The organism is Mediterranea sp. ET5 (genome assembly GCF_023337025.1).
In the GTDB taxonomy this organism is placed as follows: Bacteria; Bacteroidota; Bacteroidia; order Bacteroidales; family Bacteroidaceae; genus Phocaeicola_A.
This window is the reverse complement of sequence record NZ_JAMBLN010000015.1, coordinates 1-106,851: the sequence shown is the minus strand read 5'-3', so window position 1 is coordinate 106,851 and position 106,851 is coordinate 1. Positions and strand designations below refer to the sequence as shown.

The 106,851-nt window shown below is 52.5% G+C and carries 83 protein-coding genes, 3 tRNA genes and 4 pseudogenes; 52 read left to right on the top strand and 38 right to left on the bottom strand.

What is annotated here, in order from left to right:
* Positions 1-116: 116 nt before the first annotated feature.
* The 6 genes from M3087_RS10145 to M3087_RS10120 form a co-directional block, all read right to left on the bottom strand.
* Positions 117-2,186, bottom strand: a complete 2,070-nt coding sequence (locus tag M3087_RS10145; protein WP_249095468.1) for a zinc-dependent metalloprotease — start codon at positions 2,184-2,186, stop codon at positions 117-119.
* 14 nt (positions 2,187-2,200) lie between these two features.
* Positions 2,201-4,495, bottom strand: a complete 2,295-nt coding sequence (locus M3087_RS10140) for a zinc-dependent metalloprotease (protein ID WP_249095467.1) — start codon at positions 4,493-4,495, stop codon at positions 2,201-2,203.
* A gap of 275 nt (positions 4,496-4,770) precedes the next feature.
* Positions 4,771-6,435 carry a PKD-like family lipoprotein gene (locus tag M3087_RS10135; protein ID WP_157948261.1) on the bottom strand — a complete coding sequence of 555 codons (1,665 nt, stop codon included), beginning with the start codon at positions 6,433-6,435 and terminating at the stop codon, positions 4,771-4,773.
* A 4-nt stretch (positions 6,436-6,439) separates the two neighbouring features.
* On the bottom strand, positions 6,440-7,132 hold the full coding sequence (locus M3087_RS10130) for a DUF4843 domain-containing protein (RefSeq protein WP_022384449.1): 693 nt from the start codon (positions 7,130-7,132) through the stop codon (positions 6,440-6,442).
* 2 nt (positions 7,133-7,134) lie between these two features.
* Positions 7,135-8,649: a RagB/SusD family nutrient uptake outer membrane protein gene (locus M3087_RS10125; protein WP_249095465.1), complete on the bottom strand. Its 1,515-nt coding sequence runs from the start codon at positions 8,647-8,649 to the stop codon at positions 7,135-7,137.
* Positions 8,650-8,671: 22 nt separating this feature from the next.
* Positions 8,672-11,905 (bottom strand): SusC/RagA family TonB-linked outer membrane protein, encoded by a 3,234-nt coding sequence (locus tag M3087_RS10120; protein ID WP_234395755.1) that lies wholly within the window; start codon positions 11,903-11,905, stop codon positions 8,672-8,674.
* 735 nt (positions 11,906-12,640) lie between these two features.
* On the opposite strand from M3087_RS10120, the gene M3087_RS10115 reads away from it, so the two are divergent.
* Complete coding sequence (locus tag M3087_RS10115) at positions 12,641-13,240, top strand: sigma-70 family RNA polymerase sigma factor (RefSeq protein WP_249095463.1); 600 nt, start codon at positions 12,641-12,643, stop codon at positions 13,238-13,240.
* Positions 13,241-13,280: 40 nt separating this feature from the next.
* Positions 13,281-14,465: a FecR family protein gene (locus tag M3087_RS10110; RefSeq protein ID WP_249095461.1), complete on the top strand. Its 1,185-nt coding sequence runs from the start codon at positions 13,281-13,283 to the stop codon at positions 14,463-14,465.
* 29 nt (positions 14,466-14,494) lie between these two features.
* Here M3087_RS10110 and M3087_RS10105 read toward each other — a convergent pair.
* A pseudogene (locus tag M3087_RS10105) lies at positions 14,495-15,580 on the bottom strand (transposase); the annotation flags it as partial.
* Between the two features lie 38 nt (positions 15,581-15,618).
* Between M3087_RS10105 and M3087_RS10100 the strand changes: the two are divergent.
* The 16 genes and pseudogenes from M3087_RS10100 (at position 15,619) to M3087_RS10025 (ending at position 28,908) form a co-directional block, all read left to right on the top strand.
* Positions 15,619-16,998 carry a BACON domain-containing protein gene (locus tag M3087_RS10100; protein WP_249095457.1) on the top strand — a complete coding sequence of 460 codons (1,380 nt, stop codon included), beginning with the start codon at positions 15,619-15,621 and terminating at the stop codon, positions 16,996-16,998.
* 337 nt (positions 16,999-17,335) lie between these two features.
* Entirely contained in the window at positions 17,336-17,842 is a 507-nt protein-coding gene (locus M3087_RS10095) for a DUF6282 family protein (RefSeq protein ID WP_249095455.1), read from the top strand.
* Between the two features lie 66 nt (positions 17,843-17,908).
* Positions 17,909-19,198, top strand: coding sequence for an aldo/keto reductase (locus tag M3087_RS10090; protein WP_249095453.1), 1,290 nt, complete (start codon positions 17,909-17,911; stop codon positions 19,196-19,198).
* Positions 19,199-19,230: 32 nt separating this feature from the next.
* Positions 19,231-19,803, top strand: a complete 573-nt coding sequence (locus tag M3087_RS10085) for a DapH/DapD/GlmU-related protein (RefSeq protein WP_249095452.1) — start codon at positions 19,231-19,233, stop codon at positions 19,801-19,803.
* Between the two features lie 113 nt (positions 19,804-19,916).
* Positions 19,917-21,098, top strand: a complete 1,182-nt coding sequence (locus tag M3087_RS10080; protein ID WP_249095449.1) for an iron-containing alcohol dehydrogenase — start codon at positions 19,917-19,919, stop codon at positions 21,096-21,098.
* Between the two features lie 181 nt (positions 21,099-21,279).
* Positions 21,280-21,522: pseudogene (locus M3087_RS10075) on the top strand (ferredoxin); the annotation flags it as partial.
* 22 nt (positions 21,523-21,544) lie between these two features.
* Positions 21,545-22,015 (top strand): cyclophilin-like fold protein, encoded by a 471-nt coding sequence (locus M3087_RS10070; RefSeq protein ID WP_249095447.1) that lies wholly within the window; start codon positions 21,545-21,547, stop codon positions 22,013-22,015.
* A 42-nt stretch (positions 22,016-22,057) separates the two neighbouring features.
* A complete protein-coding gene (locus tag M3087_RS10065) occupies positions 22,058-23,134 on the top strand; it encodes an MBL fold metallo-hydrolase (RefSeq protein ID WP_249095445.1) in 1,077 nt (358 codons plus the stop codon).
* A 23-nt stretch (positions 23,135-23,157) separates the two neighbouring features.
* Positions 23,158-23,730 carry a DapH/DapD/GlmU-related protein gene (locus M3087_RS10060; protein ID WP_249095443.1) on the top strand — a complete coding sequence of 191 codons (573 nt, stop codon included), beginning with the start codon at positions 23,158-23,160 and terminating at the stop codon, positions 23,728-23,730.
* Positions 23,731-23,732: 2 nt separating this feature from the next.
* A complete protein-coding gene (locus M3087_RS10055; RefSeq protein WP_249095441.1) occupies positions 23,733-24,599 on the top strand; it encodes an aldo/keto reductase in 867 nt (288 codons plus the stop codon).
* A 308-nt stretch (positions 24,600-24,907) separates the two neighbouring features.
* A complete protein-coding gene (locus M3087_RS10050; protein WP_022384624.1) occupies positions 24,908-25,324 on the top strand; it encodes an EamA family transporter in 417 nt (138 codons plus the stop codon).
* Positions 25,325-25,686: 362 nt separating this feature from the next.
* Positions 25,687-26,739: a cyclophilin-like fold protein gene (locus M3087_RS10045; RefSeq protein WP_249095438.1), complete on the top strand. Its 1,053-nt coding sequence runs from the start codon at positions 25,687-25,689 to the stop codon at positions 26,737-26,739.
* A 73-nt stretch (positions 26,740-26,812) separates the two neighbouring features.
* Positions 26,813-27,169: pseudogene (locus M3087_RS10040) on the top strand (putative quinol monooxygenase); the annotation flags it as partial.
* 12 nt (positions 27,170-27,181) lie between these two features.
* Positions 27,182-28,216 (top strand): amidohydrolase family protein, encoded by a 1,035-nt coding sequence (locus M3087_RS10035; protein ID WP_249095434.1) that lies wholly within the window; start codon positions 27,182-27,184, stop codon positions 28,214-28,216.
* A gap of 64 nt (positions 28,217-28,280) precedes the next feature.
* Positions 28,281-28,520, top strand: coding sequence for a hypothetical protein (locus tag M3087_RS10030; protein WP_022384620.1), 240 nt, complete (start codon positions 28,281-28,283; stop codon positions 28,518-28,520).
* The gene (locus tag M3087_RS10025; RefSeq protein WP_022384619.1) at positions 28,486-28,908 is read left to right on the top strand and encodes a putative toxin-antitoxin system toxin component, PIN family; all 423 of its coding nucleotides are present in this window, start codon (positions 28,486-28,488) and stop codon (positions 28,906-28,908) included. The genes M3087_RS10030 and M3087_RS10025 overlap by 35 nt, the downstream gene beginning before the upstream one ends.
* Positions 28,909-29,008: 100 nt before the next feature.
* Here the strand turns inward: M3087_RS10025 and M3087_RS10020 are convergent, their stop codons facing one another.
* Positions 29,009-29,908 carry a helix-turn-helix domain-containing protein gene (locus M3087_RS10020; RefSeq protein WP_249095432.1) on the bottom strand — a complete coding sequence of 300 codons (900 nt, stop codon included), beginning with the start codon at positions 29,906-29,908 and terminating at the stop codon, positions 29,009-29,011.
* A 157-nt stretch (positions 29,909-30,065) separates the two neighbouring features.
* On the opposite strand from M3087_RS10020, the gene M3087_RS10015 reads away from it, so the two are divergent.
* The 5 genes and pseudogenes from M3087_RS10015 to M3087_RS09995 all read left to right on the top strand — a co-directional run bounded on the left by M3087_RS10015 (position 30,066) and on the right by M3087_RS09995 (position 33,366).
* Positions 30,066-30,278 carry a hypothetical protein gene (locus M3087_RS10015; RefSeq protein ID WP_022384617.1) on the top strand — a complete coding sequence of 71 codons (213 nt, stop codon included), beginning with the start codon at positions 30,066-30,068 and terminating at the stop codon, positions 30,276-30,278.
* Positions 30,279-30,280: 2 nt separating this feature from the next.
* A pseudogene (locus M3087_RS10010) lies at positions 30,281-30,805 on the top strand (flavin reductase family protein); the annotation flags it as partial.
* A gap of 38 nt (positions 30,806-30,843) precedes the next feature.
* Positions 30,844-31,851, top strand: coding sequence for an aldo/keto reductase (locus tag M3087_RS10005; protein WP_249095430.1), 1,008 nt, complete (start codon positions 30,844-30,846; stop codon positions 31,849-31,851).
* 12 nt (positions 31,852-31,863) lie between these two features.
* On the top strand, positions 31,864-32,517 hold the full coding sequence (locus M3087_RS10000) for a flavodoxin family protein (RefSeq protein WP_249095428.1): 654 nt from the start codon (positions 31,864-31,866) through the stop codon (positions 32,515-32,517).
* 93 nt (positions 32,518-32,610) lie between these two features.
* Positions 32,611-33,366 (top strand): carboxymuconolactone decarboxylase family protein, encoded by a 756-nt coding sequence (locus M3087_RS09995; protein ID WP_249095426.1) that lies wholly within the window; start codon positions 32,611-32,613, stop codon positions 33,364-33,366.
* 17 nt (positions 33,367-33,383) lie between these two features.
* Here the strand turns inward: M3087_RS09995 and M3087_RS09990 are convergent, their stop codons facing one another.
* From M3087_RS09990 to M3087_RS09980, 3 genes are all read right to left on the bottom strand, one after another.
* Complete coding sequence (locus M3087_RS09990) at positions 33,384-34,196, bottom strand: alpha/beta hydrolase (protein WP_249095424.1); 813 nt, start codon at positions 34,194-34,196, stop codon at positions 33,384-33,386.
* A gap of 168 nt (positions 34,197-34,364) precedes the next feature.
* Positions 34,365-36,617 carry an inorganic phosphate transporter gene (locus M3087_RS09985; protein WP_249095422.1) on the bottom strand — a complete coding sequence of 751 codons (2,253 nt, stop codon included), beginning with the start codon at positions 36,615-36,617 and terminating at the stop codon, positions 34,365-34,367.
* A gap of 812 nt (positions 36,618-37,429) precedes the next feature.
* The gene (locus tag M3087_RS09980) at positions 37,430-39,091 is read right to left on the bottom strand and encodes a putative transporter (RefSeq protein ID WP_022384612.1); all 1,662 of its coding nucleotides are present in this window, start codon (positions 39,089-39,091) and stop codon (positions 37,430-37,432) included.
* 335 nt (positions 39,092-39,426) lie between these two features.
* Here M3087_RS09980 and dnaK point away from each other — a divergent pair, with 335 nt between their 5' ends.
* Positions 39,427-41,337, top strand: coding sequence for a molecular chaperone DnaK (gene dnaK, locus M3087_RS09975; RefSeq protein ID WP_022384611.1), 1,911 nt, complete (start codon positions 39,427-39,429; stop codon positions 41,335-41,337).
* Between the two features lie 250 nt (positions 41,338-41,587).
* Here dnaK and M3087_RS09970 read toward each other — a convergent pair whose 3' ends face one another.
* A complete protein-coding gene (locus M3087_RS09970) occupies positions 41,588-41,827 on the bottom strand; it encodes a hypothetical protein (RefSeq protein WP_249095418.1) in 240 nt (79 codons plus the stop codon).
* A gap of 347 nt (positions 41,828-42,174) precedes the next feature.
* Between M3087_RS09970 and M3087_RS09965 the strand changes: the two genes are divergently transcribed.
* Both M3087_RS09965 and M3087_RS09960 read left to right on the top strand, forming a co-directional pair.
* Positions 42,175-42,483 (top strand): hypothetical protein, encoded by a 309-nt coding sequence (locus M3087_RS09965; RefSeq protein ID WP_249095416.1) that lies wholly within the window; start codon positions 42,175-42,177, stop codon positions 42,481-42,483.
* A gap of 320 nt (positions 42,484-42,803) precedes the next feature.
* On the top strand, positions 42,804-43,142 hold the full coding sequence (locus M3087_RS09960; RefSeq protein ID WP_249095414.1) for a hypothetical protein: 339 nt from the start codon (positions 42,804-42,806) through the stop codon (positions 43,140-43,142).
* 19 nt (positions 43,143-43,161) lie between these two features.
* Here M3087_RS09960 and M3087_RS09955 read toward each other — a convergent pair.
* The 4 genes from M3087_RS09955 to feoB form a co-directional block, all read right to left on the bottom strand.
* Positions 43,162-43,233: transfer RNA gene (locus tag M3087_RS09955), tRNA-Glu, on the bottom strand.
* Positions 43,234-43,245: 12 nt separating this feature from the next.
* Positions 43,246-43,333: transfer RNA gene (locus M3087_RS09950), tRNA-Ser, on the bottom strand.
* Between the two features lie 21 nt (positions 43,334-43,354).
* Positions 43,355-43,425 (bottom strand) — tRNA-Cys (locus M3087_RS09945).
* Positions 43,426-43,732: 307 nt separating this feature from the next.
* On the bottom strand, positions 43,733-46,216 hold the full coding sequence (gene feoB / locus M3087_RS09940) for a ferrous iron transport protein B (protein WP_249095412.1): 2,484 nt from the start codon (positions 46,214-46,216) through the stop codon (positions 43,733-43,735).
* Positions 46,217-46,367: 151 nt separating this feature from the next.
* Between feoB and tilS the strand changes: the two genes are divergently transcribed.
* Positions 46,368-47,711: a tRNA lysidine(34) synthetase TilS gene (tilS, locus tag M3087_RS09935; protein WP_249095410.1), complete on the top strand. Its 1,344-nt coding sequence runs from the start codon at positions 46,368-46,370 to the stop codon at positions 47,709-47,711.
* 63 nt (positions 47,712-47,774) lie between these two features.
* On the opposite strand, the gene M3087_RS09930 is transcribed toward tilS, so the two are convergent.
* On the bottom strand, positions 47,775-49,334 hold the full coding sequence (locus M3087_RS09930) for an OmpP1/FadL family transporter (protein WP_249095408.1): 1,560 nt from the start codon (positions 49,332-49,334) through the stop codon (positions 47,775-47,777).
* A 59-nt stretch (positions 49,335-49,393) separates the two neighbouring features.
* On the bottom strand, positions 49,394-50,491 hold the full coding sequence (locus M3087_RS09925; protein ID WP_249095406.1) for a hypothetical protein: 1,098 nt from the start codon (positions 50,489-50,491) through the stop codon (positions 49,394-49,396).
* Positions 50,492-50,654: 163 nt separating this feature from the next.
* Here M3087_RS09925 and prmA point away from each other — a divergent pair, with 163 nt between their 5' ends.
* Positions 50,655-51,500 (top strand): 50S ribosomal protein L11 methyltransferase, encoded by an 846-nt coding sequence (gene prmA / locus M3087_RS09920; RefSeq protein ID WP_249095405.1) that lies wholly within the window; start codon positions 50,655-50,657, stop codon positions 51,498-51,500.
* A gap of 364 nt (positions 51,501-51,864) precedes the next feature.
* Here prmA and lpdA read toward each other — a convergent pair whose 3' ends face one another.
* From lpdA to M3087_RS09890, 6 genes are all read right to left on the bottom strand, one after another.
* The gene (gene lpdA, locus M3087_RS09915; protein ID WP_249095403.1) at positions 51,865-53,217 is read right to left on the bottom strand and encodes a dihydrolipoyl dehydrogenase; all 1,353 of its coding nucleotides are present in this window, start codon (positions 53,215-53,217) and stop codon (positions 51,865-51,867) included.
* Positions 53,218-53,232: 15 nt separating this feature from the next.
* A complete protein-coding gene (gene gcvPB / locus M3087_RS09910; RefSeq protein ID WP_022385849.1) occupies positions 53,233-54,693 on the bottom strand; it encodes an aminomethyl-transferring glycine dehydrogenase subunit GcvPB in 1,461 nt (486 codons plus the stop codon).
* Positions 54,694-54,697: 4 nt separating this feature from the next.
* Complete coding sequence (gene gcvPA / locus M3087_RS09905) at positions 54,698-56,020, bottom strand: aminomethyl-transferring glycine dehydrogenase subunit GcvPA (RefSeq protein WP_022385850.1); 1,323 nt, start codon at positions 56,018-56,020, stop codon at positions 54,698-54,700.
* Positions 56,021-56,090: 70 nt separating this feature from the next.
* Positions 56,091-56,471 (bottom strand): glycine cleavage system protein GcvH, encoded by a 381-nt coding sequence (gcvH, locus tag M3087_RS09900; RefSeq protein WP_249095399.1) that lies wholly within the window; start codon positions 56,469-56,471, stop codon positions 56,091-56,093.
* Between the two features lie 39 nt (positions 56,472-56,510).
* Entirely contained in the window at positions 56,511-57,608 is a 1,098-nt protein-coding gene (gene gcvT, locus M3087_RS09895) for a glycine cleavage system aminomethyltransferase GcvT (protein WP_249095396.1), read from the bottom strand.
* 20 nt (positions 57,609-57,628) lie between these two features.
* On the bottom strand, positions 57,629-58,612 hold the full coding sequence (locus M3087_RS09890) for a lipoate--protein ligase (protein ID WP_249095395.1): 984 nt from the start codon (positions 58,610-58,612) through the stop codon (positions 57,629-57,631).
* A 283-nt stretch (positions 58,613-58,895) separates the two neighbouring features.
* On the opposite strand from M3087_RS09890, the gene M3087_RS09885 reads away from it, so the two are divergent.
* From M3087_RS09885 to M3087_RS09870, 4 genes are all read left to right on the top strand, one after another.
* Positions 58,896-60,566 carry a formate--tetrahydrofolate ligase gene (locus M3087_RS09885; protein WP_106485144.1) on the top strand — a complete coding sequence of 557 codons (1,671 nt, stop codon included), beginning with the start codon at positions 58,896-58,898 and terminating at the stop codon, positions 60,564-60,566.
* Positions 60,567-60,679: 113 nt separating this feature from the next.
* Positions 60,680-62,020, top strand: a complete 1,341-nt coding sequence (locus tag M3087_RS09880; RefSeq protein ID WP_249095393.1) for a TlpA family protein disulfide reductase — start codon at positions 60,680-60,682, stop codon at positions 62,018-62,020.
* A gap of 189 nt (positions 62,021-62,209) precedes the next feature.
* Complete coding sequence (gene queD, locus M3087_RS09875) at positions 62,210-62,542, top strand: 6-carboxytetrahydropterin synthase QueD (protein ID WP_022385856.1); 333 nt, start codon at positions 62,210-62,212, stop codon at positions 62,540-62,542.
* Positions 62,529-63,074 carry a 7-carboxy-7-deazaguanine synthase QueE gene (locus M3087_RS09870; RefSeq protein ID WP_249095391.1) on the top strand — a complete coding sequence of 182 codons (546 nt, stop codon included), beginning with the start codon at positions 62,529-62,531 and terminating at the stop codon, positions 63,072-63,074. The genes queD and M3087_RS09870 overlap by 14 nt, the downstream gene beginning before the upstream one ends.
* A 96-nt stretch (positions 63,075-63,170) precedes the next feature.
* On the opposite strand, the gene hutH is transcribed toward M3087_RS09870, so the two are convergent.
* The 7 genes from hutH to M3087_RS09835 all read right to left on the bottom strand — a co-directional run bounded on the left by hutH (position 63,171) and on the right by M3087_RS09835 (position 71,641).
* Complete coding sequence (hutH, locus tag M3087_RS09865) at positions 63,171-64,673, bottom strand: histidine ammonia-lyase (protein WP_022385858.1); 1,503 nt, start codon at positions 64,671-64,673, stop codon at positions 63,171-63,173.
* The gene (locus M3087_RS09860; RefSeq protein WP_022385859.1) at positions 64,670-65,299 is read right to left on the bottom strand and encodes a cyclodeaminase/cyclohydrolase family protein; all 630 of its coding nucleotides are present in this window, start codon (positions 65,297-65,299) and stop codon (positions 64,670-64,672) included. The genes hutH and M3087_RS09860 overlap by 4 nt, the downstream gene beginning before the upstream one ends.
* A gap of 36 nt (positions 65,300-65,335) precedes the next feature.
* Entirely contained in the window at positions 65,336-66,580 is a 1,245-nt protein-coding gene (hutI, locus tag M3087_RS09855; protein ID WP_022385860.1) for an imidazolonepropionase, read from the bottom strand.
* Between the two features lie 3 nt (positions 66,581-66,583).
* The gene (gene ftcD, locus M3087_RS09850; RefSeq protein ID WP_022385861.1) at positions 66,584-67,483 is read right to left on the bottom strand and encodes a glutamate formimidoyltransferase; all 900 of its coding nucleotides are present in this window, start codon (positions 67,481-67,483) and stop codon (positions 66,584-66,586) included.
* Between the two features lie 121 nt (positions 67,484-67,604).
* Positions 67,605-69,602, bottom strand: coding sequence for a urocanate hydratase (locus M3087_RS09845; RefSeq protein WP_249095389.1), 1,998 nt, complete (start codon positions 69,600-69,602; stop codon positions 67,605-67,607).
* 111 nt (positions 69,603-69,713) lie between these two features.
* A complete protein-coding gene (locus M3087_RS09840; protein ID WP_249095387.1) occupies positions 69,714-70,934 on the bottom strand; it encodes an S-adenosylmethionine:tRNA ribosyltransferase-isomerase in 1,221 nt (406 codons plus the stop codon).
* Between the two features lie 149 nt (positions 70,935-71,083).
* Positions 71,084-71,641, bottom strand: coding sequence for a sugar O-acetyltransferase (locus tag M3087_RS09835; RefSeq protein ID WP_249095386.1), 558 nt, complete (start codon positions 71,639-71,641; stop codon positions 71,084-71,086).
* 855 nt (positions 71,642-72,496) lie between these two features.
* On the opposite strand from M3087_RS09835, the gene M3087_RS09830 reads away from it, so the two are divergent.
* Entirely contained in the window at positions 72,497-73,537 is a 1,041-nt protein-coding gene (locus M3087_RS09830) for a DUF2027 domain-containing protein (RefSeq protein WP_249095384.1), read from the top strand.
* 142 nt (positions 73,538-73,679) lie between these two features.
* Here the strand turns inward: M3087_RS09830 and aroB are convergent, their stop codons facing one another.
* On the bottom strand, positions 73,680-74,735 hold the full coding sequence (gene aroB / locus M3087_RS09825) for a 3-dehydroquinate synthase (RefSeq protein ID WP_022385866.1): 1,056 nt from the start codon (positions 74,733-74,735) through the stop codon (positions 73,680-73,682).
* A gap of 247 nt (positions 74,736-74,982) precedes the next feature.
* Between aroB and M3087_RS09820 the strand changes: the two genes are divergently transcribed.
* A complete protein-coding gene (locus M3087_RS09820) occupies positions 74,983-77,850 on the top strand; it encodes a TonB-dependent receptor (protein WP_249095380.1) in 2,868 nt (955 codons plus the stop codon).
* A 411-nt stretch (positions 77,851-78,261) separates the two neighbouring features.
* Positions 78,262-79,698, top strand: a complete 1,437-nt coding sequence (cls, locus tag M3087_RS09815; protein WP_249095379.1) for a cardiolipin synthase — start codon at positions 78,262-78,264, stop codon at positions 79,696-79,698.
* On the opposite strand, the gene M3087_RS09810 is transcribed toward cls, so the two are convergent.
* Positions 79,658-80,224, bottom strand: a complete 567-nt coding sequence (locus M3087_RS09810) for an RsmD family RNA methyltransferase (protein ID WP_106485135.1) — start codon at positions 80,222-80,224, stop codon at positions 79,658-79,660. The two genes, cls and M3087_RS09810, sit on opposite strands and share 41 nt — an antisense overlap.
* Before the next feature lie 30 nt (positions 80,225-80,254).
* Positions 80,255-81,073, bottom strand: coding sequence for a DUF3822 family protein (locus tag M3087_RS09805; protein WP_249095375.1), 819 nt, complete (start codon positions 81,071-81,073; stop codon positions 80,255-80,257).
* Positions 81,074-81,184: 111 nt separating this feature from the next.
* Here M3087_RS09805 and M3087_RS09800 point away from each other — a divergent pair, with 111 nt between their 5' ends.
* The 8 genes from M3087_RS09800 to M3087_RS09765 all read left to right on the top strand — a co-directional run bounded on the left by M3087_RS09800 (position 81,185) and on the right by M3087_RS09765 (position 90,746).
* Positions 81,185-82,624 carry an ATP-dependent RecD-like DNA helicase gene (locus tag M3087_RS09800; RefSeq protein ID WP_249095373.1) on the top strand — a complete coding sequence of 480 codons (1,440 nt, stop codon included), beginning with the start codon at positions 81,185-81,187 and terminating at the stop codon, positions 82,622-82,624.
* Positions 82,625-82,761: 137 nt separating this feature from the next.
* Positions 82,762-83,280 (top strand): DMP19 family protein, encoded by a 519-nt coding sequence (locus tag M3087_RS09795; RefSeq protein WP_249095372.1) that lies wholly within the window; start codon positions 82,762-82,764, stop codon positions 83,278-83,280.
* 173 nt (positions 83,281-83,453) lie between these two features.
* A complete protein-coding gene (locus tag M3087_RS09790; protein WP_249095370.1) occupies positions 83,454-84,257 on the top strand; it encodes a hypothetical protein in 804 nt (267 codons plus the stop codon).
* 5 nt (positions 84,258-84,262) lie between these two features.
* On the top strand, positions 84,263-84,835 hold the full coding sequence (locus M3087_RS09785; RefSeq protein ID WP_249095369.1) for a Yip1 family protein: 573 nt from the start codon (positions 84,263-84,265) through the stop codon (positions 84,833-84,835).
* A gap of 94 nt (positions 84,836-84,929) precedes the next feature.
* Entirely contained in the window at positions 84,930-85,382 is a 453-nt protein-coding gene (gene smpB, locus M3087_RS09780) for an SsrA-binding protein (RefSeq protein WP_106625816.1), read from the top strand.
* 22 nt (positions 85,383-85,404) lie between these two features.
* Complete coding sequence (metH, locus tag M3087_RS09775; protein ID WP_249095368.1) at positions 85,405-88,161, top strand: methionine synthase; 2,757 nt, start codon at positions 85,405-85,407, stop codon at positions 88,159-88,161.
* Between the two features lie 15 nt (positions 88,162-88,176).
* Positions 88,177-89,025, top strand: coding sequence for a carboxylating nicotinate-nucleotide diphosphorylase (gene nadC / locus M3087_RS09770; protein ID WP_249095366.1), 849 nt, complete (start codon positions 88,177-88,179; stop codon positions 89,023-89,025).
* A 38-nt stretch (positions 89,026-89,063) separates the two neighbouring features.
* Positions 89,064-90,746 carry a M23 family metallopeptidase gene (locus M3087_RS09765; protein ID WP_249095364.1) on the top strand — a complete coding sequence of 561 codons (1,683 nt, stop codon included), beginning with the start codon at positions 89,064-89,066 and terminating at the stop codon, positions 90,744-90,746.
* 115 nt (positions 90,747-90,861) lie between these two features.
* Here M3087_RS09765 and ald read toward each other — a convergent pair whose 3' ends face one another.
* Positions 90,862-91,962: an alanine dehydrogenase gene (gene ald, locus M3087_RS09760; RefSeq protein WP_249095362.1), complete on the bottom strand. Its 1,101-nt coding sequence runs from the start codon at positions 91,960-91,962 to the stop codon at positions 90,862-90,864.
* Between the two features lie 182 nt (positions 91,963-92,144).
* Here ald and M3087_RS09755 point away from each other — a divergent pair, with 182 nt between their 5' ends.
* The 3 genes from M3087_RS09755 to M3087_RS09745 all read left to right on the top strand — a co-directional run bounded on the left by M3087_RS09755 (position 92,145) and on the right by M3087_RS09745 (position 96,966).
* Positions 92,145-93,785 (top strand): C69 family dipeptidase, encoded by a 1,641-nt coding sequence (locus M3087_RS09755; RefSeq protein ID WP_106485126.1) that lies wholly within the window; start codon positions 92,145-92,147, stop codon positions 93,783-93,785.
* A gap of 109 nt (positions 93,786-93,894) precedes the next feature.
* On the top strand, positions 93,895-95,640 hold the full coding sequence (locus tag M3087_RS09750; protein ID WP_249095360.1) for a phospho-sugar mutase: 1,746 nt from the start codon (positions 93,895-93,897) through the stop codon (positions 95,638-95,640).
* A gap of 150 nt (positions 95,641-95,790) precedes the next feature.
* On the top strand, positions 95,791-96,966 hold the full coding sequence (locus M3087_RS09745; RefSeq protein WP_249095358.1) for an MFS transporter: 1,176 nt from the start codon (positions 95,791-95,793) through the stop codon (positions 96,964-96,966).
* A gap of 62 nt (positions 96,967-97,028) precedes the next feature.
* On the opposite strand, the gene M3087_RS09740 is transcribed toward M3087_RS09745, so the two are convergent.
* The 3 genes from M3087_RS09740 to kdsA form a co-directional block, all read right to left on the bottom strand.
* A complete protein-coding gene (locus tag M3087_RS09740) occupies positions 97,029-97,889 on the bottom strand; it encodes an RNA polymerase sigma factor RpoD/SigA (RefSeq protein ID WP_022383715.1) in 861 nt (286 codons plus the stop codon).
* Between the two features lie 121 nt (positions 97,890-98,010).
* On the bottom strand, positions 98,011-98,961 hold the full coding sequence (locus M3087_RS09735; RefSeq protein ID WP_022383716.1) for an SIS domain-containing protein: 951 nt from the start codon (positions 98,959-98,961) through the stop codon (positions 98,011-98,013).
* Complete coding sequence (kdsA, locus tag M3087_RS09730; RefSeq protein WP_022383717.1) at positions 98,958-99,710, bottom strand: 3-deoxy-8-phosphooctulonate synthase; 753 nt, start codon at positions 99,708-99,710, stop codon at positions 98,958-98,960. The genes M3087_RS09735 and kdsA overlap by 4 nt, the downstream gene beginning before the upstream one ends.
* Positions 99,711-101,111: 1,401 nt before the next feature.
* Here kdsA and M3087_RS09725 point away from each other — a divergent pair.
* The 6 genes from M3087_RS09725 to M3087_RS09700 form a co-directional block, all read left to right on the top strand.
* On the top strand, positions 101,112-102,056 hold the full coding sequence (locus tag M3087_RS09725; RefSeq protein WP_249095357.1) for a transcriptional regulator: 945 nt from the start codon (positions 101,112-101,114) through the stop codon (positions 102,054-102,056).
* A 36-nt stretch (positions 102,057-102,092) separates the two neighbouring features.
* Positions 102,093-102,518 carry a BT0820 family HAD-type phosphatase gene (locus tag M3087_RS09720; RefSeq protein ID WP_022384113.1) on the top strand — a complete coding sequence of 142 codons (426 nt, stop codon included), beginning with the start codon at positions 102,093-102,095 and terminating at the stop codon, positions 102,516-102,518.
* Between the two features lie 127 nt (positions 102,519-102,645).
* A complete protein-coding gene (locus tag M3087_RS09715) occupies positions 102,646-104,061 on the top strand; it encodes a lipopolysaccharide biosynthesis protein (protein WP_249095355.1) in 1,416 nt (471 codons plus the stop codon).
* Complete coding sequence (locus tag M3087_RS09710) at positions 104,058-105,077, top strand: acyltransferase family protein (RefSeq protein ID WP_249095353.1); 1,020 nt, start codon at positions 104,058-104,060, stop codon at positions 105,075-105,077. Before M3087_RS09715 ends, M3087_RS09710 begins: the two co-directional genes overlap by 4 nt.
* Before the next feature lie 19 nt (positions 105,078-105,096).
* Complete coding sequence (locus M3087_RS09705; protein ID WP_249095351.1) at positions 105,097-106,083, top strand: glycosyltransferase family 2 protein; 987 nt, start codon at positions 105,097-105,099, stop codon at positions 106,081-106,083.
* On the top strand, positions 106,026-106,851 hold an 826-nt coding region (locus tag M3087_RS09700; RefSeq protein ID WP_249095349.1), incomplete at its 3' end, for a glycosyltransferase. The genes M3087_RS09705 and M3087_RS09700, both read left to right, overlap by 58 nt.

The window sequence follows — 106,851 nt, the reverse complement described above, 5'->3', positions numbered from 1 at the left end:
AATAAAGAACCGCCACGTGCGGAACCGCATGCGTGGTGGTGGGAGAGGTCGGAAAACGAAAGTAGGAAGAAAATCACTTCGTTTTCCTCCTACTCGATTTCTTCCGGTATTTCTGCTCAACGGCGTGACATCCAAGCGAAGAGTGAGCGCATCGAGGGATTGGGGTGGCTTTCTGCCAGTTTTTCCAGTTGGCTCTTGACATGCTTCCATTCGGTTTCGAGCCGCACTTTGCCTGTCGTGTTGCCCGATTTCTCATCGGCGTTCAGGGCGTTTTTCCATGCCTCCATGCAGGAGAGCATCAGGTCGAGCTGCTCGTAGGTGAAGTCCCGGTCGGGCTCGAAGTTGCCGAAGAGCGAGGTATAAAGCGATTGGAAGAAACGTTGGGCTGTGAGTCCCTTGTCCTTCTTTCCGGCATACCACTCGGCGCGTTGCAGCGTCGCGACAGTCTCTTGTGAGAGCAGGTGGGTGAATACGTCCGTCGCAGGCGATGACAGGAGAGTGTGCCTGTTTTCTGTCGTATGCGCCCTGATGTAGGGGTTGTCGAACCGTGTGCTGCCTTCGAAGAAGTACTCCGTCAGCAGGTTCATGGCCTCTTGTTGCATGGTTTCGGGCTGGTCGCTTCCGACGTACCGGGCTATTTCGTTCACATAGCGTCCGTAGAGTTGCATTCCGTTTTTGTAGAGTGTTCTGTAGTCGGCAGGCTGTGTCTTGTCAAGTTTGCGGAATTGCTTTTGCAGGTGTTGCAGTTTTCCGGCGTACAGGTTGAGGAGGTTGGCTTTGGAATCCGTTTTCGGGCGGTTTTCCTTTCTCCATTGGCGTAGCTGGTCTCTGTCTTCATAGCAGTTTTTGGCGTCGGGGAATACGCGATAGCCTGTGGCTGCATCCCAAGCAGAGGATTCGTCCAGCGTGCAGGAAGATTTCAGAAACAGGGGGTCAGGTGATGAAGGGCGCATTCCCAGCATGTCGCCGATGGCACAGAGCAGTTCGCCTTTCAGCAATTCGACCGCCGTTGACGAATCGTTGCGGGCGACGTCTTCCTGCCACCAATAGTCATCCAGCAGGGCGGCTGTGCAGCCGTGTCCCACATTGATGCGGCAGGATAGGATTTCTCCGGTACGCGGATGGCAGATGTAGGAACGTTCCACGTCCGATGTCCCCAGATCATAGGAAAGCAAGGCTTGGCAGGTTGCCGGGTTGTCGTTTTCGGCCAGTTCTTTGAGTTGCAGCGCGTCGCGGAAACCAGCTCGGAGGAATGCGTTGTTCCAAGCCGCAACAGCCTCCCGGACTGCCGGACGGAATCGCTTGGGGAAATGGCGGTCGACACACAAGGTCAGCGGTCGGAGCGGGCGCACGTTCTCCCCTTTGGCATATTTCTGTTTGTCGGCCGGGGACACTTCCATCCGCCAGCGAATCATGAGGGAGTCGGTCACCTTCATGTAGGGGTCTTGCATGTGGTCGCCAAAGGTGAGGCTCTGGAATCCATAGTCTTTCTCCATCAGGCGGACGGACATGTCGTCAGCCGGCAACACACTCACCGTGCAGGAGAGCCACAAGGGCATGGAACCTTCAGGCAACATGGTGATGGCACTGGACACATTGGCACGTTCCGGAGAGTAGCCGTGCCGACGCTGGATGTGGAAGCAGACGCCGTCGGCAAAGGCTGACGCTCCGGTCACGGAAGCATGTTGTGCGTCCAGCCCGCGGATGGGAGTGTAGCTGTAAGAGAACCATTCGCTGCCGGTCGACAGGAGCTTGGTCACGTCGATGACGATGCCTCCTTTCGGAGAGACAGCTTCTGCCGGATAGGTTTGTTCGTTCGCTTCGATGACGGCTTCCTTGAAAGCCTCCGGCATACGGTCGGCGTAGGACGGTTGTGCCAGTGTCACCTGCTTGTTGTCGTCGACTTTCACCCGCACCACGCCCAAGCTCTTCGCCGGACGGTTCACCAAGTCGAAACCGCGGTCGATTTGTGCCGAGATGAGCACTTCGCGTCCCCACACGGAGCGGGGAAATTCCAGATAGACTTTTCCTTTGTGTTGATAGACTGGCAAGATGCCGTCCACCTTTTTCATTCCTTCCTGATGAAAGAAGTCTTTTGTTTGTCCGCTGGGGGTAGCCTGCGGAGTTTGTGCGCAGAGGAACAGAGGACATAGGCATAGGTAGTATAACAACCAATGTTTGAGCATAATGTGTCAGTGTGTTAGTTTGCGATAGCTTGTAGTTTTTCGATGAGTTCCAGGGCTTGTCCCCGGTCTTTGCCCGGAGGTGTTTGGCCGGCGTAGGCTTCAGCCTCCTGTAGCAGGCGTGCACATTCCGCAGTGACTAGGGCAAGCACGTGGCTCGAATGGTTCGAACTGCGTTGCAGGTAGTTTGCCAACTGGTCAATATAAGCCCGCTGGGCTTCAAATTTCAGATCGCTGACGGGGGTGGCAGGTTGTTGCCACTCGGAGAAAAGAGCGGCATGCAGGGAACTGACATATTCTTCGAGCGTGAGAAGGCCTTCCGTGCCGGCGCATTGTGCGCGGCTTATGTCGGCAAAACGGTCGGTGACCCACGGCATCATCTTGTCATAAAAGTTGCGGGCCAGTGTCGTCCGGTCGAGTTCCAACCGGTTGACCAGCTGGGCATCAAAGAGCCATTCCGGCGGAGTGAGCACATAGGATTGCAGATAGTCGATGACCTTCCGGTTGTAGTCTGCCTTTTCCCACACGATGCCCTTTCCGGCTTCGTCCTGTGTGTATCCGCCCAGGTGCATGAGCACTTGTTTGGTCCATTCTGTCAGCATCGTAATCATGTATTGATAACGTCTCTGGCGGACGTGCAGTGACTGTATGTCGGGGCTATCCCAGGCCGCAGGCTGGGAGCACAAGTATTTCAGGTTCTCCACGCCCTGTGTGTTGAAGGCCACGTGGTCGTCACCCAAGTCCTCCGACTGGGCGCGTACGTCGTTGCTCCCGAGAAACCGGTGTTGCAGTTCGCCGGCTGTCTGTTTGAGCCATGCCTGGCGGTTGCGTTCCTGCTCTTCTTCCGTCTTTCCGGGGAAAATGCGGTAGCCGTATTCGATGGCCCAACGGTCGTATTCGCCGATGCGGGCGATGCGGTTGCGCAGGTCGGTCCGGTCGCCGGGGCGCAGCGCATAGTTGCAGCGCATGTAGTCCATGATGGACGACCCCATGCCGTGTCGGGAGAGGAAATCGTTGTCACGCAATTCATCCAGCGAATGGAGGCTGCTGCCGAAGAAGTTGTGTTCCAGTCCCAGTGAATGGCCGATTTCGTGCGTGAAGACCAGCTTCATCAGTTCGTCCATGACGGATTGGGGCAGCTCCACGTCCCAAGCCTGCGGGTCTGCCGCGCCGCATTGGGTGAAATACCAGAGCTGCAACAGGTCGGGAACGGAACTGAAGATGCCTATGTGACAGGCTTTCACTTCGCCCGTGCTGGCCAGGCAAGGAGTAGGGCCGTAGGCATTGGATTGCCCTGACGGTTTCCAGGAGATGTAGGCGTGGCTGTTGTCATAGTTGTAGAAGTTCGGGTCGTCCGTCGGCTCTTTCACCGCGCGGATGGCGTTCTTGAAGCCTGCTTGTTCGAATGCTTCCTGCCAGGCGTCTATCGAGGCCATGATGCACGGTAGCCAGCGGGCTGGAGTGTGGCGGTCGACATAGACCACTATGGGATGTATGGGTTCGACGAGTTCGCCTTGGAAGTAGCGGACACTGTCTTCCGGGGTCAGTTCCAAGCGCCAGCGCTTCATCAGACTGCGTGATGAGGCCCGTAGGGGATTCGTTTGGTACTCCTGCTGCGTGATGCCGAAGTAGGGCATCCCCGACGGACGCACGGGCATAGGATGCTTGGGGAGCAACGACAGGCAGATGCCGACTTCCCATTCGCTTTCACTCGTGCTGGCTTTGCGTCCGGGAGTCATGAACGGGAGCGGGCGATAGGTCAGCCTTTTGCGTATGAGCATACAGTGAGGGAGGGCTTTGACGTCCTTGAGCTGTGTGCGTGAGGCGTCTTCCGTGCCCAGTTCCAGTTCGAAGGCTACGGGTTTCAGTCCCAAGAGTTGGTTGCTTTTCAGCCAGCGGCTCACGTCGATGGTCGTCTGTCCGTCGGATTCGGAGACGATGGGCAGGGTGTCATACAGGCGTTCGTCGCCGCGCAGGCGTGCGATGTTCACGATGGGATCGTCGCTCGTGGCCGGCAGATGGCGGTCGTAGAGCGGGTCGGTCACCCACATTTCACCGTCCACCTTGCGGAAACGCAATATGATAGGCCCGAAGAGGTCGCCCGGGTGGCCATATTTCTTTGTATAGTCCGGCGTCGTGCGGGCCGGGGCTTTCAGCACGGTGGTCGTGAGCATCAAGTCGCGTCCCAGCAGGGAGTCGGGGATGGACCAATGGATGGTCTCGCCTTTGCGTTCCATGCCGAAGAGACCTTCTTGTGCCGGGAGAACCCAGGCGTATCCGACGGCCAGCAAGGTAAATAGTAGTTTTTTCATAATGAGTTTTTGAATGAAGCTTGAAGTAGTCGCGTTGTATGCATTGCCTGTTGCAAAGTCTTGCACTGCCTATTGCAATATGTTGTATTACCTATTGCAAGGTCTTGTATTACCAGTTGCAATGTTTTGCATGACTGATTACATATCTTATGCGACAGAATGCCTTGTGCGTGAGTGCTTATCTCAAGGAAAGAAAGCGTGTGCAGGCTTTTCCGCACGGGCTGTGCCGGGAAGGAACCTGCTCACGCATGTTTCCGGAGGAATGTCACATGCCGTCACTCGGCATGGTTGAATGCAAGATCGACGATGGTGCCGAAGCCGGTGTATTCGAACGTGCTGCCTTCTTCGCGGTTTACGTCGCCAGCTTGCGTCAGCCGCAGCTCGACCACTGTGCCTGTGCCGTCAGCGCGGTTGAAGGCCACGCCGAGGTCGTGGAAATAAGTGCTGTTGTCCATATCCTTGAACTTGAGAGCCACAGCCGTGGCAGCTGCGTCGTCCGTGTATTCGTAGATGAGGCTTACGGCCGGATTGTTGCGGTTGAGGTCTATTTTGTAGACTTTGTTGCCGGTGGCCATGAACAGGATATGTCCGAAGCCCCAAGATGCGGCAAAGTGGCAGTCTGCTGCTTGTGCGCCGTTAGGCAAGCTCAGTTCGTAGAGTCCGGAACAAGTCGGTTCCGCAGCGGATGATGAAAACTCATAGAGCGTGAGCGGGGACGTTCCACCCGTAGCGATGGCATAGGCCCATGTTCCCGTGCTGACGAAGTCGAGCACTTCGATGGAAGCCAGTTCCGGTCCGTTGGCGTCAAACACGTCGGTCAGGGACGGCTCGCCGGATTGGGGGACGGAAGCCGTCTTGGGGATGGCATCGCTCCAGGCACGGCCGTATGCTCTCATGGGCCGTGTGCTCGTGTAGCTGGTCATCATGCCGTCCGAGGAGTTGTAGACATAAGAGAGGAAGCGATGTTTCTTTTCATCGAAAGTCACCCAGTTGCTTCCATATTCCGCCCACTGCTTGGATTCGAGCTGTTCGCCTTCCGGATTGCGCACCGTATAGTAGACGGCATATCCGTCGATGAGCGAATGCCACGTCTTGCCTTGGGCTACGGCCACTTCGCCGTAGTTGCCATAGGCGTAAGTTTCCAAAGCGAGCGGTTGTCCCGTGTCGGCTCCCAGGAGCATCTGTCTGCCGTTGTATGTGGTCTCGAGCGTGGAGGGACGGACGAGTTGCAGGTCGCTGTCGGTCATGATGTGGAGCACGGCTATGGGCGAGGGTGCCATGATGCCCATCGTGTAGTTCCACGAACCGATGCCGTAGTTGTGCTGGGCGTCGATGGACAGGGGTTTTCCTTCCAAGGGGAAGGTTGTGCCGAATTCGCTGGCATACACGTCGGGGAAGATAGTGGCCAGTTCGCCTTCTCCGTCAGCAGCTCCAAGCACACCTTTCCCATCCTGTTCCTGGAGGACGAACCAAGTGCTGCTGAAGGGCAGGACGAGGTTCACGATGCGCTCGGCATACCATTTCGTCCCTTCGCGTTGGTCGGTCACTTCGAGCAGGAGCTTGATGGACTCGATGTCAGAGGGCGTAATGGTCAGCGTGCAGCTTTTGTCAGTGCTGTAGCGATGGAGTTCCGACTTGTGACGGTCGGGGTCGTTGGCCACTTCCTCGGGTGAGCTTTCGCAGATGCGTGTGGCCGACTGCGGGCCTTTATACCACTGGAAGGTGAGGTTTTCTTCATTGGCACCTATCGTTTGCGACAGTGCCGGGGTGATGACCACGGTGACTTCTCCTTCACGCGGCACTCTCACCGCGGTTTCAGGGATGACGATGCCCACTTCGTTGATGTCGTGATAGGAATAGTTGCCTTCATCGTCATAGCAGGCCGTGAATGCCAATGCAAGCGTGAGCATGCCGCAGAGGCTTTTTATGGTTTTTCTCATAGGACTATGCATTTACGTTGGTTTCGGGAAATGTGATTTCTTCATTGTTATCGTCGTAGATGGGATCTCCGCCTTCGGCCTTGTAGGCTTCGTAGGCATCGACGACAGTGGGCAGTTCGTAGTCCATCATGGAGCTGTAGGTCTTGTCGAGCACGTCCATCATGAACATGTATTTAGCATCGCTGTATGTCCCCCAGGCTTCGTCGCGCCAGGTTGAAGGCTTGATCTTGTAAGTGACGTTGACGGTGAGGGTCGAGATGTCGACACGTCCTTTGATAAACTGGTGAGCGGGGTTCGCATAGTCGAACGTCAGCAGACAGCTCTGTGTCGTCGAAGGTTTTTCCGGGCGTTGTGCGACCAGCGGATAGACTTGGATGATGGTGTCGGTCTCACTGTAGGTGTAGGGATTCTCCAGTTGGAGGACCGGCAACTCCGAGTAGCCTTCGCGGGGCTCTGTCTTGAGGCAGAATGTGCGGTTGGCATCCACCAGTCCGCCTTGCAGCTGGGCGTAGAAGTTCAGTTCGAGCGACGTGGTGCCGTTCAGATAGTGTTCATCCGTAAATGTGTAGTTGAGTGTGGTGGCCGAGCTGAATGTGATGGCCATTTCCTGGCCGTAGAGGGCAATTTCCTCTTCCGAACACCCGGTAAGGAAGGAACCTGCCCAAACGAAGCACAAGAGATATAGTAGCTTTTTCATGATTATTGCTGTTTATTGTTGTTACCAAATATGATTTCGTCTTCAGGCAATACCCATTGGTAGTGCTCTGTTTGCATGCCGTTTTCGAAGAGGCAACCATCGAAGGTGGTGAAGTGATGGGCCTTCAGGTAGAAGAACAGTTGGCCTTCGGCAAAATACTCTTTGCGCAACTCGTGCATGATGAGGTTCACGCGCTTGCTGAGCGACGGGTCTTCGCCTGCGGCATAGGGACGGTCATAGTCGACGGTGTTGATTTCATCTTCGTAAGAGATGCCTCGTGCGAAGCGCACTTCATTGAGGGCGTCGGCACTGGTCTGCGGATCGTCGGCGCATTCTGCGATGATGTAATACATCTCCGGCAAACGGATGAGGGGGATGGCATCGGCTCCGTCGGCATTGGTCGACAGGTTCGCCTGGTTGTACTTGAGGCAATACATGAACATGCCTTCGTAGGTCTCTACACTGTTGAAGGCGAAACCGTGTGAGCGCCAGTCTGTGTCGCCTCCGCTGTTGAGGTCATAGAAGGCCTGGAAGTTGGCCCGTGGCGTGACGTAACGGTATTGGATACTTGGTTCGGATGCCATGCTCATGTTGTTGTTCTCCAGGATGTTATCCAAGTCATACACGCTGATGCCGAACACCTGTTCGCGGTAGCGGATAGAGTTGTAGGTGTTGACGTCTTGTGTGGTGTAGAGCGTGAAGTAGTCGGTCGCATCGATGACTTCCTGGGCGTATTGCACGGCCAGGCGGCGGCTTTCGGCATCGCCTTTGTAGCTATAAACCCGTGCCAGCATGGCTTTCACTGCGTAGAGGTTCATGCGGAACTGGCGGTCGACGAGGAACATGTTTTTGTCGGAAAACTCTTCTGATGTGCGGTCGGTGAAGAAGTCGCACGGGTCGTTGTCGGCCAACAAGTCATGTGCTTCCGTCAGGTCAGCCAGAATCTTTTCCACGACATCCGAGGCGGACAACACGGGCGTGGCCTCGTTGTCGAACGTCGTGCGGTAAGGGATGGCTTCCCCATTGGGGTTCTCGCTGAAGATAGGTCCATAGAGGCGGAGCAGGTCGAAGTGCAGGAAGGCACGCAGGCCAAGCGCTTCGCCCTTCATGGTCTCGTAGTAGAGGGGTGTAGTCAGCACGTTGCGATGTTCCTCCAGGTTGGTCAGCAGATTGTTGACATTGGCAATGGTGTTATACATCTTCACGTAGATGCCGTTGATGCGGCTTTCGGCTTCGTCCGTGTAGTCGTAGATGTCCGTTCGGTCTGCATCGTTTGATAGGGAGTGGTCTTCGTAGATGCCGGCCAGTTCGTCCAGATAGCCGTAAGTCAGATTGCGGGCATAAAGCTCCGTGTCGGTCAATTTCAGGTAAATACCCGTCAGGGCGTCCTTGAAGCCATATTCCGTCTCAAATTCTTTGTCTGCCGGAATGGATGTCTTCGGGTCCACATCCAGCCAGTCGTTGCAGGAAGAGAAGGTCAGCAGACCGGCCAATATGTATAGGTATGTCTTTTTCATAATGTGATTGATAGTGGGGTTGTTAGAAAGTCAGATTCAGAGAGAACGTGAAAGTGCGTGCATAGGGATAGTCCAATCCGCGTTCGCGCTTCACGGTCGACAAGTAGAACAAGTCTTCCATGTTGAAGGAGACTTTAGCCGAACTCAGGCTCAGTTTGCTTATGAACGGAGCGTTTTGAGGGTCCATGCGATAGTAGAGCGAAAGTGAACTCCACTGGAACACGTTCTCGTCCATGATGAAGCGTGAAGAGGCTTTCGTGTCGCTGGCCAGATAGTTCAGCGTCTTGAAGCGTGAACGGTCGCCCGGCTTTTGCCACCTCAGGTCCATCACGCGGCGGTCAACGTTGTAAACCAGCGAAGCATTTTCTACTTTGTCGAGCAACGTCTGGTTGTAGACTTGCCCTCCAAACCTGTATTGGAAGCTGACGTCGGCGCCCCAGCCGCGATAGGTGAAGGATGAGTTGATGAATCCTTGCCAGTCAGGCTCGGTGTTGCCGATGGGGACGATGTCCACAGGGTCGTATTCGCCTGTCATGTCGCCATTGCGTTTCTGGAAGATTTCCAGACCGGTCGACGGGTCTATACCCAGCGAGCGGACCACCCAAATGCGGTTGAGCGATTCGCCTTCGACGTAGCGGGAGAGAGGCGTGTCGTCTTGGTTGGCATTGTTCACTTCGTTCATGTGGCGCATGGCTTCAGAGATTTTCAGCAGTTTATCCTTATTGCGCGAACCATTGACAGTGATGGTCCAATAAGCCTGATTGGCACGGTCTTGGTAAGGGATGGCCGAAAGGCTGAATTCGATGCCTTGGTTTTCGATCTTTCCTAGGTTGGCCGGATAGGTGTTGAATCCGAGCGAGGGGGCTAGGGTGATGGACGTGAGCATGTTGTTGGTAATCTTGCGGTACCATTCGATGCGTCCGGTCAGACGTCCGTCCAGGAATCCCATTTCCAATGCCAGGTTCAGGTTGCGTGTCTCCTGCCATTTCAAGTCTTCGTTGGGCATGGCGTAGATTTCAGCACCGGTGACGTCGGATGAGTAGTAAGGCTTCAGCAGGTTGCTGTAGCTGTAATACAAGTGTGCCTGGTAGGGGTCAAATCCCTGTGAACCCGTGATACCGTATGTGCCGCGCAACACGAGGTCGGAGAGGAAGTCGACGTCTTTCAGGAAGTTTTCTTTCTTCAAGTCCCAGCGGAGACCGGCTGACCAGAAGGGCGCCCAGCGGTTGTTTGTACCGAACTGCGACGAGCCGTCCAGACGGATATTGAAGTCGATGGAGTATTTATATTTGTAAGAATAGCCCATGGCTGCCACCCAGCTCAGCAGGCGGCTGGTGCTTTCCAAGCCTTCCATCTTCTCATCATAGCGGCTGCCGAAGAGGATTTCATCCATGTTTTCGTTGGGGAAACCTGTCACATGGGCTGCGTAGCTCTCGCTGGTGGTCTCCTGCATGGTGAAACGTGTGTTTCCTGTGATGTAGTGGATGTTGTTTATCAGTTTGTTGTAGCTCGCAGTCAAGTCCACTTGCCAGTTGAGCGAGGAGCTTTCTGTGCGTGCATAGTCACCCTTCAGTGCCGGGTCTGTGATGTTGGCAAAGGCTGTGTGCTGGGCCGGGCGGAACACGTCGCGGTTGCCTGAACTTTTGGTCAGTGAGAAGTTGCCCACAATGCGCCAGTCTGCATTTGGGTTCCACTCTGCACTGAACAGCTCGGTGAACGACAGGTTCGTGCTCCGGTCTTTGGTCTTGAACGTCGTGTTGTACATCGGGTTGGGGTAGTTGGCCTGGCCGACGTTCAGGTTTGAAAAATCATCCAGATATTGAGGGATTTCTCCGTTTTCATCATAGGCGCGGAGGTAAGGATTGAGCCGGGTGTATTGGCTGAAGCTGCCCCAGGGCGATTCGTCGGCTGTCGAGTTGTCGAGCGTCAGGCGGTTCTTCAGCAGGAATTTCTTGAAACGGTATTGGATGTTGAATTCACCTGTAAACACGTCGCGCTTGCTGTCCTTCATCACGCCCGGCGACATGTTGTAGCCTGCGTAGATGGAGTAGCGCAGGGCTTGGTCGCCACCTTCGAGCGTCAAGGTGTGGCGCTGCTGGAATGCGGTGCGCAGCGGCTTGTCGAGCCAGTAGGTGTTCACGCCGCGTTTCACTTCGTGCAGTTTGCGTTGGTAGAGTTCCAGCTTTTCAGCCGTGATGCCGGAAGCTGTGTACATGCCGGCGGCCCATTCCGTAGCCAGCTTTTCTTCGGCATTCATCAGGTTGTAGTCGGTCAGGTCGGGCGTCTCCACGCGCAACTCTCCGCCGTAGGTCACCCACAGGCGTCCGGCTTTGGGAGTCTTGGTCTCGATGACAATCACGCCGTTGGCTGCTCGCGAACCGTAGATGGCCGTTGCTGCGGCGTCCTTCAGCAGTGTGACGGAGGCCACGCGTTCGGGGTCGAGGTCGACCATCTTCTGCGTGGTCGTCTCGAAGCCGTCGAGGATGATGAGCGGCTGGTTCGGATAAGTCTCGTATTCACCTTGTACGGACAGGAATTCGTTGGATGTCGTGGCGTTGCCCAAGTCCATGTTGGCCTGGCCGCGCAGGCTCATTTCGGGCAATCCGTTGGGGTTTGAACCCAGGTCGATGTTTTCCACGATGCGGAATCCCGGTGCCACGGCTGACAATGCTTTGGCTATGTTTGTCGCGCTGTATTTCTTCAGGTCGTCGCCTTTCAGTGTCACGGCTGATCCCGTGAAGCCTTCTTTCTTACGGTCGAAGATACCGGTCACGACGACTTCTTCCAAGTATTGCGAGTCTGATTCCAAGCGGAAGTTGTAGTTGTCGCCTTTCGCGTTGGCTTTCAGCTCCAGGAGTTTATAACCAAGGAATGAGGCCGTCAGTGATGTCTCGTCGCCCACGGCTGCGACTTGGAAGTTGCCGTCCATGTCAGCACGCGCATAGGTCGACGTGCCGTCTTCGTGCTTGATGGTGATGGTGGCTCCGGCCAGCGGCAGTCCGTCTGTGTCCACCACGGAGCCTTTGATGACCTTTTCTTCGGTTTTTCCCTCTTCTTTCGCAATGGGGCGGATGACGACGATGTCATTCTTGACTGCATACTCGAATCCCAGCGGGCGGAGCACTTTCTGCAACACTTTCTGCCAAGGCTCGTCCTTGGCATTTACGGTCACAGCCGGTGTCTCTTTAAACATTTGTGCGTTGTAAAGGATGTTGATGGAAGTTTGCTCTTTCAGTTCATCCAGAAACTTTTCCATCGACACATTGTTCAGGCGTAGTGTCACGTCGCGGTCCGGCAGGTCGGCCCATACATGCAAGGACATGAAACACATTCCCCAAAGTAGGAATAGTAGTCTTTTTCCTCTCATAAGTTAGAATTTAAATGAATAAATATGTTACGATTCTCTATTTTTAGCTATGCTTTACCCTTATTATACATAAAAGCCCCAAAAGGGTGACAAGTTTAAGCATATTTTTTTCAGTTGGGAGGTCCGGAAGGCGGAATGTCTTCTTTTTTCATTCATGTCGTTCTCTGGAGGCTTCCTTGACGGCTTATTGCCGGAATGGTTTTCCGGATGCCCGGCTATTGGGGACGGAAGGTTTGAATACCAGTTGGTTAGCTTGGAGGGGCTGCTTGCTGGTTTCGGTGGAGGGACGGACTCCTTTCGGCTCTCGGACGGACTCCTATCCGTGGTCGGGCGGATACTTTTCGGTGCTCGGGCGGAATGGAGGCTGCGCGTAGCCGTCTTCTTTCGGAGACAAATGCGGCATTTGGAGACTGGAGGGATGTATGCAATATTTATCATCATCCGCGGTGTGGTTTCATCCTGACTTCAGGATGCTCTGAAAGCTTCTGACGCTTTCAGACGGGACGTATACGGTCGTCGGCGGCTTTTAGTATAGAAAAAAGTACAAAAATACTTTGGACGTATGGAGATGGAAAAAAATAAATGCATATCTTTGGCGAGAAAACATCATTGATTTACGCAATTATGGCCAGCAGAGAGAACGATACAGGAGATGCGTTCATCAGAGGAATCAACCGACAGAACATACAGCATTGGAAAGTGATGTATCGTCATTATTATGCGGCCTTGTGTTCTTATGTGTCCAGGATGCTTGACGACATGAGCGACGAGGTGGAAGACCTCGTGCAGGATGTCTTCTTGGCTATCTGGAACAGCAAACGTCAGTTTGCCAGTCAGGACGAGTTGGTCAATTACCTCTATCGGGCCTGCTATAACAATACGCTGATATACATGCGAAACAATCGTATTCACCATACCATCCTGTCGAACATGGAACAGCCTGAGGCTTGGGACGATTCGGACGAACTCTATGCCTTGGCCTTGCAGGAGGAGCTGATCAGGCAACTTCATTTCTATGTCGACCAGTTGCCCGAGAGCCAGTCGCGCATCATCCGTCTGCGGCTGAAGGGACACACTTGGAACGAGATTGCCGACATCATGCACGTGAGCTTGAACACTGTGAAGACACAGAAGCAGCGGAGTTACAAGTTTCTGAGCGAGCATCTGTCGAAAATCTCCTTCGTGCTGTTTTGCATGCTGATGGGTGGTGGAGACAAAATATAAAGTTATAGCAGGAGTACCAACCACCTTATATATATAGCTTATGCGAAACTTGTTGAATGATGCATCCATATTAAAGAAGTATGTGACAGGAGAGGCCAATAGTGAAGAAGAGGAGAAGGCCTACGGGTTACTGCAAGAACCTGAGGTGAGGAAGCGCTTTGAGGAATTGGGACAACCGGAACGGCTTCAAAAAGTGTTCGGTCGTTCTCCCGTTTCGGGCGAACAGGCTTTCGAACGCTTTGCACAGCAGGTTGGCGTACGGCAGTCCGGCGCGTACCGTCGTGTATTCCGCTATGTGGCGGGGGTGGCAGCGGTCGCTGTGCTGGGTGTTGTTTCGTGGGCTTTGTGGCCCGTGCAGTCAGACGTGGAGGGACTTTCCCTTGCAGGGGCGCTTGACCCCGGCCAGTCGAGGGGAACGCTTGTCTTGGCTGACGGCCGTGAAGTGGAAATCGGAAAAGGCAATCCGGGGGATTTGAGCTTGTCGGACGGCGACGTCACCGTGAGCTACGAGGATGGTTGCTTGTCATATCAAGCCGCTGCGCAGTCGGCCCTTGGCCGCCTTGACCGCCAGCAAGTCGAGTCCTACAACCAGTTTGTCATTCCCAGCGGGGCAGAAAACACATTGCTCCTTTCCGACGGCACACGCGTGAGGCTGAATGCCGAGTCGAAGCTCATTTATCCGGAAGTGTTCGTCGGCACGCAACGTGTGGTCTTCCTGGAAGGTGAAGCCTTCTTCGATGTGGTGTCGGACGAGTCGCATCCATTTATCGTGCAGACGCGAATGGGCGACATCGAAGTGCTTGGGACACGTTTCAATGTCAATGTCTATCCTGAGGACACCGTGTGCTACACCACGCTTGTGGAGGGCCGGGTGGCAGTCAATCTGCCTTCAACGGATGACAGGATGTTTCTTGCTCCGGGCCAACAGGCCGTATTCTCGGGGACGCATGCGGAAAAGCGTGAGGTCAATCTGGAAGAATATGTAGGTTGGGTCGATGGAGTCTATACATTCCGAGACAAGAAGCTTCGTGACATCATGCAGACGTTCGAGCGTTGGTACAACATCGACGTGGTGTACGAAGATGCGTCGCTGGCAGACATACCCTATACGGGAAGTGTGAAACGCTATGAGAGTATACTTCCATTCTTGGAAGCCTTGCAGCTGACCACGGATTTGCACTGCCGCATAGAGGGACGGAACGTTTATTTATCGAAAGCTCAATAATACAATAGTTCGTTAATAAATAGCCGGAGCTAAGCGGTTCTGGCAGTAAATAAAACCAGTTCTTTGAAAAGTTTGTCAATAATATGCGGGTCTGGTTTCATACCGGACACGCAAATAAATCGCTCAAGCATATAGGCGTTGTGAATCATGGACTTGCAGGAGGACACCGAGAATGGCCTTCCCAGTTCCTTGCAGGCCACCTTCGCAAGGTTGATTGCGGAGAAAGATGCGTTGAAGTGGAACTCCAATCGCCGGAGGTCTCTCGCCTGACAATTGGTCAGCCCTGCAAAGGACTTCGCATCGCGGAAGCAGAACTCCAGCTGGAAACGTACTCTATAGCAGTTGATTACATCTTTAGTACTCATGGAGACATCCGTACTGAAGTATATTTGCCACCTGTCGGTCCTGCCCTCAAGAGGATACCATACTGCTATTTTTACGTAGCCTTTGAGGCTCTTGGAGTAGGCTCTAAGGCCGAAGAGTCTTCCGTTGTCTACGGGGATTTCCTCGCACCGCGAGGTGTCAAGGTTGGCAAAATCCACCTTCCCGTCATACAGTTTCGGGCGACCCCGTTTTCCTGTCGGAGACTCTGTTGTAGGGTAGAACAGCACGGCGTCGTTCTTCAAACGGCTGACGACATTGAACTCCTCCTTTACCAAAGGCTGGACAAATGTTTCCTTGGAGAAGAACGCATCTGCAACAATGGTTTTGGTGATGGGAAGCAGCCTGTCTTTCCTTGAAATCAGTTGCTCCCGATACCAATCAATCAGGTTGTAGTCCATATCCTCAAGTGTTATGGAGTCCGGTGTCTGGAAGGAGCCAAGAGTCATACACTCGTGGTTGTCGACATCCATCAGGCCTATGCCCGTCAGCTCCAGACCCTTCTTGGTCTCTCCTGCAGCCCCTGACCAGAACTTCCTAAACTACGGGGTCTTCTTCCCCGACTTCGGAATGTAGCTCGGGTCAACGGCAAGTGCCAGAAATGAGCCCGTACAGACCTTCTTGGCAAGATGCTGATTGAAGTCAAACCAGTCAAAGTTGCCTTTCGTGAATGTGTTTCGGTATGTTTGTTCGGAGAACTGTCCGTACCGTCCCATCTGAAGGAAATTAATCTTGCCAAAATGTATTCGTAAATCAAAAGCAACTTGATGCTTTGACTCTGACAGCTGATCGTTTCGAAGTCCCTTTTGAAGGGGGAAATGTGGATGTAGAGGTTAAGTCCAATATTGATTATGAAGTATTGATTGATGAAAAGTCTCAAAGCTGGATTCATCTGGACAATACTCCTTCCAGCCGTGCTTTGACTTCTACTCATCTTAAGTTTCAGATTGATGCCAGTCAAGACTATGAGAAACGTGAAGGAACCATAACCATCAAAAGTGGTGAAAAACGTGAGACAGTCACAATTTATCAGGCAGGTGAAGGAATATTGACTCTGACAGCGAGAGAGTTCCAATTGGATAATTCCGAGCAGGATATTAAGATTGAAGTCAGCAGTAACTTTGAGTATTCCATAGATATGCCGAATGTTGACTGGATTTCGGAGGTCAAGGCTCAAACCCGTGGTCTTTCTACTCATACCATAAACTTGCATGTAGCAGAAAATAAGAGCTATGATGACCGTTCTGCTACATTACGTTTGTTTGATGCGAATAGTGAATTGTCTGAGGAAGTTCGTATTGTTCAAAGTCAGAAGAACGCACTTGTTGTGGAGACGAAAGAGTTTGAATTTGATGAGTCAGGTGGAACCTTTACAGTGAATCTGCGTTCGAATGTGAATTATAAGGTTCAAATCAGCGATTATTGGATTACCGAAGCACCTGCTACACGCGCATTGGTTGACGGCAGCCATACATTCATTGTTGCCCTTCAATATGAAGGTTATGACAGGCAAACGGAAATAGTGTTTTCCGATGCTTCCACAGAAGTATCAGAGGTTGTTACGGTGAAGCAGCATTGCAGTATGCTTTTTGATTCTTCTACTCTTCAGTTGATAATAGATAACAGCCACCAATTGACATTGACTAACCGGACGGACCAGGACATACGTTGGGAGAGTTCTGATCCATCAGTGGCAAGTGTAGATGCTTCCGGAAGGATCACAGCTCTTTCCCGGGGAACGGCGAATATTACAGCTACTACATTGGATGGCAAGCATACTTGTCAGTGTACGGTCTCTGTCAAGGATATCACCGATTTTATATTGGCTCGTTATACTGGTGGAAGCACTATAAACAATGGTGGGTGGATTCTTCAAGGTAGTCAGTTTAATTGGGATTTTGTGAACAAAAGTTCTGAAACTGTCATTTTGAAGAGTCTGCAATTGATTGATGGACATGGAGGTTTCGGAGCTTTGCATCCTTTTCAGGACGTTGTAGGACCTTATCAAACAGTTAGCTATACTTCTACTATCGGTTACGTCGGTATTTACGCTCCTGTGACTTGTCGTTTTACCTATGAATATAAGGGAAAGGAATATACTGTGGATGTAAACGAGAATGATAAGATTGATTGGACTGATTGGCTCAGCTAGCTCTCTCTTGGAACTCTGTCTGCATGACATGAAATGAAAAAGACAAGTGTTTGATGAAGGGAACATAAGCCTTTGATTCATCAAACGCTTGTCTTTGGTCTATCCAACGCTTATGTTTACTGCACCAAACTGAAGTGTTGGCGGAGGCTAACATGGAAGTTGCCACGTTGGAAGCGCCGATGTGGCATAATCAGAGTATCTTATTTGTTAGAGCGGCGGCTCTATTCTCAGAATCCGTAAAACCGTTACAATCTTCCGTGAAATTGTTATATTCTTTTACATCCTATGCCGTTATTTTTGTACCAACAAAAGAAGCGTTATGAATACGGATAATCAAATGAACAGAAGGGACTTTATCAAGACTTCCGTTGTGACGGGAGGAGCATTGCTTGCTTCCACGGCAATACCGGGACGGGCGATGAATCTGTTGCAAGACCAGAAGAATGGAAACAGGTTTACCAATGATGATTTATTGGAAGGCGTGTGCGACATCCATTTGCATTGCCACCCTGACTCGCGGGAGCGGTCGGTGGATGAATATGGCTTTATGAAAGATGCGATGGCTGCCGGTTACCGTGCCGTGATGTTCAAGTCCAACGACTTCAGTTGTCACGATCGGGCGTATATCATCCGTCAGGCATTGCCGGGTGCGGAGTGCTTCGGCAGTTTCTGCATGAACCGGGTGCATGGCGACAGGGTGAATGCGTTTGCAGCGCAAAAGGCGGTCGAGACGAGCGGAGGATTGTGCCGCTGCATCTGGATGCCGACATTGGATGCCGCCTACCAATACAGACACGAAGGATTGTATCTTGAAATTGCTATCTGCCGGAGTTTCCCAAAGTGACATAGACTTGCTTGTACGCAGTAATCCGGCATGGCTGATAGGTTTGGATAAATAAAAAGTAAGAATATGGACAGACGTGATTTTATCAAAAGCGGACTTCTTGCCGCAGCCGTAGGAGCGATGAGCGGTCCGAAAGCCATCGCGCAGGAAGCCGAAAAGCAAATGGCGAGGGAACAGTTGTCGAAAGACATCCTCAACTACAATCCGCAGATGCAGTACCGCCCGATGGGGCGCACGGGAGTGAATGTGTCGGCATTGGGATTCGGGATGCTGCGTCTGCCGATGAAGAACGGACACGTGGATTTCGACCAGACTACGCCGATGGTACGCCGTGCCATTGAAGGCGGCGTGAACTACATCGATACGGGGCGCGTCTATCTCGGCGGAGAGAGCGAACAGGCGGTAGGCAAAGCCCTTGCAGGTGGTTGGCGCGACCGGGTGTATGTCACGTCCAAGATGCCGTGGTGGGAGATGCAGTCAGCAGACGACTTCGAGAAGTTCTTCGACCAGTCGCGCCGCACCATCGGCACGGATGTCATCGACTTCTACCACATCCACATGATCATGCACCGCGCGTGGAAGGACTACGTGCTGCCCTACAAGCTCATCGAAAAGATGGAGCGGCTGAAGGCGCAGGACAAGATACGCTTCATGGGCTTCTCCTTCCACGACAGCCTGCAACTCTTCAAGCGGGTGGTGGAATACACGCCTGCCTGGGACTTCTGCCTCATCCAGCACAACTACCTGGACTATGAATACGAGGCTGGCGTGCTCGGTCCGAAGTATGCTGCCGCCAACGGTATGGGACTGGCGGTGATGAAGCCCGTCCGCACGGGATTCCTCGCTAACCTGCCACAGCCGATGCGTGACGCACTTGCCTCCACGGGCATCCACAAGCCTGACACCGAGTGGGCGTTGGATTACCTGTGGGACATTCCTGAAGTCAGTGTGGCGGTGAGCGGCATGGGCAGTATGGCGGATGTGGAAGAGAACCTGAAGTATGCAGCCAAAGCTCGCCCCAACATGCTTACCCCTGCCGAGCGCGAGGCATTGGGTGCGGCTATCTACGCCTACCGTCATGCGCCGGGGCACATCGACTGCACGGGCTGTTACCAGTGCATCCCCTGTCCGCACAATGTCGCCATCGGCTACATCTTCGCCTACGTGTACAACAACTATATCCTGCACAAAAATAAAGAAAGGGCGATGGCGGACTACACCGTCTCGATGTCGCCCGTGCAGCGCGGCGACCCTGCATCTTCGTGCGTCGCCTGTGGCGAGTGTCTGGCGAAGTGTCCGCAGCATTTGGACATTCCTAACCTCCTGGCAAGGGTGAAGGAGACAATGGGGAAATAACAAGGTAATTCTAAATCAATTATTAAGATAGTATGACAATCAATGAATTCAAAGACCATGTAAAGACCGGCCGTGGTCTTGACACCGAAGGGATACATCAGTTTATGGACGAGATGAGCGATGCCGCACGCCAGATTACTTTCCGACTGAATGCAGCTTATCACACCCCGGAGGAAGTGCGTGCGCTTCTTTCGGAACTGTTCGGTTACGAGGTACCTTCATCGTTGCGTGTCTTTCCACCATTCTACACGGATTTCGGTAAGAACATCACTATCGGGGAGAATGTCTTTATCAATGCCTGCTGCCATTTTCAGGATCATGGCGGCGTTGTCATTGGCGACGGATGTCAGATAGGGCACAATGTCGTGTTCGCCACGCTGAACCATGGCTTGTCACCGGAAGACCGGAAGCATACTTATCCGGCTCCGATCGTATTAGGCAAGAATGTATGGGTCGGCTCGAACTCGACGATCCTGCAAGGCGTGACCATCGGCGACAATGCAGTCGTGGCAGCCGGTGCGGTTGTGACTAAAGATGTACCGGCTAATGTGGTGGTCGGTGGTGTCCCGGCAAAGATTATCAAGAAAATAACAGTGGAGGAATGAATGGCAACGTCCTATTTTCAGTGATACGGGTACACACCTCCGAGTTATCGTTACGGGCATTTCATCCGTCCTGTACTACCTTTGCGTCAGAATCAAAAGACATAAAAAGAACAATGAAAACGAATCTTACTTACGACATGTACGTTCCTACCCGCGTGATGTTCGGGGCAGGGATGCTGGACAAACTGAGTGAGCAACCGATGCCGGGCAAACGTGCCCTCATCGTCATCTCCAACGGTAAATCGACTCGTGCCAACGGTTATCTGTCGCTCACGGAAGAACAATTGCACAAGGCAGGCGTGGAGACTTTCTTGTTCGACGGCGTGATGCCCAATCCTACCGTAGGCAATGTCAATGCCGGAGCAAAAGTTGCCCGCGAGAACGGCTGCGACTTCCTCGTGGCGTTGGGTGGCGGAAGCGTAATGGACTGCACAAAAGCCATTGCGGTAATGGCTACCAACGACGGCGAACTGTGGGACTACGTGCCCATCGGCTCTGGCAAAGGACAACCGATTGCCGTGAAGCCGCTGCCCATCATTGCCATCACCACTACCGCCGGAACAGGTTCGGAAACGGATAATTCGGGTGTCATCACCAAAGAAGATACCTTCGAGAAAGCCTTTGTAGGCGACAACTCTCTGTACCCCGTCCTTTCCATCGTGGACCCGGAACTGATGGCAAGCGTGCCGCCGACATTCACCGCCTACCAAGGTTTCGATGCCTTGTTTCACAGTACGGAAGGTTACATTGCCCGTGGTGCGAACCTGATGAGCGACATGTATGCCCTGACCGCTATTGAGAACCTCGCCAAGTATCTACCCCGCGCCGTGAAGAACGGCAAGGATATGGAAGCGCGGACCCATGTGGCTTTCGGCAATACTCTGTCCGGTGTAGTGATGTGCCTCACGCTCATTACCAGCGAACACGCTCTTGAACACGCGCTTTCCGCCTACCATCCGGCACTGCCCCACGGCGCAGGTCTGATTATGGTTAGCAAGGCGTATTACAAATACTTCATCGAGCACCACGCCTGTGATGACCGTTTCATCCGCATGGCACAAGCGATGGGGATGCCTGAAGCCACGAAGCCCGAAGACTTCCTCACCGCCCTCACCCGCTTGCAGGAGGCTTGCGGCGTGGCAGACTTGAAGATGTCCGACTACGGCATCACGCCCGACGAGTTCGAGACGCTGATGCGCAACACCCGCGAGGTGATGGGCGTGATGTTCACCAGCGACCGTGTGCAGATGACGGACGAGGACATTGTGAATGTCTATAAGGAATCCTATAAATAACTTTCGGGACGCAAGACGGAACAGGTGATACAGAATATTGAAAGTCAATAAGTAGGACGATAGAAGAGTTCAATATGATACGATATCTATTAACCGCATTGCTTCTGTTCGGATTGCTGTCATGCGGTGGGGCAGGCAAGGAAACACAACCGGGCATGTGTGCCAAGCAACAGATGGCTGCAACCTTTCCGTAGACTGTGATTCCTCGCCTGCCGACCCGCAGATGGGTGACATCGGCATCCTTGCCTCGCTCGATCCGGTTGTGCTCGACAAGGCCTGCACTGACCTCGTACGTTCATCGGAAGACCACGGCAAAATCCATCTGATAGAACGCATCGACTCTCGTCAGGGAATGCACACGCTTGATTATGCCGAACAGATAGGGCTTGGCAGTCAACAATACGAACTGGTAAGGCTGGACTGACGTTATAAAAGAGGACTTGTTTATGAGGAAGCTGATCATGATGATATGCCTGATGCTGTCGGTCTTTACTCCTGCAGCTCAGGCGCAGTTAAAAACAACGGACAATCAAAATAAGACGAATATGGAAAGCAACACTATTAAACTGACCGTAGAGGGTGGGAAGACATTTACTGCCACATTGGAGGACAATTCTTCCGCACAGGTACTGAAAGAGCATCTTGCCAAAAGAAACATCACCGTGGAAATGAACGACTACGGTGATATGGAAAAGGTGGGTTCGCTCGGCATCAGCCTGCCGAGAAATGACCGGCAGACTACGACAGGACCGGGCGACATCATCCTTTATTTAGGGAACAACCTTGTTATTTACTATGACACCAATTCGTGGAACTTCACGCGCATCGGCAAGATTGACGGAGTTTCGACCCGCAAGGAAATGCGGGACTTGCTCGGCGGTGCCGGAAAAATCTCCGTAACCCTGTCACTGGAATAATCCCTGCCAATTGCTTTATCGGATATGAAAAGGAAGAGGTGTATGGTCGTAGGAGGTATAATCGTGTGCATCTTGGCGGTGGCGGTCATTGGCATATTTGCCTTTCTCCGTCAACCGTCATTCGGTAAATTGCCTTCCGGTGAAAGGCTGGAGCGCATCAGACGCTCTCCCAACTACCAAGGCGGTCAGTTCCGAAATCTCCAGCCTACAGCCATGATGACCGGAAAGAAGAGCCGTTGGCAGGCGTTGTGGGAGTTTGTCGTTTCCGACAGGAGTGGTTTATATCCGGAGAAACCTGTACCATCGGTCAAGACAGACTTGAAACAGTTGCCACGGACGGAAAATCTGATGGTATGGTTTGGGCATTCCTCCTACCTGTTGCTGATGGACGGAAAGCGGTTCCTTGTGGATCCCGTGTTCCATGCGGCATCCCCCGTACCGTTCATCAACAGACCGTTTTCCGGAACTGACATTTACAAGCCCGAAGACATGCCGGATATAGACTATCTCGTCATCACGCACGACCATTGGGATCATTTGGACTACCGGACGGTAAAGGCTCTGAAAGACAGGATTGGCAAAGTGGTCTGCCCGTTGGGTGTGGGCGAGCATTTTGAGCATTGGGGATACAGGAAAGAACAGCTGATAGAACTGGGCTGGGAAGAAAAGGCCGCACCGGAATCGGGAGTTACGATACATTGCCTGCCCACGCGCCATTTTTCCGGACGCGGACTGACAGCAAACCAGACCTTGTGGGCATCGTTCCTGCTTGAGACCTCGTCCTTGTCCGTATTCATCGGAGGAGACGGAGGATATGGGACTCATTTTGCCCGGATAGCCTCACAGCATCCCGACATAGACTGGGCGATACTGGAAAACGGGCAATATAGCGGAGACTGGAAATATATCCATACCATGCCCGATGAATTGGCACGGGTGGCGAGAGATTTGAAAGCCCAGCATATTGTCACTGTTCATCATTCCAAGTTCGCCTTGTCGAAACATACTTGGGATGAGCCACTGCGTAATGAAGAGCAACTCAGGCAAGATTCAGTGGACATAGCGACAATTGTAATCGGAGGACTCATAAATTTGGGAAAACATAACTTGGAACAATAACATAAAAGAAAGGAAAAACAATTATGACTCTTGAAGAATTCAGGGACTTTGTAAAAACCGGCAAGCCGTTGGACACGGAAAACATTCATCGCTTTATGGACGAGATGAGCGATGCCGCACGCCAGATTACTTTCCGGCTGAATGCAGCTTATCATACTCCGGAGGAAGTGCGTGCGCTTCTTTCGGAACTGTTCGGTTACGAGGTACCTCCATCGTTGCGTGTCTTTCCACCATTCTACACGGATTTCGGTAAGAATATCACTGTCGGGGAGAATGTCTTTATCAATGCCTGCTGCCATTTTCAGGATCATGGCGGCGTTGTCATTGGCGACGGATGTCAGATAGGGCACAATGTCGTGTTCGCCACGCTGAACCACGGCTTGTCAGCGGAAGACCGGAAGCACACTTATCCGGCTCCGATCGTATTGGGCAAGAATGTATGGGTCGGCTCGAACTCGACGATCCTGCAAGGCGTTACCATCGGCGACAATGCAGTCGTGGCAGCCGGTGCGGTTGTGACTAAAGATGTGCCGGCGAATGTGGTGGTCGGTGGTGTCCCGTCAAAGATTATCAAGAAAATAACAGTGGAGGAATGATTATGCAAACCATCAAATTACACAACGGAGTGGAAATGCCGATGGAAGGCTTCGGCGTGTTCCAAGTATCAGACCTGAATGTCTGCGAACAGGCAGTATCGGATGCCATTGCCACGGGCTACCGACTGATAGACACGGCATCTTCCTATAAGAACGAAACGACGGTAGGCGCGGCCATCCGCAAATCGGGGCTGCTTCGTGAGGATTTGTTCGTCACCTCCAAAGCGTTTATCAACGAGATGGGGTATGAACAGACAAAGGCTGCTTTCCAACGGACACTCGATAATCTGGGTTTCGATTATCTGGATTTATATCTCATCCACATGCCTTTTGGCGACTATTACGGCGCGTGGCGGGCAATGGAGGAACTGTACAAGGAGAGGCGCATTCGAGCCATCGGCGTGAGCAACTTCCAGAGCGACCGCATTATCGACCTCTGCTATACGGCTGAAGTCAAGCCGATGGTGAACCAACTGGAACTGCATCCGTTCTACCAGCGGGAAGAGGAACTTGCCATTTTGCGCGAGTACGGCATCGTGCCGCAGGCGTGGGCGCCTTTCGCCGAAGGGATGAACGGGATGTTCACCAATCCCGTGCTGAAAGGCATCGCCGAGCGGCACGGCAAAACAGTGGCGCAAGTCATCCTCCGTTGGAACGTGCAGCGGGGTGTGAGCATCATTCCGAAATCCATCCATCGCAACCGAATGGAAGAGAACCTCGCCATTTGGGACTTCGAGCTGTCAGTAGAGGATATCGAACAGCTCGCATCGCTCGACCTTGCCCGTCCGCAGATGCTCGACCCGCGCAAGCCGAGCGAGGTGCATCGGTTGTTCAACTATCTGGAAAATCCCGTGTTGACGAGCCTGTAACGGCGAAGAATAGAAAAGAAACGGCGGGGACAGTGCTTGTCGGCGCTGATAAGGGCTGTCTCCACGCTGTTTTCATCCGGTAACGCTTGCCCCCGCTCTCCATGTTTCCCTACCTTCGCAGAAATATTGAAAATATGGCACCATTTATCCTTTGCCTATGGCAGAAACAGGCATTCCAGCTTTGGTAAATTACTGATTAGGTCACGTCCCCTTTTCTCTTATCTTCAAACTTTCCACAAACTATCGTTCTACTTTTCTATCGGATGCGATAATTTTGTATCGCCCTAATCATTAAGGAGGATTTATTTATGTGGAAATACTACGCCCTGCTTTCGGCATTCTTCGCCGCGCTGACCGCCATCTTCGCCAAGGTGGGAGTCAGGGACATCAATTCGGATTTGGCGACCGCCATACGTACGACGGTGATACTTTTTATTACGTGGGGTATCGTCTTATTCGGCTCGCACGTGGACGAGATAAGGGACATCCCGCGCCATTCGTGGCTGTTCCTCGTGTTGAGTGGAGCGGCAACGGGGCTTTCGTGGCTGTTCTACTTCAAGGCGTTGCAGACGGGCGACGTGTCGCGCGTGGCGCCGATTGACAAACTAAGCGTGGTCATCACCATCTGCCTGTCGTTCTTGTTCCTGAAAGAGGAAGTCAGCCTGCGGGTTGTGGTCGGCGCATTGTTGATAACCTGTGGAAGCATCATTATGTTACTGAAATGAAACTGTTGCTTATCGAAGAGTCCGCTCCATCTGCAAGTACATCCCTAACAATAAGAAAGAAATAATGGGGACCTATGTAAATGGTTAGATAAAAGTAAAACGATAGTCTGTATCAATTTTTCTTTTCCATGTCAAATTTTCTTCCTGCCATTCGCCCATCATCAACCCCTCCTGCACCCTGCCCGGATACGAGCCTACCTCAGGTCGGACTTGAGATACCCTAAGGTCTGACCTTTGCTGAACGGTATTCTGAAGCCATTTGTATTTTCAGTGAAATTGGTATAAAGGCAGAGGATATGTCTATCCTGTTTCGGTTTGTGCCGTCGTATCTTTGCAAAGTAGAATAATAAAAGGAAGAAGGTATGAAAAAGTTATTTTTAATCCCATTGATGCTGTTGACAACACTTGTTTTCTCATCGGCATGCAGTGATGACAATCCGCTCACGGACGAACAGGAACAGACCACTCCCGAAGAAGACGACGGGAAAGAAGGTAATGAAGGAAACAACGAAGAAGGCGGAAATGTGGAGGGAGGCAATGGCAGATACCTTGTACTTTATTGCTCCCGTACAGGAAATACCGAGCGTATGGCGCAGACCATCCAGTCCACATTGGATTGCGATATGATAGTGGTAGAGCCGGAAACTCCATACGAGGAAGACTACAATGCGATGCTCGACCGTGCGCAGGCGGAACTGGATGCCATCGAACAGGGAAACTATCCTGCTATCACCACATCGGTGGAAAGTTTTGATGCGTATGACATCGTGTTCATCGGCTATCCCATCTGGTACAGCCATATTGCCACACCGATGCAGGCATTCCTGCACAACCACGCCGATTTGTTGGCTGGGAAACATATCGCCCTCTTTGCCAGCAGTGGAAGCAGCGGCATAGGCACTTCCGAAAGGGATGCGGCAGTGCTTGTCCCCGATGCCGTGTTTGAGGAATCCTTGTTGCTCACTTCAAGTACGCTGGGCAGTATGGGAACACGTATTCCGCAATGGCTGGAGAGTCTTGGCGCAAGCCGTGAAGAGCCGGATACACCCGATGCCGCATCCTTACACATCAACATTATCGTGGGCGAACAGACTATCACAGCTACGATGGAGGACAACGGTGCAGCGCGCGACTTCCTTTCTCGCCTGCCGTTGGAGGTTACATTAGAGGACTATAATAACGGCACGGAAAAGATATTCTATCCCGACCCGGAACTCAGCCTTGACGATACGCCGCGCGGTTGTACTCCGGCAGTCGGAGACATTACTATCTATGAGCCGTGGGGCAATGTCGCTATCTTTTGCCGTGATTGGTCGGAGAGTAGTTCACTCATCGAAATCGGACATATCGACGATGATGGCATCAGCCTGTTGCAAGGAACGGAGAGTGTAAACGTAAGATTTGAAAGGCAATAATATGATACGATATCTATTAACCACATTGCTTCTGTTCGGATTGCTGTCATGCAGTGGGGAAGATAAGGAAACACAACCGGGCATGTGTGCCAAGCAACGGATGGCTGCCGATGGCATCGTGCGCCTGTCGAAAATCGAAGTCTATCCGCAGTACCTCGATGAATACATAAAATATGTAACCGAGGTGGGCGAAGTTTCCCTGCGTACCGAACCGGGCGTGCTGACCATGTATGCCGTCGGCGAAAAGGAAAATCCCTGCCAGATAACCATCCTTGAAACATACGCAAACAAGGAGGCTTACAACAAGCACATAGCTTCCTCGCATTTTCAGAAATACAAGCAGGGGACGCTGCACATGGTCAAGTCATTGGAACTGACTGACCAGACACCGCTCAATCCTGCCAACCGGATTAACAACTTTATGGAGTAATATTCTCGACACATGAAAAAGATACTGTTTTGGTTATTCGTGGCAACTATGCCTGACATGGGAGGAATTATGGCACAGGAAAAGATTGCGCAGACGGTCGATGTCCACACCCACATCATCATCCCCGAATACGTGGAGGTGCTGAAAGCGCACGGAGCGGAACTGGAAGAAACCTTCCCGTTGCCCGCTTGGGATGCGGAGCGGCACATTGCTTTTATGGACAGCGCGAGCATCCGCACCGCTGTGCTGACCATGCCCGCTCCGCAACCGTATTACGACGACACGGAGGAGAGTGCCAAGTGCATCCGCCGGGTGAACGAGGTTTCGGCAAAAGTGAAACAGCAATACCCCGGCCGTTTCAAGTTCTGCGCCGCCCTGCCTCTGCCCGACGTGGATGCCGCCATCCGCGAAGCCATTTATGCGCTTGACACTTTGGGTGCGGACGGCGTGAAACTGGCGACCAACAGCCGAGGGCAATACTTGGGCGACAAGGAACTGGACCCGCTGATGGAAGTCCTGAACGAGCGGCACGCTGTCATCATCATCCATCCGCACCGCCCTACGCCTTATCCGGAGGAAATCATTGCCACCACGCCGCTAGCGATGTACGAATATCCGGCGGAGACCACCCGTGCCGTGGTGAATATGCTGTCGAGAAACGTGCTGGTGCGCTACCCGAACCTGAAAGTAGTCGTGCCCCATTGCGGCTCGTTCCTGCCGTTGGCGTTGCCGCGAATGAAATCCATCCTCCCGGCAATGGTCGCGCAGGGCTATATGCAACCGATAGACTGGGAAGGCAATCTGTCGCGCCTTTACTTCGACTTGGCGGGCAATCCGACTATCGAAGTCTTACGCTCGCTGCTCACCCTCACCACGCCTGACCATATCCTTTACGGTTCGGATTATCCTTATTTGCCAGATGCCGTACTGAAAGCCAACCTGCAACGGCTGCGGCAGACGCTGGCTTCGGATGAGGAACTTGCCGAATATGCGGACAGGTTTTTGTGGGGAATGCGGGGCGATTGTTTGAGTAGAGTGGAGAATTAGGGAGATTCCTTTGCTTCATTTCCTGATTTTTTTCTATATTCGCAAAGATAAAAGATGTAACGTTATGGATGCCGTATTAAACTTAAATTACAACCAGATACTGAGTCTGGTCAAGCAATTGCCGACACGTATGCAGTTGCGTTTGGGGCGTATTTTGACCAAAGATGCCACTGAAGCTGAGTTGGAACATTTTTTAGAGACGTTTAAGACGGATGAATTGAGTGAAGAGGATATTCTCGCGGAAGTGAAACAAGTAAGAAAGGAACGGTATGCGCGGCGCAAGAAAGAAGCGGGTCATTGTTGACACGAATTGCTGGATTAGCTTTCTGATTGGTCGAAAACTGTCTTCTCTTGTTTCTTTGTTAAGTGACGATCGTATTGACTTGGTATTGTGTGATGAATTGTTGGAAGAAATCAGAGAAGTGACACAACGTCCCAAGTTCGCAAGATACTTTCCTTTGGAGGAAGTAGAATCTCTTTTATCATTCTTACGTCTAAAAGGAATTCTGTTTGAGCCATCTCAAGATATACATATTTGCCGTGACGAAGAAGATGATTATCTGCTTGCGCTGGCAGTGGAAGCTAAAGCTCATTATCTCGTGACAGGTGATAAAGATTTATTGGTTATCAAGAAGATTACCTCTTGCCGGATTGTTGATGTGAAGACATTTGAAGAGGAAATGAAAATCTGAATTATAACCGGAACAATATTTCAAAATAATACGGGGCGAGCTTTGAAACATCTCGACCCGATGAAATATCGGTGTGGCATTGGGATGATTGGTTTGTATGTCAGCCCCTCAACTTCTGGCAGTACTCCGACGGCGTAACGCCCTCCTGTTTCTTGAACATCCGGCTGAAATGCTGGGGATATTCGAAGCCGAGGCTGTCTGATATCTGAGAAACGGTCTCACCGGAAGCCAGCCCGTTCTTGGCAAGCTGGATGACAAACTGACGGATGTGGTTACTTGCCGTGTCTCCGGTGGTCTTCTTGATGACATCGCCGAAGTAATTGGCGGACATGCACAGTTTGTCGGCGCAATACTGTACGGTGGGCAGGCCGAGGGTCAGCTGGAGCTTGTCCTCGAAATAGTCGCGGAGCAGGCGGTCGAAGCGGACGAGGATGTCGGAGTTCTCAATCTTCCGGGTGATGAACTGGCGGTTGTAGAAGCGCTGGCAGAAGTTGAGTGCCAGTTCGATGTAGCCCACGAGGATGGCGTTTTGAAGCTCGTCTGGATTCTTGCCGAGTTCCTCACGCATCTGGCGCATCAGCGAAACGAGGATATCGTGTTCTTCGTCGGTCATGTGCAGGGCTTCATTTACGCGGTAGTCGAAGAAGGAATACTCCTTGATATGTTTTTCTAAGGGGAAACCATGTAGCAAGTCGGGGTGGAACAGGAGTGCCCAGCCTGCAATCGCCACCCGTTCACAATTATCTTCCTTGCCGCCGATTTGTCCGGGAGCCACACAGAGCAGCGTACCCTTGTTATAATCATATTTGCCGCAACCATAATCTAAGTCTACATTGGCATCGTCCCGCAAGAACAGCCCGTACACACTGTAATTATTCAGACTGTGACGTATGGGTGACACTTCGGCATAATCGATAACGCTGACTAACGGGTGCTGCTCTTTGGATCCGAGGTAGCGGCCATAATCATTGACATTTCGTACTTTCAGAATCTTGCTCATCTTGTTTCCTGTTAAACCGATACAAAGATAAAGTATTTCATGACCAAAAGTTTACCTAGGCTGCACTTTCAGTAAAAATGGTATGCTTCCCCCACTTATGGTTACGATGTTCCTTCTTGTTCCGGCGTAATTTTGCATCAGATAAACTGTAAGCAAAATGGAACAGAAAGTGGAACTACCTGAAGAATTATGTACGGACGAGGCAGTATGCTTCATTGCAGACCGCCATCACGTCACACCGCAACAGCTTTTGCATTATTTCCTTGATGGGGAGGCATCCATACCCTTGGAGGCTAACGAAGTGGAGATACTGAAAGGATTGTCTGAATTGATTAAAGATGATAAGACTATAAACATAAAAACAAGATAACAATGAAGAAGAACATCGGAAATGTATTGGGATTGTACCCCACGCCCGCAGTGGTCGTGGGTACGGAAGTGAACGGAAAAGTGAACTGGCTGCTGGTTGCCCACGTGGGTATCATCGGGCACGACCTGATTATGCTCAGTATGTTCAAGAAACATTATACCAACGAGGGAGTGAAGCAGACGGGCAAGGTGTCCGTCAATATGGTGAATGAAGCGATGTTGGAACGAGCCGACTATGTGGGCTGTGTTAGTGGAGCGAAGGCGGACAAGTCGGATGTATTTGTGTATCACATGGGCGAAGCCGGAACGCCCGTCATCGACGAAAGTCCGCTGGTGATGGAGTGCGAGGTGGTGGACAACTACGAGACGGATACTTTCGACAATTTCATCTGCAAGATAACGAACACCTGCGTGGACGAGGATTGCCTGAACGAAAAGGGCAAGCCCGATTATGACAAGCTGAAACCCGTGCTGTTCGAGATGCCGAACTACACCTATCTGCGCACAGGTGAGACCATCGGCAAATGCACCAGCTTCGGGAAGGCATACAGAAAGGAGGAAAAGCAATGAAAACAAGATTTTTAGGAAAAGACAAACTGGAAGTGTCCGCCATCGGATTGGGCTGCATGGGATTCACGCAAAGCTATCCCCCGTATCCCGACCGAAAGGATGCGATAAATACCATCCGCAAGGCGGTGGGCTTGGGCGTTACGTTCTTCGACACCGCCGAAGTGTACAGCTACGGTCAAAACGAGGACTTGGTAGGCGAGGCGTTGCAGCCCGTGCGCGACAAGGTGGTCATTGCCACCAAGTTCGGTTACGACTTGTCCGAAACGCCGGACTTGACCACATCGGCACGTCCCGTCTCGCTCTCCAGCCGTCCGGAAACCATCCGCAAGGCGGTGGAAGGCTCGTTGCGCCGTCTGCGTACCGACCATATCGACCTTTACTATCAACACAGAGTTGACCCGAATGTGCCTATTGAAACGGTAGCCGAGACCGTAGGCGAACTGATAAAGGAAGGCAAGGTGCTGCATTGGGGATTATCGGAAGCCGCGCCTGCCACGGTGCGCCGTGCCCACGCCGTCTGTCCGCTGACCGCCGTGCAGAGCGAATACTCCTTGTGGTACAGGAAGCCGGAAGCGGAACTGCTGCCCACGTTGGAAGAACTGGGCATCGGCTTCGTGCCGTTCAGTCCGCTGGGCAAGGCGATGCTGACCGGGCGTTTCAACAAGGACACGAAGTTTGACAAGACCGATTTCCGCTCCGCCATTCCCCGTTTCCAAGGCGAAAACCTGAAGCACAATATGGAACTGGTGGAATATGTGGAGGCTTTGGCAAAGCGGAAAGAAACCACTCCTGCCCGTATTGCCCTTGGCTGGCTGCTGGCGCAGAAGCCGTGGATTGTACCTATTCCGGGAACCAAGCGTATTGAGCGTATCGAGGAGAACATCGGCGGTGCGGACATACAGTTCACGACCGAAGAACTGGCGGATATCCGCCGTCATTTGGACAGCATCGAGATTATAGGCGGACGCTATCCGGAAGACCAGGAGAAGATGACAGGACTTTAATCCCGGACACTTATGGAACGACGCGAATTTCTGAAGAAGTCTGCACTCGCAGCCTTGGGTACGGCGGTGGCTGGAACAGGGATAGTGCAGGCTTTCGACCACATAAACGATAACGAATCAAAGACCGGCAAGATGAAGATAGTAGTATTGACGGGCAGTCCCCGTAAGAACGGCAATTCCGCTTATCTGGCGGAGCAGTTTATCAAAGGCGCGGAAGAAAAGGGGCACGAGGTGTTCCGTTTCGACTGTGCGTTCAAGCAGGTGGAGCCGTGCCGCGCCTGCAACCGCTGTGGCATGGATGGACCTTGTATTTTCAACGATGACTTTCAGGAACTCCGTCCGCACCTGATAGATGCGGATATGGTGGTATTCGCCACGCCGATGTATTACTTCGGCATTTCGGCGCAGATGAAACGGGTGATAGACCGCTTCTATGCCATCAACGGACAAATCAAGGGTGCACGGAAGAAAGCTGCCTTCCTGATGACCTACGCTGATACCGCCAAGAAAGAGGCGGAACCGATGCTGTTGCATTACCATACGCTGATGGATTATCTCGGCTGGACAAGTGTGGGCGAAGTGGTGGCATCGGGCGTATGGACGGCAGGCAGCGTCAGGAATACGGATTATCCGCAGCAAGCCTACAAGTTGGGCAGGAGTTTATAATCCTTTATCAAAAGAAAAATGAAGAATATAATAGCAACAATCGCCCTCGTGCTGACAGGAAGTCTGTCCGCGACGGCACAAACAACAGACACTATGGATAGAATCGAAGTATGCAAGCAGAATTACCACACCCTGTTTGGCGGCGAAGCGCTGACCGGGCAAGGCACAGACCCGGAAATGATGGACATCCTCCAGAAATTCATCTTCGGCGAGGTGTTCCAGACGGGTGAACTGACGTTGAAACAACGTGAAATGATTACCTGCATCACTCTTGCCACGATGCAGACACTCCCGCAACTGAAAGCCCATGCCGGAGCAGCACTCAATGTCGATGTCACGCCCGAAGAACTGCGCGAAGTGATGTATCTCACCGCTCCGTTCATCGGCTTCCCCAAGATGCTGAATGCCGTGGCTACGGTAAACGAAGTGTTCAAGGAGCGTGGTGTTTCCCTGCCGTTGGCTAAACAGGGCACGGTAACGGAAGAAACACGTCACGAGACAGGCAAAGCCATTCAGGACAAGCAATATCCCGGCGGCGTGTCATCCGTCATGTCTGGTATGCCCGGCGATATGGGCATGAATGTAGAACAGTTCCTGACCGACTATTTCTTCGGTGAAATCTACAGTCGTGGGGCACTCGACTTGCAGACACGTGAGTTATTGGGGTACTGCGTACTGACCACCTTGGAAGCCGAGAGTCAGCTCCACTCACACTATCACGGCAACATCAATGTGGGCAACTCGCCCGAGACATTGACTGCTGCCGTTATCCAGTGCCTGCCTTACATCGGTTTTCCTGCCGCTATCAAGGCGCTGCGTATCATCAAGGAGGAATATGGGGATTTTTAGTGTGAGTCCATTCTCCCTCAGAACTCCAGTCCGGCTTCCCGGAAGTGGCGTACGAAGAAAAGAACCTGATAATGGATGGCATTTGCCCAATAAGTACCCGTGTGGCCACCGGGACGTACGTAAAAGTCGTGGGCAATGTTCAGTTCGCGCAGGCGGTGGTGTACATTCTGGTTGACCTGGTAGAAGAAGTCACTGTAACCGCAATCGATGATGAGAGCCGTCTGTCTGCCCAGGAAGGCATCAAGGGAATTGTAGACGGTGTAGTTCTCCCAGTTTTGCAGATATTCGGCGGGTGAACCCAGCTGCGTCTGCATCTCCCAGTTGTTGGGGAAGGGGCGGATGTCCAGACCTCCGCTGGTGCTGCCTGCGGCTCCGAATGTCTCGGGATGACGCAAGGCGTTCCACATGGCTCCGTGGCCGCCCATGCTGAATCCGGTTACGGCACGACCCTCACGACGGGCATAAGTGGGGTAGTGGGCATCGATGTATGCCGGGAGTTCTTTCGAGACGAACGTTTCGAACTGTACTTCGGGATGCAGCGGACTGTCCCAGTACCAGCTGCGGTCGCCGTTGGGACAGACGATGAGCAGGTGATTGTCATCCGCCATCTGCTTCAAGTCGGTGATGCCCGACCAGCTCCGTTCGTCGCCGCCATATCCGTGCAGCAGGTAGAGTGTGGGCACCTTGCCGTCTCCGTCCGGTACGAAGACCAACACGCGGATGTTCCGCTTCATTTTTTCACTAAACACTTTCAACGTGTCTACCTTGGCAGCCTGGACGGCTGTGCCCAGTCCCAGGAATAACAGTAAAATCCAGCTAAGTTGTTTCATTGTCTTTGTTTTTTGTGACAAAAGTACGTATAAATGTCCAGCTTCCATCAGAAACGGGAGGATTTGTATGCCGGAGGGAGGTTCCGTGTAAAAAGAAACCGGCCTCCACTGCACGGGGCAGCGAGAGACCGGTGTTCTTGAAGTTAAACAAATGTTCCTTATTTCACGTCAGGCATCGTATTCGTTGGTCTGGAAACGGCGGGTTGCACGCAGCAGGTGGCGCAACGAGCTGACGAGCTCCTGGGTCTCCTGCAGGATGTTCAGGTAAACATAGGAGACGGCAAGGTTGTTTTTCACATCCTGCATGCGGTTCATCTGCAACTTGCGGGTGCGTGAAAGCGATTCCTTCAGGCGGTCGCATTCGGCACGGATTTCATCCACTTCGTTGTACTTGCCTTCAGAGATGACGGTGTGCGTCCGCTTCAGCAGGTACACAAGGGTGTCGCGCAAGGGGATGAACTCTTTCACCAGTTCCATGGGCATGGGTTTGAAGTTGTTGTCCACGTGCTCTTCACAGGGTTCACAGATACGGCGCAAGCAGTACATGATCTGCTGACAGCTGTTGCTACCCAGGTGGAACCAGGTATTCTTCTCGATGGCGATGTCCTTGTCGATGCGTTGGAGACCCACCATCTCTTTCCGGCGCATCTTCTTCAACGCTCCCTTTTCCGTGCGCAAGGCACTGTCGGCACGACGCAGGGTACGCAGGTCGTCGTTGACAAAACCGTCGGTAATCTGGGTGTAAGTGTCGATGACAAAGGTCAGATAGAGCGACTGGTTGTCGGCGATGTGCTGACAAAGCAGCGACCAAGTCTCCTTCTTGTCTTTCGAGGCTACAATCTGACGGAAGAGGTCATCGGAAGTCTCTGCCTTCATCTTCTTGTTGTATTTCTTGTGGCTGTAGACCAGTCGGGCGATGGCGATGGCAATCATGATGACGATGGCAACTGCCCCACCGAAGTACATGATGAGCGTGATGGTGAAGCAGAGCAGGAAGGCGGCACCTGCCGTGATGAACCATCCGCCGATGACTGACAGCACACCGGTGATGCGGAACACGGCACTCTCACGTCCCCAGGCACGGTCGGCAAGCGACGAACCCATGGCAACCATAAAGGCCACGTAGGTGGTTGACAGCGGGAGCTTCAGCGAGGTTCCCACCGCGATGAGCAGACCGGCAAGCACCAGGTTGACCGAAGCGCGCACCATGTCGAAGGCGGCTCCGTTGGCCAGGATAATCTCATCCTGATTGAAACGCTTGCGCACCCAGTTGCGGACGGGCATCGGTGTGATGCTCATCACACTGTTGAAGGCGTTCATGGTCGTGCGGACGATGGAACGTGCCATGCGTGAAGACCCGAACATCTCGTCGCCGACATCCTGACGTGCCAGGTCAACGGAAGTTTTTACCACGTTGTGTGCTTTCTTGGAGGTCATCAGTGAAATGACCATCACGATGCCGGCGGCTGCCAGGAAGTAGACAGGCGTATGTGCCGACTCGTTGAGTGCCCCCATCATGTGCTGGGTCACGTCTCCTCCGCCGGCAGCCATATAGTCCTGGTAGGAGGAGAATCCTGCCAAAGGCACACCGATGAAGTTCACCAGGTCATTGCCGGCGAACGACATGGCCAGTGCAAAGGTTCCCAGCAGGACCACCACCTTGAAGACATCGACCTTCAGCCAGTGGAGAATCTGCATCAGCACCGTGAAGATAATCAGTCCCCCGACGATGAAGGTCATGCTGTGACCATCGATGTAGGCACGCATGTCATCGGTCATGAAGCTCATGTCGCGGATGCCTTTCACCAGCATGAAGTAGCAGATGGCTGTGGCTGCGACACCTCCGAAGAGGCCGATTTTCCATTTGAGGTGTGATTTATAATTAAAGGTAAAGAGGAGACGGGAGAGGAATTGGACGATTGTCCCGAAGAAGAAGGCGATTGCCACAGAAACGAAGATGGCGATGATGACGGAGAGCGCTTTTTCGGTGTTCATCAGGTCAGCGATGCTGAGTCCTGTCGTGTCATGGGCGAGCTTGATGATGGTCAACCCGGAAGTACCTCCCAACAGGGAGAAGACCATGGATACGGTGGTCGAGGTCGGCAGACCGAGGGAGTTGAAGATATCCAGCAGGATAATGTCGGTCACCATGACGGCGAGGAAGATACACATCAGCTCGTCGAAGAAGAACTGCTCCGGCCTGAAAATGCCGTGTCTCGCGATGTCCATCATGCCGCTGCTCATGGTCGCTCCACAGAAGATTCCGATGGCAGCGATAATCATGATGGTCCTGAACTTGGCGGCTTTGGCACCGATGGCGGAATTGAGGAAGTTGACCGCATCGTTGCTGACTCCCACCCACAGGTCAAAGACAGCCAGCATGAATAGGAAAATGACTAGTCCTAAATAAATTGTTTCCATAAAGATTTTAAGTAGTTATAAGAATCACGCTGCAAAGATATACCATCCCCAGGCAACAAACAATGTTACATATATTACATTCGTGTTACAGTTTTCGTCACATAGGAGGGGGATTTACAATAAGTTCCCGTCAGCAGGAAAGTGGAAAAGGACTGACGTTTCCATTCTTTTCGGGGTTTGCCGCTTCTGATGCGTCAGGCGGACGTCGCTTTTTCTCCGATTGACAAAGTGTCAAACGAAGGTCTCCACAGTATCCATGCTCGCACCAAAATACGAGTTGGTGGATTTCGTGGCATTCTCAGGCGATTCGCAAAATACACTTTGCTGCGGATGGACGATGAATGCTGTCCTTGTGAGCGGACAGGGGTACTCCACTTTTCACAACGGATACCTGACACGCGGTATTCCATACTTTCCGAAACCTTCCGATTTATTGACACGGCACACCTTCTGGAGAGTGAAACTCCGGATTTATTACTTCCATTTTCCAAAGATTTGACTTCCGGGCGTGAAACAATCGTGTTTGGGCGATGAAACTAATGTGTTTGACGCGGCAAACAATATTGTTTGGCTCGCGAAACAATATTGTTCCGGGCACGTTTTGTCTGTTTTCTGAAAATGAAATGTATAGTTTTCTAAAATGGAAGGCTGTTTTCGCCTCGAATGTTAATTGGATTTAGCATTTTCGCTCTGGTTTATCGAAATTGAGTCGGATATGAGTTAGCAGGAAAATGCGAATCGGGGTGTTTTGTCAAGCAAAAAGGGTTGCGGGCTGTCTTTTTGATGGACGGACCCCATCGGGTTCTCTTCCGTCAGAGGAAGCTCATCAGGAGCAGCTGGGCGATGATGACCCGCAGGAACATGCAGAAGGGGTAGACCGTGGCGTAGGACACGGCAGGGTTGTCGCCGGGGATGGTATCGTTGGCATAGTTGAGCGCCATGGGGTTTGCCATGCTTCCGCAGAGCATGCCTGTCACGGAACCGAAGTCCAGTTTCCACAGTTTGAAGGCGGCAAATGCCATGAGCATGACCGGGACAAACGTCAGGATAAAGCCGATACCGACCCACAGGAGTCCTTCCGGGCGGAAGACCGTCTCGAAGAAGTGGGCTCCGGCATCCAGCCCCAGACATGCCAGGTAGATGGCAAGCCCCAGTGCGCGCAGCATCAGGTTGGCACTGTGGGTGGTGTAGGTGACCATGTGTATGCGTGGTCCGAAGGTGCCGATGAGGATGCCCACCACGATGGGGCCGCCTGCCAGCCCCAGCTTGACGGGCAGCTCGATGCCGGGGACACTGATGGGGATGGAACCCAGGAGCAGACCCAGCGTGATACCGATGAAAATGGACACGAGGTTGGGCTCATTCAGGCTTTTCACGGCATTGCCGAGTACCTTCTCGACGTTGTGGACGGCGGGAGCTTCCCCGACGACCGTCAGGCGGTCGCCCAGTTGCAACACCAGTTCCGGGGTGGCAAGCAACTGGATGCCGGAACGGTAAATGCGGGTGATGTTGATGCCGAAGGCATTGCGCAGGCGGAGTGACCCGAGCTTTTTGCCGTTGATTTCAGGGCGGGTCACGATGATGCGTTTCGACACCATCTTGCTGTCGATGGCATCCCAGTCGATGTCCTCCTTGTTCCAGTCGGTGTTCTCTTGTTCACCGAAGAGGATGGTCAGCCCCAGTGCATCCTTGTCGGAAGTGATGACCAGCAGACGGTCGCCTTCCTCCAGCCGGGTGTCGAAGGTCGGGATGCACACGTTGCCGTTGCGCCACAGGCGGGAGATGACAAACTTGTGGTTGGTATGTTGGGCGATTTCTTTCAGGTTCTTGCCGTAGATGCCGGGGTTGTGCACCTGATAAGCGGCGATGTAGGTGTGGTTGTGGTCCTCCTTCTCCTGCACGTTGAGGTCCTGCTGACGGACGAAGAGCTTGCGGAACAGGATGAGGGCGAAGATGACGCCGACCACTCCGAGCGGATAAGTCACGGCACAGCCCAAGGCTGCTCCGCTGCTGTCCATTCCCATCTGTTTGAGTGCCTGCTGGGCGGCACCGAGGGCAGGGGTATTGGTTGTTGCTCCACACAAGAGTCCCACCATGTCGGGCAGGTTGACCGGTGTGCAATAGCAGAGGCCCAGTGCCATCACCGTGCCGACCAGCACGACGCCGGTAGCCATCATGTTCAGCCGCAGTCCGCCGGTACGGAAGGAGCTGAAGAAGCCGGGACCGACCTGCAGCCCCAGTGCATAGACGAACAGCACCAGACCGAAGCTCTCCGCATAGTTGAGCATCTGGGAGTCGATGGATATGCCGAGATGTCCTGCCAGGATACCCATGAAAAATACGAAAGTGACACCGAGTGATACGCCGAGAACACGGATCCGCCCTAGTGCGAGTCCAATGGCAGAGATGAGTGAGATGATGATGACGGCTTGCAGCGCCGAATGTTCCAATATCGTAGTGCTAATCCATTCCATGCTTACAGGAGCAATCTAGTTTACTTTGTTTGGGGCTGCAAAGATAGTATTTATTTCGCATGCATCGGGTATGAAACGGGAGAAAGGTGGCAAGGGAAGTGCCTGTTTCCTTCCTTTTTGACAGATAAAGCCGCCTGGAATCCTGACGTATTGTCAGTATTCTGTCATTTTCCGGGTGGGAGTGGCGGAGGATATCTATTACCTTATTTATATAGAGGTGGGCTGCTCTTTTTTGACCGGCGGACGGGTTTTGGCACGCGGTTTGCTTTATAGTATGCGAAGCGTTGCTTCGAGAGTACTAACACGAATAATAATAAATAAAAAAAGATACAATTATGGGAAAGATTATTGGTATTGACTTAGGAACTACAAACTCATGTGTTGCCGTATTTGAAGGCAACGAACCTGTAGTAATCGCCAACAGCGAAGGCAAGCGTACGACTCCTTCAGTCGTAGGTTTTGTTGACGGTGGCGAACGTAAAATCGGTGACCCTGCCAAACGTCAGGCTATCACCAACCCGACCCGTACGGTTTACTCCATCAAGCGTTTCATGGGTGAGACCTACGATCAGGTAGCTACGGAAATCTCGCGTGTACCCTACAAGGTCGTGAGAGGCGACAACAACACACCGCGTGTCGATATCGACGGCCGTCTGTACACTCCGCAGGAAATCTCCGCAATGATTCTGCAGAAGATGAAGAAGACCGCTGAAGATTACCTGGGTCAGGAAGTGACCGAGGCTGTCATCACGGTTCCGGCATACTTCTCCGATTCACAACGTCAGGCAACCAAGGAAGCCGGTCAGATTGCCGGTCTGGATGTGAAACGTATCGTGAACGAGCCGACAGCAGCCGCTTTGGCATACGGTGTCGACAAGGCAAACAAGGACATGAAGATTGCAGTCTTCGACTTGGGTGGTGGTACGTTTGATATTTCCATCCTCGACTTTGGCGGCGGTGTGTTCGAAGTGAAATCGACCAACGGTAATACTCACTTGGGAGGTGATGACTTCGACCAGGTAATCATTGACTGGCTGGTTCAGGAGTTCAAGAATGACGAAGGTGCCGACCTGACTCAGGACCCGATGGCAATGCAACGTCTGAAGGAGGCTGCCGAGAAAGCGAAGATAGAGTTGTCTTCTTCTACGACGACGGAAATCAACCTGCCGTACATCATGCCGGTAGGTGGTGTGCCCAAGCACTTGGTGAAGACTTTGAGCCGTGCCAAGTTTGAGGCTCTGGCACATAACTTGATCCAGGCTTGTCTGGAACCCTGTAAGAAGGCCATCAGCGATGCTGGTCTGAGCACTTCGGACATCGACGAAGTAATCCTGGTAGGTGGTTCTTCTCGTATCCCCGCCGTACAGAAGTTGGTTGAGGACTTCTTTGGCAAAGTTCCTTCGAAGGGTGTGAACCCGGATGAGGTTGTTGCCATCGGTGCCGCTATCCAGGGTGCCGTGTTGACCAACGAAATCAAGGACGTGGTCTTGCTGGATGTCACTCCGTTGACCTTGGGTATCGAGACCATGGGCGGTGTGATGACCAAGTTGATTGATGCGAACACGACTATCCCGTGCAAGAAGAGTGAAATCTTCTCTACGGCAGCAGATAACCAGACCGAGGTGACCATCCATGTCCTCCAGGGTGAGCGTCCGATGGCTGCACAAAACAAGTCTATCGGTCAGTTTAACCTGACGGGTATTGCTCCGGCACGTCGTGGTGTACCTCAGATTGAGGTGACCTTTGATATCGATGCCAACGGTATCTTGAAGGTATCTGCCAAGGATAAGGCAACGGGTAAGGAGCAGGCAATCCGTATTGAGGCTTCTTCCGGTTTGAGCAAAGATGAAATCGAGCGTATGAAGGCTGAGGCTGAAGCAAACGCTGAGGCTGATAAGAAAGAGCGTGAGAAGGTAGACAAGCTCAATCAGGCTGACAGTATGATTTTCACAACCGAGAATCAGCTGAAGGACTTGGGCGATAAGTTGCCTGCCGACAAGAAGGCTCCGATTGAAGCTGCTCTCCAGAAGCTGAAAGATGCTCACAAGGCTCAGGACGTAGCTGCCTGTGATGCTGCCATGAGCGAGCTGAACACTGCATTCCAGGCTGCCAGCGCTGAGATGTATGCTCAGAGTGGTGCCCAGGGTGGCGCTCAAGGTGCCCAGAACTCCGGTTCTGCCAATGCCGGTCAAGGTGGCAAGAATGACGAGAACGTGCAGGATGCGGACTTTGAGGAAGTCAAATGATTCCGATAAGTAAATACATACTAAACGCAAGCAAAAGCGTGCAGCTCAATGAGTTGCACGCTCTTTGCGTTTATGGGGGTCGTGGTTCCAATATTGATTTGGGCATCCGCCTTAGTCCACAGATGCTGTGGTTTGGTTAGGTTTTCCTATGTTGCGGGGAGCCGTTCGCCTTCTTAAACATGGAAAGAATCTGCATGTATTTCGGGTATTTCGCTGTAAAAGCCTCTTTTAACGTCGTTGTTATCATGGTTCATTGTTTTTGGTCGTTATTGTCTTTGTCTTTTTTCAGTTCGTCAGGAAAGTTAATGTCGCTTTTTTGCGTAAACACTATTATCATTGCGGCGATAATGACAATAATTGCGCCGATAATAGTTGGACGCCATTCTGTCTTGTCTGTGGCAAGGATGAAAAGTACGATCATCCAAAGTACACATCCGATAGGCATAATATTTAAATTTAAAGTTCGTTTGACAAGTGTTTTGATAATCACAAATATAGTAGTTCGGGCTGTCTCTTACATATAACGCGACCTGTTTTTATATTTAGATTAGATTCTTTTTTGGCAAACTGGAATAGGTATAGGATTTGCACAAGCTGAGCCCTGAGCCGCTTCATACAACGAGACGGAGAAGTCTAAACCGTTTTGACCGTGTAGCGTGTAGGGGGGAACCGGATGCGTGTTGGACCGGGCGTTTGTTGGACCGGGCGACCAGACCGGTCGCCCCTACATCGCCGACCACATTGCCCCCGACCAAGTGGAAGCCTGGGCCGCCGCGATGCTGGAGGGCACGGAGAAGGATGCAGGAGTAAAAAAAAGAAAGCCCGACCATAGCCGGGTTGCTGGGATACGCGCTGGGCTGTGTCGGGATGCGGCTGGATGACTTTGAGCGGATGACCCCCGACGAGTTCAGCGCGGTCTGTGAGGCGCATGCCAAGACCCGGGAGGCGGACAGCCGCGAGTCGTGGGAACAGACGCGGGCGTTGGCTTACACGCTGAGCGGTCCGTACATGAAGCACAAGACCACGGTGCAGCGGTTCTGGCCGTTGCCCTGGGACGAGAAGAAGGAAAAGCGGGGTGCTGACCGGGTAGTGATGAGCCGAGAGGAGCAGAAGCGACGCTTCGAGGAGTTGGCTAGACGGGGTTAGTGCTTCGCTTTGCCGTTTTGCTTCTGCAGGCGACGCTGCTCCCGGGCGCGTTTCTTTTCCGCCCAACGTTCCTCAATCTCTTTGACTTCTCAGTCTTCTTTGAGAAACCGGGGATCCATAGTAAAGAGGATGCATCCGGTAAAACCTGCTACCACACACGCGATCCCACATTTAAAAGTAGTATCTGCACTTTGGGCAAACACGGAACAAAGGAGAAACACAAAGCTTATCAAAGATAGTAAGAAACCGAATTCAAGAGTTCTCATGGGGTTAAAGGTTTTGGTTTGTCGCAAACATAAGAAATAAAAATCAGAAATGCAATGTCTAAAGACGTAAAATTTAATATCAAGCTTTCCATCGACGGGAAAGAACACATTGTCGAGGCTACGACGGACGTCAAGCATTTCGCCCAGGAGCTGGGCATTGCCGAGACGAAGGGTAAGCGGCTGCGTGACTCCCTGCTGAAGTTCAACGGGCTGGTGACACTGTTCTGTTTTAAGAGCCTGAAATTTGCAATAGATTTGCACAAGATTTGCACAACAGTACAGAATTTGCACAAAATTTGCACAATAAAAGTATCTAAAAGCCCCAAAAAACACCCCAAAACGGAACATATTTTAATATTACGCAACAAAAAAAGGAGCTATCTTTTTAGATAACTCCTTCATTCTCACCTTGTAGCGCCTACGGGAATCGAACCCGTGTTCCATGCGTGAGAGGCATGTGTCCTAGCCGCTAGACGAAAGCGCCTTATATATGTCGCGGAAGCTGGGGGATTCGAACCCCCGGTACGGGAAATCCGTACGGCAGTTTAGCAAACTGCTGGTTTCAGCCACTCACCCAAACTTCCTTCCCGCGTCGTTCTTGCGAGAGGTTCCTGGCGGACTCGAACCGCCGTGGACGGTTTTGCAGACCGCTACCTAGCCACTCGGTCAAGGAACCATCTTGGTTGCTGCTTTTTGTAAACCTTGTTCCCTTGGTTTTGCGGTTGCAAAGGTAGTACAAATTTTTATATCTCCAACTATTCGCAGCAACTTTTTTTGCTTCCTCCTTGATTTTTTTCGCAAGTACGGCGTTTCTCTTGCAGCTTTTGATGGAGCTCACAGCCTGTCGGGCAATTGGCGCAGGGGTCTCCATTGTCCCCTACGCTTTTGAAACTCCGATAGATACGTACTCCAATCCAAAGAAGGCATCCGATGCCGACCAGGATAACGATGATGTCCTGATAGTCCATAGTGTTCTTTCGTTTTTACATGAATAAAAGTCCTATCCGGTAAACCAGGAAGGCGACAATCCATGCCAATGCCGTGGTATAGATGGTCGTGAATAGCGGCCACTTCCAGCTACCGGTTTCTCCCTTGATGGCTGCAACTACAGCAATACAGGGGAAGTAAAGCAGGGTGAAGAGCATGTAGCAGAAGGCAACCAGCGGGGTGATGGGAATCCGTTTGGCGAGTTCTACGCTCTCGATGTCGCCATTGTCGGCATAAAGTACTCCCAGCGTACTTACCACAAGCTCTTTTGCGCCGGCACCGGTCAATAGGCCTATACCCATCTTCCAGTCAAATCCTAAAGGCTCGATGACAGGCTCTATCGCTTTGCCGATTTGTCCGATGTAGGAGTTCTCCTGCTGGATGGCTTCAGTGGGATAGGCGTCATGGTTGGGGTAATAGCCCAGGAACCAGATGATGATGGAGGCAATCATGATGATTCCTCCCATCTTTTTCAGATACAGGCGTCCTTTCTCCCAAGTGTGCCGCAAAATGGATTTGCTGGTTGGCATACGGTAGGGAGGGAGTTCCATGACAAACGGGGTGTCGTCTCCCTTTACAAGAAAACGGCTGAACAGACGTGCCAGCAGGATGGCAAGCAGAATACCCGTTGCATAGAGCGTCAGCAGTATCAGGCTGCCTTGTTTCGGGAAGAAAGCGCCGATAAGTACCAGGTAGATGGGCAGACGTGCACTGCATGACATCAGCGGCGTGACAAGCATGGTGACAAGGCGCGCCTTGCGGTTCTCAATCGTACGTGAGGCCATGATGGCGGGTACGTTGCATCCGAAGCCCATGATGAGGGGGATGAACGATTTCCCATGCAACCCCATTTTATGCATCAGCTTATCCATGATGAATGCCGCGCGTGCCATGTATCCCGAGTCTTCCATGATGGATATGAACAGGTACAGGATGAGGATGTTGGGCAGGAAGACGATGACACCGCCCACACCGCCGATGATTCCGTCGACAATCATGTCTTTCAGCGGTCCCTCGGGCATGTAATTGCGGACGATCGTACCGATTTGTTCCACCAGCCATTCGATGCCCTGCATGGGGTAGTCACCCAGTACATAAGTTCCTTCAAAGATGACAAAGAGCAGGAGGAAGAAGAAGGGAAAGCCCCAGATGCGATGAGTGACAATCGAGTCGATGACCTTTGTCATTTGCTCTTTCTGCAAATGGTTGTCGGTGAACGTCTCGCGTAAGGCTCCTTCGATGAAGCCATATTTGGCGTCGGCCAATGCCGCCTCGCTGTCCTCGTTGAGTGTCTCCTTGATACGCTTTTCTGCTCTGTCGCGTGTCTGGAGGATTTCCTCACCGTTGGGCAGTTGACGGACGATCCCCTCGACCTGGCTGTCGTTCTCCAGCAGCTTGATGGCGAGGAAGCGGGTCGAGTATTTGTAACGTATGTCTTCGTTCCGGGAGATGGCTTTCTTCACCTCATCGATGTTCATCTCCAGTTCCGGACCATGATTGATGTGTATGTGCCGGTAGGAATGGCGTTCTTTGGGATTGCCGTTTTCATAGTTTTGGGTGAAGTCCGCCATGTGGTCCTCATATCCGGAGGGTACATCCGTCTTGTGCCAGTCCTGCAGCTCCTGGAGGATTTGCGGATTGATTTCCCCGTTCTTGTCGAGGAAGTCACCTCCTTCGTAGATATTGATTACGACATGAAACAGGTGGTCGATGCCTTTGTTGGTACGGCACACGGTGGGGACCATCGGGACGCCGAGCATTTTGCCCAGCATGCGGTAGTCGAGCTTGTTGCCGCTGGCTTCCAGTTCGTCAAACATGTTCAGGGCAATGACCATACGCACGTTCATGTCAATGAGCTGGGTCGTCAGGTAGAGGTTGCGTTCCAGGTTGGATGCATCCACGACGTTGATGATGACATCCGGGGTCTGTTCGATGATGTGCTTCCGTACATACATCTCTTCGGGCGTGTAGGCAGAGAGGGAATAGGTGCCCGGGAGGTCGACGATGCGGAACTTGTAGCCTTGGAACTCGAAGAATCCTTCCTTGGCGTCTACCGTCACACCGCTGTAGTTTCCCACATGCTCGTGTGCTCCGGACGCGATGTTGAACAGGGAGGTCTTCCCGCAATTGGGATTGCCCACCAGCGCAACGTTGATGGTACGCCGTTTGTCCCGTGCGACATCCTTCACCTGTTCGATGGGGATTTCCTCGGTGATGCCTTCCTTGTATTCGGTCTGGATGAGTTGCTTGGCTTCTTCTTCGCTGACGATTTCAATCATGGCTGCCTCCTGGCGTCTTAAGGAAATCTCATAGCCAAGAATGCGATATTTGATGGGGTCCTTCAAGGGAGCATTCAGGATGACTTCCACGGTGTTGCCTTTGATAAAGCCCATTTCCACGATTCGTTTGCGGAAACCTCCGTGTCCAAGCACCTTTACGATGACTCCCTTTCCTCCGGTGTTGAGTTCTGATAGTCGCATATAAGTGTGTTTGTAAGTTTGTGCCTGCAAAGATATTTTATTCTCATCAGACTGCAAACTTATTTAGAATGTTTTTAAATAAGCCGTGCTCGTCCCATCGCTTGGTCCCGGAGACGATGCCATCCTGCCTGGATTTGACTATTTTTGCAGCATGTTTACGAAAAGAATAGCTGACTATATTGCTGCCGGCCGTCTGTTAGCGGCTGATGTGCCGGTAATTGTGGCATTGAGTGGCGGGGCTGATTCGGTGGCGCTGCTCTGTGTGCTCCGGGAGCTGGGGTATGCCTTGCATGCGGTGCATTGCAATTTCCATTTGCGAGGGGCGGAGTCCGACCGGGATGAAGCGTTTGTGCGTGATTTGTGTGAACGCCTTCTTGTGCCGTTGTCTGTTGAACATTTTCAGACTGAAGCGTACGCGCGGGAGCATAAGCTTTCCATCGAAATGGCTGCACGGGAATTGCGTTATGAGGCTTTTGAACGCATTCGCCGGGAGTGTGGAGCCGGGGAGATTGCGGTGGCGCATCATCGGGATGACAGTGTGGAGACTTTGTTGCTTAATCTGATTCGCGGTACGGGCATCAACGGACTGAAGGGGATTCGTCCGCGCAACGGTCATGTCGTGCGTCCGCTGTTGGCAGTCTCCCGTCAGGAGATTGAACGCTATTTGCAGGAGAGGGGACAGGACTATGTGACCGACAGCACCAACCTGCACGACGACTTTACGCGCAACAAGATACGGCACCACCTGCTTCCGCTGATGGAACAGCTCAACCCCTCGGTGCGCGAAGGACTGGCTGCTACCGCGGAACGGCTGGCAGATGTGGCAGCCCTATATAATAAGGTAATGGCGGAGGAGCAGCAACGAGTGGCTGAGCGACTGCCCGATGGGGGCATACGCATCCGGCAGGCAGCCTTATGCGCCAGTGAGGCACCCAAGAGCCTGCTCTATGAATTGCTGTCGCCTTACGGATTCCGCCCGGCACAACTGGAAGCCATTTATGCTTCGGCAGCGTCGGTTCCGGGACGCCGGTTCCGCTCACTCACCCACGAGGTCGTGGTGGATAGGGACTGTTGGTTGCTTTATCCACTGACGGAAGGGGAGTGGGGATGCCTGGAGATAGCTTCGGCTGAAGGGAGTGTCCCGTTGCCTGACGGGATGGGGCGGGTGTCTTGGAGCATGATGCCCGGAGGAGCGGACGTCGACATACCCCGTGGAAGGGAATTCGCCTGCCTGGATGCCGACAAGCTGACGTTCCCGCTGACCCTGCGCCGTGTCGCCCGTGGGGACTGGTTCATACCTTTCGGGATGAAGGGGAAGAAGCTCCTGAGCGACTACATGACGGACCGCAAGTTCCCGCTGAATCGCAAGGAATGTCAGTGGCTCTTATGGGACGGAGACCGTGTCGCCTGGGTCGTGGGGGAACGTATCGACAACCGTTTCCGGGTGGACGAGCATACTCGGAAGATATTAAGGCTGCATTATGAAGGAGTCTGACAAACAGAGACGCCGCAGAGCTGGATGGTTCTGCGGCGTCTTTGTTCAGATGCTTCGCGCTTATCAGAAGCGGTAGCCCAGGGTGAACACGGCACGGTTGTCGGCGTGCGTGACTTTCGTCAGTGGGGCAGCCTGCTCGAATATCATGTTCGAATAGGGATAGAAGTCGGCTTTCTGGTGCGTATAGACGTATGCCATGTCTGCATAGAACCCTCCGAAGCGGAGTCCCAAACCGAGGCTCAGGCTGTGGGCATCGTAGTTGTTCATATAGTCGATGTCCGTCTCGATGGCTGTCGGATCATCGTACTTGTAGGCAAGCTCTTTGTACAGGGCACTGGTATAACCATAGCCGGCGCGCAGGCTGATGTCGTCAAAGATGCGTCCCTCTACGCCAATGCGGAAGGAGTGGACTCCCTTCAGGTCCTCGGATACCAGCTGGTTGGAGTAGTCCAGGTCATAGCCGTTCGGGTCGGTGAACTTCGCCTTGCTGTAGTCGGCGTATTCATATTCCGCATCAAGCGCGACGTTCTGACCGAAAGTGTAGGCGGCGCTGAGGTTGAACTTCCACGGGGTGCGCAGGCTGTAGTCATACCAGTCGGTGAAACCGGTGCTGCTGTTCCGGTCCTGCCCCTGATAGTCTTGCATGCCCATGGCTGCCGCATAGCACTGGCTCAGGTTATACCAGATGGGGGTATGTACGGCGAGGCCGATGCGCAGGGGCGAATATTCCATCGGACGGAAGATGAGTCCCAACTTGATGTCAAAGCCTGAGCCTTCCAGGCTGTACTGGTTCTCCAGGGTCATCAGCGGACTTTCGTCCGGCAGCTTGTCACTGAACAGCCTTTCGTAGTAGTAGGAGTAGCGGTCGAAGTCGAGGTCGTAGACGCCCAGGGTAACTCCCAGGTATACGCGGTCCTTGATGTTCAGTGCCAGGTTGAAGTCATAGGCATTGATGCCACCCCTGTTTTCACTGTGGAAGCCGATGTAGTCGGCACCCCATGTGTCAAAGTCCTTGTTGTCCAGCCCCGGGGAGACGTAGCCCGTTTCACCTGCCAGGATGCTGAGCCAGCTGTAATTGGTGTCTGCCAACGGATTGTTGCTGTTCAATACGTTGTCGAAGTCCTCCGGCGTGTTCCCTGCTGCCTGCAGGTTGGCTCTGATGTTATGTGAATAGGAGTCGCCGCTGGGCATGGGACCTATCATGTCGAAGTCGGAATTGAAGTTCTTCACCTTCCGGTAGTTGAAGCCGAAATTCAGGAAACGGATGGCAGTGCGGTTTCCCACCTTGCTGGAATAGACGAAGCCTATCTGGTCAAAGGAGAACTTCGAGTGCTTTGTGTCGGTACTTTCTCCGTTGAATTCAGCCTTTGCCGTCGGTTGGAACCAGCCCAATGAGAAGGCGACGTCGTTGCTCCGGTACAGTCCGATACCTGCCGGGTTTGTCGCAAGGGTCGACAGGTCTGCCCCCAGGGCGCTCATGGCACCGCCCATGCCCATGAAGCGGGCAGTACCGTTCAGTTGGTTTTCCATCAGCAGACCGGCGTTGTAGGAGGTCTGCGCCTGTGTCGTCAGCGACAGACCTCCCAGGCAGGCCAGTAGAGAGAGTTTATAGATACTTTTCATAGAGAATACTCCTAGGTTAGTTGATTCATTTAAACAATACATTCACACACACTGTCGTTTTATCGGCGTCCTCTCGAACCGCCTCCGCCACCTACGCTCGGTCGTCTTGCCGGACGGTTGGCAGGGGTGGAGCGGCGCTCGAAGTTGCTGCGTTGGATGGACGGACGCTCCATGCGCGTCGGGCGTTCACGGTCCACGTTGCGTGTGCGGGTGCTGCTCGGACGGTCATAGTCCATGCTCCGCGGACGGTTGATGTTCGGACGCGTGTAGGTGGAGTTGCCGCGCACACCGTCGTTGTTCACATTCGGACGTGTGGGGCGTACCACCCGTCCAGTGGCCGAGGGCCGTCGGTTGATGTTCGGACGCGTATAGTTCCCGTAGCCGTTTCTTGACGGACGCACCGTGTTACGCGGACGGTAAGAGCCGGAGATGTAGTTGGGATTGCGTCGCACGGTCAACGAGGGACGTGCAGGGGCATACGACGGATGGAAGTGCGGACGCGGATGATGCCATCCCCAGTACGGACCGCCCCAATATCTTCCCCATGCATAACGGGGACCGTACCAGTAACTGTATCTCCATGAGGGCCAGGGGTCATAGCGCCAGTTCCACCACAGCGGGTTGGAGAAGGTCGGGAAGACGTAGGCATACAGCCCGTCGTCGTAGACATTCCAGTCCCACGACGGGAAGAGTGCCGTCCCATAGACCACGTCCCAATAGAGCGGGCTGCTCACCGGAATGGCATAGGCCGGATTGCGGAAGCGTATCAGGCGTACCGCGTATTCATAGTCATCCTGCGAGCCCTGGAACTCGCCGACCCATCCGCCCGGCAGGTCACTGTCGGCACGCTCGTCAATGTAGAGGGTGTCGTCCTGGATGGAGAAGTCATTTTTTCCTGTTACATATTCACGTCGGTTGTATTCGTCGATGTCGCGTGTGCGTCCGGTGTAGTCACGGACGACAACCGTACCCACGCCGTTGCCCTTCTTCTGGGTGGCGTTCAGTACGTCACCTGCCGACTTGGCCGTCACCTTTTCGGTCTTCTTGTCATCCTTCTGCTTCTTGGGCACAAAGTAGACGTCGTCGCCGGGGCTTTGCGCCATCGCCAGGCATGGCAGCAGCGCCATTATCCAAATAAGCCATCCAATCTTTTTCATAGCGTCAGTCTCCTTTCTTTATTAATAGTCCTGTTTTTTCTGATGCAAAGATAAAAAGCTTTGGACAATCGGACGGGGGATTTTCCCTAATTGTTCGTAGGGATTTCCCCCTATCGTTCGTATCTTTGCTCCCGTTTAACCCATTAACTATTATTTGACAGCTATGAAATATCTAGAAGTGACCTTCCATACCCATCCTTGCACGGAGACCGTCAACGACGTGCTTTCGGCACTTTGCGGCGAGATAGGATTTGAGAGTTTTGTTGACATTGACGGCGGTGTTCAGGCCTACGTCCAGGCTTCACTCTTCGATGAGGATGCACTGAAGGACGTCTTGTCGTCGTTCCCGGTCGAGGGGGCATCCATCCGTTACGAGGTAAAGGAAATGGAAGACAAGAACTGGAACGAGGAGTGGGAGAAGCATTTCTTCCGTCCCATCGTCATCGGTGACCGCTGTGTCATCCACAGCACCTTCCATCAGGATGTACCGTCGGCAGAATACGACATCGTCATCAATCCGCAGATGGCCTTCGGGACCGGACATCATGAGACGACCAGCCTGATTCTTGAGGAGCTGCTCGACACGGACCTGAAGGGCAAGTCGGTACTGGACATGGGATGCGGCACGTCCATCCTTGCCATCCTTGCTGCCAAGCGGGGGGCCGGTCCGCTGACGGCAATAGACATAGACGACTGGTGCGTGAACAACTCTCGCGACAACATCGCGCTGAATCACGTGGAGGGCATTACGGTCGAACTGGGGGATGCTTCGTTGCTGGAGGGACGCGCCCCGTTCGACGTCATTATCGCCAATATCAACCGCAACATCCTGTTGGCTGACATGGAGCGCTATGCGGCGTGCATGCATCCGGGTTCCCTCATTTTCATGAGCGGATTCTACGTGGAGGACGTCCCCGCTATCCGTGCGGAAGGCGAGCGGTTGGGCATGGAGTTTATCCATTGCAAGGAGAAGCACAACTGGGCTGCCGTGAAGCTGTGCATGAAGTAAGCCGACGGCACGGCGCATACGGGGCATGTGCCCGGGGAGAGTCACCTGAAGGCAGGGGAGGAGTGCGGTACATGCCGGGCTTATACGGACCAAAGTATTATACTTAGGGGGTCTAAGTATAATACTTAGGCAGGCTAAGTATAATACTTTGGTCTGTCTATCCCCGGGTCTTATCGCATACATGCCGGGGAGGTAGCTTGCTCCTGCCGTGGTCTTCTTCCGCTCCAGGTACTTTCCGCAAAAAATAAAAACACAGAGACACGAAGACCGGGAATCTGTTCGGTAATGCTCCGATGCGATTCCTGAATCTTCGTGTCTCTGTGCTTTTATCAGTCCGGGTGGCTGTTAGCCTCCCGGCATTAGGTCAAAATTCATGTGCCGCGGTCTGAACCACTTCTCCCAGGGTGGGGTGGGCGTGGATGATGGCCTTCAGGTCACCGACCGTAGCCCGGCGGTTCATCAGGGCGCAGACTTCCTGCACCAGGTCTGCTGCGTGTGCTCCGAAGAGGTGGCATCCCAGGATGTGCCCTTCGGCATCGGCAAGCAGTTTGCAAAGTCCGTCGGGTTCATTCATGCTGACGGCTTTGCCGTTGGCGCGGAAGAAGGCTTTCTTCGCCGTGAACGCGATGCCTTGCGCCTTGCACTGCTCTTCCGTCAGTCCGACCATGGCGGCTTCGGGGGAAGTGAAGACGGCTGCCGGGACGATGTCGAGACGGATGTCGTCCGCCTCTCCGAGGATGTGGTTCAACGCACGCATCCCCTGGAAGGTGGCTGCATGAGCCAGCATGCAGCGTCCGTTGACATCGCCGATGGCATAGATGTGAGGCACGTTCGTCTGCATGTTCTCATTCACTTCAATCCCCTTGGGCGTGAAAGCGATACCGACGTCCTCCAGGTTGAGTGCACCGACGTTGGCGGCACGTCCTACAGCCAGCAGGACGGTGTCGGCTTCGCAGGTCTTGATGTTCCCTTTCACTTCGTAGTTGACGGCCAGTACGCCCTCTTCCCGTTGCTCCACCGACTTGACGCCAGCCTGGTTGATGATTTCAATCCCCTTCTTGGAGAGGGACTGCTTCAGGCGTTTGGCAATGTCGGTATCGAAGTTGGGGAGAATCTCTTTCATGAATTCCACGACGGTGACCTGGCTTCCGAAGCTGTTGAAGATGGAGGCGAACTCCAGTCCGATGACTCCGGCACCGATGACACACAGGCGTTGCGGGACATGGTCGATGTCAAGTATCTCCTTCGAAGTCAGAACACCGGGGAGGTGGAGCCCTTCGATGGGGAGGTACTTGGTGACGGAGCCTGTCGCGATGATGATGTGTCCGGCCTGATACAGCTCCTCGCCGACCTTGACGGTATGTGCATCCTGGAAGCTTGCCTTTCCGTAGACCAAGTGGATGTTCTTGTGCTTCAGGAGCGTCTCCACACCGGTCTGCAGGCAGCACACCACCTGGTTCTTGCGCTCCATGACCCGGTTGAAATCGAGCGTGTAGGAGCATTGCATGATGCCGAAGGTCTCCGCTTCCTTCAGGTCATCCATGACAGCCGCGTTCCGGCAAAGTGCCTTGGTCGGGATGCAGCCTTCGTTCAGGCAGGTGCCGCCGACCTTGGCAGCTTCGACGATGGTGACGGTCTTTCCTTTCTTGGCGGCGGCCACGGCAGTCTCATATCCTCCCGGGCCGGCACCGATAATCAATATGTCACTTGTAATCATAGGCAGGGTGTGGGGTTATTGCGCCAGGTCGCGGTAACGCAAGATGGGGTGTTTGGCAGCATTGGTCTCGTCCAACCGGCGTACCGGGGTGTGGTGGGGCGCAGTCTTCACTTCCTCCGGGCATTCGATGGCTTCGCGTGCGACCTTGCGCATCACGTCGATGAACTCGTCGAGTGTTTCCAGTGATTCCGTTTCCGTCGGTTCAATCATGATGGACTGGTGGAACAGGAGCGGGAAGTAGATGGTCGGTGCATGGTAGCCATAGTCGAGCAGCCGCTTGGCGACATCGAGCGTCGTGACGCCCGTCGATTTGTCCAGCAGGCCGTCGAACACGAACTCGTGTTTGCAGATGCCTTCGATGGGGAGGTAGTAGCAGTCCTTCAGTGACTCCTTGATGTAGTTGGCGTTCAGGGTTGCCAGCGGACCGACATACTTGATGTATTCCTTACCCAGGGACAGGATGTAGGTGTAGGCACGCATCATGACGCCGAAGTTGCCGATGAAGCCGGAGACGCGTCCCAGCGAGTCAGCCGGGTGGCTCAAATAGAACGTGCCGTCATCTGCCTTGCATACCCGTGGGCTGGGGAGGTAGTCGACCAGCGCCTTGGCTACACCGACAGGTCCTGCGCCGGGACCGCCACCGCCATGAGGGGTAGAGAAGGTCTTGTGCAGGTTGATGTGCATGATGTCAAAGCCCATGTCGCCCGGACGGCATTTGCCCAGCAAGGGGTTCAGGTTGGCACCGTCGTAGTAGAGGAGTCCGCCACAGGCATGCACCAGTTCGGCGATTTCAAGGATGTCGCTTTCGAACAGTCCCAGGGTGTTGGGGTTGGTCATCATGATGCCGGCGATGGTGTCGTCGAGCAGCGGTTTGAGGTGTTCGACGTCGATGCGTCCGTCAGGTTTGGATTTCACCTCCACGACATTCAGTCCGCAGACGGCGGCACTCGCGGGGTTCGTGCCGTGGGCGCTGTCGGGGACAATGACTTTGGTACGTTTCAGGTCGCCCCGTTTGAGATGGTATTGGCGCATGACCATCAGTCCCGTCAGCTCGCCATGGGCGCCGGCATAAGGATTGAGGGTAAATTCAGCCAATCCGGAAATCTCCGCCAGGGCATGTGCCAGGTTGTAATAGACTTCCAGTGCCCCCTGTGCGGTTGCGGCAGGCTGGAGCGGATGCAGGTTGGCAAAAGCCGGCTGGGCGGCCATCTCCTCGTTGATTTTCGGATTGTACTTCATCGTACAGCTGCCCAACGGATAGAAGCCGGTGTCGACACCGAAGTTCTTGTTGGATATGTTGGTATAGTGGCGGACCACGTCAAACTCGCTGACTTCAGGGAGTTCGGGTGCCTGCTGCCGTTTGAGTCCTTCCGGCAGGGAAGCGAGCGTGTATTCTTTCAAGCGGTTCTCCGGGAGAGTATAGCCCTTACGTCCCTCCTTGGAGAGTTCGAATATCAGTTTATCGTAATATTTCATAGCTTTATATCTCCTTTATGATGGCAACTAGTTTATCAATCTCTTCTTTCGTACGTTTCTCTGTGACACAGAAGGAAAGGCAGTCTTTGTCGACTTCGATTCCGCCGAAGATGCCTTGCTCCAGCAACTTCTGCTGTACGGTCTCTGCCGGAACCAGTGAACGCAGCGTAAATTCCTTCAGGAACGGCTGCTTGAACAGTTCTTCAAACTTACCGGTGGCAAGGAGCTGGTCGTGGAGATAGTGGGCACCGCTGTAGGACAGTTCGTTGACTTCGCGCAGTCCCTGCTTGCCCATGAGTGCCATGTAGATGGTGACATACAGTGCCATCAATGACTGGTTGGAGCAGATGTTGCTGTTGGCCTTTTCCCGACGGATGTGTTGCTCACGTGCCTGAAGGGTGAGGACAAAAGCGCGTTTGCCGTCCACGTCGGTGGTTGCTCCGGCAATACGTCCGGGGAGTTTGCGTACGAGGTCTTTCACGCACGACAGGTATCCGACGTAAGGACCGCCGTAGTTGAGCGGCATGCCCAGTGACTGTCCGTCGCCGCAGGCAATGTCGGCTCCCCATTCTGCCGGAGATTTCAAGACGGCAAGTGCTGACGGGTCGGCCTGTATGATGAACAGTCCTTTCTTTGCATGGATGGCGTCCGCATATCCGCTGAAGTCTTCGATGATGCCATACTTGTTGGGATAGCTGACGATGACGCCTGCCACATCGCCTGCTTCGAGTTTCCGTTCCATGTCTGCCTTGTCGGTTACGCCGTCAGTAGCTTGGATCTGTTCCAGTTCAATGCCTCGGAATTTGGCGTAAGTGCTGACCACTTCGAGCGTGTTGGGCTGTACGGTTGATGAAATCAGGATACGGTTCTTCTTCTTTCCGGCAGCTATTGCCATGAACATGGCTTCGGCAGTAGCCGTCGTTCCGTCGTACATGGAGGCATTGGTGCATTCCAGTCCGGTCAGTTCGGAAATCATGCTCTGGAACTCGAAGATATATTGCAGGGTGCCCTGGGAGATTTCAGGCTGATAGGGAGTGTAGGCGGTGAAGAACTCCGAGCGCGACAGAAGCTGTGCGATGACCGAGGGGGCATAATGGTCGTAAGCACCGGCGCCGGCAAAGATGGTCAGTTGTTGGTTCTTCTTCCCCAATTGTTGGAAGAAGGTTCTGATTTCAGTCTCTGAAAGGGAGGACGGCAGGTCATAATCCTTTTTCAAAATCACGCTCTCGGGGACATCGGCATACAATTCGTCCAATGACTGTATCCCGATGCGCTCCAGCATGTGGCAGATGTCGGCCTCCGTATGTGGAAAGTATTTATAGTTCATGGTATAACAGGTTTTGAGGGGCACACAGGCGCGGACGGGTCTGTTCCTGCCTGTGTGTCCGGTTAATTACTTATTCTTTGCAGATGTCTTCGTAGGCTTTGGCATCCATCAGGGCATCCAGTTCGGCTGTGTCGGACAGTTCGACCTTGATGATCCAGTTCTCGAACGCATCTTTGTTGAGCAGTTCCGGTTCGTCGTTCAGGCTTTCATTCACCTCGACCACTTTACCACTGACAGGGGCGATGAGGTCGCTGGCAGCCTTGACGCTTTCCACGGCTCCAAATTCGGAGTCCTTTTCAATCTCGTCGTCTACATCGGGCATATCCACATAGACAATGTTGCCCAAGGCATTTTGTGCATAGTCGGTGATACCTATATAACCAAAGTTGCCTTCCACTTTGACCCATTCATGTGATTCTGAGTAATACAGACCTTCAATAACTTTGCTCATTTTGTTGTGTTTTTAAGATTAATATTGGAAAAAGGATTATTATTTCTTGTAGTTCTTCTGATAGAAGCGTTTCTTGCAGACGGTCCCTTTGAAGACCTTTTTGCGGATGCGGACGTCCACTTCAGTGCCCAAGGTGGCATACTGGCTGTCGATGAGTGCCATGCAGACGCTTTTTCCGGTGGAGATGGACTGGTAGCCGGTCGTCACGTAGCCGATGCGTACTCCATCGATTTCAATGTCGTATCCATTGCGCGGAACTGCTTTTTCGTGCAGTTCGATGCCTACGACCTTCTGTGCAATGCCATGCTCCTTTTGGTGAGCAATTGCCTCTTTGCCGATGAATTCCGGTTTGTCCATTTTGACAAACGAGCCTAATCCGGCTTCGATGGGCGTAATCTCCGGACTCAGTTCATGCCCGTAGAGGGGAAGCGCTACCTCGAAGCGCAAGGTATCCCGGCAGCCCAGGCCGCAGGGTGCCACTTCCTTGGAGCCTACAAGGATATCCCATACCTTATTTATATAGGCGTCGTCGCTGTAGATTTCGAAGCCGTCTTCTCCGGTGTAGCCTGTACGGCTGACAATGACGTGGTGTCCGTCAATATCCAGTTCCTTGAAGGTATAGAATTCCAGGTCGGATACGGTGATGTGCAGATGCTTTTCGATGAGTGCTTCAGCCTGTGGTCCCTGTACGGCCACTTCCGCATAGTTGTCTGAGAGGTTCTCTACTTTGGCATCAAAGCCCTTGCTGTTTTCCTGCATCCATGCGAAGTCCTTATCGATGTTGGCTGCATTGATGACCAGGAAGAATTCCTCAGCTCCTTTTTTGTAGACCAGCAAATCGTCCACGACACCGCCGTTGGGGTAGAGCATCATGCCATAGAGCACCTTGCCAACCGGCATCTCCCGTACGTCGTTCGTGAACAAGTGTCCCACGAGTCGTTCGGCTTCAGGACCGCTGATGAGCACTTCCCCCATGTGTGATACATCGAAGATGCCACAGGCATGGCGGACGGCATTATGCTCTTCAATGATGGAAGTATATTGGATGGGCATGTCAAAGCCTCCGAACGGACTCATCTGAGCCCCCAGTGCGATGTGCTTGTCATACAAGCACGTTCTTTTCAAGTTAGTTTCCATGGTATGCATATTTTTGATGTTTATTTGTCTTCTTTGAAAAGGATGTTCAACAGCTGTTCAGTGTCCAGGTTCAACACGATGCTGCCGACATTGACAGACTCCAGTGCATGCCGGAAGTCCTCTTCCTTATAGGGAAGTCCGGTCAGTGGTTTCAGCAGTCCGTTGTCCAAGTCTCCTGTCAAGAAGTAATCTCCCAGCAGGTTGATCTTTTTCACGATGCCATTCTTGATTTCCATGCGTATCTCCAGTTCTCCGGCAGTGGGTGTTTTGCCCCGTTTGACAAGGGTATAGCGTGGATTGTTGCCATAGATGAATTCATCAGTGAGGTATTCCGCTTCGATTTGCTTGATGATGGCGACATCGTCTTCAGACAGTTGGATGGTGCTTTCGCACAACTGCTCACGGACAAACTGCTTGAACTCTTCAATACCGATATTGGTGTGTTCGGAAAGGTTGGTCACCCGTTGTCGGGCGGACTCGACCCCTTTGCTGATCAGCTTTTCGTTGGAAGGGGTGATGGCCCGTACCAGGTGTTCCATATCGGTATTGAACAACATGGTCCCGTGCACGATGCTTTTCCCGGGCAGGTGGTAGAATGCATTTCCCGACACTTTTCTTCCGTTTATCAGGATGTCGTTTCTGCCCGATGCTTCAGCCGGTATGCCCAGTTTACGTAGTACGAATGCCACCAGACGGAGATAACGGTCGAATGTGAAGTTGACATTCTGTGCTCTTGCCACGTAAGAGAACATGATGTTGTCCGGGTCCGCGTACACACAACCTCCGCCGCTCTTCCGACGATAGGTCTGGATCCCGTGGGTGCGGCAATAGTCAAGGTTCACTTCATTTTCAATAAGTTGATTCCTGCCAAAAATCACAGTCGGAGCAACTTGCCACATGAAGAAGCATTCGTCTTCATCCAGATTGCGGGCAACAAACTCCTCCATCGCCAGATAGAAAGGAAGGCGGTGGGTGATATTGTGAGGCAGACTGATATATTTCATAGGTCATTCATTGATTTTACGCTTCAAATATAGATATTATTTTTTGATACATGCTATGTTTCTAGCAAATTGTTTGGGACAGGCTTAAGATAGTTTATGAATTACACCTTTTTTATATACAAAATGACAGGTGCCCCCCGTTATTGTCACCAATGACCTCCTTGTTGCGTGGCTTTTGGGCATGGCTACCGGATGGAGGAAAGCTGAAAAAATACTTCTTGGCTTGGGGAAATCCATTTTTTCGGTAAATTCGCGGCCTAAACCAAAAACTTAAGAGAAAAACATGAAGTCGGACATTGAAATAGCTCGCAGTATTGAGCTTCGGAAAATCAAGGAGGTCGCTCGGGAAAACGGAATGCCTGTAGACCTGGTGGAACACTATGGACGTCATATCGCCAAGGTATCGACGGCAGCGATAGATGAAGAGAAGGTGAAGCAGCATCATCTGATTCTGGTCACAGCCATTACACCGACTAAAGCCGGTATTGGAAAGACGACCGTTTCCATCGGCCTGGCATTGGGACTGAACCGGATCGGGAAGCGGGCAATCGTCGCCTTGCGTGAACCTTCGTTGGGTCCTTGTTTTGGAATGAAAGGCGGAGCTGCCGGAGGCGGTTACGCACAGGTACTGCCGATGGAGAAGATCAATCTGCATTTTACCGGTGACTTTCATGCAATCACTTCGGCGCATAACATGATTTCGGCTTTGCTGGATAACTATCTTTATCAGAATCAGGATAATGGTTTTGGATTGAAAGAAGTACTTTGGAAAAGGGTCCTGGATGTGAATGACCGTTCGCTGCGTTACATCGTGACAGGACTGGGACCGAAGACGAATGGCATTACGCAGGAATCCGGCTTTGACATTACTGCCGCTTCGGAGATTATGGCCATCTTGTGTCTGGCTACGGACCTGGAGGACTTGCGCCGCCGTGTCGAAAATATCCTGTTGGGAATCACCTTGGATGGTAAGCCTTTTACGGTAAAGGACCTGGGAGTGGCAGGGGCAATTACCGTCTTGCTGCGGGATGCCTTGCAACCCAATCTGGTTCAGACGACCGAGCATACACCGGCGTTTGTACATGGAGGTCCTTTTGCAAATATCGCTCATGGTTGCAATTCGGTCCTGGCAACCAAGATGGCATTGACCTACGGTGAGTATGCCATTACGGAAGCTGGTTTCGGCGCCGATCTGGGTGCTGAAAAGTTCTATGACATCAAGTGCCGCAAGGCAGGTCTTCAGCCTAAGCTGACAGTGATTGTGGCGACCGCACAGGGATTGAAGATGCATGGAGGCATCAGCCTGGATAGGATTAAGGAACCCAGCCTGGAGGGCATCAAGGCCGGACTTGCCAACCTGGACAAGCACATACGCAACCTGCATGCCTTCGGGCAGACTGTCGTGGTTGCATTCAATAAATATGCCAACGATACGGAGGAAGAGATTGACTATGTGCGCAGACATTGCGAGCAGAAGCTGGGAGTAGGATTTGCGGTGAACAATGCTTTTGCCGAAGGGGGAGAAGGAGCCATGGAGCTGGCACGGCTGGTGGTGAAGACTATTGAAGAGAATCCTTCCCGCCCATTGCGTTATGCGTATGAAAATGAAGACAGTGTAGAGGACAAGATTTCGAAGGTCGCTTGCGGACTGTACGGCGCCAGCATGATTACTTACAGTGGTACAGCCCGGAAGAAGCTGAAGAAGGTTGCTGAATTAGGTCTCGCTCACTTCCCGATTTGCATAGCCAAGACACAATATTCGTTCTCTACCGATCCGAAAATCTACGGTGCCGTGGACAACTTTGAGTTTCATGTGCAGGACATTGTGTTCAACCGAGGTGCGGAGATGCTGGTAGTAATTGCCGGAGAGATTCTGCGCATGCCCGGATTGCCCAAGGAACCACAGGCTTTACATATTGACATCGTAAACGGGGAGATTGAAGGGCTGTCTTAACTAAATAATGCTTAATGCCTGAAAGAATGCAGGGCTTCATTGATAATTTGTCAATAATTGTTTTACCTTTGCGTCAGTGAAACAAGAGTATATAATCCGTTAAAGGTACGAATATGAACAAGAATGTAAGAAAATGGGCCGGTGCGGCTTGTTTGTTTGCGGTGGCTGTTTCGGCACAGGCCGGAAAGTACACATTTAAGGTAACCAATCCGGTGGAAGGCGCTAAGCTGACCTTGACCTGGAATGCTGACGGGACGGAGAAAACCGTTGCGTTGACCAATGGGGAAGGAGTGATTGAGGTCAATGGTTTCAATCCTCAGTATGTACAGATGAAATACGGGCGCTCTTCGCGTACGCTGTTCCTCGAACCGGATAAGGACTTGCAGGTGTCTTTCGATGGAGAGACCTTTTACAAGAATGTTGATTTTGCCGGTGACAATGCTGCCGTGAACCGCTATTTGAATACGACTCAGTTTGCCAAGATGAGCTTTACTGCTGCCAAGCGTGCAGAAGATGCATTCCTCCACAGTGTGGACAGTGTCTATCAGGCGAATATGGATGCACTGAACAAGGCACAATTGCCGGAAAACTTCACCCGGCAGGAACAGGAACGTCTGAAATATGCCTCCTACGCCTTGCTCCCGCAGTATCAGAACTACTACAAGTATCTGAATAATGTCGCCGACTTTACTCCTTCAGATACATACTATGCCAAGTTGCAGGAGCTTTCGCCGATTGATGCTTCGTTGATGAGCTATCCTGAATACCGTGAGTTCATTACCAACGCGGTGTATGCCAATGTACTGCGTATGGGAAATGGGGATATGGACCAACAGTTCATGGATTACCTGACAGCTCATGTGAAGGAACCGAAGGTATTGGAATATGTGACTGATGCCTACATCTATGATAAGGTGTCAAGGTCCGGTGTTGACGGGGCTGAAGCACTGATTGATTTCTACCATAAGAATGTGAAGGATCCTGCTCTGACCAAACGTTTCGACGAGACCTGCACCCAATGGGAAGCAGTCAAGGCGGGGCAACCTTCTCCGACCTTTACCTGTCCGGATATCAACGGGAAGTCTGTCTCATTGGCTGACTTGAAAGGCAAGTATGTATATATTGACGTATGGGCTACATGGTGTGGTCCTTGCCGTGGCGAGCTGCCCCACCTGAAGAAGCTGGAAGAAGCGTATGCGGGGAAGGATATTGCTTTTGTCAGTCTGTCATGCGACAGCAACAAGGCTGCTTGGGAAAAGATGGTGAAGGACGGAGACATGAAGGGCATCCAGCTCTTTATGGGACCCAAGGACGACTTCATGGATAAGTTCATGATTACCGGAATCCCCCGTTTCATTTTGTTGGATCGTGAAGGCAAGATTGTGAAGGCAGACGCTCCGCGTCCTTCCGAGCCTTCCATATCCAAGCTGTTTGATGAGCTGTTGGCTAAATGATGAGATAATATCCTGAAGAGGATTTTCCTGATAGAAAAGTGTGTTGACGCATTGACAGGCAATCGTCGGCACACTTTTTTCATGTCATAAGATTGGCTGTCCGGCATGAAACTTCTATCTTTGCGCTGCCGTTGCTGAGGTGACATTAGGCGACAGGCATCTTATTATTCACTTTAACCACTAACGAACATGTACACTGTTATCAAGCGGATGGAAGTGTCCGCTTCCCATGCACTGCGTCTGTCATACCGCAGCAAGTGTGAAAATCTTCACGGTCACAATTGGATTATTACCGTCTATTGTCGTTCCGAAGTGTTGAACGCCGACGGTATGGTGGTAGACTTCTCTCATATCAAGCAGCAGATTCACGACCGGCTCGACCACAAGCATCTCAACGATGTGTTGCCTTTCAACCCGACAGCTGAGAATATCGCTCGTTGGGTTTGCGAGCATGTGGAGCATTGTTTCAAGGTCGAAGTCCGCGAGTCGGAAGGTAATGTGGCTGTTTATGAGAAAGATTAACGAGATTTTCTACAGCATCCAAGGGGAAGGTTATCATGCCGGTACGCCCTCTGCGTTCCTCCGTTTCAGCGGTTGCAATCTGCATTGTAGTTTTTGTGATACCCGTCACGAAGACGGGGTCTGGATGACTGATGACGAAATCATGGGGCGCCTGTCTGCCTTTCCTTCGCGCCGGGTCATCCTGACCGGTGGGGAACCCTCCTTGTGGATTGACCAGACGTTTGTCGACCGTCTTCAGGCCGAAGGTTTTCATGTCAGCATTGAGACCAACGGAACCCGTCCCTTGCCGGAGGGGATTGACTGGGTGACTTGTTCTCCCAAAGAAGGGGCGGAGGTCGTCTTGCAGGCATGCGATGAAATCAAGGTTGTCTATATCGGACAAGATGTGGAACGTTATTTTACCGGCAAAGCCTCTCACTACTTTCTTCAACCCTGTTCCGGGGCAAACATTCCGGAGACCTTGTCTTACATCCTGGAGCATCCTCATTGGCGTCTCAGCCTGCAGTTGCACAAGCTCATCGGCGTGCAGTGAGTGAATGGTTGTATACATGTGAAACCCCGCACATCCATCTTCCTGAAGGGAATGGCATGCGCGGGGTTGCTCATAGGTATCAATGAGAAAATTTGCCTAGTGTTCCATCTTGTAACGTTTCAGGAAGGCCACTGTCTTGTGGATTTCCTTGTACATGACAATATCTTCTTTGATGAAGGGGACCTCCTTGCGGTATTCGTCGATGAAACGTTCGATGACAGGAGAGCTTTTCAGCGGACGTCGGAACTCCAGACCTTGGGCGGCGTTCATCAGCTCGATGGCAAGGATGTGGTCGAGGTTGTCCATGATCTTGTAAAGCTTCGTGGCGGCATTGGCACCCATGCTGACATGGTCTTCCTGTCCGTTGCTCGACACGATGGAGTCGCTGCTGGCGGCATAGCAATACATCTTGTTCTGGCTGACCATGGAGGCGGCAGCATATTGCGGAATCATGAAGCCCGAGTTGAGTCCCGGATTGGCAACCAGAAATTCCGGCAGTCCGCGCAGCCCCATGATGAGTTGGGCGACACGGCGTTCGGAGATATTGCCCAGCTCTGCCAATGCAATGGCGAGGTAGTCGTATGCCAGGGCCAGAGGTTGTCCGTGGAAGTTGCCGCCGGAGATGATCAGGTCTTCATCGGGGAAGATGGTGGGATTGTCTGTGACCGAGTTGATTTCAGTGAGCAGGACAGACGATACATAGCGGACGGCATCCTTCGTTGCCCCGTGCACTTGCGGGATGCAGCGGAAGGAGTACGGGTCTTGCACATGTGCCTTGGGCTGCTTGATCAGTTCGCTTCCTTCCAGGATGCGGCGGAAGGCAGCACCTGTCTCAATCTGTCCCTGATGCGGACGCATCTGTTGGATGCAGTCCATGAAGGGGTCGATGCGTCCGTCGAACGCTTCGAGCGACACGGCGGCAATGAGGTCTGCGCGCTGCATCAGGCGGCGTGCCTTAAGGATGGCAAACACACCGTTGGCGCTCATGAACTGGGTGCCGTTGAGCAGTGCCAGTCCTTCTTTGCTCTTCAGCTTCACCGGTTCCCAACCGAATTCGTCGAGCACACTGATGGCCTCGCAACGTTTCCCCTTGTAGTAGACGTCACCCACGCCGATGAGCGGCAGGAAGAGGTTGGCCAGTGGAGCGAGGTCGCCCGATGCACCCAGGGAGCCACGGTCGTAGACGATGGGGAGGACGTCGTTGTTGAAGAAGTCGATGATGCGTTGTACGGTGATGAGCTGCACGCCGCTGTGTCCCAATGAGAGTGCATGGGCTTTCAGCAGGAACATCAGTTTGACGATGACATGGGGCATTTCCGCACCCACGCTGCAGGCATGGCTCTTCACCAGATTCTCCTGGAGTGTACTCAGTTCGTCCGGGGATATGTTGCGGTTGCAGAGGGAGCCGAAGCCGGTGGTGATGCCATAGAGCGGTTGTTCCGACTGTTCGATTTTCCGGTCCAGGTAGTCACGACACCGTTCGATGCGTTCCTTGGCTTCGGGAGCAAGCTCCAGTTTGAGGTTCTCGTTGATAATCCGTTCGATGATTTCGAAGGTGAGGTCTTCCGACCCTATCAGGTAGACGTTCTTGTGTTTCATAATCCGTGTTGTTCTTTGGCGTATAACAGTAGGTTGCGTTCCTGCTCCATCGTGTCGATTTCCAAGCGTGCAGCTTCTTCGCTCATGGCCTTTACGTAGGCTTCGTCCTTGATGGACGACAGGTTGATTTTCACGTTGAGCAATGCTCCCAGCACAGCCGTGCGGGCACACATCATTGCCACACATGCGTCGGTTACGGCATTGGAGTTGCCCCGTTGTGCCACGGTGGCTATTTGCGGCAGGATGTCATGGACGGCACGTGCCACTTCCATCGGAACCTCTGCGGCGTATTTCGTCTCGCGTTGGATGGCCTCGCTGCGTGCAGCCTTTTCTTCATCCGTCTCTTTGGGCAGTTTGAAGGCGGCAAACACCCGGTTGTAGGCGTCCGAGTCACGGTCGACATCGGCGAGCAGTCTGCCGGCTGTCTTTTCCAGGCGTCCGGCAAGTTCCTGCATGAGGTCGTTCACTTCGACGTATTTCTTTCGTCCGACGGTCAGGTTGGCAACCATGGCGGCAAGCGAAGCTGCCAGTGCACCGTTGAGCGCCGAGACACTGCCTCCGCCGGGTACGGGATCGTTGCTGATGACTTTATCAATGAAAGCTTTTAGTGTAAGTTCTGCTAACATAATGGTATTAGGTTGTTGGGTATGAATCAATCGTAATCATTCTCTGTGGGAGACGACGCGTCCTCCTTTGATGGTTCGTTCCACCGCGTTCATGCCGGTGTAGTAGGGCAGGACGTTGGGGGTGTCGGCATCGAGCATGACGAGGTCTCCCTGCTTGCCCACCTCAATGCTGCCGATGGTGTCGGCACGGTTGACGGCTGCTGCACCGTTGAGTGTCATTGCCGTGATGGCTTCTGCCACGGTGAGATGCATGTAGATGCAGGCGAGGGCGAACGTCAGGGGGATGGAGCCGGAACAACAGCTGCCCGGATTGAGGTCGGTGGCGAGTGCCACGGCGCATCCGCTGTCAATCATTTCCCGTCCGCGTGCATAGGGTTCGCGCAGGGTGAAGGCAGTGAGGGGCAGCAAGGTTGCCACCACATCGTTGTCTGCCAGGGCACGGATGCCGGCGTCTGACGCATGGAGCAGGTGGTCGGCACTCAAGGCATGCAGTTCTCCTGCCAGCTCCGAGCCGCCGAAGCTCACAATCTCGTCGGCATGTATCTTGACACCGAAGCCCATCTCCTGTGCGGCGCGGAGCAACCGGCGGGACTGCTCCACGGTGAAGACACCCCGCTCGCAGAAGATGTCGCAGTTCTCGGCAAGCATCCGTTGCTTGATGAGGGGCAGCATCTCCCGGATGAGGAAGTCGATGTAGTCATCTTCCCGTCCCTTGTATTCCGTGGGGACGGCATGCGCTCCCAGGAAGGTAGGCACGATGTCGACCTTGCGTATAGGGTCGAAGTTGATGCTCTGCATCACTTCCAGCTGTTTCAGTTCGGTATCGCGGTCGAGTCCGTACCCGCTCTTGCCTTCCACGGTGGTGACTCCCATCTGGCTCATCGTATGGATGAACCACTCCGTCTTGTTGCGCAGTGAGGAGGGAGACGCTTCACGGGTAGCCTTGACCGTGCTCAGGATACCTCCGCCCCGTTGGAGGATGCTCATGTAGGTATCTCCGTTGAGGCGCCAGATGAATTCGTCCGGTCGGAATCCGCCGAAGACGAGGTGGGTGTGTGAGTCCACAAAACCGGGCAACACCACTTTCCCGTCTGCATGGATGACCTGGTATCCTTCAGGGAGATGCGGACGGTCGGGACCGACGTAGGTAATCTTCCCTTCGGTGATTTCGATGCTTCCGTATCCATCGAAGAGCTCGTCCATGTCCTTTCCCTTGCGTGCCGTCCGTCCCAGCGGAGTGACAATGCGTGCACCGGTGATGATGAGGTTGGAATTCTTCATAGCTTATTCCATGATGCGTGATTCGAGCACTTGCTGCATGGAGAAGTTCTCCAGTCCCAGGTAGTAGGCGGCTGTGTCAATCAGGGCTTCCATGGGGACGAGTCCGATGATTTCACTGCCCACGATGTTCACTCCATAGCGGCGTGCCTCGAAACGCACCATCTCGTGCGCGCGGTAGATGGCAGTCTTGCTGTAGTCCGTCAGGTTCATGGATACTTGGGTGATGCCGCGCTCTTTCAGTTCCACGCCCATGGCTTTGCAGAAACGCAGGCCACCGCCGATGAAACGTACCTTCTTGGCGATGCCGTGTGCGATTTCCAGGCTCGGGGTGTCGAGGTTGATGTTGTAGGCAACGAGCGGCATGCGTGCGCCGATGGCAACGGTACCGGCTGTCGGGTGACGTTCGGCAGGACCGAAGTCGGGCTTCCATTCGGGTTGGTGTATCTTCTCTGCCATCCCTTCGAATTCACCTTTGCGGATGGCTGCCAGGTTCTCACGGTGGGGAGCTGAAGCCGATTTCTCATAGAGGAACACCGGCAGGTTGTACGCTTCTGCCACACGGGCGCCTACCTCCTTTGACAGGGCGATGGCTTCGTCCATGGTACATCCCTTGATGGGGATGAAGGGCACCACGTCGGCTGCTCCCATACGGGGGTGCTGGCCCTGGTGATGGTTCAGGTCAATCAGTTTCACGGCGACACCGATGGCTTCGATGACGGCCTCCTTCAAGGCTTCCGGTTCACCCACGACAGTGACCACCAGACGGTTGTGGTCTTCGTCATTGCTGTAGTCCAGCAGCTTCACGCCTTGACGGGCGCGGAAGGGAGAAACAATCTTATCTATCTTTTCGAGGTCGCGCCCTTCGCTGAAGTTGGGCACGCATTCCATAATTCTTGTCCACATGGTATTTTAGGTTTTAAGTTCTTAAGTTCCTGTATTCTTAGGTCTCTTTGTCCGGAGCTTTGAGCTCACGGTGGGTGTTTATAAGGTTAAAGAAGAATTGAGAGAGATTTGAAATTACGGATTACAATATTCCTTTGTCTTTCAGTGTCTTTTCAATGAGTGTATCCTCAGCCAGATGAGGCATGGTGATGTGGTAGCCGTCGGCATGCGAGGTGTTGAACTCTGCCGAAGTCTCCATGGCATGCGGATTGCGTGCCCACGAACGGCGTGCCACACCGCCCATGACATCCCACAGCATCGACGAACGCAGAATCCGGTCTACCCGTTCACTGCCGTCGCACACCATGCCGAAGCCGCCGTTGATGGCTTTGCCGATGCCGACACCGCCACCGTTGTGCAGGGCGACGAGGCTCATGCCGCGGGCACAGTTCCCGGCGAAGCACTGTACGGCCATGTCTGCCATGACATTGCTGCCGTCCTTGATGTTCGAGGTCTCGCGGAAGGGAGAGTCGGTACCGCTCACGTCGTGGTGGTCACGTCCCAGCATGATGGGACCCACCTCACCGCGGCGCACCATTTCGTTGAACTTCAACGCGATGTTCATACGTCCTACGGCGTCCTGGTAGAGGATGCGTGCCTGTGTGCCAACCACGAGGTTGTTCTTCTCGGCGTCGCGAATCCAGATCCAGTTGTCCATGTCCTGTCCGCGTCTTTCCTTGGGAATGCATTCCATGGCGGCATGGTCGGTCTTGATGAGGTCTTCATGCTTTCCGCTCAGGCATACCCAGCGGAAGGGACCGTAGCCATAGTCAAAGAGTTCGGGACCCATGATGTCCTCCACATAGGAAGGCCAGATGAAGCCGTCTTTCTCGTCGACGCCGTTCTTGGATATTTCCTGTACGCCGGCGTCATAGATGGCTTTCATGAAGGAGTTGCCATAGTCGAAGAAGTAGGTGCCGCGTGCCACCAGCTCCTTGATGAGCCCGAAGTGGCGGCGAAGAGACTCGTTGACCATCACTTCAAAACGTTCGCGGTCTTCCTTCAGCAGGCGCGTACGTTCCTCGAAGGTGATGCCTGCCGGACAGTATCCGCCTTCGTAGACGGCGTGGCAGGAAGTCTGGTCGCTCAGCAGTTCGATGTGGATATGGTGGTCGACGGCATATTGCAGCAGGTCGATGATGTTGCCGTGGTAGGCGATGGAGCAGGGACGACGGTCGAGCATCGCCTGGGCTGCCAGGCTGAATGCCTCGGGAATGCTTTCGGTGACATGTTCCACCCACCCCTGTTTGTAGCGGGTCTCGATGCGTGAAGCGTCCACTTCGGCAATGATAGCCGCAGCACCGGCAATGACGGCGGCTTTCGGTTGTGCGCCGCTCATGCCTCCCAGTCCGGAAGAAACGAAGAGGTGCCCGTTGAGGTTGCCGTCCTGGGGAATGCCCAGCTTCATGCGTCCGGCGTTGAGCAGGGTGTTGAAGGTACCGTGGACAATGCCCTGCGGACCGATGTACATCCATCCGCCGGCAGTCATCTGTCCGTAGTTTGCCACACCCATCTGTGCGGCAATCTCCCAGTCCTTGATGTTGTCGAACATGCCGACCATCATGGAGTTGGTGATGATGACGCGCGGTGCCTCGGGCTTCGACTTGAACAGGCCCAGCGGGTGCCCGCTTTCCACCACGAGCGTCTGCTCGTTGGTCATGATTTCCAGGTATTGCTTGATAAGGCGGTATTGCATCCAGTTCTGGCAGACTTGTCCGGTCTCTCCGTAGGTCACCAGTTCATAGGGATAGAGCGCGATGTCGAAACACAGGTTGTTGTCAATCATTACCTGGAAAGCCTTGCCTTCGATGCAGTTGCCTTTATATTCGTCGATGGGTTTGGCTTTGAGGTCGCCTTGCGGACGGAAACGGTAACCGTAGATTTTTCCGCGGGTCAACAGCTCGTCCATGAACTCGGGGGCGAGCTGTTCGTGCAGTTCTTCAGGGATGTAGCGAAGTGCGTTCTTCAAGGCTGTGGCGGTCTGTGCGGGAGTGAGGCGGTACCCTCTGTCCGGAGCACGACGTATGCCTTCCACGAATGTGGGATACTCAGGTAGATGGTTAGGTAGTGTAATAGTCATAATGCTCAAATGTTTGTCCCCAAAGGTAAGGAGAATATTTGAGCATTATGCTATCGAAAACTATGTTTAGGGACATAAATTCACCGTTTATGCCCAAAAATAAGGTTAAAATCAGGGAATGAGTAACGAACTGTCACCGTAGCTCAGGAAACGGAAGCCGTGACCGAGGGCAAAGTCATAGATGGTACGCCACTTTTCTCCGCCCACAAAGGCGGATACAAGCAGCAGCAGGGTGCTCTTCGGTTGGTGGAAGTTGGTCACCATCCGGCGGACGATGCGGTACCGGTAGCCCGGGGCGATGATAATCTGCGTACTGGAGTGCAGGGCCTCCAGGTGATGGCGTTCCATGTAGTCCCGGATGCATTGCAGGGCTTCCAGGGTTGTCAGGGGGCTGTCGGTCTCGTAGGGCTCCCACTGATGCACGTGCAGCTCCTCTTCGTTGGCATCCGGATTGGCATGGATATGTATACCTATATAATATAGGCTCTCCAGCGTACGGACTGAAGTGGTGCCGACGGCTGTCGCTTCTCCGCCGTGGGCGATGAGCTTTTCGATGGTCGTGCGGCTCACCGAGATGTATTCCGTGTGCATCTCGTGCCCGGCAATCTCTTCACTTTTCACCGGCTTGAAGGTGCCGGCTCCCACATGCAGGGTCAGTTCTTCGAGGTCGACGCCCTTCTGGCGGAGGCTGTCCAGCACCCGTTCGGTGAAGTGCAGTCCGGCTGTGGGAGCAGCCACGGAGCCTTTGATTTTGGAGTACACCGTCTGGTAGGTCTCCTTGTCGCTCTCCTGGGTTTCGCGGTTCAGGTAGGGCGGGATGGGCAGTTCGCCGACGGCTTCGAGCACATCGGCAAACGTGAGGGAGGGGTTGTCCCATTCGAAGTCCACCCAGTGGCTGGTGCCCCGGCATTCACCGCGCGTGGCGGTCAGGCGGACGGGGATTCCCTTCACTTCCACCTCGCGGACGAGCGTGCCTTCCTTCCATTTCTTCAGGTTGCCTATCATGCAGAGCCAGCTGCACCGGTGGGTCTGCTGGAAGGACAGCACGTAGTCATTGGGGGCGATGGGTTCGAGGCAGAACACCTCGATGAGGGCGCCGGTCTCCTTGCGGAAGTGCAGGCGTGCCTGAATTACCTTGGTGTTGTTGAATATCATCAGGCTGCCCGTCGGGATGTACTCCGGAAGGGAGGTGAAACGGTCTTCGCTCACTTCACCGTGGCGGTAGACCAGGAGCTTTGACTGGTCGCGCACCGGCAGCGGAAATTTGGCGATGCGTTCGTCGGGCAGGGGATAGTCGAAATCTTCAATACGGATGTGTTTGGTTTCTTCCATGTCGTTTGTTGGAATTGGCGGAAGCGGTGCCGGCGTGCTCCGGTCGGGATGCGGGAGGGACGGACGTGCCGGTCGGCACGCTTCCTGTTTTTTAGCGGATGCAAAGGTAAGGGTTTTCCATGAAGAATGAAAGAGCCCTCTGCCTTCCGCTACCCGTTCAGCCGACGTTTCACCACGGCGGGATTGCCTGCTGCCAACGAATCGTCGGGGATATCCCGTGTCACCACACTGCCGGCGGCAATGATGCAGCGGTTCCCGATGGTCACACCGGGGCAGACGATGACTCCTCCGCCCAGCCAGCAGTCGTCGCCGATGGTGATGGGGTAGGCTGTCTCCTGTTGTTTCCGACGGGGAACGTAATCCATGGGATGCTGGGGGGTGTAGAGCTGGCAGTGAGGCCCGATGAGGGTGTTCCGTCCGATGCGTATCAGCGCACCGTCGAGAAACGTGCAGTTGTAGTTGACGAAGACTCCCTCGCCCGCCACGATGCCGTGTCCGTGGTCGCAGTGGAAGGGCGGGCAGATGGTGGCGCTCTGCGGAAAGCCGGGGATAAGGTCTTCGATTACTTCCCGGTAGTCGGGGCTGTAGATGGTCATGGTTTGCAGACGGGCACACGTCTCCTTGGCGTGAACCAGGCTCCGGGTGATTTCCGGGTCGGAGAAGTCATAAAGCTCCTCGCTACGCATTTTCTCAAATTCTGTTTTCATAGGACTGTGCAGATGGTTGTGGGGCAAAGATAACCATTTCTCCGCAGAGCCGGGAGGTTTTTGCCTGTGTTGATGAGGGAAGTTCCGCATCCGTCCGGTTTGTCAGCTGACGGACGAACGGCGGTTGACATTTTGAAGCCGGAACGGCCTCGTCAGCTTCCGTTGGTTACGGATTTGCCGTTTTAAACTAACTCACACTTTTCGAAAATCCGATAATCTGGAGATGAAACGTGAATGATTGCAAACGAAACGACCGAATAATACCCTTCATTTTAGAAAACTATACATTTTGTTTTCGAAAAACAGACAAAACGTGCCCGGAACAATATTGTTTCGCGAGCCAAACAATATAGTTTGAGGCGTCAAACAATATAGTTTCACCTCCCAAACACCATTGTTTCGCGCCCGGAAGTCAAATCTTTGGAAAATGGAAGTAAAAAGAAGTGAGTTTCACTCTCCAGAAGAACTACCGTGTCAACAAATCGGAAGGTTTCAGAAAGGACGGTATACCGGACACCGGGTATCCGCGATGAAGAGTTGAAGGTTTTCAACAGTGCAGAAGGAAAGCATTCCTCCTCCATCTGCAACAATGTGTATTTTGCGAATCGTTTGAGAAGGGCCTCGGAATCCATCAAATTGTATTTTGGTGCGAGGACGCGCTCTGTGGAGGCCTTCGTTTGACAAAATGTCAAAAGCCCCTGGAGTGGGGATGTCCGGTCAGTGGAAAGGCAGGGCGACGGGACGGGCAGCCCTTCAGTCCGGGAAGAAACTTGCATTTTCCCAAGGGCAAGCGGCTGTCTGCTCAAGAAATATCGCGATATTTGCAACCTGAAAACATCAAAAGCAGATACAAAGATGAAGATTGGAGATAAAGTCCGTTTCCTGAGTGAAGTGGGAGGCGGCATCGTGAAAGGATTCCAGGGTAAAGACACGGTGATGGTGGAAGATGCCGACGGTTTCGACATCCCCATGCTCATCCGTGAGTGCGTGGTCATTGATACCGATGACTATAACATCAAGCGCAAGCCGCAGGCACAACCCGAACCGCCTAAGCAGGAGGAACGGGAGCCGGAGATTACTTATCGTCCGGCAGAGACCAAGGAGGGCGAACGGCTCAATGTGATGCTGGCATACGTCCCGCAGGACGTGAAGGCGATTTCGGCTACCGGCTTTGACGCCTACCTGGTGAACGACAGCAACTATTACCTTTATTATACCTACCTGAGTGCGGAAGGCAAGAGCTGGCGGGTACGTTCCCAAGGCGTCATCGAACCGAATACGAAGCTCTTCCTGGAGGAGTTCGGCAAGGAGGTGCTCAATGAACTGGAGCATGTGGCGGTGCAGTTCGTCGCTTACAAGGAGGACAAGAGCTTCCAGCTGAAACCTGCCGTGAGCGTGGAGCTGCGCGTGGACACCGTGAAGTTCTACAAGCTGCACACCTTCCGTCCGTCCATCTATTTTGAGGAGCCGTCGCTGATGTATGACCTGGTGAAGGACGATGAACCCGTCTGCCAGTATTTCGCCGACGCCGATACGCTGAAGGAAGCGCTGTTGCAGAAGAAGACGCCCGAACGTTCGAAGTCGCAGCCTATCGAGAAACCGCAACGCAAGAACGACCTGGTGGAGGTGGACCTGCACATCCATGAACTGCTCGACGACACCACCAACATGACCAACGGCGAAATGCTCGAATACCAGCTGGGCGTGTTCCGCAAGACGTTGGACGAGTATAAGGACCGGAAGGGACAGAAGATTGTCTTCATCCACGGCAAGGGGGAAGGGGTGCTGCGCAACGCCATCCTGAAGGAACTGAAGTCGAAATACCGCGACTATCCGTACCAGGACGCTTCCTTCCGTGAATACGGTTTCGGCGCCACCATGGTCACCATCCGTTAAACCGCAAACCGGACCAAAGCGGGCAGAAGTTCCGTTTGCCGTCCGTTGATACATAAAAGGCACAAAGATGCAGGAGAAACAGTCAGTCCTTCTGCATCTTTGTGCCTTTTGTATGCGGTGATGTGCCGGGAGGGGCGGACGGTCACATGGCTTCCCGGTAGAAGTCGAGCATCTCGAAAATCTCTTCTTTACCGGCAGTCTGGTTGATGCGCAGGTCGCCCACATCCCCCAGCAGGGTGAAGTTGATGTGTCCGCCTTCGTTCTTCTTGTCGTGGGTCATGAAGGCATAGAGGCGGTCGTACTGCTTGCAGTCGAAGGCGAAGGTGCCGTACGTCTCCTTGATGAACTGCACGGTTTGCCGCAGCTTGTCTTTCGGGAATCCCGTACGCAGGGTCGAGAGGTACAGTTCGCACACCATGCCCCATGCCACGGCATAGCCATGCAGACGGGGATGCCCCTCTTCCAGCGCAAGGCTCTCGAAGGCATGTCCGACGGTGTGTCCCAGGTTGAGGGCCTTGCGGATGCCTTTCTCATAGGGGTCCTGTTCCACGATGTGTTCCTTGATGGCAACGGACCGGGCGACGAGGTCCTGCAACAGTTGGTAGTCGGGATGTTCCAGGTCGAAATTGAGCAGTTCCGCCCAGTGCTCCTCGGTACTGATAAGTCCGTGTTTCAGCATCTCGGCATAGCCTGAGCGCAGGTTCGCATCGTCGAGCGAGCGCAGGAATCCGGTGTCGAGCAGAACGAAACGTGCGGGATTGAACACACCCACCTCGTTCTTCAGTCCGTTGAAGTTGATGCCGGTCTTTCCGCCGACGGCAGCATCCACCATCGCCAGGAGGGTCGTCGGCAGATTAATATAGGTAATGCCCCGCTTGAAAGTCGATGCGGCGAATCCCCCCAGGTCGGTCACCATGCCACCTCCCAGATTGAGCAGCAAGGAGTGGCGGGAACCTCCCCGGTTGCTCAGTTCGTTCCATACCGCTGCCAGTGAGTCGAGGGTCTTGTGTTCGTCTCCGGCGCCGATGGTGATGATTTCGCTGCCTTCCAGGCAGGGAAGCCGGTCGATGAGCGGCAGGCACAGCTGCCGGGTATGTGTGTCGGTCAGGATGAATCGTTTGTCGTGGGGACATTGGCTGACGGCGAGGCTGAGGCTCTCGTCCAGCTGCCTGGAGATGATAACTTCTTGTTTGCTCATGTTTCTCTCGTTTCGTTAGGATTTGCCCGCAAAGATAACCTTTCTTGTGCTTGACGCGTGTCCGTCCGCCCGGAATATCGGGGATTGTATAGTTTTTTAACGGACAAAGACGGACAAAAGCGTGCTGTTAGCTGTATATTTGTGAGCCTTAATCTGGAAAATATCTGCAAAAAAAAACTTTAATCGTTGAACTTTTCCACACACGAAAGGTCAAACGGAGAAAACGTAACAGTGGTAAACGTAATATATGAAAAAGAGTTTGTTATTCTTATGCCTGTCCTGGATGAGCTTGCTCCTGTATGCCCAGGGCGGAAAAGTGACCGTATCAGGCCTGGTATGGGACGCCGATTTGAATGAAGCAATGGGGCAGGCCACTGTCCAGCTGCTTTCGGCAAAAGACAGTTCATTTGTCAACGGAGGAGTCACCCAGATGAACGGACGCTTCCAGCTGCCTGCTGTGAAAGCCGGCAAGTACCTGTTGAAGGTGTCGTTCATCGGTTATCAATCCCAGTTCAAGAACCTTCAGCTGGCAGCCAACCGTCCGAAACACGACGTCGGCAGAATCTCCCTTTCGGCAGACGCCATCATGATGCAGGAGGCGGTTGTCGTGGGACACGTGGCTCCGGTACAGATGTCGGAAGACACCGTCGTGTTCAATTCTGCGGCTTACAAGGTGGCGGAAGGCTCTGCCCTCGAAGAGCTGGTGAAGAAGCTGCCGGGTGCCGAAGTGGACGATGAAGGAAAAATCACCATCAACGGCAAGAGCATTTCAAAGATATTGATTGACGGAAAGGAATTCTTTGGCGACGACCAGGATATGGCGATGAAGAACATCCCCGTGGAGATGGTCGAGAAGCTGAAGACCTACGAACGTCAGTCCGACCTGGCACGCATCACCGGCATCGATGACGGGGAAGAGGAGACGGTGCTCGACCTCTCGGTGAAGAAGGAGATGAAGCACGGCATGTTCTCCAATGTCGATGCTGCCGGAGGTACCAAGAGCCGTTATTCGCTGAAGGGAATGGTCAACCGCTTTGACGATGTGCAGAAGCTCACCGTGATGGGAGGTCTGAACAACGTGGACGACCGCGGCATCAGCGGAAGGGGACGTGGCAACCGGGGATTGCGCACGCGCAAGGACTTTGGTGTGAACTACACCAATGAGACCGAGAAACTGGAGATTGAGGGTAACGCCCGCTTCGGTTACAACAAGAACGACAACCAGAGCAAGACCAGCAGCGAGACCTTCCTCGATGCGTCCAGCTCCTTTGAGAATGCCCGCAGCCTGAGCCTGAGCACCTCGAACGATTTCGATACGGACTTCAAGTTCGAATGGAAGCCGGACACGCTGACCAACATCATCATCCGTCCGCGTTTCTCCTATGGCAAAGACGACAGCAACTCCAACAATACGTCGGCTACCTTTAACGATGACCCCTATCGTGACGGCATCACCGACCCGCTGGAGCAGATGGCGGAGAGTGCCCTGTCGGACATTCTGGTAAACAGCAACCGCCGGTGGTCGACCAGCAACGGCAACTCGACCGATGCCAATCTGAACCTGCAGGTGAACCGTCGGCTGAGCAATGACGGACGCAACATCACGCTGCGCGGTTCGGCGGGCTACACGGACGGAGACAGCGAGTCGGTGTCCCTGTCGCGCATCGAGTACTTCCTGAATCCGCAGGACCCCGAAGCCATCAACCGCTATTCCGTCACCCCGACCAAGAACTGGAACTACTCGGCGGAAGCCCTCTACAGCGAACCCATCTTCAAGGGCGGCTGGCTCCAGTTCCGTTACAGATACCAGTATCGCTACTCGAAGAGCGACCGTGCGACCTATGACATTGGCGGCATTCCTTTCGACAGCTTCGAGCTGCCGGTGGACTTCGACAACCCCGACAACCTGACGCGTGACGACGAGCAGAGCCAGTTTGCCGAATACCGCAACTTCATCCATACGGCAGCCATCAGCCTGCGTGTGACCCGGGAGAAGCTCCGCCTGAATGTGGGTTTGAACTTCGTGCCCCAGAAGTCGGAGATGTCCTACAAGTACCAGGGACTCGATACGGCAGTCGTACGCCACGTGCAGAACTTCTCGCCGAACATCCGTTTCCGTTACCGCTTCTCCAAGCAGACCCAGCTCCGTCTGGACTACCGCGGTTCCACCTCCCAGCCGAGCATGACCGACCTGCTCGATGTGGTGGATGACTCCGACCCGCTGAACATCACCCGTGGTAACCCCGGTCTGAAACCGTCGTACAACAACCGCATCAGCTCGGAGTTCAGCACCTTCAATCCCGACAAGCAACGCCACATGATGGCGCGTCTGGACTATACCAACACGCTCAACTCCATCAGTTCGCGGATGAGCTATGACGCAGAAACCGGTGTGCGCACCACGAGACCCGAGAACATCAACGGCGACTGGAATGCATCAGCCATGTTCATGCTGAGTACCGCCCTGAAGAACCAGAAGTTCACCATCAATACCTTCACGCGCGGAAGCTACTCCAATCAGCCTTCCTATTTGTTCCAGAACGACGAGTCGATGAAGAACGTGACGAACAACCTGAGCCTGATGGAGGCCCTGCGCTTCAACTACCGTTCAGACTGGTATGACTTCTCGCTGAACGGAACCATCCGCTACAGTGACGTGAAGAACAAGTTGCAGGAAAGCAACAACATGAATACCTATGACTTCTCCTACGGCGGTGAGGCGACCGTGCGTTTCCCCTGGAACATGGAGCTGAGCACCAATATATCCAACAGCAGCCGTCGGGGTTACAGCAGCGCCAGCATGAATACCGACGAACTGATCTGGAATGCACAGCTTTCGCAGAGCTTCCTCAAGGGCAATGCCGCTACCATCACCTTCCAGGTCTTTGATATCCTCCGCAACCAGAGTAACGTGAGCCGTAACATTACCGCCTTCATGCGTCGGGACTCGGAGACCAATGCCATCAACAGCTATTGCATGCTGCACTTCATCTACCGTCTGAACCTCTTCGGAGGCAAGCAGGCGGGTCGCGATGAGGGCGGATTCGGGGGCTTTGGTCCCGGCGGACATCGTCCTCCCGGTGGCGGCGGCTTTGGCAGACCCCGGAGATTCTGATGCTGCAGGCATGCTGCTCCTCTGAAGCGATGCGGACTACACTGACAGGCCAATGGGCCGCCGTGTAGTCCGCATCGTTTTGTTTTCGGACGGCTATGGGGCGTCCGTCTGAGCCTCGGTCCGGGGATGCTACCGGAAGAAGGCGTGGCTTGTCCTCTCCCCAGGCAGGGATAGATACGAACCAAGCCGGGCTTATACAGACCAAAGTATTATACTTAGGCACCCTAAGTATTATACTTTGGCAGGCTAAGTATTATACTTTGGTCCGTTCAAGTGGCGGTTAAGTAACGTCTATCCCCGGCCTGTAGTAGATAAAAACGCACCTTGCGTGCACAACAATCAGACGATTCTGCTTGGTTACGTCTGCATTTCGGATTAATTTTGTACAAACTTATCTAAGCAACGTGCCCTATGGTTTGGGATGTAATGATGCATGAAGTGTTCTTGGCTGTGCTGGGACTCGCCTATCTGGTGCTGGTTGTCAGTACGGTGCTGGTTGTCGTGCTCGACAACCGGAACCCTGTGCGTGCCATGTCGTGGGTCGTTGTCTTGCTTTTCCTCCCGGTCGTCGGGCTGGTGCTCTATTTCTTCTTCGGACGCAACACGCGGCGCGAGCACCTCATCAGCCGGAAGGCTGCCAGCCGCATCAGTCGCAAGTCGTTGCAGGCGTACGTGGAGCAAAGTTCCTTTCAGGCACCGCAGGAATACGCTTCGCTCATCAATTTCTTCCACTCGCTCAACAAGGCCCTTCCCTTTGAAGGCAACAGCACGGAGCTTTATCCGGACGGGTACTCCATGTTGCAATCGCTCATGCAGGAGATTGCCAGAGCCCGCCACCACATCCATCTGGAGTTCTATATCTTCGAGGATGATGCCGTGGGGCGTCTGGTACGCGACTTGTTGGTGGATAAGGTGAAGAAGGGGGTGGAGGTGCGTCTGCTCTACGACGATGTGGGTTGCTGGAAGGTGCCCAATGCCTTCTATGACTGGATGCGCAGCGAGGGTATCGAGGTGAAGGGCTTCCTGAAGGTCCGCTTCCCGCTGTTCACCAGCAAGGTGAACTACCGCAACCACCGGAAGGTGGCTGTCATCGACGGCAGGGTGGGGTTCATTGGCGGCATGAACATTGCCGAGCGTTACCTGAAGGGCGTCAGCTTCGGCGTATGGCGGGACACGCACCTGAAGGTGACCGGTCCGGCAGTCTATGGACTGCAGAGCAACTTCCTGATGGACTGGTTCTTCGTGGACAGCTCCCTGCTGACGGCATCCAAATATTATCCGTCGGTTGAAGGGACAGGGACCGCCCTGATGCAGACGGTCACGTCGGAGCCGGTGGGCGAGTGGCGTGCCATCATGCAGGGACTGGTGCTTGCCATTACGGGAGCACGCCGCTACTTCTACATTCAGACTCCCTATTTCATGCCCACCGAGCCGGTCTTGTCCGCTTTGCAGACGGCAGCCCTGGCGGGGGTGGACGTCCGCATCATGCTGCCCGAACGTTCCGACAGCCTGCTCACCCACCTGGGGTCGATGTCCTATGTATTGGATGTGCTGAAGGCAGGCGTGAAGGTCTATCTCTATCGGAAGGGCTTCCTGCACTCCAAGCTGATGGTCTCCGACGACCGCCTGGTCACCGTAGGCTCGACCAACATGGACTTCCGCAGCTTTGAGCACAACTTTGAAATCAATGCCTTTGTCTATGACGAACTGACGGCACTGGAGGCAAGGATGCTTTTCCTGAACGACCAGCGCTCGTGCCGGATGGTCCGCCTGAAGGAGTGGCGGGAGCGTCCGTTCAGCGAGAAGTTCAAAGAGTCGGTGGTTCGTCTGTTGTCGCCGTTGCTCTGAACAGCGTGAAGTTCACACTGCCGTAGTGGCGGTGCTCCATGAAGTGCGGGTCATCCTCGAAGTGGTTGTCCTTGCCATGTTCGAGGACGAAGATGCCATCCTCCTTCAGCAGTCCGTGCTTGAAGATGAGCGACGGAATCTCTTCCAGGTTCGGCAAGGCATAGGGCGGGTCGGCAAAGATGAAGTCGAACTGTTCGTGGCAACGCTCGATGAAGCGGAACACATCGCCGCGGATGGGGATGCACTTGTCGGTCTTTACCTCTTTCATTACCTGGCAGATGAACGCATGGTGCTGCGGGTCTTTCTCTACCGAAATCACCTTGTCGCAACCCCGCGACACCAGCTCGATGCTGATGCTCCCCGTTCCTGAGAACAGGTCCAAGGCGGACACCCCGTCCTCGAAATCGAGGTAGTTGGTCAGTACGTTAAACAGATTCTCCTTGGCAAAGTCGGTTGTCGGGCGTGCCTTGAAGCTGTGGGGCACGTCGAAGCGACGGCGTTTATAGATTCCACTGATGACTCTCATACGGTTTGTTGGTTGTTTTACGGTTTTACATTAGGAAAGGGCGAAGTCCGCCTGTATCTCGAAGTCCGCATCCCCCCGGGCATAGGCAGCGCGCTTGAACTCTGCCGCCGGATGGATGAATGCCACTTCCGCGAGGAAGCGGTGCAGTTCCCGGAGCGTATGTTCCTGGTCGGGGACACGTCCGATGAGGTAAAGCTCGTCCTTCTGCTGGTCAAAGCCCAGCTGTTGCCAGATGTAGAGCAGGTAGTACACCACGTCTGCCCCCTGCGTACTGCGGAAGGTGTTGTGAAGAAGGAGCTTGCCCGGTTCGTAGGCGGACACGTCCATCCGTCGGTCGTGGAAGTGGACGAACAGTTTGCGCTGGTCGTCGGTCAGGCTCCGTCGGTGCAGGTACTCCAGGACCGGGAGGACGGACGCACAAATGTGTGCACCGGGCAGTTGCTCCAGCAGAAGCTGGCAGAATGTGCGGTCGGCGGCATAGAGCAATACCGGGTTCTCCTGCAGCAGGGCATGATGGAAGACCACCTGACGGTTCTCCCTGGGCATGCAGCCGTAGTAGAGACTTTCAGCCCGTTCCTCCTCAAACTCCTCCCGCGGGATGGCGACACACGGCGTGTTGGCGAGCAGGATGTCGGCATGACGGAACGTCCGTCCGGCAAACGGATTGTCCTTGAAGATGGTCTTCAGGTTGGCGGTCAGCGAACGTTCACGGTCCGTGGAATAGTCCCGGCTGTAGAATGCCGGTTTCCCCGTTTCGTCATGGAGTGCAAAGGTGAACCGTTCGGCACTGATGCGCAGGCAGAGGCGGTATTGTTCCGTCAGGTTGTAGTCAAAAAGGTCGTTTGTCATGTCGCTGGGTATATGGTCTACTGAATGCTTGTTTGCGATTTATTCATTCTGATTGTTGCCGGATAGGGCTTTTTAGCTTACATTCGTGCTGCAAAAATAACACTAAAAAGAATGATAAACGCCTTCTTTGTCCAACAAATCAAATCAAACCTGACATTTCAACCTACTTCCGGACAGGAACAAGCCCTGAATGCCTTGGCGGATTTCATGCTGTCCACGCAGCCCGACAGCCTGTTTCTGCTCAAGGGATACGCCGGAACGGGAAAGACTTCGCTGGTCGGTGCGTTGGTGAAGACGCTCGATGCCCTCCAACAGAAAGTGGTCCTGCTGGCACCCACCGGGCGTGCCGCCAAGGTCTTTTCACGCAGTGCCGGTCATCCCGCCTATACCATCCACAAGAAGATTTACCGCCAGCGGTCGTTTTCCAACCGCACCGACAACTTCTCGCTGTCCGACAACCTCCATCAGCATACGCTCTTCCTGGTCGATGAATCCTCGATGATTGCCAACGAGGGGCTGGCAGGCGCGGGCTTCGGTTCCGGACGTCTGCTGGACGATCTCGTGCAGTATGTCTATTCCGGTCAGGGATGCCGGCTTTTGTTGATGGGAGACACGGCACAGCTGCCGCCGGTGGGAGAGGAGGAGAGCCCGGCATTGTCGGTGCCGATGCTTGAAGGCTACGGGCTACAAGTGACCGAGGTGTGCCTGACCCAGGTCGTCCGTCAGCTGGACAGCTCCGGCATCCTGTTCAATGCCACCCTTCTGCGCAGCCTGTTGGCGGAAGAGGCCTGCTTCGATTTCCCGAAGTTCCGGCTTCAGGGCTTTGCGGACATACGCCGACTCCCGGGCAGTGAGCTGATCGAGGCGCTCTCGTCGAGCTATGACAAGGTCGGTATGGACGAGACGATGGTCATCTGCCGTTCCAACAAACGTGCGAACCAATATAATAATGGTATCCGTTCGACCATTCTCTACCGGGAAGAAGAGCTGACCTCCGGAGACTGGCTGATGGTGGCGAAGAACAACTACTATTGGACGGAGGGCAACAAGGACGTGGAGTTCATTGCTAACGGCGACCTGGCTGTCGTGCGCCGGGTACGCCGGACGCGCGAACTGTACGGCTTCCGTTTTGCGGATGTGCTGCTGTCCTTTCCCGATTACGGCGATTGGGAACTCGAAGCCACTGTCTTGCTCGACACCCTTCACTCCGACTATCCCTCCCTCTCACGGGAAGAGAACGACCGCCTCTTCAATACCGTCCTGGAAGACTACGCCGACATCCCCCACAAGGCAGACCGGATGAAGAAGATGAAGGCGGACCCCCACTACAATGCCCTGCAGGTGAAGTATGCTTACGCCGTGACCTGCCACAAGGCACAGGGCGGGCAATGGCAGCACATCTACCTGGACCAGGGCTATCTGGTCGAGGACATGTTGACGCCCGACTATTTCCGCTGGCTCTACACCGCATTCACCCGTGCCACGAAGCGCCTTTACCTGGTCAATTGGGCAAAGGAAGAGCTGGAAGACGGCAGTCAGGCGCAGGAGTGAAGGCTCCGTTCCCCCAGCCTGCCGGATGCGTCTCCGTCGGGCAGTCGGGCGGATGCGCCACAAAAAATGTGGACGAATCGTTCTTCATTCCTCGGGAAGAAGCCCTATCTTTGTTCCCTCATCAATCAAATAGCACGATGGAAACAATCAAACCGATACAAATAGCCGAATCGAAAGTCATTGCCGCGGCAGAAGCCGGCATGGACGAGTTTATCAAGGTGTTCACCGATGCCTACTGGGAGCGTGTGGGGGGCGAGCTGACCGCAGCAACCATGCCTCTGCTCACGGGCGAACAACACGTGTTGCTGGGTTACCAGCTGTTCCGTGACGAGGTGATGGAAGGCGGTTTCGTCCAACTCATCCAGAACGGTTACGGTCCCTACATCTTTGAAAACCCGTTTGCCAAAGCCATGCGCCTGTTCGGACTCAAAGACTTCTCCAGGCTCATTTACAAGGCCCGTGAGATTTACGATGACCACAAGGAAGACCTGACCCGTGACTGCACCGACGAGGAGTTCATGGCCATGTATGAACAATATGAAGTTTTCGACCCCCTCGAAGAAACATACCTTGAAGAGGAGGAGGCCATCACTGCCGCCATCGCCCACTATGTGGACGAGCATCTGGAGCTGTTTGCCGAGGTAGTGAAGGACTGAACGTGACGGATGCCGGTCCGGACGCTGTTCCTCCCTGAAAATCATTCTTCCCTTTTTGATTATTAGTCAGAATCTTTATATATTTGCCGCGACTTAACTAAACAAAACAATAACATACTACATTAACTAATTTCATTGGGATTATGAGAAAAGTAAAGACTTCTGTTCTTGCAATGCTGTCAGTCGTTGCACTGTTGTTCTCGTCTTGTCTGGGAGACTCTGACTATGCACCTTCCATCGGATGTACCGGAAAGCCTTTGGGCAGCCTGAGTGCAGACGTGAAGTTGGACAATGGTGTCATCGTGACCCTTTCAGGCATCTCGGCTACGACGTTGATGGATATCGACCGCATGTATGTCTACGGTCAGCTCACCGGCGAGGATGCCAATCTGGAAACAATCAATCCGGGCGATAAAGTGACGATTACCCCGAACTTCTACGTGACCCTGTCCAAGGCGCAATCCTTCTTGGAAGACGCTTCGTGGTCGGATTTGAACCTGTCGGAGATGGAAAGCCTGAACTGGTTCTCTCCGGACGGTTACAGCCTGGTCAACGCCCTGAACGGCTATATGAACTTCATGACTACCGGCATGGCTTATGCCAAGAAGAACGAAAGCTCCAGCTCTTCTTCCAGCGATTCGTATACCTTGCTGACTCCCCGTTACTATGTAAAAGTGAAACGCTTGGATACGAGCAACAAGATTGTGGACCTGGTTCTCGGTTATGACAACCGTTCCAGCGAATGCCTGGATGAGAATGGGAAGTTGAAGGAAGGCTACATCTCCCAGAAGAGCACGTTCTGCTTCTACTTTGATACTTATGAACTGTATACCTATCTGAATGGAATTGCCGATGAGGACGCTGTGACCTTTAATATCTACAAGGCACAGAAGAACAGCAAGGGCGAGTATGAGGAGGTGAAAGTATCCATGAACTATGCTTCCATTCAGAAAGGCTATTTGAAACGCACTTATTGATTGAGGTGAACTATAAAGAATTATTTCGAAAAGTGATAACTCTGATTTCCTCCCCGGCGAAGGCTTGGGAGGAAATTAGTTTAGAAGAGGATAGGCGAGCGGTGATGAGCACCTTCGTCTATCCTATGATTGCATTTTGCGGGTTGTCGATGTTCATCGGTACCCTCATCGGTGTCGGGTGGGGAGGCTCCTCGTTGCAGCTGGCCATGACCAACTGTTGCGCCGTGTTTGTGGCACTCTTCGGAGGCTACTTCCTGGTTTCCTACCTGACGAACCAATGTGGAATGAGGTATCTGAACCGTCCGAGCGAGCCGGCCTTGTGCCAGCAGTTCGTCGGTTACAGCATGGTGGTGACTTTCGTGCTCGATATCGTGACGGGGCTGTTCCCCAGCTTCCTCATCCTGCAACTTATTTTCCAGTTTTATGTTGTCTATGTGGTGTGGGAAGGGGCCGGACGCCTGATGAAGGTGGAAGAGAACAAACGCTTGGCCTATACGCTCAGCGTATCCGTGTTTATCATCGTTGCCCCAATGCTCATCCGATGGGTGTTCATGCGCCTGTCGTACTTATTACAGTAATCCGACGTTTGCAGACCCGTGTCCGGACCGTCAGTTGACAAGCGGAACGGCACATGCGAAACGTAAGTAAAGTAAAATAACAGCAGAGTTTATGATTAAGTCTACTCCTATTAATATCAAGAACAAACGCGCTTCGTTTGACTACGAGTTTGTCGATACCTATACGGCAGGCATTGTTCTTACGGGGACGGAAATCAAGTCCATCCGTATGGGAAAAGCCAGCCTGGTGGACACGTTCTGTTACTTCATCCGTGGAGAACTGTGGGTGAAGAACATGCACATCGCCGAATATTTTTATGGCTCGTACAACAACCATACGGCGCGCCGTGACCGCAAGCTGCTTCTGAACCGCAAGGAATTGCGCAAGCTGGAGCGAGACTCGCAGGCTCCGGGCTTCACCATCGTCCCGACCCGCCTTTTCATCAACGAAAAGGGACTGGCGAAGCTGGTGATTGCCCTGGCAAAAGGAAAGAAGCAGTTCGACAAACGAGAAACGTTGAAAGAGAAAGATGCACGCCGTGAGATGGACCGTGCCTTTAAAAGATAGAAGTGAGAGAAACAGTTAGTTTATGCCTGATATTACAATCGAACAGTTGGTTCCCCGCCGTATCCTGATACTGGATGGAGCGATGGGAACCATGATACAGCAATACGACTTGCGAGAAGAGGATTTCCGGGGAGACCGCTTTGCCGACATTCCCGGACAACTGAAGGGAAACAATGACCTGCTCTGTCTGACACGGCCCGATGTGGTGAGCGAGATTCACCGCAAGTACCTGGAAGCCGGGGCAGACATCATCGAAACCAATACGTTCAGTTCTACCCGGGTGTCAATGGCGGACTACCATGTGGAGCATCTTTGCCGCGAAATCAATCTGGCAGCTGCCCGGTTGGCACGTGCGCTGGCGGATGAATATACCCTCCGCACACCGGATAAGCCCCGTTTCGTGGCGGGTTCGGTAGGACCGACGAACAAAACCTGTTCCATGAGTCCCGATGTGAACAACCCAGCCTGTCGTGCCCTGACATTCGACGAGCTGGTTGCTGCCTATCGGGAGCAGATGGAAGCGTTGCTGGAAGGAGGAGTCGATGCCTTGCTCATAGAGACCATTTTTGATACGCTCAACGCCAAAGCTGCCCTGTATGCGGCCGAGGATGCCATGCAGACCGTCGGACGGCGGGTTCCCCTGATGCTTTCCGTGACCATTGCCGATGCGTCGGGACGCACCTTGTCCGGACAGACGCTGGAGGCGTTTCTGGCATCCGTGCAGCATGCGCCGCTGTTCTCTGTCGGTCTGAACTGCTCGTTCGGGGCTGCACAGCTGAAACCTTTCCTGAAGACATTGGCAGACAATGCACCTTATTATATATCCGCCTATCCCAATGCCGGACTTCCCAACAGCCTGGGGCAGTATGACCAGACGCCCGAACAGATGGCTGCCGAGGTGAAGGAGTACATTGACGAAGGGTTGGTGAACATCATCGGCGGTTGCTGTGGCACGACCGATGCCTATATTGCCCGTTATGCCGCCCTGGTCGACGGGGCAGCGCCTCACCGTCCGGTACAGAAGCCCGAGCATCTGTGGCTGTCGGGACTTGAACGGCTGGAGGTGAAGCCGGAGATTAACTTTGTCAACGTCGGCGAGCGCTGTAACGTGGCAGGTTCGCGCAAGTTCCTCCGGCTGATTAAAGAGAAGAACTACGAAGAAGCACTCTCCATCGCACGCCGTCAGGTGGAAGACGGAGCGTTGGTGCTCGACATCAATATGGACGACGGACTGCTTGACACGCAGACCGAGATGACCACCTTCCTCAACCTGGTGGCTTCCGACCCTGATGTGTCGCGCGTCCCTATCATGATAGACTCCTCCAAATGGGAGGTTATTACGGCAGGACTGAAATGCCTGCAAGGCAAGTCCATCGTCAATTCCATTTCCCTGAAGGAGGGAGAAGATGTCTTCCTTGCCCATGCCCGCGAAGTGCGCCGTCTCGGTGCAGCCGTTGTGGTGATGGCGTTCGATGAAAAGGGGCAGGCGGATACCTATGAACGCAAGATAGAAGTTTGTGAACGTGCCTATCGCCTGTTGGTCGAACAGGCAGGTCTGAACCCCAACGACATCATCTTTGACCCCAATGTGCTTGCCATTGCGACCGGCATGGAGGAGCACAACAACTATGCCGTGGACTTCATCCGTGCCACCGGCTGGATTCGCAAGCACCTCCCCGGAGCCCATGTGAGCGGTGGTGTGAGCAATCTCTCGTTCTCTTTCCGTGGAAACAACTACATCCGTGAGGCAATGCATGCCGTGTTCCTCTATCATGCCATTCGGGAAGGGATGGACATGGGCATTGTCAATCCGGCGACTTCGGTGCTCTACAGCGACATTCCTGCGGACGTCCTGGAACGCATTGAGGATGTGGTGCTCAACCGACGTCCGGATGCCGGAGAGCGACTCATCGAACTGGCTGACCGATTGAAGGCGGGACAGCAGGAAGGAGGAACCGACACTGCACAGGGGCATCACGATGCCTGGCGTGACGGTACGGTGGAAGACCGGTTGAAATATGCTTTGCGAAAGGGCATCGGTGACTACCTGGAGGAGGACCTTGCCGAAGCCGTCCGGAAATACGTCCATGCGGTTGCCATTATCGAAGGTCCGCTGATGGACGGGATGAATGAGGTCGGCGAGCTTTTTGGAGCCGGCAAGATGTTCCTGCCGCAAGTCGTGAAGACGGCACGTACGATGAAGAAGGCGGTCTCCATCCTGCAACCGCTGATAGAAGCCGAGAAGGTGGAAGGCAGCCGCTCGGCGGGTAAGGTCCTGCTTGCCACGGTGAAGGGCGATGTGCACGACATCGGCAAGAACATCGTCTCGGTGGTCATGGCTTGCAACAACTATGAGATTATAGACCTGGGAGTCATGACACCTGCCGACGTCATCGTGCGCCGTGCCGTGGAAGAGAAGGTGGACATTGTCGGCTTGAGCGGACTGATTACCCCGTCGCTCGATGAGATGGTCCATGTGGCACGTGAACTCCAGAAAGCCGGTTTGCGTATCCCCTTGCTGATTGGTGGGGCGACGACCAGTGCGCTGCATACGGCGCTGAAGATTGTCCCCGTCTATGACGGACCGGTCATCCACCTGAAAGATGCGTCGCAGAATGCGCCGGCAGCTGCCCGGTTGCTCAATCCTGAGACGCGGGACGCATACGTGAAAGAGGTCTATGACAACTACCGCGCTTTGTGTGAGCGGCGGAAGAAGAACGAGGTCCCTCTCGTGTCCCTTCAGGATGCACAGGTCAACAAGTTGAATCTATTTGACTAATACAACATAAACACAATGGAAACAGTACACGAATTGATTGACCGTTTGATTGATCTTGCCTTTGCTGAAGACATCGGTGACGGCGACCACACCACCCTGTCGTGCATTCCGGAGGATGCCATGGGCAAGTCGAAACTGCTTATTAAGGAGCCGGGCGTGCTGGCAGGAGTAGAGATTGCCAAAGAAATCTTCCACCGTTTTGACCCGACCATGCAGGTGGAAGTGATGATGGAAGATGGTTCGGAAGTGAAGCCCGGTGACGTGCCCATGGTCGTGACGGGCAAGGTGCGTTCTCTCTTGCAGACGGAACGGTTGATGCTCAATGTGATGCAACGCATGAGCGGTATCGCGACGATGACCCGCAGGTATGTAAAGCAACTGGAGGGTACTCATACCCGTGTGCTTGATACACGTAAGACGACTCCCGGCATGCGTATGTTGGAGAAGGAGGCGGTAAAGATTGGTGGCGGAGTGAACCACCGCATCGGACTGTTCGACATGATTCTCCTGAAAGACAACCATGTGGACTTTGCCGGAGGCATCGACAAGGCCATTCACCGTGCCAAGGAATATTGCAAGGAGAAGGGCAAGGACCTGAAGATTGAAATCGAGGTGCGCAACCTGGACGAACTGCAACAGGTGCTCGACCTCGGCGGTGTGGACCGCATCATGTTCGACAACTTCACGCCCGAGCTGACCCGTAAGGCGGTGGAGATGGTTGGCGGACGCTACGAGACCGAGTCTTCCGGTGGCATCACGTTTGATACCCTTCGTCAGTATGCCGAGACGGGTGTGGACTTCATCTCCGTCGGTGCACTGACTCACTCGGTAAAGGGGTTGGACATGAGTTTCAAAGCCTGCTGACCCCGGCTTGATGCAATGCTAACAGACGAATCCTTTGTATGAAAAAACTATTCTTTCTCTGTCTGCTCTGTGCCGTGACGTTGGTCCGTGCACAAGAGCAGACGCTTCATTTCGGACTTCCCTTTGACTTTCCCATGCTGCTGAGTGCCAACTTTGGCGAGCTACGTCCCAACCATTTCCATGGCGGACTGGACATCAAGACGCAGGGAGTCACCGGTAAGCCGGTACATGTGGTGGCGGACGGTTACGTGTCGCGTATCTCGGTCAGCCCCACCGGTTATGGCAATGCGCTGTATGTGACCCATCCGAACGGTTATACCTCGGTGTATGGCCATTTGGAGAGTTTCGCTCCGGAGATAGCCCGCTATGTCCGTGAAGAGCAATACCGGCAGGAAAGCTTTGCCGTCAACCTTACGCCGGGCAGTACGCTTTTCCGTTACCGGGAGGGGGATGTCATTGCCCTGAGCGGTAATACCGGTTCATCGGGCGGGCCGCATCTGCATCTGGAACTGCGCCGTACCGACACGAACGAGATGATTGACCCCTTGCCTTTCTATAAGGAACACCTGAAGGATGCACGGCGTCCGTTGTCACGGGGCGTGATGCTCTATCCCCGTCAGGGTGAGGGAGTGGTCAACGGAAGTGCGGCGAAGCAGCAGTTTCAGTGGACCCAGGGTGGCAACTCCCTGAACCGTCGGATTGAAGCATGGGGAAAGATTGGCGTAGCCATCCGTGCCAATGACTACATGACCGGGACCAGCAACATCTATGGGGTGCGCTCCATCCGTCTGCTGGTCGACAGTGTGGAAGTGTTCAGCAGCCTGACTGACCGGGTGGCTTTCGACGAGAACCGAGCCATTAATGGCTGGATTGATTACGACACCTATCTTCGTACCCGTGCCCTCTATGCCAAGTCGTACCTTCTGCCGGGCAGTCGTCTGCGTCTGGTGCAGAGCGAGGTTCCCGGACGTGGCTGGGTGACGATTGACGAGGAGCGTGACTACCGCTTTGTCTATCTGTTGGAAGATGGCTTTGGCAACCGCTCGGAATATGCTTTCACCGTACATGGCACCCGGCAGGAAATACCTGTTGCACAACATACGGGCAACCAGCTGTTGCGTTGGGACCGTGCGAACATCCTCACGCGTCCCGGCATGGAGCTGGCCATTCCGAAAGGGATGCTTTATGAAGATGTAGATGCGGATGTGCAGATGACGGTAGACTCGGCAGCCATCGCCTTTACCTACCAGCTGCATGACCGTTCCGTCCCCTTGCATGATTACTGTCCGTTGCGTATCGGCGTACGCCATTTCCCCGTGGCAGACAGCACGAAGTACTACATTGCCGAGTGTTCGGGGAAGTCCCGGTGGTATGTGGGCGGTAAATGGGTTGACGGATGGCTGGAGGGCAAAGTCCGCTCCTTGGGAACCTATACGGTAGCGATTGATACCGTTGCACCGCGTGTCACGCCTCTGAACCGGAACCGGTGGGTTTCGGGGCGCATCACCTTCCGGATTGGTGACGATGCTTCAGGGCTGGGCAGCTATCGTGCGACGGTGGACGGCAAGTTCGTGCTTTTCGAGTGCAACCGTTCCTATAGCCGCCTCACCTGTAACCTTCGAGAGACCGATGTGGAACGTGGCGGGTTGCATACGCTGGAGATGACCGTGACCGACCGCTGTGGCAACACGACCGTTTTCCGGGAGCGTTTCCGCTACTAGTAGCATCGTCAGAGAGAATACAGAGACACAGAATCACGGTGTGGAACGACCGGAGGACAGTCCCCCTCGTTCCTGACAGCGCGATTCTGTGTCTTTGTGTGTTTGTACCAATCGGTTACAGGGTGTGCAGTTCCATGCCGAAGGCTTCAGCCACACCGGGGAAAGTCACTTTGCCGTCCACAACGTTGAGGCCCAACTTCAAGCCCGGGTCTTCCGCGCAAGCCTGTTGCCAGCCTTTGTCTGCCAGACGCAGTGCGTAGGGAAGGGTTGCATTGGTCAGTGCCAACGTCGAAGTGAAAGGCACGGCACCCGGAATGTTTGCCACACAATAATGGATGATTCCGTCCACCTCATAGACCGGTTCGGCATGCGTTGTCGGATGTGACGTTTCAAAGCATCCGCCCTGATCGATGGCTACGTCCACCATGACCGATCCCTTTTTCATCATTCCCAGCATCTCTCGGGTGATGAGGTGCGGTGCCTTGGCTCCCGGGATGAGTACTGCTCCGATGACCAGGTCGGTCGTGGGTAACTCCTGTTCGATGTTGTAGGTCGATGAGAACATCGTCTTGACATTCTTCGGCATGAATTCAGCCAGGTGGCGCAGGCGTGGCAAGGATATGTCACATATGGTCACGTCTGCACCCAGTCCGGCAGCCATCAGTGCCGCTTCCGTTCCTACGACTCCACCGCCCAATACCAGCACCTTGGCAGGCTTGACACCCGGTACGCCGCCCAGCAGGATACCCTTTCCGCCTTGCGGCTTTTCCAGGAATCGCGCCCCTTCCTGTACAGACATCCGTCCTGCCACTTCGCTCATGGGGATGAGCAACGGCAGTGTCCCTTGCTTGTCTACCACCGTTTCATAGGCGAGGCAGGTAGCTCCGCTCTGCAACATCGCTTCGGTCAGTGTCCGGTCGCAGGCAAAGTGGAAATAGGTGAAGACCAGCTGTCCCCGGCGTACCAGCTTGTATTCAGGTTCAATCGGCTCCTTCACTTTGACAATCATCTCGGCTATGGCATAGACCTCCTCGATGGTCGGGAGGATATGTGCCCCGGCACGTTCGTACTCAGCATCTGGGAAGCCACTGTTTTCGCCTGCGGTATGCTGTACGTATACCGTGTGACCTCTCTTGACCAGTTCGCGTACTCCGGCGGGAGTCATTGATACGCGATTCTCATTGTTTTTGATTTCTTTGGGAATACCGACTATCATAATGCTACATTTTATAGGTTTACAGCCTCAAACATACGAAATCCCGATAAAAATGCGTAAGTTTGCGACGCTAATTATAACAAATGATGTTGTTAAACATATCCTATTAATCCAACTTCCGCAAGCTCATCCACTGACCGGTTGGGCGTATGCGGAACTTAATTCTATTAATAATAGCTGACATGAGAAAGAAAGTCTGGATGGCCGCTGCGTTGTTGCTGGCTGTCGCAATGAAATCACTGGCCTGCACCAACCTGATTGTAGGCAAAGCTGCATCGACTGACGGTTCGGTGCTGGTTACGTACTCCGCCGACTCGTACGGAATGTTCGGTCACTTGTGCCATTATCCTGCCGGCAAGCATGCGCCGGGTGAGATGATTGACATCCGTGACTGGGACACAAACAAGTTTCTGGGACAAATCCCTCAGGTGGCACAAACCTACAACGTCATCGGTAACATCAACGAGTATCAGGTGACCATTGCCGAGACTACGTTCGGCGGACGTTCCGAGTTGGCCGACCCCACCGGTCTGATTGATTACGGAAGTCTGATTTACCTGGGATTGCAGCGCAGCCGGACTGCCCGTGAGGCTATCAAGGTGATGACCGACCTGGTGAAGGAATACGGCTATTACAGCGAAGGGGAGAGCTTTACCATTGCAGACCCCAACGAAGCATGGATCATGGAGATGATCGGTAAAGGTCCCGGTGTGAAGGGAGCTGTGTGGGTGGCTGTCCGCATCCCTGATGATTGCATCGCCGCCCATGCCAACCACAGCCGCATTCATCAGTTCCCCCTGGATGACAAGGAGAATTGCCTCTATTCGCCCGACGTCATCTCTTTTGCCCGTGAGAAAGGCTACTTTGACGGGAAAAACAAGGACTTCAGTTTCTCTGCTGCCTATGCGCCTGCCGATTTCGGTGCCCTCCGTTTCTGCGAAGCCCGCGTGTGGAGCTTCTATCGCAAGCATAATCCCGAGATGGAGAAGTACCTCTCTTATATAAAAGGTGAGACCAAGGAGCCGATGCCGCTCTACATCAAGGCAGACCGTAAGCTCTCCTTGCAGGACATCCAGAACGACATGCGCGACCATTATGAGGGTACGGCGCTTGACATCACCTCGGATCTGGGTGCCGGAGCCTTCAATAGCCCTTACCGTCCGTCGCCTCTTACGTTTAAGGTGGACGGAAAGGAATACTTCAACGAGCGTCCCATCTCTACACAGCAGTCAGCCTTCACTTTTGTTGCCCAGATGCGCAGCCATCTCCCCAATGCCGTGGGAGGTGTGCTTTGGTTCGGTCTTGATGACGCCAACATGATTGCCTATGTCCCCGTCTATTGCTGCACCAACCGTATCCCCGCTTGTTTCGCAGCCGGTAAGGAAGCCGACTCCGTGACGTTCTCCTGGGACAACTCCTTCTGGGTATGCAACTGGGTGTCGAACATGATTTATCCGCGTTACGGACTGATGATTGGTGACCTCCGTGCCGTGCAGAGCCGTCTGGAGAAAGGTTTCTTCGATGCACAGAAGGGTGTCGAGGAGAAAGCCGTTTCCCTCTATGAGCAAGACCCTGCCCAGGCTGTGAAGTACCTGACGGACTATACCGTGGCTTCCGCTGAGAACATGCACAAGGAGTGGCGTAAGCTGGGCGAGTTCCTGATTGTGAAATACAACGATATGGTGGTGAAGAAAGTGAGCGGAGGACAGTTCGAACGGACGGAAGACGGTATTGGGGCTGCTCCCGAACGTCCGGGATATCCTGAAGATTACAATCGCCGTGTGATTCAGGAGACCGGTATGCGTTACAAGGTTCCTGAATAACTTTTTGCGCTCTTAAGTTAAAAAAGTTACCACCCATTGTAGGTTATAAGCGTCTAAATTTATACATTTGGACGCTTATTTAGTATAATGGTTAATTAAAATATTTACTATGGAAAATGAAGCTTTGATTCAAGAAGTGACTGCCAAAGCCCAGAAGTGGCTGACTCCGGCATACGATGCCGAGACACAGGCAGAAGTGAAAAGAATGTTGGAAAATCCGGACAAGAACGAGCTGATCGAGGCCTTCTACAAAGACCTGGAGTTCGGTACGGGCGGTCTGCGCGGCATTATGGGTGTAGGTTCCAACCGCATGAACATCTACACCGTAGGTGCAGCGACCCAAGGTCTGTCGAACTACTTGAACAAGTGCTTCAAGGACCGCAAGGAGATTTCCGTAGTCGTAGGGCACGATTGCCGCAACAACAGCCGTCTGTTTGCTGAAATCTCAGCCAATATCTTCTCCGCCAACGGTATCAAGGTATACCTTTTCGAGGACATGCGTCCCACTCCGGAGATGTCATTCGCCATTCGTCACCTGGGTTGCCAGAGCGGTATCATCCTGACTGCCTCGCACAATCCGAAAGAGTACAACGGCTACAAGGCTTATTGGGACGATGGCGCACAGGTGCTTGCTCCGCATGACAAGGGTATCATCGACGAAGTGAACAAGGTGGCTTCTGCGGCTGATATCAAGTTTGAAGGCAACAAGGACCTCATCACCATCATCGGCAAGGATATCGACGACATCTACCTGGAGAAGGTCAAGGGCATCTCCATTGACCCCGAAGTCATCAAACGTCAGAAAGACCTCTGCATCGTTTACACGCCGTTGCACGGAACAGGCATGATGCTGATCCCCCGTTCACTCCAGATGTGGGGCTTTGAGAACGTACACTGTGTGCCTGAGCAGATGGTGAAGGACGGTAACTTCCCCACGGTGGTATCTCCGAATCCTGAAAATGCCGAAGCCTTGACGATGGCTATTGCGTTGGCAAAGAAGCTGGATGCCGACATTGTGATGGCTTCCGACCCCGATGCTGACCGAGTAGGTATGGCGTGCAAGGACAACAAGGGCGAGTGGGTGCTCATCAACGGTAACCAGACGTGTCTGCTCTTCCTCTACTACATTATCAAGAACCGCATTGCCATGGGCAAGATGAAAGGCAACGAGTTTGTAGTGAAGACCATCGTGACGACCGAACTCATCAAGTCGATTGCCGACAAGAACCACATCACCATGTTCGACTGCTATACCGGTTTCAAGTGGATTGCCCGTCAGATCCGTCTGCTTGAAGGCAAGATGCAGTACATCGGCGGCGGTGAAGAGAGCTATGGCTTCCTGGCTGAAGACTTTGTACGCGACAAGGATGCCGTGTCGGCTTGCTCGCTGTTGGCTGAAATCTGCGCATGGGCAAAGGACAATGGCAAGACGTTGTATGATGTCCTGATGGAGATTTATGTAGAATATGGTTTCTCACGCGAAGTGACCGTGAACGTCGTAAAACCGGGCAAGAGTGGTGCCGACGAAATCAAGGCGATGATGGAGAACTTCCGTGCCAATCCGCCGAAGGAACTGGGTGGCTCGCCCATCGTACTGACCAAAGACTACAAGGTTCTGAAGCAGACCGACAATGCCGGCAACGTGAGCGACCTCGACATGCCGGAGACTTCGAACGTCATCCAGTACTTCTGTGAAGATGGAACGAAGGTGTCCGTACGTCCTTCCGGTACGGAACCCAAGATTAAGTTCTACATCGAGGCAAAGGGCACCATGCGTTGTGCCGGATGCTATTCTTCAGCCAATGCTTCGGCCATCGAGAAGATCGAAGGGGTGAAGAAGTCACTGGGCATCTGAGACTGAAAAGCGGAGCCATCCGACAGCTCCGTTCCCGGTAAATTGAAGAAGCACGTAGAGTGGATGAGATTCCATGCTGCGTGCTTCTTTATTTTTGACTACCTTTGCATCCGAATCAGCCGACGAAGGCTGTGTACAGACGATTATCCGATGACTATGGTACTGAAAGAGAATGCCGGAATACCGGCGCATTTGTTGTGGACACTGGCGGTGATTGCCGGTGTTTCGGTTGCGAACTTATATTACAACCAGCCGTTGCTCGACCTGATGAGGCTGGATTTCGGCGTATTGGAGTTCCAGGCCAACCTTATCGCAATGATTACCCAGGTGGGCTATGCGTTGGGACTGCTTTTCATCATTCCTTTGGGCGACTTGTATCACCGCAAGCGCATCATTGAAATCAACTTCTTTGTGCTGGTGCTGTCCTTGCTGGCCATTGCGGTGGCTACTGACATCCGTATCGTGTGGGGTGCTTCCTTGTTGACCGGCATCTGTTCGGTCGTTCCTCAGATATTCATTCCCATTGCCGCTCAGTTCTCAACCCCGGCGACGAAGGGGCGTAATGTCGGTCTGGTCATATCCGGTTTGCTGACGGGCATCCTTGCTTCGCGGGTGGTGAGTGGACTGGTCGCTGACTTCTGGGGATGGCGGACCATGTATTACGCTGCCGCCGTGCTGATGGTGCTCAGCTTCCTGGTGGTGATGCGCGTGCTGCCTGACATTGCCCCCACGTTCAGCGGACGCTACGTCGATCTGATGAAATCCATTCTTTCCTTGTTGAAGAAGTATCCGCCACTCCGGATTTATGCCGGACGTGCCGGCTTTGCCTTCGGCTCCTTCCTTTCCCTGTGGGCCTGTCTCGCCTTCCGGATGGCACAGGAACCTTTCTGTGTCGGGAGTGATGTGGTCGGTCTGTTGGGACTTTGCGGAGTCGCCGGTGCTCTGTCGGCATCCATTGTCGGCCGTTATGTGAAGCAGGTAGGCGTGAAGCGGTTCAACTTCCTGGGCTGTGCCTTGTTCCTGGCATCGTGGTTGTTGCTCTTCTTTGCCCAGGACATCTATGTCGGCATGATTGGAGGCATCCTCTTGATTGATATCGGCATGCAGTGCATCCAGATCAGCAACCAGACCAGCATGTTCGAGGTTGCACCGCAAGCGGCAAACCGGGTCAACACCATTTTCATGACAACCTACTTCATCGGTGGTTCGGTGGGGACTCTTCTAGCCGGTTCAGCCTGGGCATTGGCCCAGTGGAGCGGCGTCGTCTGTGTCGGTATCCTGTTGGCTCTCGCTTCCCTCTCCGTGACGGCATTCACGAAGTATTGATACTGAAAAGGGCATCCGGATTGCTCCGGACGCCCTCTATCCTTGATTCTGATAAAATCGTCTTATCCTAAATAAGCCTTCAACAGCTTGCTTTGCGGACTTGTGCGTAACTTACGAATCGCCTTTTCCTTGATCTGACGTACACGTTCACGTGTCAATCCGAATTTGTCGCCAATCTCTTCAAGGCTCATCTCGCGGTGGTTGATGCCGAAGAATGTCTGGATGATTTCCTTCTCACGCGGAGTAAGGGTGGACAGGGTTCTGTCAATTTCTTCCGACAAGGACTCACTGACGAGCGAGTGGTCTGCCATGGGCGAATCATCGTTGACGAGCACATCGAGCAGGCAGTTGTCTTCACCTTCCACAAACGAAGCGTCGACCGAGACATGACGACCCGATACGCGGAGTGCGTCGGAAATCTTGTCTTCTTCGATGCCCAGTTCGTCGGCGATTTCTCCCGCAGAAGCGCGGCGTTCGTTCTCTTGTTCAAACTTTGCCAGTGCTTTGTTGATGCGGTTGATTGAACCTACCTGGTTCAACGGCAGACGTACGATACGTGATTGCTCGGCAAGGGCTTGGAGGATGGACTGACGGATCCACCACACGGCATAACTGATGAATTTGAATCCGCGCGTTTCATCAAATTTCTGGGCTGCTTTCACTAAGCCAATATTACCTTCGTCAATCAAGTCGGCAAGGCTCAATCCTTGATTCTGGTACTGTTTTGCCACAGAAACGACAAAGCGCAAGTTCGCTCTCACCAGTTTGTTCAGAGCGGCTTCATCGCCTTTACGGATACGTTGTGCAAGTTCTACCTCTTCATCTACAGAAATCAACTCCTCGCGGCCAATCTCGCGCAGATAGGCTTCCAGAGAAGCGGTTTCACGATTCGTGATACTTTTGTTAATCTTTAGTTGTCTCATCCGTGTCTAGAGTTTGGAATATAAGCGTGCAAAATTACGCAATTCCGCGCGATTATTCCTAATAAATGGGTTGAATAGTTTGTTAAACTAATCAAATATCCTTCCCCTCCTGGCAGTGGGTTTAAATCATACAGCTGAAGTTGTCCACGATGCCCAGCAGACGATCGTTTTCGTCGACGACCAGCAGGGAGTGGATTTTATGGCGGTTGAGCATCTGCTCCACTTCGGCAATCTTCATGTCCGGATGGATACGCTTGGGGTTGGGAGTCATCACGTCCTCTACGCGCAGGTCAAAGAATCGGGCATGCCAGCGTTGCATGATGCGGCGCAGGTCGCCGTCGGTGATGATGCCTTTGATGTGCTCGTCGTCGGCTACCACCAGCAGACCCAGTTTGCCCTCGCTCATGGGGACGATGGCGTCGCCCAGCTTCATCCCTGACGGGACGACGGGGAGGTCTTCACTGCGCATCACATCCTTTGCACGGGTCAGCAGGCGTCTGCCCAGACTGCCACCCGGATGGAAACGGGCAAAGTCCTGTGCACGGAAATGGCGCACCTCCATCAGGGCACATGCCAGCGCATCGCCCATTGCCAGTGCAGCCGTGGTCGAAGAGGTCGGTGCCAGGTTGAGCGGACAGGCCTCACGCTCGACGTAGGTGTTCAGGTGGCATGCCGAATAGCGTGCCACGAGTGAATCCGGGTTGCCTGTCATGCCGATGATGGGGATTTTGCGTTCTATGAGGCAGGGGATGAAGCGCAGGAGTTCGTCGGTCTGTCCCGAGTTGGAAATCACCAGGGCAATGTCTTCAGCCGTGAACATGCCCAGGTCGCCGTGGAAGGCGTCGAGCGGATTGACGAAAAACGAAGGCGTGCCCGTGCTTGCCAGTGTGGCGGCAATCTTCGCCCCGATATGTCCCGATTTGCCCACTCCCGTCACGATGAGGCGTCCCTTGCTGTGGAAAATCATTTCTACGGCACGGTCAAAGTCGTCCGTTAACAACGGAATCAGGTTGAGAAGGGCTTCTGCCTCGTCGCGCAGGCACTTCTCGGCGTATGTTCGTATCTGACTCATAGCAGTGACTGGATGACAGATTCTAGTTGACTCAGGTAGAGCATGTTCGGACCGTCGCTCAGCGCGTTGTCGGGATAGGGATGTACCTCGAAGAAGTAACCCGTCGCGCCGAATGCCTTGGCTGCAAGAGCCATGGCGGGGACAAACTCACGGTTTCCGCCTGTCTTGCCGCCGGCAGCCCCGGGACGTTGCACCGAGTGGGTGCAGTCCATGATGACGGTCGGGGTGAACTTCTTCATGTCGGGGATGTTGCGGAAGTCCACCACCAGGTTGTTGTAGCCGTACATGTTGCCGCGTTCGGTGAGCCATACCTCGGAAGCCCCGGCTTCCAGTGCCTTTTCGACCGGGTACTGCATGTCGGTGCCCGAGAGGAACTGTGCCTTCTTGATGTTCACCGTACGTCCGGTGCGTGCAGCCGCCACGAGCAGGTCGGTCTGCCGGCAGAGGAAGGCAGGGATCTGGAGTACGTCTGCCACTTCGCCTACCGGTTCCGCCTGATAGGATTCGTGGATGTCGGTCAGCACTCTCAGGCGGTATTTCGTCTTGATGTCGCCCAGCCATTTGAGTCCCTGCTCCAGTCCCGGTCCGCGGAACGAATGGATGGAGGTACGGTTGGCCTTGTCGAACGAAGCCTTGAAGATGATGTCGATATGGTAGATTTGATTCAGGCGGACAAGCTCTTGCGCCACTTCCTCCATCAGCGAGAAAGACTCCATGACACAAGGTCCGGCAATAAACACTGGATTCATACGATACCTATTTATTATATTCTACTGTTACTGTTGTTATCTGACAATCCCGATTGGATTTGAACAAAGGTAAGTGAATCTCTCCGTTCGTTGCACACCGTTTAAACTCTTTTAGGAATGTTGGCGGGCATACCTCTTGTTTCGCCTGACGGACGCTCCTTGTGCACACATCCTTCCTGTTCGGATTTCGAAAAACCAAAAAGACAGTATCTCGCCGTCTTTGCTTGACAAACCTTCCGAAAAAGAACTTTTCTGCTAACTCACATTTTTCGAAGTCAGGATAAACCAGCGTCCAACTGTTAAAGGAATTTAGTACTTGTGTCAAGACTGTCTGTCTATTTAGGGAAACTATACATTTCGTTTTCGAGATATTGACAAAACGTGCCCGGAACAATATTGTTTCGCGAGCCAAACAATATAGTTTGAGGCGTCAAACAATATAGTTTCATGCCCCAAACACTATTGTTTCGTGCCCGGAAGTCAAATCTTTGGAAAATGAAATGCCAAAAGAGTGAGTTTCACTCTCTGGAAGGTCCGCGGACGTAAAAAATCAGATGGTGGCACAATGTGCAGGTTTCCGTGAACCGAGTGTCAGAATGAACAGCCGGACGCCTTCTGACCTCCATTAGGATGTCGGTTGATGCGAACTTGTGTCAAAGTGTATTTTGCGAATCGCCTGAGAATGCCCTTCGAATCCACCAAATCGTATTTTGGTGCGAGGAAAGGCACTGTGGAGGGCTTCCCTGGGCAAAATGTCAAACGGAGAAAGGATGGTTTGAGAGCGGAGCAGGCATCACAGGCAATCGGATACGGAGGACCTCATTCCGGATATAAAAATACGGACTCTACGGTCCGTCTCATCCTTACTTTCGTTTGTCTCAGAATTAATATAAATATTTACATATTATTTAGGGATATTGCAAGGGTATTCAGAATGTAAAGAAAAACTTCTCTTATGAAGAGATGTACTTATAAATATATTTCATTGATAATCAATAATGTTTTCTTAAGGCGTCAATCCTGTTTCATAAGAAAATTATAAGAACTAGGACTATATTTCCAAAAATTGTAAGACGAAAATTATTTACTTTCAGTACTTTTTCGTATATTTGCCATTGCAAATCCATCTCTTCATAAGAGATGCATTACTCAGATCACATGAAGAGATAGCATAAAGAGCTGTTATACTGGATAAAAACTGGTGATTATGAAAGACATACAAAACTCCCTTTATAAGGAAGTGGTCGATCCTTATTCACAATGTGAACGCAAAGGCCAGTACATAAATTAGAAAGAGTATCGATGCCACTGTATAGTTCAGACACTTTTTCTGAAGTCATTGAGGACAATCTTGGTAACGAGTCTGCTTCGTCAGGCGCGGAAGAGAGAAAACAGTCCGATGTGAAGAGCACCTCCTCCTCGTGGTGTTACCTGTTCGTTCACCGTGCAAAGGTGGAAGCCATCCATGCGCGGTTGCAGGAGCAGTTCAACACGTTCATCCATAAATCCATTGTCTATCGGAAGAAGAAGAGTCACGTCAGGAAGCTGGAGCAACCCACCATCTCCGGACTCATCTTTGTGCAGGGCGATTGCCGCCGGATTCAGGAATACCTGAAGCAGAACTTCGTCGGTGTCTACCTGGTCAACGACCGCAGTACACACCGGACGGCAATCATTTCCGACCGGGAGATGCAACCCTTCATGCTGGTGTCTCAGATGGCTCCTCACCGCATCCGCTTCATGCCACACCCTTTCAGCCATTATGCTCCGGGAAATACGCTGGTACGCATCACGTCCGGTGTCCTTGCCGGCTTTGAAGGCTACCGCATCCGCATCTCGCGCGACAAGTGCCTGGTGACAGGTCTGGGGAACATGACGGTTGCCATCGGTGGAATCTGCAAGGATACGTTTGAAAATGTCGAGGAGTATATCCGTCAGCGTCGTGAACAGCAGGACGAGCCTTCGCCGTTGACGACTGCCGATTTGCAGCAGGAGGTGGATGCCTGCTGCTTCTGTCCGCACGACCAGCTGGACCTGATGACCATTGCCAAGAGCCTTGACCAGTGGGTCATGAAGGCCCGTTACTGGATGTTGGCGGACGACTCTCGTGAAGCTGCAGAGGCGTTGTTGGGCATTCTTTCAGCCGTTGGTCGTCATTTCCGGACGGTGTATGGGGATGTCCGCGTAGGCAGTTTCAAGGAGGTGACTTCCGTATGCCGTGAAGCCGACAACATGCTGCTGTCGATGGTGGCAGCGGACGGGTTGGCTGAGGACCTCCGTCAGCATATCCTGACCAGCCGGCGTTCGCTTGCAGCCGACTATCCGTTTCTGCCGATGCACAGCTGACGAAAGTTGAATCTTCTTACAATCTGACACACATTCATGATTATAGCCGTAGATTTTGATGGGACCATCGTGGAACACCGTTATCCACGCATCGGTCGTGAGATACCTTTTGCGATAACGACGCTCCGTCGGTTGCAGGCAGAGCATCATCAGCTGATTCTGTGGACGGTGCGTGAAGGCCGTCTGCTCGATGAGGCGGTTGCATTCTGTCGCGAACGCGGTCTGGAGTTTTATGCCGTCAATGCCAATCATCCCGACGAGCAAGCCTCCGAGACCCCGTCTTCTCCCTGTCGCAAGGTGAGGGCGGACCTGTTTATCGACGACCGCAATGTAGGTGCTCTCCCGGACTGGGCTGCAATCTATGAGATGGTGCACAATCACTGGACCTCCGAACGTTACTGGGAGGAGCTGCACGGCACGGTGCAGGAGCGTCCGTTCTGGAAAAGGTTATTGGGTAAATAGTCCGATGGATTCACACGCAGAAAATACCCGCCGCATCGCGAAGAACACGTTAATGCTTTATGTGCGGATGCTGTTCGGCATGCTGGTGTCGTTGTATACGTCGCGTGTCGTGCTGAACACGTTGGGTGTGGAGGATTATGGTATCTATAATGTGGTGGGAGGAGTCATAGGCCTGTTGGGTTTCTTGACTGGATCTTTAGGTGCGGCATCATCCCGTTATCTTACTTTCGATTTAGGAAAAGGGGATTTGGATGTTTTAAAAAATACGTTCGGAAATGTATTAGGTATATATCTATTACTGGCATTAGTCATTTTGATTTTGGGAGAAACAATAGGTCTTTGGTTCATGTCAACTCAATTGCAGATACCTGTAGAACGACAATATGCAGCATTATGGGTTTATCATTTTTCTGTTTTTTCAACAGTCCTAGGAATACTTAATACTCCTTATGTATCGACTATCATAGCTCATGAACGAATGACAGCATTTGCTTACATTTCAATTGCTGATATCATCTTGAAGTTAGTGATTGTTTATTTTCTAGTTGTCATTCCATACGATAAGTTGATAACTTATGTATTGTTATTATTTCTCATACAGCTGTTTGACTTCTTAGCTTATTCGTATTATGCTACTAGGCACTTTGAGGAAGCTAGGAGTAAAATGAGATATGATAAAAAGTTATTTAAAGAGATTATGCTCTATTCGGGATGGGTGTTAAATGGGAATCTTGCATTCATAGGATATACGCAAGGACTTAATGTGCTTCTGAATATGTTTTTTGGTCCATTAGTTAATGCTGCGAGAGGGGTTGCCGTTCAAGTCCAATCGGTATGTGCTAATTTCTGTGGAACATTCCAAACGGCAATAAATCCTCAATTAACTAAAAGTTTTGCGATGAGAGATTTTAGCTATATGCATAGTTTGCTGATACGTGGGTCTAAGTTCTCATTCTTTATTATGCTTTTCATAATCTTGCCTCTTATGTTAGAGACATTTACCATATTGAAGCTATGGCTAGGTATAGTGCCGGATTATACAATTGGCTTCTTGCAAATAATGCTATGTATAAGTTTGTTGGGGACCTTATCTAATCCGATAATTATATCCGTCCATGCTACTGGTATACTAAAACGATTTCAATTGATTGAAGGAACTATGCTAATACTAATCGTTCCCATATCTTATGTGTCTTTGAAATATTTTCATACGTCTCCCATAAGTGTATTTATAATTCATTTTGTAATAGAGCTGTGTACACAATATGTACGTTTAAGAATTGTATTACCAATGATATATATGGGGCTAAAGAGATACTTTCAAGAAGTTATTTGTCCGATATTGAAAGTAGTAATATTGTCTCCTATAATTCCGTATCTTTTTCATTGTTTAATGGAAGAAAACTTATCACGGACCTTTGTAGTATGTTTAGCCTGCGTATTTTCTTGTGCGTTTTGTGTATATAAATTGGGATGTTCATGCGATGAACAGAAATTTATATTAGAAAAATTGGCCATTTACGTTAGGAAGTATAAGAGATGAAAGCTGATACGTTGTCTGTAAGTTTGGAACATGGATTAGAAAAATATAATTTTAATTCGATAGATGTATTTAAATTATGCATGGCTTTTGTCGTTGTTGCTATACATTCTAACTTGGAAAGTAGCATAAACTGTGAATATGCAAGACAGATACTGGAGCTAATCTATAATATAGCTGTTCCATACTTTTTTATGACCTCTGGCTTCCTTTTGTTTAGGGGACAACAATTTCCTCTCAATTTGAATGGGCGGATTCGAGTACATAAGTATTTATATCGGATTGGCAAGATGTATTTAATATGGACATTATGTTATCTCCCATTTACAATTTGGGGCTTTATAACAGATGATATTTCAGCTTTTAATAGCGTGATTATATTTATTCGGAATTTTTTATTGGTTGGAGAGAATTTTTATTCTTGGCCATTATGGTATCTTTTAGCTTTAATTGTTGCAGTTATGCTTATTCTTGTATGTTCCTTTTTCAAGCTTACGAGGTATCATGTATTGATTATTTCGATTATTTTCTTTTTACTGGGGATAGGCATAGATTATTGTAATCAAAATGGTCTGATACCACAATTAATGGATTTATATTTTAAATTGTTTAAGTCAACTCGTAATGGATTCTTTATAGGATTTATATATGTAGTATTAGGTATGCAAATAGCTTGTACTGGTAGAATTGTTCGTAATGGCATATTATTAGGAGGACTTTTTCTGGGAATACTTTTGAGCTTCTTCTATCCTTCTATAGGTTCTGTTTTGATTACATATTTTTTATTTCAATTGATTTTAAAAATGCCAATGAAGTTTCTTCGTGAGAAATATTGTATTCATTTGAGGATTATGAGTACTATTATTTATTTGGTACATATGTATTGGGTTGTATTGTGGGGATATGTATTACAGGAAAATGGTTATAAAGTATATATATTGTCTCTATTCTCATCTATATTGTTGAGTCTGATACTGTTGAAGTATAAGGATAGATATTGGTTTAGAAGTTGTTTCTGATATTTACTTAATGTGTGATATGGCTCAACGACAAATAGATGTTTCTGTGATTGTCCCTGTATACAATGTAGAACGGCATATAGAAAAATGCATTCGTTCTTTGTTTGAGCAAACATTAGATTCTATTGAATATATATTTGTGAATGATTGCTCCAATGATAGTTCGATGCAAGTGCTATTATCCGTTATAAAGGACTATCCTGATCGTGCAAAAGATATTCAGATAGTTGAATTAGAGCAAAACCGTGGAGTTGCGGTTGCAAGGAATGTTGGGCTGTTGCATGCAAAAGGTGAGTATGTGATATTCTGTGATAGTGATGATTGGATGGACAATGAAATGCTTAATACAATGTACACTGTAGCAGAAAAGAGAACAGCTGATGTTGTAATGTGCGATTTTTATATGGTACAGGATACGGGCTTGATACTTTATCGGACTCCGAAGTATTGCATGAATAAAGTTGAATTTATTAGACAGTATCTGCGTTATACTTGGACTACAATTTGGAACTTGTTAATAAGAAAAAAGTTATTGCAAGATGGTGGCTTACAGTTTCCTGTTGGTTACACGTACTGCGAAGATTTTAATTTTGCAGTGAAGGTATTTGACACAGCTAAGGTAATAGTAACTATAGATAGGCCATTCTATTTTTACAATAGATTGAATATGAATTCAGTCATGCGTAGTTCTAACCCTAGGATGATGCATGATGAAATAATGATGTATCTTGATGTTATTTCTTGGTTTGAAAAAAGGAATACTTTTTCTCTATATGAAAAACAAATGAGCTGGAGGATATTGAAAAGCAAGCAAGAGTGGTTGCTAACAACTACTACTTACACAAAATTTCTTGCTTTGTTCCCCAATAGCCATTGCCATATATGGTCATGCCCCTATTTGAATGTTAAACTTAAAGTTATGGCATGGTGCTTGACACATCGTCTGAAATGTATCTCAGAATTGTTATTGAAATTAAGAAATCTGAAGAAGTACAGCTTAAATTAGATAGTATAATGGAATATACTGTAGTGATTCGTACGTTAGGTACAGCTGGCAATAAATACCAAACACTTCTTGATTCTCTGGCAAAGCAAACTATCCAGCCTTCCCGTATTGTAGTGTACATTGCCGAAGGCTATAAACTTCCAAAAGAATCAATAGGAAGAGAAGAATATATTTATGTACCCAAGGGGATGGTAGCACAGCGTGCATTGTCCTATAATGAGGTGGAGAGTGAATACATCTTGTTTTTGGATGATGACGTATATTTGCCAGAGAATGCTGTGGAAGGCTTATATGACCATTTGGTACGGAATAAGGCTGATGTAATTGCAGCTGATGTATTCCCTAATGCAGAACGCCCGTTCCTAAAAAGACTAATGATGGCAATATCCGGACGGATGATAGCCAGAAAGGATGATGGTAAGTGGGGATATAAAGTGATGCGTAACGCCGGATATTCTTATAATCGTAATCCTAAGCCGGGTGTGTATTGGTCTCAGACAAATGCCGGTCCTTGCTTCTTTTGTTCGAAGGAGAACTTTCTGAAAATCCGTTTTGAAGAAGAAAGATGGGTGGATGAAATGAAATATGCACTAGGTGAAGATCAGGTTATGTATTATAAGGCATATCTACTGGGACTAAAGCAACTTACATGGTTTCATAGTGGTATTCGACATTTGGATGCAGGATCAGCCTTGTATGATGAGAATAAAACGCAGCGGGTAATTTATGCGGATTTTTATTTTAAGGTTGTTTTTTGGCATCGTTTTA

Bases quoted from the DNA above. Each gene is read 5' to 3' on its own strand.
- feoB (WP_249095412.1), bottom strand. From the start codon at position 46,216: ATGCGACTATCAGAACTCAACACCGGAGGAAAGGGAGTCATCGTAAAG.
- M3087_RS10120 (WP_234395755.1), bottom strand. From the start codon at position 11,905: ATGGAAAAGTTTCTGGATGAACTGAAAGAGCAAACTTCCATCAACATC.
- M3087_RS10090 (WP_249095453.1), top strand. From the start codon at position 17,909: ATGGACAGACGTGATTTTATCAAAAGCGGACTTCTTGCCGCAGCCGTA.
- aroB (WP_022385866.1), bottom strand. From the start codon at position 74,735: ATGAGCAAACAAGAAGTTATCATCTCCAGGCAGCTGGACGAGAGCCTC.
- M3087_RS09810 (WP_106485135.1), bottom strand. From the start codon at position 80,224: ATGAGAGTCATCAGTGGAATCTATAAACGCCGTCGCTTCGACGTGCCC.
- M3087_RS10125 (WP_249095465.1), bottom strand. From the start codon at position 8,649: ATGAAAAAGACATACCTATACATATTGGCCGGTCTGCTGACCTTCTCT.
- M3087_RS10070 (WP_249095447.1), top strand. From the start codon at position 21,545: ATGAGGAAGCTGATCATGATGATATGCCTGATGCTGTCGGTCTTTACT.
- lpdA (WP_249095403.1), bottom strand. From the start codon at position 53,217: ATGATTACAAGTGACATATTGATTATCGGTGCCGGCCCGGGAGGATAT.
- cls (WP_249095379.1), top strand. From the start codon at position 78,262: ATGGTTTGGGATGTAATGATGCATGAAGTGTTCTTGGCTGTGCTGGGA.
- M3087_RS09860 (WP_022385859.1), bottom strand. From the start codon at position 65,299: ATGTTAGCAGAACTTACACTAAAAGCTTTCATTGATAAAGTCATCAGC.
- M3087_RS09805 (WP_249095375.1), bottom strand. From the start codon at position 81,073: ATGACAAACGACCTTTTTGACTACAACCTGACGGAACAATACCGCCTC.
- gcvT (WP_249095396.1), bottom strand. From the start codon at position 57,608: ATGGAAACTAACTTGAAAAGAACGTGCTTGTATGACAAGCACATCGCA.
- M3087_RS10025 (WP_022384619.1), top strand. From the start codon at position 28,486: ATGCGCGGCGCAAGAAAGAAGCGGGTCATTGTTGACACGAATTGCTGG.
- ald (WP_249095362.1), bottom strand. From the start codon at position 91,962: ATGATAGTCGGTATTCCCAAAGAAATCAAAAACAATGAGAATCGCGTA.
- M3087_RS10115 (WP_249095463.1), top strand. From the start codon at position 12,641: ATGGCCAGCAGAGAGAACGATACAGGAGATGCGTTCATCAGAGGAATC.
- M3087_RS09790 (WP_249095370.1), top strand. From the start codon at position 83,454: ATGCTGTCAGTCGTTGCACTGTTGTTCTCGTCTTGTCTGGGAGACTCT.
- M3087_RS09985 (WP_249095422.1), bottom strand. From the start codon at position 36,617: ATGGAAACAATTTATTTAGGACTAGTCATTTTCCTATTCATGCTGGCT.
- gcvH (WP_249095399.1), bottom strand. From the start codon at position 56,471: ATGAGCAAAGTTATTGAAGGTCTGTATTACTCAGAATCACATGAATGG.
- M3087_RS10065 (WP_249095445.1), top strand. From the start codon at position 22,058: ATGGTCGTAGGAGGTATAATCGTGTGCATCTTGGCGGTGGCGGTCATT.
- M3087_RS09710 (WP_249095353.1), top strand. From the start codon at position 104,058: ATGAAAGCTGATACGTTGTCTGTAAGTTTGGAACATGGATTAGAAAAA.
- M3087_RS09735 (WP_022383716.1), bottom strand. From the start codon at position 98,961: ATGAGTCAGATACGAACATACGCCGAGAAGTGCCTGCGCGACGAGGCA.
- M3087_RS09740 (WP_022383715.1), bottom strand. From the start codon at position 97,889: ATGAGACAACTAAAGATTAACAAAAGTATCACGAATCGTGAAACCGCT.
- M3087_RS10055 (WP_249095441.1), top strand. From the start codon at position 23,733: ATGCAAACCATCAAATTACACAACGGAGTGGAAATGCCGATGGAAGGC.
- M3087_RS09795 (WP_249095372.1), top strand. From the start codon at position 82,762: ATGGAAACAATCAAACCGATACAAATAGCCGAATCGAAAGTCATTGCC.
- dnaK (WP_022384611.1), top strand. From the start codon at position 39,427: ATGGGAAAGATTATTGGTATTGACTTAGGAACTACAAACTCATGTGTT.
- gcvPB (WP_022385849.1), bottom strand. From the start codon at position 54,693: ATGAAATATTACGATAAACTGATATTCGAACTCTCCAAGGAGGGACGT.
- M3087_RS09835 (WP_249095386.1), bottom strand. From the start codon at position 71,641: ATGAAAACAGAATTTGAGAAAATGCGTAGCGAGGAGCTTTATGACTTC.
- M3087_RS09720 (WP_022384113.1), top strand. From the start codon at position 102,093: ATGATTATAGCCGTAGATTTTGATGGGACCATCGTGGAACACCGTTAT.
- hutI (WP_022385860.1), bottom strand. From the start codon at position 66,580: ATGAAGAATTCCAACCTCATCATCACCGGTGCACGCATTGTCACTCCG.
- M3087_RS09990 (WP_249095424.1), bottom strand. From the start codon at position 34,196: ATGAAACAACTTAGCTGGATTTTACTGTTATTCCTGGGACTGGGCACA.
- nadC (WP_249095366.1), top strand. From the start codon at position 88,177: ATGGAAACAGTACACGAATTGATTGACCGTTTGATTGATCTTGCCTTT.
- M3087_RS10035 (WP_249095434.1), top strand. From the start codon at position 27,182: ATGAAAAAGATACTGTTTTGGTTATTCGTGGCAACTATGCCTGACATG.
- metH (WP_249095368.1), top strand. From the start codon at position 85,405: ATGCCTGATATTACAATCGAACAGTTGGTTCCCCGCCGTATCCTGATA.
- M3087_RS10045 (WP_249095438.1), top strand. From the start codon at position 25,687: ATGAAAAAGTTATTTTTAATCCCATTGATGCTGTTGACAACACTTGTT.
- gcvPA (WP_022385850.1), bottom strand. From the start codon at position 56,020: ATGAACTATAAATACTTTCCACATACGGAGGCCGACATCTGCCACATG.
- M3087_RS10130 (WP_022384449.1), bottom strand. From the start codon at position 7,132: ATGAAAAAGCTACTATATCTCTTGTGCTTCGTTTGGGCAGGTTCCTTC.
- M3087_RS09995 (WP_249095426.1), top strand. From the start codon at position 32,611: ATGGATAGAATCGAAGTATGCAAGCAGAATTACCACACCCTGTTTGGC.
- M3087_RS10050 (WP_022384624.1), top strand. From the start codon at position 24,908: ATGTGGAAATACTACGCCCTGCTTTCGGCATTCTTCGCCGCGCTGACC.
- M3087_RS09750 (WP_249095360.1), top strand. From the start codon at position 93,895: ATGGAAAATGAAGCTTTGATTCAAGAAGTGACTGCCAAAGCCCAGAAG.
- prmA (WP_249095405.1), top strand. From the start codon at position 50,655: ATGAAATATCTAGAAGTGACCTTCCATACCCATCCTTGCACGGAGACC.
- M3087_RS10005 (WP_249095430.1), top strand. From the start codon at position 30,844: ATGAAAACAAGATTTTTAGGAAAAGACAAACTGGAAGTGTCCGCCATC.
- M3087_RS10030 (WP_022384620.1), top strand. From the start codon at position 28,281: ATGGATGCCGTATTAAACTTAAATTACAACCAGATACTGAGTCTGGTC.
- M3087_RS09830 (WP_249095384.1), top strand. From the start codon at position 72,497: ATGAAGATTGGAGATAAAGTCCGTTTCCTGAGTGAAGTGGGAGGCGGC.
- ftcD (WP_022385861.1), bottom strand. From the start codon at position 67,483: ATGTGGACAAGAATTATGGAATGCGTGCCCAACTTCAGCGAAGGGCGC.
- M3087_RS09800 (WP_249095373.1), top strand. From the start codon at position 81,185: ATGATAAACGCCTTCTTTGTCCAACAAATCAAATCAAACCTGACATTT.
- M3087_RS10135 (WP_157948261.1), bottom strand. From the start codon at position 6,435: ATGAGAAAAACCATAAAAAGCCTCTGCGGCATGCTCACGCTTGCATTG.
- M3087_RS09765 (WP_249095364.1), top strand. From the start codon at position 89,064: ATGAAAAAACTATTCTTTCTCTGTCTGCTCTGTGCCGTGACGTTGGTC.
- M3087_RS10145 (WP_249095468.1), bottom strand. From the start codon at position 2,186: ATGCTCAAACATTGGTTGTTATACTACCTATGCCTATGTCCTCTGTTC.
- M3087_RS09845 (WP_249095389.1), bottom strand. From the start codon at position 69,602: ATGACTATTACACTACCTAACCATCTACCTGAGTATCCCACATTCGTG.
- kdsA (WP_022383717.1), bottom strand. From the start codon at position 99,710: ATGAATCCAGTGTTTATTGCCGGACCTTGTGTCATGGAGTCTTTCTCG.
- M3087_RS09925 (WP_249095406.1), bottom strand. From the start codon at position 50,491: ATGAAAAAGATTGGATGGCTTATTTGGATAATGGCGCTGCTGCCATGC.
- M3087_RS10085 (WP_249095452.1), top strand. From the start codon at position 19,231: ATGACAATCAATGAATTCAAAGACCATGTAAAGACCGGCCGTGGTCTT.
- M3087_RS09840 (WP_249095387.1), bottom strand. From the start codon at position 70,934: ATGGAAGAAACCAAACACATCCGTATTGAAGATTTCGACTATCCCCTG.
- M3087_RS09755 (WP_106485126.1), top strand. From the start codon at position 92,145: ATGAGAAAGAAAGTCTGGATGGCCGCTGCGTTGTTGCTGGCTGTCGCA.
- hutH (WP_022385858.1), bottom strand. From the start codon at position 64,673: ATGAAACACAAGAACGTCTACCTGATAGGGTCGGAAGACCTCACCTTC.
- M3087_RS09980 (WP_022384612.1), bottom strand. From the start codon at position 39,091: ATGGAATGGATTAGCACTACGATATTGGAACATTCGGCGCTGCAAGCC.
- M3087_RS10000 (WP_249095428.1), top strand. From the start codon at position 31,864: ATGGAACGACGCGAATTTCTGAAGAAGTCTGCACTCGCAGCCTTGGGT.
- tilS (WP_249095410.1), top strand. From the start codon at position 46,368: ATGTTTACGAAAAGAATAGCTGACTATATTGCTGCCGGCCGTCTGTTA.
- M3087_RS09930 (WP_249095408.1), bottom strand. From the start codon at position 49,334: ATGAAAAGTATCTATAAACTCTCTCTACTGGCCTGCCTGGGAGGTCTG.
- M3087_RS09960 (WP_249095414.1), top strand. From the start codon at position 42,804: ATGTCTAAAGACGTAAAATTTAATATCAAGCTTTCCATCGACGGGAAA.
- M3087_RS10140 (WP_249095467.1), bottom strand. From the start codon at position 4,495: ATGAAAAAACTACTATTTACCTTGCTGGCCGTCGGATACGCCTGGGTT.
- M3087_RS10095 (WP_249095455.1), top strand. From the start codon at position 17,336: ATGAACAGAAGGGACTTTATCAAGACTTCCGTTGTGACGGGAGGAGCA.
- queD (WP_022385856.1), top strand. From the start codon at position 62,210: ATGTACACTGTTATCAAGCGGATGGAAGTGTCCGCTTCCCATGCACTG.
- M3087_RS10060 (WP_249095443.1), top strand. From the start codon at position 23,158: ATGACTCTTGAAGAATTCAGGGACTTTGTAAAAACCGGCAAGCCGTTG.
- M3087_RS09880 (WP_249095393.1), top strand. From the start codon at position 60,680: ATGAACAAGAATGTAAGAAAATGGGCCGGTGCGGCTTGTTTGTTTGCG.
- M3087_RS09820 (WP_249095380.1), top strand. From the start codon at position 74,983: ATGAAAAAGAGTTTGTTATTCTTATGCCTGTCCTGGATGAGCTTGCTC.
- M3087_RS09870 (WP_249095391.1), top strand. From the start codon at position 62,529: ATGAGAAAGATTAACGAGATTTTCTACAGCATCCAAGGGGAAGGTTAT.
- M3087_RS10110 (WP_249095461.1), top strand. From the start codon at position 13,281: ATGCGAAACTTGTTGAATGATGCATCCATATTAAAGAAGTATGTGACA.
- M3087_RS10080 (WP_249095449.1), top strand. From the start codon at position 19,917: ATGAAAACGAATCTTACTTACGACATGTACGTTCCTACCCGCGTGATG.
- M3087_RS10020 (WP_249095432.1), bottom strand. From the start codon at position 29,908: ATGAGCAAGATTCTGAAAGTACGAAATGTCAATGATTATGGCCGCTAC.
- M3087_RS09705 (WP_249095351.1), top strand. From the start codon at position 105,097: ATGGCTCAACGACAAATAGATGTTTCTGTGATTGTCCCTGTATACAAT.
- M3087_RS09890 (WP_249095395.1), bottom strand. From the start codon at position 58,612: ATGAAATATATCAGTCTGCCTCACAATATCACCCACCGCCTTCCTTTC.
- M3087_RS09885 (WP_106485144.1), top strand. From the start codon at position 58,896: ATGAAGTCGGACATTGAAATAGCTCGCAGTATTGAGCTTCGGAAAATC.
- M3087_RS09745 (WP_249095358.1), top strand. From the start codon at position 95,791: ATGACTATGGTACTGAAAGAGAATGCCGGAATACCGGCGCATTTGTTG.
- M3087_RS10015 (WP_022384617.1), top strand. From the start codon at position 30,066: ATGGAACAGAAAGTGGAACTACCTGAAGAATTATGTACGGACGAGGCA.